Genomic DNA, 112,263 nt, shown 5'->3' with positions numbered 1-112,263 from the left:
GGCCTGTGTTGAGGACGGAGGCCGGGGTGTGCGCCCGGCGGCGCACCTACCTTCTTTTGCTTCGTCAAAAGAAGGTAGGCCAAGAAAAGACGACCCCGCTGCCCGTGTCCCCACCCGCCCGGTGGGCGAGTGGGGCAGCCTGCGATGCTCGGGCCTGGGGTGCACCGCGGAACTCGCTGCGTTCCCCCTGCGGGCGAACTCCGCTCAAACAACCGCGGTGAGTCAGTTCACGATGCGCGTGTCCTTCGGCACGCGCTCACCCCAGGCCCTGCGCTTCTCGGCACGGTCAGAAGGGGGTGGGAACGGGCTCCATACGGGCCATTGCTTCGCTCGGCCTGTGGTCCTTCGCCGCGCTCGGCTCGCCATGGCGGCTGCGCGGAGCGCGTCCCCGACCCCAGGCGCAGCTGCGAAGCAGCAGCCGTTTGGTACCCGCTCCCCACCCCTTCTGGCTGCGCCGAGAAGCGCAGGGCCTGGGGTGGGTGCGTGTGCCGAAGGACACACGCACTTCGTCATCTGGCTTGCCGCAGCTGTTTGAACGGAGTTCACCCGCAGGGAGAACGCAGTGAGTTCTGCGGCACCACCCCAGGCCCGAGCATCGCAGGCTGCCCCCGTTCGCCCGGCAGGGCGTACGGGGGACGCAGACTGGGGGTCGCCTTTTCTTGGCCCACCTTCTTTTGGCGACGCAAAAGAAGGTGGGTGCGCCGCCGGGCGCACACCCCGGCCTCCGCCCTCAGCAAAAGAGCAGAAGCAGCCACCGCAACAGAACCAGCACCCACAAGAACACGACTAAGATCGCGCCTGTCCAAAATATTCCATCCTCACAAGGAGAACCCTTTGCGCAATACCCTGTGCCTGCTGCTCGCCAGCCTCGTGATCGCCCCCGCCGCCATGGCCCAGCAAGCCGCCAAGCCCGTCACCACGGCCAGCGGCCTGGTCTATGAATCGCTCAAGGACGGCACGGGCGAATCGCCCAAGGCCACCGACACCGTCAAGGTGCATTACAAGGGCACCTTCCTCGACGGCAAGGAATTCGACAGCTCCTACAAGCGAGGCGAGCCTACGTCGTTCCCGCTGAACCGCGTGATCCCCTGCTGGACCGAAGGCGTGCAGCGCATGAAGCCCGGCGGCAAGGCCAAGCTGACCTGCCCGCCCGCCATCGCCTACGGTGCCAACGGTGCCGGCGGCTTGATACCGCCCAACGCCACGCTGAACTTCGAGATCGAGCTGATTTCCGTCGGCAAGTAAGTGACTGGCGCACGGGCCCCTGCCACATGCTGCTGAAGGTCGGTGAACTGGCTCGGCGCACCGGCCTCACGGTGCGCACGCTGCACCATTACGACGAGATCGGCCTGCTGGCGCCCTCGGGCCGCTCCGAGGCCGGCTACCGCCTGTACAGCCAGGCCGACGTGCAGCGCCTGCACGGCATCCAGACCATGCGCCAGATGGGTCTGGCACTCAGCGACATTGGCGAGCTGCTGGCCGGCGAAGGGATGGCGCCCGAGCGCATCATCGGCCAACAGATCCGCGCGCTCGACCAGCAGATCACGCAGGCCACCGAACTGCGCGGGCGGCTGGCCATGCTGCGCGACGGTCTGATGGCAGGGGCCGAGCCCGACATGGGCAACTGGCTCGAAGCGCTGGCGCTGATGACCACCTACGGCAAGTACTTCAGCGCGGCAGAGCTCAAGCAGATCTTCACCAACTGGAGCCTGATCGAGGCAGACTGGCTGGTGGTCAAGGACCTGGTGCGCAGCGCCATGGACCGCCAGCTGCCACCCGACAGCCCCGAAGTCCAGGCACTGGCCTACCGCTGGATGGCGCTCATGCTGCACTGGATGGGTGGCGACATCGACCTGCTGGACCGCTGGGGCCACATGTTCCGCACCGAGCCCAGCACCCAGGGGCGCAACCATGCGCCGCCCGGCGACATGATCGAGTTCGTCGAAACGGCGATCAAGCTGCGCATGGTGCTGCTCGAAAAGTACGTGACCCGTGATGATCTGCGCGGCTTGGGTCACGTGCCCCATGCGCAGTGGGCCGAACTGGAGGCACAGGTGCAGCAACTGCTGGCCCAGGGCGTACCCACGCAGCACCCGGATGCCATCGCCGCAGCCCGGCGCTGGGACCAGCTGTTCGGCCAACTGACGTACGGCAGCCCCGCGCTGCGCGAGAAGCTGATCGCAGCGTCCGAACAGGAACCCCTGCTGCAGGCGGGCTCGCCCCTGAGTGCGCCTGTGCGCGCTTACCTGAAGGCGGCGCTGCTGCTCCCTGCCGCGGCAGCCTCCCCTGCCACGCACGCCGCTGAAAAATCGCCGAAAAAAGTGTTCCAGAAGGCTTGACCCTCACGCAACGTGAGGCCTCACAGTCGGACCCGACACGCTGCCAACAGCAGCCAACGGACCGACACATGAGCCCCCTGCCACACCTATCGCCCCACACTCCCACCCCCTGGCGGGCACTGCTTCTTCACCCGGCAAGCCACTGGCCGCTGTACGCGCTGGCGGGCACGGCCTGCCTGCTGGTGGCCTGCGTCCTGGCCGAAGCACTCACGCACCCTGAAGCGCTGGCGCTCGCCATTTTCCTGTTCACTGGCGTGGTGGTCGACGCCTTGCTGGCCCCTGGGGGCCCTGGCCGCTGGCTGCCCACGGCCCTGGCGCTCGCTGGGCACGCGGCGGCGCTGCTGTGGAGCCTGGCGCTGGCCAGCAGCCTGCTGCGGCTGCTGACGCCCCGGCATGCACTGCAGGCTCAGCCGCTGCGACCCCAGGCACCGCCAGCGCGCACTGCCTGATGCGGATTTGCATTTGATCGTATAGCTAGGCGGGAGCCGCAGACAGTGCTGTAGCACGGCAAGGCGAACCAACGACGCTATGCGGTTAAAGGCAAATCCGTATGAACAGGCATTCCCCATCCACGCACGGGAGCAGGTCCAGCCAGCGCCTGCCTGCGACCGATTTCAGCCGTTCCATTTTTTCTCGAAGGAAGACCATGCCATCCACCCACGACAACCCGGCCCCGCCGAGGGCCGACCCGCGCGCAGCGCTGTTGCGCGACCCCAACTTCCGCTGGCTGACCAGCGGCTCCGCGCTCACCATGCTGGGCGACCAGTTCACGCTGATCGCCCTGCCCTGGCTGGTGCTGCAGATGACCGGCGACACGCTGGTGCTGGGCACCGTGCTGGCGCTCATGAGCGTGCCGCGCGCGCTGTTCATCCTGATCGGCGGCGCGCTGGTGGACCGCTACTCCCCCAAAGAGGTGTTGATGCTCACCAAGTACATCAACCTGGTATTGCTGGCGCTGCTCAGCGGCCTGGTGCTCACGGGTACGCTCACGCTGTGGATGGTCTACGCGCTGTCGCTGGCGATCGGCCTGTCCACGGCCTTCAGCATCCCGGCGGGCACATCGCTGATGCCGCACGTGGTGCCGCGCGCACAACTGCAGGCGGCCAACGGCATCAGCCTGGGCCTGCGCCAGCTCACCATGTTCCTCGGGCCGCTGCTCGCCGGCCTGCTGATCGTCTTGTTCGGTGACGGCAGCGCAGGCACCGCCAGCGCCACGGGCATTGGCATTGCCTTCGCGCTCGACGCGCTGAGCTTCGGCGTCTCGGCCTGGACGCTGGCGAAGGTGCGCACGCTGGTGGCGGCCGCGCCGGCCGCCACCGCGGCGGCCCCGCAGGCCGTTCTGGCCTCGGTGGCCCAGGGCCTCGCGCATTTCTGGCGCGACCGCGAGCTGCGCACCTGCTTCCTCTACTGGAGCGCCATTGCGCTGTTCATCATGGGGCCCATCCACATCGCCGTGCCGGTGCTGGCCAGCAGCACGCCCACGCTGGGCGCCGCCGCCTTTGGCACCATGCTCGGCGCCCATGGCGCCGGCACGCTGGCGGGCATGGTGGCCTCGGGCATGTTCCCGCGCCTGCGCGTGGGCAGCCTGGGGCTGACCATCCTGGTGTTTGACGCCATCATCGGCCTCTTGTTCATCCCCATGGGCATGATCCACGCGGTGTGGCAGGGCGCTGCGCTGATGCTGGCCATCGGCCTGCTGGGCGGCTTCATGCAGGTGCGCGTGTTCACCTGGATCCAGCAGCGCGTGCCGCCCATGCTGATCGGCCGGGCCATGAGCCTGTTCATGTTCATATTCATGGGCCTGGCGCCCATCTCGGCGGCGGTGACCGGCTGGCTGATGAAGAGCATCACGCTCACCCAGCTGTTTGCGGCCAGCGGCGGCACGCTGGTGGTGCTGGTGGCGCTGGCCTTCGTGCTAACGCCGCTGCGCCAGGTGACCGATGCGCCCGCTGCGGCACGTTGATCCACCGCAAAAAAAACCGCCCACCACGGTATGTGGCGGGCGGATCAACGTCAAGGAGACGGCGGAGGAGAGAAATGCAACCGGGGAGAGGCCGGCCCATGGTGGGCAGGCGCGGGACTTACACCTCGGTGATGAACTGTTCGCGGGGACGGCGCACCTTCTTGAGGTTCACCAGCCAGTCGCCTTCGTCGGCACGGTAGCCCAGCGGCAAGATGGCCACGCTGCGCAGGTTGCGCGCACCCAGGTCCAGGATTTCGTCCAGGGCCTTGGGGTCGAAACCTTCCATGGGCGTGGAGTCCACGCCCTCGAAGGCGGCGGCGATCAGGGCAGCGCTCAGGCCGATGTAGGCCTGGCGGGCGGCGTGCTGGAAGTTCACTTCGGCATCCCGCTGGGGGTACATGCCCAGCAGCATCTGGCGGTAATTTTCCCAGCCTTCGTTCTTGAAGCCGCGCTGCTCGTTGGTCAGGTCGAACATCATGTTGATGCGATCAGCCGTGTAGTTGTCCCAGGCAGCGAACACCAGCAGGTGCGAGCCGTCGGTGATCTGGGCCTGGTTCCAGGCGATGGGCTGGATGCGGGCGCGCACTGCGGGGTCGGTCACCACGATGATCTCGAACGGCTGCAGGCCGCTGGAGGTGGGCGCCAGGCGGGCGGCTTCGAGGATGCGCTCGACCTTGTCCTCAGGCACCTTCTTGTCGGCGTTCATCTTCTTGGCCGCATAGCGCCATTGCAGTTTGTCGAGCAGTTCGTTGGCTGCGGGGGTGTGGGTGGCTGTGGTCATGACAAAGGCTCCTTGGTGTCATAGGTGGATTGGCGGCACCGAAATGCCAGTGGATGAACTGTAGGTACTGACCGCTTGTTCAGTAAGCCCTGCGCGGGAAAAGGATTGTTCCTATTCGGTCAACAATCGCCCCCATCCATGCGCGGCATGGGGGTTCCGGGGAGGCTTACACTTGTTTGCTCCACCCCCTGCCCGGCATGGCACACGCCCCTTGCGTGCGCCGGCCTTGTTGATCGCTTTTTGTCCATGAGTGAACCGGACCTGTCTTTCCTGGACCCCTCCCGGCGTTCGCCCGCACCTGGTGTGGCCGCGGACGATGCGCTGGCGTCCCCCGACAGCCCCGCCGGGGGCCTGGTGGCCGACCTGCGCGCCTACCAGGCCGAGCTGGAGAGCCAGAACAAGGTGCTGCGCTACAGCCAGGCCGTTGCCGAAAGCGCCTCGGAGCGCTTCGAGACCCTGTTCGCCAGCATGCCGCTGGCGCTGATGGTGATCGACGAGCACGACATGGTGGTGCAGGCCAATTCCATGGCGCACCGCTCGTTCCAACCCACGGAGCGCGACCGCCCTCTCAGCGCACTGATGCCCTTTGTGAGCGCGGGCGACGTGGACCGCGTGCACAACGCCTTCGCGCAGGCCGAGAACCTGGGGCGCAGCGAGGTGAACGAGGTGGTCTTCGACATCGGGGAGGAGCTGCGCATCAAGGGCGACCTGCACATCGCCCACATCGAGGCACCGCAGGCCGGCGGCGGCCCGCCGGTGTCGCAGTACCTGTGCGCGGTGATCGACCAGGGCCCGCTGCTCACCGAGCGCCGGGCGCTGCAGCACAGCGCGCAGGCCCTGCAGCAGCGCAACGAGCAGCTGTACGCCAGCGAGAAGCGGCTGGAGGCGGTGATCAACTCGGCGCTCGACGCCATCATCTGCGTGGACCAGCACCAGCACATCACCGTATTCAACCCCACGGCGGCGGCGCTGTTCCAGTGCAGCGCCAGCGATGCGCTGGGCAGCCCGCTCGAACGCTTTCTGCCCGGCGCGGCCCAGGGCCTGTCGTTTGCGCAGCTCACCACGCAGGCCATGCTGGGCGAAATGACGGCGCTCACGGCCAGCGGCAAGGAGCTCGCGGTGGAGGTGAGCGTATCGTTCGAGCGCCATGCAGAGGGCGAGACCACCACCGTGTTCGCCCGCGACCTCACGGGCCGCAAGAAGGCCGAGGCGCACCGCACCGAGCTGGAGGCGCAGCTGCGCGAATCGCACAAGATGCAGGCCGTGGGCACCATGGCCGGAGGCATCGCACACGATTTCAACAACATCCTGGGCGCCATCCTGGGCAATGTGGAGCTGGCCAAGGCCGACAGCGCGCCGGGCTCGCCCGCGCTGGAGAGCCTGCGCGAGATCGACAAGGCCGGGCGCCGCGCGCGCGACCTGGTGCGCCAGATCCTGACCTTCAGCCGCAACGAGCCGCCGCAGCGCACCGCCGTGCCGCTGGGCGAGGTGGTGCACGACACCGAGCGCCTGCTGCGCGTGACCCTGCCCCCGGCGATCGAGCTGCACATGCAGCTGCCGCTGGACCTGCCCCCGGTGCTGGCCGACGCCACCCAGGTCGAGCAGGCCCTGCTCAACCTGTGCACCAATGCCGTCCACGCCATCGGCAATGCGCGCGGCAGCATCCACGTGGAAGCCGCCGCCGTGCAGCCCGACAAGCGCCTGAGCGAGCGCCTGGGCCTGGCGGAAGGCCACTACGTGGCCCTCGCAGTGCGCGACAACGGGCCCGGCATCGAGGCGGCCACGCTGCAGCGCATCTTCGAGCCCTTCTTCACCACCAAGCCCGTGGGCCAGGGCACGGGCCTGGGCCTGGCCGTGGTGCATGGGGTGATGCGTACGCACGAAGGCGCGGTGGACGTGAGCAGCATCCCGGGCCACGGCAGCCGCTTCACGCTGTACTTCCCTGTGGCACCCGGCAGCGCCCAGGCGGCGCCCCCACTGGTACCGCCGCCTGCGCCCGCGCCACAGGCCACGGCGCAGATCGACCAGCGCAAGCCCCATGTGATGTACGTGGACGACGACCAGGCCCTGGTCTTTCTGGTGCAGCGCCTGCTGCGCCGCCGCGGCTACGAGGTGAGCGGCTACACCGACCCGCACGAAGCCAGCGCAGCACTGCGGGCCGACCCCCAGCGCTACGACCTGCTGGTGACCGACTACAACATGCCCGGCTTTGTCGGTACCGACCTGGTGCGCGAGGCACGCCAGATACGCCCCGACCTGCCGGTGGCCCTGGCCTCGGGCTACGTGACCACCGAGATCGAGCAGGCCGCCATAGCCGAAGGCGCCAACGCGCTGATCCACAAGCCCAACGATGTGGAAGAACTGGTGGCCACCGTGCACCGGCTCATCCATGGCCATGGCACCGGCTGATGACAGCGCACTGCCCGTGCACGCAGTGCACGAGGACGCGGACATCCTGGTGCTGCACAAGCCTGCGGGCCTGCTGTGCGTGCCCGGCCGCGGGCCGGACAAGCAGGACTGCCTGAGCGCCCGCGCGCAGCAGCGCTGGCCCGGCGCGCTCATCGTGCACCGGCTGGACCAGGCCACTTCGGGCCTGGTGCTCATGGCTCGGCACATCGAGGCACAGCGCCGGCTGGGCCTGGCCTTCGAGCAGCGCCAGGTGCACAAACGCTACGTGGCGGTGGTGCAGGGGCACATGGGGCAAGCCGGTGACAGCACCTGGGCCGAGATCGATCTGCCGATCGCTGCCGACTGGGAGCGCCGCCCCTTGCGGGTGATCGATGCGGCTCTGGGCAAGCCCAGCCTCACGCGCTGGCGTTCCGAGTCGCTTGATGAATCGGCCGGCACCACGCGTGTTCTGCTCGAGCCCGTGACCGGCCGCACCCACCAGTTGCGCGTGCACCTGGCCGCCGTGGGCCATGCCATCCTGGGCGATGCGCTGTATGCCGATGCCGCCACGCAGGCCCTGGCGCCGCGCCTGCTGCTGCATGCGAGCGACTTGGCACTGGCGCACCCGGCCACCGGCGAACCGCTGCAATTCCATCTGGCGCCCGATTTCTAAGCCGCCGGGGCGACTGCGGCCTGCCGCGCCATGGCCCACTGCACGGCCAGGATGCTGGCCAGCACCACCACCACGCCCACCAGAGACGTGCCGCGCAGGGCCTGCCCAAGCAGCGCCCAACCCAGCAGCACAGCCGCCACCGGGCTCAGCAAACCCAGCGACGACACGGCCACCGAGGGCAGCCGCGCCACGCCGCGGAACCACAGCGCATAGGCCAGCAGCGCGCCGGCGATGCTCAGGTAGGCATAGCCGCCCACCTGCATGGCGGTGAGGGCGGGCAGCGGCGGGTCCACGGCCCAGGCCACGGGCAGCAGCATGGCACCGCCCGCAAGCAACTGCCAACCCGTGAAGGCCAGCACCGGCAGGCCGCCCGACTGCCAGCGCCGCGCGAGAAAGGTACCGAAGGCCATGCACACCGTGCCTGTGAGCGCGGCCACCACACCCACCATGTCCCATGCCGATCCGGGCGACAGCAGCAGCGCCGCCATGCCCGCCACCCCGAGTGCCCCGGCCCCCATGGCCAGCGCGGGCGGGCGCCGATGGTCGACCGCCCAGGTGAGCCCCATCATGAGCAGCGGCCCGATGGCGCCCACCACAGCGGCAACGCCACCGGGCAACCGGTAGGCCGCCACGAACAGCAGCGCCTGGAAGAAGCCGATGTTGAGCGCCGCCAGCAGCAGCAAGCGCGCCCAGCCGGCCCCATCCCGCAAGGCCGGCGCCTGGCGGCACCACAGCACCAGCAGCAGGCCGGCAGGCAGGGTGCGCAGCAGCGCGGCCGTGAAGGGCCGGTCCGGCGGCAGCAGCTCGGTGGTGACGATGTAGGTGGAGCCCCAGATGGTGGGCGCCAGCGCGGTCAGGAGCACATCGCCCCAGGCGATGCGGTGGGTTGTCTCTGGCATTTTTTATCTTCAAATCAAGATAAATAACTCTACCATAAAATCTTGAAATCAAGACAACTAAAGCAGCCATGCCCGCACCCCAACGCACACCCGACGCCGTGGACGCCATCCTGGCGCAGTGGCACCGCGAGCGCCCCGACCTGGATGTGGCACCCATGGGCCCCATCGGCCGCATCAAGCGCTGCGCGGCCCTGCTGCAGCGCCGGCTGGACGAGACCTTTGCCGAGTTCGGCCTGAGCTATTGGGAGTTCGACATGCTGGCCACGCTGCGCCGCTCGGGCGCGCCCTATTGCCTGGCGCCGACCACCCTGTTCTCCACGCTGATGGTCACCTCGGGCACCATGACGCACCGCATGCACAAGCTCGAGGCCAGCGGCTTCGTGGTGCGCCTGCCCAACCCCGACGATGCGCGCAGCATGCTGGTGCAGCTCACGCCCGCAGGGCTGGCACTGATCGACCGCGCGGTGGAGGCCCATGTGGCCAACGAGCACCGCATCCTTGCCCCCATGAAGGCCGCCGATCTGGCGGCGCTGGATGCCAGGCTGGCCCTGCTGCTGGCGGCGCTCGAATCCCCGAGTGACAGCTGACGGCGTACAGGCGCAGTACGATGGAGGGATGTCCCAACCCCAACACCTCTTCATCCTCACTGGCGCCTCGCGCGGCATGGGCCTGGCCATGGCCGGGCAATTGCTGCAAGGCCCGGGCAACACCCTCGTCTGCCTGGCCCGCAACACCCAGGACGCGCTGACCGCCGCCGCCAAGGCCTCGGGCGCCACGCTCGAGCAGTGGCAGCAGGACCTGTCGCAGGGCGAGCAGGCCGCCGCCCGCCTGAAAGACTGGCTGGCCGCGCAGGCCCCGGGCCGCTTTGCGAGCGCCACGTTGATCAACAATGCCGGCACCATCCCGCGCATCGCCCCGCTGTCGGAGAGCGACCCCGCCGACCTGGCCAACGCGCTGCGCGTGGGCCTGGAGTCGCCCATGCAGCTCACAGCCGCCTTCCTCCACGCCACCGAGGGATGGACAGCCACGGCACGCAAGGTGCTCAATATTTCCTCGGGCCTGGGCCGGCGCGCCATGGCCTCGCAGGCGGCCTACTGCGCGGCCAAGGCCGGCATGGACCATTTCACGCGCTGCGTGGCGCTGGACGAGGCCCACAAGCCCCATGGCGCCAAGGTCTGCTCACTGGCACCCGGTGTGATCGACACCGACATGCAGGTGCAACTGCGTGGTGCCGCCCCCGAGGCGTTCCCGGACCGCGAGAATTTCGCCAACCTCAAGGCCGGTGGCCAGCTCACATCACCTGCCGATGCCGCTACCCGCGTGCTCGCCTGGCTGGAGCGCGCAGACTTCGGCACCAACCCGGTGGCCGATGTAAGAGAAGCATGACCCCCCTGAGCCGCTTCGCGTCTTCCCCCCAGAGGGACGCCGCCAGTGGCCTGGCAAAGCCAGTTCCACGGCGGCACTGGCCTGTCGCGCGCCAGTTTCAGCCGCCCTTGTTTTCATAGCTGCCAGCGTCTGCCATCCAGGCGTTGCAAGCCCATAGCATTCCATTTTTCCAAGGAGACTCCCATGACCCGTGAAGTCGTCGTCGTCAGCGCAGTGCGCACCGCCATTGGCACCTTTGGCGGCAGCCTCAAGGACATTCCGCCCACCGAACTCGGCGCCCTCGTGGTGCGCGAATCGCTCGCGCGCGCCAATGTGGAAGGCAAGGACGTGGGCCACGTGGTGTTCGGCCACGTGGTGAACACCGAACCCAAGGACATGTACCTCTCGCGCGTGGCCGCCATCAACGGCGGCTGCGGTGAAGGCACGCCCGCCTACAACGTCAACCGCCTGTGCGGCTCGGGCCTGCAGGCCATCGTGAACGCCAGCCAGTCCATCCTGCTGGGCGACACGGACGTGGCCATCGGCGCCGGTGCCGAGAACATGAGCCGTGCCCCCTTTGCCAGCCTGAACATGCGCTGGGGCGCGCGCATGGGCGACACGAAGATGGTGGACATGATGATGGGCGCACTGCACGACCCCTTCCACAACATCCACATGGGGGTGACGGCCGAGAACATCGCCGCCAAGTGGGGCATCAGCCGCGAAGACCAGGACCAGCTCGCCGTGGAAAGCCACAACCGTGCCGAGCGCGCGACCGAAGCCGGCCTGTTCAAGGACCAGATCGTGCCCGTGACCTTGAAGAGCAAGAAGGGCGACCTGCAGTACGCCACCGACGAGCACTTTCGCCCCGGCGCAACCCTCGCGGACATGGCCAAGCTCAAGCCCGTGTTCCTCAAGGAGAACGGCACGGTGACGGCCGGCAACGCCTCGGGCATCAACGACGCCGCGGCCGCCCTGGTGCTGATGGAAGCCGGTGCCGCCAAGGCGCGCGGCGCCAAGCCCCTGGCGCGCCTGGTGGCCTATGCCCACGCCGGTGTGGACCCGAAGTACATGGGCATCGGCCCGGTGCCGGCCACGCAGTTGGCGCTCAAGAAAGCCGGCCTCACGGTAAACGACCTGGACGTGATCGAGGCCAACGAGGCCTTTGCCGCCCAGGCCTGCGCCGTGACCAAGGACCTGGGCCTGGACCCGGCCAAGGTCAACCCCAATGGCTCGGGCATCTCGCTGGGCCACCCGATCGGGGCCACGGGCGCGCTGATCACCGTGAAGGCGCTGCACGAGCTGCAGCGCGTGCAGGGCCGTTATGCGCTGGTGACGATGTGCATCGGCGGCGGCCAGGGCATTGCGGCGATTTTCGAACGCCTCTGACACCTGCCATCGCGGGTGGCGATGCTGCCACCCCGTATTGGCAAGGCCGACCCTGTGGAGGATCAGCGATCATCCACAGGTGCTGGCCCAGATCAGCAGAGTGGAGCGCGACTGAAGCGGCCGCCCCAACCATTGAACCGACGGAGACATCTTTCACCATGATTCGCACCCTGATTTCCTTCAGCGCGCTGGCCCTTGCCCTGGGCGCCACCGCGCACGCGCAGGCGCCCGCCCCTGCCGCCGCCTACCCCAACAAACCCATCCGCCTGATCGTGCCCTTCCCGCCCGGTGGCGGCACCGACATCCTCTCGCGCCTGGTGGCCACCAAGCTCACCGAAAGCGCCAAGTGGACGGTGGTGGCCGACAACAAGGCCGGTGCCGGCGGCACCATCGGCATCGGCGAGGCCGTGAAGGCGGCGCCCACGGGCTATGACATCGTGATGGGCCAGAAGGACAACCTGGTCATCGGCCCCTGGCTCTACAAGAACCTGCCCTGGGACCCCACCAAGGACCTGACCGCCGTGGCCCACGTGGCCTACACGCCCGTGGTCATCGCCACCAGCGCCAACTCCAAGTACAAGACCCTGGCCGACGTGATCGCCGCCGCCAAGGCAGCGCCCGGCACCGTCACCTATGGCTCGCCCGGCAACGGCACCTCCATCCACCTGGCGGGCGACCTGTTCGAGAAGGCCGCGGGCGTGAAGCTCAGCCACATCCCCTACAAGGGATCGAACCCGGCCCTCATGGATGCAATGGCCGGCAACGTGGATTTGCTGATGTCCTCCGTGCCCTCGGCCATGGGCCAGCTCAAGTCGGGCAAGTTGCGTGCTCTGGCCGTGACCTCGGCCAAGCGCAGCTCGTCCCTGCCCGACGTGCCCACTGTGGCCGAATCGGGCTTCAAGGGCTTTGACGTGAGCACCTGGTACGGCGTGTTCGCACCAGCGGGCACGCCGGCCAGCGTGGTCACGGCCCTGAACGCCGAGATCAACAAGCTGCTGGCCACTGCCGACATGAAGGCCGCCATCCAGGCCCAGGGCGCCGAGCCCGAAGCCATGTCCGCCGCGCAGTTCGGTACCTTGATGAAAAACGATTACGCCAAATGGAAGGGCATAGTGGAAGCCTCCGGCGCCAAGATCGAGTAACGGGGTAGGAGCCGCTAAAAGCTCTCCTGGCGTCGTTGTTCCGTCTTGCCGTACTTTCAGTACTGTCTGCGACGAAACGCCTAGCCAGGACCGCTGCGCTGAGCTTGTAGCGACTCCCGAAGCTCTGTATCAAAGAAAAAATGGCTCCTTCTTGGAGCCATTTTTTTGTTCCAGCGCAGTGCCAGGGGCGCAGCACAAATTCAAAACCGGGATTCAGGTCCGCACGACCAGCACCGGCACATGCACCGCGCCCAGCACGCGCTGCGTGACGCTGCCCAGCACCAGTTTTTCAAGGCCGCGGCGGCCGTGCGAGCCCATGACGATGAGGTCGGCACCGGTGCTCAGCACGGCGCTCACGATCCCGTCGTGCACGGTGTGGCCCTCGCCCACGACCGTGGTCACCTGCACGCCAGCCGCCGTGAGGGCAGTGCGAGCGGCGTCCAGTGCCGTATTCGCCTCGGCTGTGGCAGCGCTCAGGTACTGGGCCTGGCCATAGGCGAAATCGGCACCGACGCCGGTGAACGGATACGGGTCCACCACGTACAGGGCGGTTACGGCGCTGCCAAAGGTCTTGGCCAGCTCTGCCGCCTTGGACACCGCCAGCGCGGCGATGTCGGAGCCATCGATGGGAACCAGAATGTGCTTGAACATGGTGTCTTCTCCTTGTGTTGAATGCACCTTCGGCGAGGCCCTGATACGGATTTGCCTTCAAGCGTCCAACTTCGTGGGTCCGCCTTGCCGTGCTACAGCACTGTCTGCGGCTTCCCGCCTAGTTATACGATTGAATGCAAATCCGTATGAACCACCAATCCCCCGGTCCCGGGTGCCGCCTGCGATGCGATGAAGGACAGTGTGAACCCACACCATACATCGCATCTTGATGCGCATCAAACGGCGAGCGGTCGATCCAGCGATTTCTGCAGCAAGACGACGTCTTGTCCTACGCCCGCGCCCCCAACGACAAGGATGGTGAACCCTATCCCACCACGTCTGCCCCCTGGAACGCGCCGCGCCGACAGGTGACCACCAGCGTGTCGCGGTAGCCACCGGGGGCCACGGGCTGGATGGGGGTGGATTCGTGGATCATGCGCGCATCGTCCAGCAGCAGCAGGGACCAGGGCTCGGTGAGCGTGAAGCGCTGGCCGCCCGGGCCGTTGGCCTCGAACACCCGGGTCTCGCCGCCCTTGATGCCCACGCGCCCCACCAGAAATACAGCCACCAGGTCCACGCCGTCGCGGTGCGCGCCTTCGGGCGTGGGCCGGCCGATGCCACCTTCGGTGTCGATGCGGAACTGGTGCGCCTCCACGAACCAGGGCTGTGGCGCCTTGCCCTGTGCGGCAAACACGGCGTCGGAGACGCGGGCCAGCGCAGCCAGCAGCTGCGACCAGACGGGCAGCGCCACCGTGGCCGGCTCCATGGGCGCAAACCAGCGTTCCATGCCGCCGTGCAGGGCGTTGTATTCCACCGGCTGCCAGTGCGCGCGGTGCGGCACCTGCTGCGCCTGCCCATCCTGCACCATGAAGCAGGCGTGGCGCCGGCGGCGGTAGCGCCCGCCATCCTTCAGGAAATCGTCGGGCGGCAAGGCCGCCCAGTCGGCATTGAGTGCCAGCAGGTCAGAGAGCGGGCAACCCATCCAGGCCGCCACATCGGCGGGCGACAGCACGGCAAAGCCGGCGCTGCGCAGTTGATTCGCAGTCTCGGAGGGCGCGGTAAAAGGAGGTGAGAAAGTGACTTGTGCCATGGCCGCCGAGCATAAGGCTTAACGCAAGGGGCTGCCGAGCCCAGGCCACGCGCCGCAGTGCCGTGCAGCCAAGGGGTGATGCAGGTCAAACGGCGCCAGCCCCGGCTGAAGGCCTGCCCTGACTCCCCAAGGCGCTTTCACGGCTGCAAGGCCACCTGCTCCGCGATGCGCAGCAAGGCACTGGCCGGCGCCGGCCGACCGAACAGGTAGCCCTGCCAGTGCAGGCAGCCCACGCTGGCCAGCATGTCGCGCTGCTCGGGGGTTTCCACCCCTTCGGCAATCACGCCCAGGTCCAGGCTGTGGGCCAGGTTGACGATGGTGCGGGCGATGGCGGCGTCGTTGGGGTCGGTGAGCAGGTCGCGCACAAAGCTCTGGTCGATCTTGAGCTGGTCCAGCGGCAGGCGCTTGAGGTAGCTGAGCGACGAATAGCCCGTGCCGAAGTCGTCGAGCGAAAAGCGCACGCCCAGGGCGCGCAACGTGGTCATGCGGCGGATGATGTCTTCCACATCATCGAGCAGCAGCGACTCGGTCAGCTCCAGCTTCAGGCGCACCGGGTTGGCGCCCGTGCTCTTGAGGACCTCCACCACATCTTCCACGAAGTGCGGGTGCCTGAACTGCAGCGCGCTCACGTTCACGGCCAGCGTCCAGTGGGCCGAGGCCGGGTTGCGCGCCCATTCCACCAACTGCAGGCAGGCTGCGCGCAGGATCCAGGCGCCCAGGGGCACGATGAGGCCGCAGGCCTCGGCCACGGGGATGAACTCGGCCGGCGACACCAGCCCGCGCTGCGGGTGCTCCCAGCGCAGCAGGGCCTCGGCCCCCACCAGGCCCTCCAACTGGCCGATCTGCGGCTGGTAGTGCAGCAGGAACTGGCCCTCGCGCAGCGCCTCGCGCAAGCCCGCCTCGAGCGCTGTGCGCGCCGCGACGGCGGCCTGGGTGCGGGGGTCGAAGAAGCGCAGGGTGTTGCGCCCCGCCCCCTTGGCCTGGTACATGGCCATGTCGCCGCGCTTGAGCAACTCGTCCACCGTGGTGTGCGGGTCGGCATACAAGGTCACGCCGATGCTGCACGAGCTGTGGTGCGCATGGCCGCCCAACTGGTAGCTTTGACCCAGCGCATGCAGCACCTTGCGGCCCACCATCTCGGCCTGCGAGGCCGCCTCGTGCGGCAGCGCGCTCAGGCCCTCCAGCAGCAGCACGAACTCGTCGCCACCCAGGCGCGCCACCGTGTCGCCGTTGCGCACGCAGCCACCCAGGCGCGCCGCCACCTGGCACAGCAGCTGGTCGCCGATCTCATGGCCCTGGGTGTCGTTCAGGTCCTTGAAGTTGTCCATGTCCACGAACAGCAGGGCGCCACCGGTGCCCGTGCGGGCGCTGGCCGCCAGGCTGTGCTGCAGCCGGTCGGCCATCAGCCGCCGGTTGGGCAGGCCGGTGAGCGGGTCGTAGAAGGCCAGCAGGCGGATCTCCTCCTCGGCCGCCTTGCGGCTGGAGATATCGGTCTGCGTGCCCACGTAGTGCGTGATGGCGCCATGCGCCGAACGCACCACGGTGACGGTGATCCAGGCCGGGTACACCTCGCCATCCTTGCGCCGGTTCCAGACCTCGCCCTGCCAGGAGCCCACCGACTGCAGCGTCTCCTGCATCGTCCGGTAAAAGGTCTGGTCGTGCCGGCCGGACTGCAGCAGCGCCGGGGTCTTGCCCACCAGTTCCTCCACCGGGTAGCCCGTGAGCCGCGCGTAGGAAGTGTTGGCCTGGATGATGCGCTGGTCGGGCCCGGTGACCACCATGCCCTCGAACGACTCGAACACGATGGCCGCGATCTGCAGCGATTCTTCCACCCCCCGGTGGTCGGTGATGTCGGTGGAAATGCCGCACAGTGCAAGGATGCGGCCGTCGCTGTCGCGCAGCGGCATCTTCATCGACAGGTAGGTGCGCACCGAACCATCGTGGAAGGTGTTGGTTTCCTCCACCTCGATGCGCTCGCCGCGCTCCAGCACCAGGCGGTCATTGGCCGTCAATTGGCGCACAGTCGCCTCGTCGAAGATTGCGCTGTCGTCCTGCCCGATCAGGCCGCCTGCGGCATCGGGAAGCAACGCCAGCATGTGCTGGTTGGCGTACTGGTAGCGGTGCTCGGCGTCCTTGATATAGATGAAGGCGCCCACGCTGTCGAGGATGGTGCGCAGCTTGTGCCCGCTGGTCCACGGGTGCCGGCTGCGCTCGCGCACACGGCGGCGGAGCAGGAAGACCACCAGCAGCCCCAGCGCAGCCGCCAGCAGCAATGCGCCAACGGCCCACAGCACCGGGCGCCCCACGGTGTTGGCGGATGGCCGGCTGACCCAGCGGCGCATCACCTGCCCATACGCTGCGTCGGACCCATCGCGCCACTGCGCGGCCCGCTTGTCGATGGCGGCCAGCAGGTCGGGGTTGCGGTCCTTGCCGCTGGCGATGTACAGCCCCCCTGGCTGCAGCACGATGCCTGAATCGACCAGACCGTGGCCCGGCGCACGGGCACTGCCGAACAGGTGGCTAGTGATGGCCGCCTCGGCGTTCTTGCTGCCTACGGCGCTGAAGGCCTGGTCGGGCGAGTCCACCTCCACCACCATGACCTGCAGCCCATAGCGGCGCATGAGGGCCATGAAATGGTCCTTCTGCACCGTGCCGCGCTGCACGGCCACGCGCTTGCCATCCAAATCAAGCACCGACTGGATCGGCGAGGACGACTGGCGGTACACCTCGGACCAGGTGTCCACGATGGGTTGCGCGGTGAAATCGAACTGCGCCTCGCGCGCCGGCGTGCGCGGCACGTCGGGCACCAGGTCCAGGCGGCCGTTGTGCAGGTCATCCAGGCATGCACGCAACTCGCACGGCACATAGCGCACGGACCAGCGTTCGCGCTCGGCCACCAGGTTGAGCAGGTCCACAAAGATGCCCGCAGGCCGGCCATGCTGGTTCATGAACACGGTGGGCTCGTTGGCATACACCCCCACCCGCACCTCGCGCGCAGGCGCAGCAGTGCTGGCGCTCACCGGCAGCAGGCACAAAAAGGCACCCACCAGCCAGCCCGCCCATCGGCAATGCCACCGGAAAATGCGTGAACTCACGATCGGGAATCCCCACAGTGGCCAAAAGCACCATGTTAACCAAAGGTTGCTTGTTTATCAAAACGTAACCAAAACAACGCGTGCCGCCGAAAGCCTGCCCGATATCTTTTTTTGCACAGGCCTGCAGACCTTGGGTTAGCATGCGTCAAACTCTTCGGAGACAGCCATGCCCCACGAACGCCGCCACTACGTCCGTGTCCAATTCGATGCCCCTGCGCTGCTCACCCTGGCAAGCAACGCCTTCAGTGTGCATGTGCAGGACCTGTCGCTCAAGGGAGCGCTGATTTCACTGCCTGCGCAGGCAGACGTGCGCGCCGGCATGCTGTGCCAGCTCACCATCCCGCTGCACGACACGGGCAACCACATCGGCATGTCCTGCGAGGTGGCGCACCTGGAGGGGCTGCACACCGGCCTGCTGTGCCGCTCCATCGACCTCGACAGCGTGACCCACCTGCGGCGCCTGATCGAGTTGCAACTGGGCGACCCGGCGCTGCTGGAGCGCGACCTGGCCGAGCTGACGCACACGGCGCATTGAGGGATCCTCAATGATTTTTCTTTTCTCACACCGTATTCAAGACCGGGCCTGCATCGCCTCAATCACCGCCGCATCGATGGCATCGGGCATCTCGGCCTGCCTTTGCTGTAGGTAGGCCAGCACGGACATCCCCTCCGGCCAGGGGTCATGCAGCTCCGGCCAGTTGCCCCACCCCCAGATCCGCCCGCGCGCCCATAGGTGGATGCCACGTCTGCAGGGCGCATGGGGGTCTGCACCGTTCTCCAGCAGTAGCGTTACCAGCGGCAGGCACAACGGCCGCAGCATGCTGCCGCGTACGCACAGCAGGCCTGCCACTGCCCCGAGCAGGCTCCCCACGTAGCAGGCCGAGGGCGGTGATTCACCCTCGTGCCGAGTCTCCAGGTCGTCCACCTGCAGCGACACCTCCATGGCCGCACTCACCCCACGATCCAGCACCCGGCGCAGCGTGTCGATCACAATCTGGCAGGCATTCGCATCCAGGCGCGAGGCGAGCTTGCCACTGGCATTGCTGGGCTCATACCAGTACACGGTCAGCAGCGGCTCCACTACTTCCTCCTGGAAGGCCTCGGGATTTTTCCAGTAGTCCACCCCAGCGCCAGCATCAAGCAGGTCATTCGCCAGGCGCAAATCCACCAGCGCTCCCGTGTAGTTGCGCATCACCATGCGCAGCGCAGGATATTCCCGCCAGAGCGGTGTTTCCAGATCCACCCCGGCCGCAGCCAACTGCGCCGGGGTCTGCGCATCCCGGTATCCCCTGCACATGCGGGTGAGCCGCTCCACGTCGCTCATCTGAGCAGGCGGAACCGAGCGCGCGCCACTGGTGGTCAGCACCTTGAGAACATCGGCCCGGTCTTCAAAGAACTCCACGCTGTGGAACAGCAGGCTGCCGGTTTCCTGCCCGGAGTGGTCGTCGACCAGCAGGGCATTCACGTCCACACCGGGTTGCGCCAATAGCCATTGGAGTAGTTTGGCATGCGTGCTCACCGGCCGCACCACGCGCTCCAGGCGCGACAGCCTGGGCAGATCCGCGCCAGATGCATGTAACAGGCCCGAGAGCATGGCTTCGCGCTGATTGCCGCCGCAGGCACCGATCAGATCGGCGACCTCGGCCGCCCAGGGCAGGCAGGCAGACCAGTCGACCTTGGCGTCGTGCAGGGCGCGCACCGATTTCACCAGGCCCGCGCGCAGGGCAAGCACCATGATGGGCACGCCATCGGCCGTGGCGTTGGGCGATGCACCGGCCTTGACCTCCTTGGCGAGTGCGCTGTCCTTGGCCTCCAGTACCAGCTCGTACAGGCGCTCGCCTTCGGACAGCACCGGCTTGGGAAACGCCTTGGCCGGGATGCGCTTGCCGGCGTGGTAGTACGTGGTGGACGATTCCCCGACCTGGCTGTTGAACACATGCACCCGAAGGTAGTCGGCGCCTGCGGCATGCCAGGCCAGTATCTGCGGTTTCTCGAGCGGATCGTGCGCCGATGTGTCGACCGTGCAGCGCAGCGTGGTGCCCAGCAGGGAGGCGCCCATGACCCAGGGATCGTCCCAATATTGGAAAAAACGGTCCAGCGGCTCGGGCAAGGCCGCGTCAGGGGCTTTAATGGCGGCCTGCAGCAGCGCAAGCAGCTGGGCCAGCGGAGCAGCGTCGGAGCCGATGCAGGTGAAGGCGTAGGTGTTGGCAGACATGGGATGGCAGGCGGGCGCGAAGGCCAGGCGGGCAATGCGCCAAGGCTATCAGGCCTTCATGCCCGCACGGAGGTCGACGGGCCCGACTGGACAAATTGGCAAGTGCCGTGGTCCGCCAGCCGCTTTGCCCTGCCCCCGGTCGCCCGCGCCACGTCAGGCCGCCTCCGCCTCCTGCAGATGCCGCCACATCACCTTGCCGCTGCCGCTCTTGGGCAAGGCATTCACGAACTGCACGATGCGCGGCACCTTGTACACCGCCATGTTCTCGCGGCACCAGTCGATGATCTGCTGCTCGGTCGTGTCCTGGTGCGAGGGGCGCAGCACCACCACGGCCTTGACGGTCTCGCCCCGGTAGGCGTCGCGTGCCGAGATGATGCAGGCCTCCTGGATGGCCGGGTGGCGGAACATCAGCGCCTCCACCTCGGCCGGCCAGACCTTGAAGCCGCTGGCATTGATCATGCGTTTGAGGCGGTCGGTGAGGAAGAAGTAGCCCTCCTCGTCCATGCGCCCCAGGTCGCCCGAGCGGAAGAAGCGCTTGCCCTCGAACTCGACGAAGGCGCTGGCCGTGGCGTCGGGCCGCTTCCAGTAGCCCTCGAACACCTCGGGGCCATGCATGATGATCTCGCCCTGCTCGCCCACGGCCACCTCCTGCAGCGTGTCGGGGTCTACCACGCGCGCATCGGTGCCCATGAAGGGGATGCCCAGGCACTGTTGCTTGGGGTGGTCGGGCGGGTTCGAATGCGATGGCGCGGCCGTCTCCGTCAGGCCATAGCCTTCGGTATAGCGCAGGCCATATTGCTCAAGCAGGCGCTGGGCCACGGCCTGCGGCATGGCCGCCCCGCCGCCGCCGATGTAGACCAGGCTGGAGAGGTCATAGCTGGCGAAGTTGGGGCTGTTGAGCAGGTCGATGACCATGGTCGGGATGTTGGTCCAGTTGGTCACCTTGTAGCGCGAGATCAGGCGCCCGGCCAGGTCCCGGTCCCAGCGGGGCATGACCACGATGGTGGCGGCGCAGTAGATGGAGGTGTGCAGCACGCTCACCATGCCGGTAATGTGGAACATGGGCACCACCGACAGGGTGACGTTGTCCGCCGAGCCAGAACCCCACAGCGCGCTGGCCACGGCGTTGTGCATGATGCTCTTGTGCAGGTGCATGCAGCCCTTGGGCAGGCCCGTGGTGCCGCTGGTGTAGGGCAGCAGCGCCAGGTCTGCGGGGCCCACCACCAGGGCAGGCGGCGCATCGCTGCAGGCCAGCACCTCGGCAAAGGCATGCACCGTGCCACCGTCGAGCGCAGGCAGCGCATGCTGCGTGCACAGCCACTCCTTCCATGCGTCGGGCGGGGCGTCGGCCCCCTGCACGTCGGCATCGAAGGCATCGGTGAAGTGCGTCACCACCAGGTGCGCCAGGCGCTCATTCGGTGCCAGGGCGTTGCTGGCCTTGGCCAGCTCGGGCGCCAGGTCGGCCGTGGTAAATGCCACCCTGGTATCGGGGTCGGTGATGTAGTGCTTGAGCTCCTCGGCCCGGTTCATGGGATTGACCGGCACCACCACGGCATTGGCGCGCAGGATGGCGAAATGCGCCATTACCAGCTGCGGGCAGTTCTGCATGCACAACACCACGCGGTCGCCGCGCTGCACACCCAGTTGCGCCAGGCGCGCGGCCAGCCGCTCGGCGCCCTCCACCAGGGCCCGGTAGCTCAACTGGCGGCCAAAGAACACCAGCGCCGTCTTGTCGGGGTAGCGCTGCGCGCTGATGGCCAGGTTGTCCCACAGCGAGGTGGCGGGCAAGGTGATTGAATGGGGCAGCCGGCGGGGCCAGAAAGCGTAGTGGGGGCGTGTGGACATGGATGGAATGGGGAGAATGGTTTCTTTCCTTCAACTCCAGAGCCTAGGGGTCCGCCTTGTCCATGGCATTGGGGATGCCACTTAGGCGGGGTCGCGCAGGTGACGGCGCCGTCGACCGTTTCGCTTGCCGAAGTCACTCCATGCGCTGACGTGGCGGCAGCAGGGGAATGCCAACCGAGCGTGGCCGGCATTCCTTCAATGGCCTGAACAGATATCGTGACATTGTGTTTTTCGTCACAGCACAGCGGGCGCCCAAGTGATAAATTCTGTTTCGTACGTTGCAAATGCACCGGATATACCCTTTGCACTTGCAACTGCGGCCCGAGGGCAACTGCGCCGGGCCGGGGGCGCCATTTCGGCGAGGCATTGTCCAAGGGCACAGGGCAGCCAGTTGCCACCATCCAACCGCCGAGACATTCGACACCACCATGGCTACCGTTTCCGACCTCCAGAACATCCGCTTCTCGGGCAACTACAAGGCCGATTCCCTGCTGGAAAACCCAGCCCCCTGGAACTTCCTTCCCGATGGCCGCAAGGTGCTGTACTACACCTTCGACGTGAGCACGGGCAGCGTGGCCGATCGGGATTCGAGCACCACCCTGACTTCATTCAACGCCTCGCAGATGCAGGCGACGCGCCAGATCATGGCCTATGCCAGCCAGGTCACGGGCATCACGTTCACCGAAGTGGGCAGTTCGTCCCAGGCAGACCTCCACTTCGCCGGCACCAACCTGCAGGGCCGCACGACGGCGGGGCTGAACTCCTCGTTCTACAACTACAGCTTCACGGGGCCAGAACAGACGCTGACGTCGCTCAACGCCGAATCGGTGGTCTACCTGGACAACGTGGAGTTCGCGAGCATCAACAACACCCCCACGGCCGGCGGACTGGGCTACGAAGTGCTGCTGCACGAGGTGGGCCACGCCCTGGGCCTGGCGCATCCCTTCGACTCCCCGCGCCCGCTGCCCACGGCCGAGGACAACACCAATAACACGGTGATGTCCTATACCGAGGCGGGCCCGTACAAGACCACCTTCCAGGCCTATGACCTGCTGGCGCTGGACTGGATCTACGGCCGTGACGGCCTGGGCGGCACCTACGGGTTCAACTCGACCAGCGGCCCGACGCTGACCTTCACCACGACGCCGACCACGCCCACGACACCCACCACCCCAACGACACCGACCACACCCACGACGCCAACGGGTACGGCCGGTGCAGACACGTTCACCAGCACCAATGCCAATGAGACGTTCAACGGCCTGGGCGGCCTGGACACCCTGGTCGCCCGGGGCAACCGTGGCGACTACTCGCTGCAACCCAAGAACGGCGGCGGCTGGACGCTGGGCGACGGGGTCCCCAGCCGCGACGGGGTGGACACTTTGCTGCAGATCGAGCGGGTCAAGTTCACGGATGGTTTCGTGGCGCTGGACCTGGACGGCGCTGCGGGCACGGCCGCACGCATGGTCGGTGCGCTGGTCGGCCCTGCCGGCCTGAACAACCGCAGCGTGGTGGGCATCGTGCTCAAGGCGGTGGACGCCGGCTCGACCCCCTTGCAGGTCGCGCAATTTGGCATCAATGCGCTGCTGGGCGCCTCAGCCACGCCGGAACAGGTGGTGAGCCTGCTGTACGCCAATCTGGTGGGCGTCGCGGCCGATGCGAATACGGTCCAGTCGCTGGCGGCCGTCATCAAGTCGGGCGCTTACACCAATGCATCGTTCGCGGTGGCTGCGGCCAACCTGGACCTGAATGCCGCGCACATCAACCTGGTCGGGCTCAGCAGCCAGGGGTTGGAATACATCTGAAGCACCTCGGCCCGGCCCGGTTCAGGCAGAACCGGGCCGTGACCGACGGGCCATCCCGTCATTGGCACTGCGCCAGGCGCGACAGCGAGGACAGATAGTCCAGGCGCTGGAGCGGGGGTTTGGCCTGGGCCTGGCAGGTATAGACGCTGGGCTGGTCAGACGTGGGCACGGCGGTGTCGGCACCGACGCAGATCGCCCCCTGGGCATAGCAGCGCGCATGGAAAGCCGAGGCGGTAGACGTCGTGGTTACACGCGAACCTTTCGGCGCACCCCACCCCGACGGGATGGGGTGTTGCAGGCGGCCCGCAGGCTGCGTTGACCGGGTGCCGGGCGGGTTCTAGATTGGCGGCCTTCCGTTTTTGTTTTCAATCGCCATGCCGACCCCTTTCCGATCCGACCGCCACGCCCTTGCGCGCCTGCACCGCATGGCCAGCCTGGAGGCGGGTGGTGTGCAGCTTATCGAGCCCCTGCTGCAGGAGTTGCGCCGGGTGGTGGGCTTTGACTTCGGCTGCATGCTGTACCCCGGCGCCGATGGCGAACTGATGAACTATGCGCAGGAGCCCATGCAGTCGGTGGCGCGGGACTACTTCGATGCACGCATCCTGCGCAGCGAGCGCCAGGTGCTGGTGCGCAGCCCACGCGATTTCGGCGAGGTGGTGCGCCACGAGCATGGCCCCAGGCTGATGCGCGAGCAGATGGCGGTGTCTCTCACAGAGCTGCTGCGCAGCGACTATTACGACGCGGTGATGCGGCCCACCGGCGCCAAGGACTACATGAGCCTGGTGTTGCGCACCGCGCAGGGTGTGGGCCTGGCTGTGATCCACCTTTTCCGCGATGCCTCGGCCCCGGACTTCACGCCGCAGGACGCGGCCCTGCTGGCCCGGCTGGAGGCCCATCTGGCGCGTGCGCTGCAGCAGGGCGAGCGCGATGCACAGGGCAGCGAGGTGCACAGCCAGGGGGTGCTGGTCGCCACCCCCCAGGGACGGCTGATGTGGATCTCGCCCGAGGCCGAGGCGCTGATGCCCCTGGCCTTCGGCTGGGGCTGGCGCCGAGGCGCCCAGCTGCCTCCTGCGCTGCAGGAACTGCTGCGGCGGCTCAACGCACAGCAGCCCGGCGAGATGGCCCTGCCCGCGATGGAACTGTTCACGGCGCAGGGCTGGTTCTCGCTGCGCGCCACACACCTGACCCCAGCGCCCCAGGAGCGGCAGGGCCGCCAGGCGGTGGCCCTGCACATCACGCGGCGCGTGGCGCGCGGGGTGCGGCTGCTGTCGGCCCTGCAGACGCTGGGGCTGCCGCAGCGCCAGCACGAGCTGGCCTGGTGGCTGGCGCGCGGCCTGCCCGAATCACAGATCGCCCAGCGCATGGGTATCAGCCTCAATACCGCCGTGTACCACCGCCGCCAGCTCTACAACCGGCTGGGTGTGATGGGGCGAGACGAGCTTCTGGCGCAGATTGGCGGGAAAACGTGAATTCATTCACGAATGCGTGCCAAATCGCTCCGCCCACAAAAAAAACCCCCCGGTGCCAGGCAGCAACAGGGGCTTTTGTATTGCAGGCAGTGCGCAGGACCCCCCCTGGGCCGGCATCCGCTTGATGGCCGGGGCGTTCCTCGTGGGTTGCGCAGGCTAGCGGCCTGTGGCCCTGCGCACCCCACCCCCGGCAGATAGGGTGTTGCAGGGCGGTGTACCGGGGTATTGACCCAACGCGGCACGGCTCCTAGATTCGGGTTCTCATCCCCACCACCGCTCCACCGGATCGCACAACATGCCCTCGCCCAGTTCCACCGGGCAAGCCATTGCACGCTTGCAGCACATGACCCGCATGGAGGTGAGCGGGCCATCCATGATCGGGCCGCTGCTGCAGGCGCTGCACGGGGTGATCGGCTTTGACTCCAGCGCGTACATGCACCCCGCAGACACGGGCGACCTGGCGGTGCACATGGAAGTGCCGACCGTCCAGGCAGTGGTGGCCGACTACTTTGATCCGCGCATCCTGCGCAGCGAGCGCCAGGTACTGGTGCGCAGTTCGCGCGACTTTGACGAGGCAGTGCGGTACGAGCAAGGGCCCCAGTTGCTCGGGCAATTGGTGCGGGTGCCCATGCCCGAGTTGGAGCGCAGCGATTTCTACAACGTGGTGATGCGGCCCATGGGGGCCACAGACTGCATGAGCCTGGTGCTGCGCACACTGCGAGGGCAAGGAATAGGTGCGCTCAAGTTCTACCGCGAAGCGGGGTCGCCAGCTTTCGGGCCCGATGAGGTTGCGGCGCTCTCACGGCTGGAGCCCTGCCTGGCGCACATCCTGCAGGATGATGCCCAAGCCAGTGCCAACGACAGCGAGGCGCACAGCCAGGGCATGCTCATCACCACACCCCAGGGGCGGTTGCTGTGGCTGTCGCCCGAGGCCGAGGCCCTGCTGCCCCTGGCCTTCGGCTGGCGCTGGCGGCGTGGTGCGGGGCTGCCCCAGGAATTGCAGGAACTGCTGCAACACATGCGCGCACAGCAACCCATAGGGCTGCCCACCAGGGAGGTGCGCACCGTGCATGGCGATTTTTCGGTGCGCGCCACTCCCATGAAGGCGGCCACCGGCATGGGCCAGGCCGTCGGGATTCACATCATGCAGCGGGTCCCGCGCGAGGCGCGCCTGCAAGCGTTTCTGCAGACCCAGAGTCTTTCGCAGCGCCAGCAGGAACTCGCGTACTGGCTCGCGCTCGACCTGCCGGAGTCGCAGATCGCTGTGCGCATGCACATCAGCGCCAACACCGTGGTCTACCACCGCCGCCAGCTCTACAACAGCCTGGGCCTGCAGGACCGGGGAGAATTGATGAGATGGCTGTCAGCGCAAGGCAGTGGCTGGCCCACGGAGTCAGCCCCGGCAGCGCTGTAGCAGGGCAACGCAGGCCAGCAAGCCTGCGGGTAGGGGCTGGGCTGAATTCCCAATGTGGGAACAAAAAGCAAAAAGCGCTACAGCCTTGAGAGCTGTAGCGCCTTGCGTATCATGGTGGGACGTGCGGGGGTCGAACCCACGACAAACGGATTAAAAGTCCGCTGCTCTACCAACTGAGCTAACGTCCCATCATTGCAACTGCCGCATGCCCATCGCTGAACCTTGGCTGCTGCAAAGCCTAAGATTATAGCTTGATTTTTAGGGGTTTCAGCGGACCTTGGGCCAGACGGTCGATCACCCAGCCCGCCGCGCATTGGCCGAAGGTCGCCGTCACAGCCACCACCGAGCCGTAGCCGTGGCAGTTGAGCGAGCCGTCGCCGCCCTCGATGGCGCACGAGGCGTCGGGCTGCGCCACGGCTTCGCGGCTGAAGACGCAGGCAATGCCGATCTTGCGGCCCTCGCGCGGGGCGCCATGGTGCTTGCGCAACTGGTAGCGCAATTGGGCAAGCAGCGGGTCGTGCGTGGTGGCCGACAGGTCGTCGATGTCCACCTTGTGCGCTTGGCGCTTGCCGCCGGCCGCGCCCACGCTGATGAACGCCTGGCCCGTGGCGCGGGCCCACACGGCCATGGCGGTCTTGGCCTTGATCTGGTCGCAGGCGTCGATCACCGCATCTACCGGGTCGCTGCCCAGCAACTGGGGCCAGTTGCCAGGCTCCACGAACTCGTCAATGCAGCGCACGTCGCATTCGGGGTTGATCAGCGCGATGCGGTCGCGCATGGCCTCGATCTTGGCCTGCCCCACCGTGGTGGACAGGGCATGGATCTGGCGGTTGATGTTGGACTCGGAGACATGGTCCAGGTCCACCAGCGTGAGGCGCGAGACCCCGCTGCGGGCCAGCGCCTCGGCAGACCAGGAGCCCACGCCGCCGATGCCAACAACCACCACGTGCGAGGCGCGGATGCGTCTGGCACCCTCCACGCCATACAGGCGCTCAAGGCCGCCAAAACGCCGCTGCGTAACCTCGTCGGTCGCATCATCGGCAAAGGGAACCATGGGCACGGGAGCGGTTTCGCTCCCGACCAACAGTTCCTTTACCTCGGGCGTTGTGTCCGCAGTGCTCACTTCATCCGCGCCAGGCGTTCCTTGGCAGCCATGGCAGCTTCGGACTGGGGATAGGCCCGGGCCAGGTCTTCCAGCGTCTTGCGCGCGGCCTTGGCGTCCTTCAATTCCACCTGGCAGTTGGCGATCGACAGGGCAGCCTCAGGCGCACGCGCATGCGTGGGCGCCTCGGCCAGCAGGGCCTTGAAGTTGTTGATGGCTTCCTTGTAGTCGCGCGCCGCGTACTGGCCATTGCCCAGCCAGAAGCGGGCCGACGGCACATAGCCGCTGCGCGGGTACTGGCGGATCAGGTTGCCGAAGGCCTGGTTGGCCTCGGGGAACTTGCCCGCGCGGAAGATGGCCAGCGCAGCTTCGAAGTCCTTCTTCTCGGCGGCATCGGCCTGGAACTCCAGACCATCCACCGTGACCTTGATCGGCTCGAACTGGCGCAGGCGCTCATCCACCCCTTGGGCGATGTCCTTCTGGCGGCGCTGCAGCTCGGACACTTCACGCGTCAACTGCTCGTTCTGGCCCTGCAGGCGGGCGTTCTCGCTGCGCAGGGTCTCGATCTGGGTCTGCAGCTCCAGCAGCCCTCGGCGCAACTGGGCGGTGTCCTCGTTGGCACGGCGCAGTTCGTCGGCCGTGCGCTGCTGGGCTTGCTGCATGGCGTCCACGCGCTGGCGCACTTCGAGTATGGCGCGGCGCGCCTCGCCGTCCTCGAAGATGGCTGCGTGCGCACCTGGCAGCGCCACACAGGCCAGCGCCAAGCCTGCGGCCAGGGACCGCAGGGGTTGTGAAAGGCTGAACCCGGGCATCAACGGTACGACAGCTCGGCGCGGCGGTTCTGCGCGTGCGCGTCTTCGCTATTGCCAGGGGCGGCAGGTTTTTCCTTGCCGAAGCTCACGGCTTCGACCTGGGAATCGGGCACACCCAGCAGGGCTAGCGAACGGCGCACGGCTTCGGCACGCTTTTGGCCCAGGGCCAGGTTGTACTCGCGGCCACCGCGGTCATCGGTGTGGCCTTCGATCATGACCTTGCGGCCATTGTTTTGCTTGATGAAGCGCGAATGGGCTTCGAGCAGCGACTGGAACTCGGACTTGATGACGTAGCTGTCGTAGTCGAAGTAGACGATGCGTGCCACGCCCACGGGGCCTTGCGCATTGGCGCCAGAGCCGGTCAGGTCCAGGGGGGCGACGGTGCTCTGGCCGGTGTTGCCCGTGTTGGCACCGCCTGGGTTGGTACCCATGGTCGAGCTTGCGCCCTTGTCTTCCACCGGCACATCGTCGAGCTTGACGCCAGAGCTGCAGCCGGCCACGAGGGCGGTGACGGTAAGGGCAAGGGTAAAACGCTTGAGTTTGCTGCTGATCATCCAAAATTCTCCTGGAAACTAGATTGTGAAAAGTGCTGAAAAGTTCATTGCTTCTGGAACGGGCCCCAATCGGGCTCGCGGATGTCTCCAGGCTGGCCAGCCAGGCGTGCCTTGATTTTTCCGTCCAACGTGGTGGTCATGAGCGCCTCGCGGCCCTGCTGCTGCGTGGCATACACGATGAGGCGGCTGTTGGGCGCAAAACTGGGGTTCTCGTCGGCCGAGGTGTCGGTGATGGCGGTGACGGTGCCTGAGGCCAAGTCCATCACGTGCAGTTTGAAGGCCCCGCCCACGCGGGAAATGTAGGCCAACCACTTGCCATCGGGGCTGATGCTGGGCGAGATGTTGTAGGACCCCGTGAAGGTCACGCGTTCGGCACTGCCGCCGCCCGCGGGCACGCGGTAGACCTGGGGCGCACCGCCCCGGTCGCTCACGAAGTAGATGCTGCGGCCGTCGGCAGAGAACATGGGTTCGGTGTCGATGCCGGGGCTTTGCATCAGCCGCTTGGGCTCGCCGCCATTGGCGTCGATCAGGTACAGCTGCGAGCCGCCATCGCGGCTCAGCGTCACGGCCAGATTGCGGCCGTCAGGTGACCAGGCCGGCGCACTGTTGGAACCGCGGAAGTTGGCCACCAGCCGGCGCTGGGCCGAGGCGACCTGGTGGACATACACCACGGGCTTGCGCGACTCGAACGACACGTAGGCGATCTGCCCGCCCGAGGGCGACCAGGCCGGCGAGATGATGGGCTCGGGGCTCGACAGGGCCGATTGCGCATTTTCGCCATCGGCATCGGCCACCCACAGGCTGTAGCGGCTACCGGTCTTGGTGACGTAGACGATGCGGGTGGAGAAGACCCCGCGCTCGCCAGTGAGCTTTTCGTAGACGAAGTCGGCAATGCGGTGCGCCACCAGCCGCAGGTCGGCCTGGGACACGGCGAAGCTCTGGCCGCCCAGGTCCTGGCCCTTGACCACGTCCCACAGCCGAAAGCGCACATCGTAGCGGCCGTCGGGTGTGCGCGTCACGCTGCCGGTCACCAGCGAATCGGCCGTCTTCTGGCGCCACAGGGCCACATCGGGGCGCGAGGTCTCGTCGAGCACCACGCCCGCCGTGTCCACTGCGCGGAACTGGCCGCTGCGCTCCAGATCGGCCTGCACGATGGCGCCGATCTTCTGCGGGGCCTGCGCTTCGCCACGGAAGGGCGCTATGGCTATCGGCAACTGGGTCAGGCCCACGCCCGTGACTTCCACGCGGAACTGCGCGAGTGCGGGCAAGGAGGCAGTGGAGGCAAGAGCGGCCAGAACCTGGCGGCGCATGGGACGCGGCAGGGCCGCTTGGAGGGAGGTGTTGGAGTTGGTGTTGTGATCTGTGGTCATTGGCAGCCGCAGTAGCCGAACAAATGCCGGTTGGCAGCGCCAATGTTACACACTGGGGAAGACCCGCTGTGACAAACTGTGCAGGGGCTTGTGGTCAATCGCTGCACTGCAGCACGAACATGCGCGAGAGATGCCCGCTCGCGTGCCAGGGGGCATCGCGCATCGCCGCCTTAGAATCCGCTGCACATGCAAGCCACCGATCCGAGCGCCACGGGCCCCGCTGCGCCGCCCGCCCCCCCTGCCCCCACCCTCACCGCCCGCCTGGCGCGGCTTTCCGTGTATTTCGGCAACCAGCGGCTGGCCTGGGGCCTGGCCATCGCGGCGACCCTGGTGGGTGCCGCCACGGAGCCTCTGATCCCCGCGCTGCTGCAGCCCCTCCTGGACCGCGGCTTCACCCAGGGCAACCTGCCGCTGTGGGCAGTGCCCCTGGCCATCATGGGGGTGTTCCTGGTGCGCGGCCTGGCGCAGTTCGTGGGCCAGTACGCGCTGGCGCGCATCGCCAACGAAGGCATGCTGCTGCTGCGCCGTGCGCTGTTCGACCGCGTGCTGGCGGCCGAGATGGGGCTGTTCTCGCGCCAGTCGGCCAGCGCACTGTCGAACACCGTGGTCTACGAGGTGCAGACAGGGGCCACGCTGCTGGTGCAGGCCCTGCTGGGCCTGTCGCGCGACGGCTTCACGCTGCTCGCGCTGCTGGGCTACCTCCTGTACCTGAACTGGCAGCTCACGCTCATCGTGGCCGTGGTGGTGCCGGGCGTCGCGTGGATCATGAAGACCCTGTCCAAGCGCCTGTACACCCTGACCAAGAGCAGCCAGCAGGCCACCGATGAGCTGGCCTATGTGGTCGAAGAGAACGTGCTGGCCCACCGCATGGTGCGCCTGCACGGCGCGCAAGAGGGCCAATCGAAGCGCTTTGCAGGCCTGAGCCAGCGCCTGCGCGGCCTGGCCATCAAGTCCACCATCGCCTCGGCCGCGATGACGCCACTCACGCAGCTGCTGGCCGCCGCCGCGCTGTCGGTGGTGATCTGCATTGCGCTATGGCAAAGCCGCGGCACGCTGAACGCCAAGGACGTGACCGTGGGCGGCTTCGTCTCGTTCATCACCGCCATGCTGATGCTGATCGCCCCCATCCGCCGCCTGGCGGACGTGGCCAACCCCATCACGCGCGGCGTGGCGGCGCTGGAGCGTGGCCTGGCCCTGCTGGGCGACACAGGGGCAGAGCAAGGGGGCAGCTACCGCACGGAGCGGGCCCAGGGCGCGCTGGAGCTGCGCGATGTGTCCGTATCGTTCGGCCCCTACAACGCGCCGGCCCTGGACGGCGTGAGCCTCAGCGTGGCCCCCGGGGAGATCGTGGCGCTGGTCGGCCCCTCGGGTGCGGGCAAGACCACGCTGGTGAACCTGCTGCCGCGCTTCATCGCCACCTCGTCCGGCGCCGTGCTGCTCGATGGCCACCCCGTGCAGGACTGGGACCTTTCGACCCTGCGCACGCAGATCGCCATGGTGAGCCAGGACGTGGTGATGTTCAACGACACCATCGCCGCCAACGTGGCGCTGGGCCATGCGGTGGACGACGGCAAGGTGCTGGCCTGCCTGGCCGCCGCCAACCTGGCGGACCACGTGGCATCGCTCGCGCAGGGCATCCACACCGTGGTGGGGCACAACGCCACCCAGCTCTCGGGCGGGCAGCGCCAGCGCCTGGCGATCGCACGCGCGCTCTACAAGGACGCGCCCATCCTCATCCTGGACGAGGCCACCTCGGCATTGGACACGGAGTCGGAGCGCCTGGTGCAGGACGCGCTGAACCGGCTGATGCAGGGCCGCACCACGCTGGTGATTGCCCACCGCCTGTCCACCATCGAGCATGCGGACCGCGTGGTCGTGATGGAGCAGGGCCGCATCGCCGAGCAAGGCACGCACGCCCAATTGGTGGCCGCAGGCGGCCTGTATGCGCGCTTGCAGAGCCGGCCTGCCACGGCCGCAAGGCCTGCCGTAGCCGACGCGCCAGCGGCAGACTGACGACCGACGGCCGGCCCTGGCTTCAGGCCAGAGGCCGTGTCCGGCGCATCACCACTTGCCCGCGTTGGGCTGGCGGCGGCGGATGGCCGTGGCGATCTTCTCGGCCGCTTCGGTGCGGCTCACGCGCATCGCGAAGTCCACGGCCGTCAGGCCCAGTTGGTTCTTGATCGTGGGGTCGGCCCCCTCGTTGAGCAGCAGTTGCACGGCATCGTTGGAGCCGTACTGCGCGGCCATCATCAGCGGCGTGGTGCCGTTGGGCGAGGTGGCGTCGATGTAGGCATGGTTCTCCAGCAGCATGCCGATGATGCGCACATGCTCCTGCTTGATGCCCGAGGCGGCATAGTGCAGCGGCGCCCAGCCTTCCTTGTTCACGTCGGCATCGCGCCCCATCAATGCCTTCACGGCGTCGACGTTGCCCTTGAGCGCGGCCATCATCAACGGGCTTTCGTCCTGCTGGTTGCGGGTCTCCACCTTCAGGCGCCGGTTGGCGATGAGGGCGGCAAACACCTTGAGCGACTCGGCCTGGATCGCCAGCGTCAGCGCCACCTGGCCCTTCGGGTCGCGGATGTTGGGGTCGAATCCGCGGCGCAGCAGATTGTTGACGGTGTCGGCGTCGTCGCGCTCCACGGCCGAAAAGAAGTCCTCATAGGCACCCGCCCAGGCGGTAGCGGCGCCGGTGACCAGTGCCAGGGCGCCCAACAGCGCGGTGCGGCGGCGCAGCGTGTGGCTCGTCATGCGTTCACTCCCTTGAACAAGGTCTCGAAATTGCGGCTGGTGGCCTCGGCCACCTCCTCCACGGCAATGCCGCGGGTTTGCGCCACCTGCTTGGCCACATGGGGCACGTAGGCAGGGCTGTTGGTCTTGCCCCGGTAGGGCACGGGGGCCAGGTAGGGGCTGTCGGTCTCGATCAGCATGCGGTCCAGCGGTACGAAGGCCACCACGTCGCGCAGCTCCTGCGCCGTCTTGAAGGTGATGATGCCCGAGAAGGAAATGTAGTACCCGAGGTCCAGCGCCGCCCGCGCCACCTGCATGGACTCGGTGAAGCAGTGGAACACGCCGCCCGCCAGGTTGCCCGCGCCGTCCTCGCCCTCTTCCTTGAGGATGGCCAGGGTGTCGTCCGACGCGCTGCGGGTGTGGATCACCAGCGGCTTGGCACAGCCGCGCGCGGCGCGGATGTGGGTGCGAAAGCGCTCGCGCTGCCACTCCAGGTCGGCAATGCTGCGCCCGCCCTTGCGGTCTTCCATGCCGTAGTAGTCGAGGCCGGTCTCGCCGATGGCCACCACGCGCGGCAGGGCCGCGCGGTCGAGCAGGTCCTGCACCGAGGGCTCGGTCACGCCCTCATTGTCGGGGTGCACGCCCACCGTGCTCCAGAAGTTGCCGTGCGCCAGCGCCAGCGCATGCACATCGCCGAACTCCTCCATGGTGGTGCAGATGCACAGGGCCCGGTCCACCGAGGCCTCGGCCATGGCCTGGCGGATGGCCGGGAGCTGGTCAACCAGGCCGGGATAGGTGAGGTGGCAATGCGAATCAACGAACATGTGGTTTCAAAATGGAAAAAGCCGACCAGCCTGCGCGGGTCGGCATAGGGTGCGACAAGCTTTCAGATCGTCTGGGTGGGACGGTCCGAACCCAGCGAAGTTCCCAGCAGCTCCTCGATCTTGAGCTTGAGCTGGCGCGACTTCTCGTCCTTGGGGAACTGGATGCCCACGCCCTGCGTGCGGTTGCCGGCAGCACGGGCGGGGGTGACCCAGGCCACGCGGCCTGCCACGGGATAGCGCTGGGTATCGTCAGGCAGCGTCAGCAGCACATACACATCGTCGCCGAGCTTGTAGTCGCGCTGGGTGGGCACAAAAATGCCCCCTTCGACGAAAAAGGGAATATAGGCCGCATACAAGGCCGCCTTTTCCTTGATGGCCAGCTGCATGACGCTGGGGCGGGGGGCGGTGGATGGACTGCTCATGGTGGGTGGGACGGCTTCAGTGCCTGGAGTGTAGGGTGTTTCGCGCCTGGGCGACAAGCGCCTCCAGCATGAGGCCGGCATTGAAGGGGTGGTCGGCCGTGCGCGCCGCCTTGGCCAGCGCCTTGGACCAACGCGTCAACGGGCCCAGCGGCGGTGGCTTGGGCAGGTCGGCCGGGGCAAAGTAGCGCGGCGCGGCACCCACGCTGGCGGCCAGCAGGTCATGGCAGAGCTTTTGCAGCGCGTCGATCACCTGCGCGGGCGACCAGTCACCCAGCGCCGTGACATCACCGCGCGCCACGGCCTGCGGCAGCAGGGCCCAGGCCTGCGGACTGCGGCCCGAGCGGGCCAGGGCCAGCGCATCGTCGGGCCGCCCGCCTGCGGCACGCAGAAAGGCCGGCGCCGCATCGGCGGCAATGCCCTGCCCCTTGAGCCAGGCCAGCATCTCGGCCTCGGCCGGCCAGACCATGGTGTGGCCCAGGCAGCGGCTGCGGATGGTGGGCAGCAGCTGGTGTGCGGCCTCGCTGGCCAGGACGAAGCGCACATCGCCCGGCGGCTCCTCCAGCGTCTTGAGCAAGGCGTTGGCCGTGATGTGGTTCATCTGCTCGGCCGGGTACACCAGCACCGCCTTGCCACGCCCGCGCGCCGAGGTGCGCTGCGAGAACTCCACCGCATCGCGCATGGCCTCCACGCGGATTTCCTTGCTGGCCTTGCGCTTCTTGTCGTCGATGTCGGCCTGCGCTTTTTCGGACAGCGGCCAGCCCAGGGCCATCATCTGCACCTCGGGCATCAGCACGCACAGGTCGGCATGGGTGCGCACCTCGATGGCGTGGCAGCTGCCGCACTGGCCGCAAGCGCCTTCTGGCGTGGGCCGGTCGCACAGCCAGGCACGCACCATCTCAAGGCCCAGCGCGTACTGGCCCAGGCCCGAGGGCCCCTGCAGCAGCCAGGCATGGCCGCGCTGGGCGAGCAAGGTGGTGCGCTGCGCGGCGATCCAGGGTGCCAGCGGGGTGGTGGTGGCGTCGCTCATGCCAGGTCCTTCGGCGTGGGCACCATGATGGACAGCCAGCCCTTGCGCACGAACACGCTGGTCAGCTGCTGCCAGACACGGTGGCGGTCCAGCGCGGCATCGAGCCGGGCAAAGCGCGCGGGCTCCACGACGGCCCGGTCGGCATAGCCCTGTGCCACGCGGCGAAAGAACTCCACGGGCTGCGCCTCGAAGCGGTCGGGCACGCGGGCGCCGGCCAGGCGCTCGGCCGCCACCTCGGGCGCCAGATCAAACCAGACGGTCAGGTCCGGGTTGCGCAAGGTGCCAGCGCCGGCCCCTGGCACGAGACCGCCCTGGGCCATGCGCTCCAGCGTGGACAGGGTCATGAGGTCGAAGCCCCGCCCCGCCCCCTGGTAGGCAAAGGTGGCATCGGTGAAGCGGTCGCACAGCACCACATCGCCCCGGGCAAGGGCCGGTTCGATCACATTGCACAGGTGGTCGCGGCGGGCGGCAAAGATCAGCAGCGACTCGGTCAGCGGGTCCATGGCGTCGTTCAGCACCATCTCGCGCAGCTTTTCGGCCAGCGGCGTGCCGCCGGGCTCGCGGCTCACCGTCACCGTGCGGCCTTGCGAGCGGAATGCCGAGGCCAGCCCTTCGATGTGCGAGGACTTGCCGGCACCGTCGATGCCTTCAAAGGTGATGAAGAGGCCGGGTCGTGACATGAAAACCTTTGTCCAGAGTATGCAGGCGGGAGAGCATGGCGCGCTGAGGCAGCCTACTGCTGCCCGCGCTGGTAGCGGTTGACGGCACGGTTGTGCTCGTCCAGCGAGGCGCTGAAGTGGCTGGTGCCGTCGCCCTTGGCCACGAAGTACAGCGCCTTGGTGCGCTCGGGCTGCACGGCGGCCAGCAGCGAGGCCTTGCCGGGCATGGCAATCGGGGTCGGGGGCAGGCCGCCTCGGGTGTAGGTGTTCCAGGGCGTATCGGCCAGCAGGTCGCGCCGGCGCAGGTTGCCATCGAACTTCTCGCCCAGGCCGTAGATCACCGTGGGGTCGGTCTGCAGCAGCATGCCGGTGCGCAGGCGATTCACGAACACGCCGGCGATCTGTGCGCGGTCGCTGGCGCGGCCGGTTTCCTTCTCGACGATGCTGGCCAGGACCAGCGCCTCATCGGCGGACTTGAGCGGTGTGTCGGCCGAGCGCTGGCTCCAGGCGGCTTCAAGCTTGCGGTCCATGGCGTGCAGGGCGCGGCGCAGCACCGCCAGGTCGCTCGATCCCTTGGCGTAGGTGTAGGTGTCCGGGAAGAAGCGGCCCTCGGGCGCCACGCCGGGGCGGCCCAGCTGCGCCATCAGCGCCTCGTCGGTCAGGCCCTTGGAGTCGGGCTTGATCTGGTCGTCGTTGGCCAGGGCCTGGCGCACCTGGCGGAAGTTCCAGCCCTCCACCAGCGTCAGCGCGCGCAGCGCCTCCTCGCCACGCACCAGCTTGGCCAGCAGGCTGCGCGGCGTGGTACCGAGCGGGATCTCGTAGTTGCCGGCCTTGATCATGCGGTCCTGCCCCGAAAATCGGAACCAGGCATAGAGCAGTTGCGCATCGGTGCGCACACCGGCGGCCACCACGTCGCGGGCCACGCCGCGAGGCGTGGTGCCGGGCTCGATGGCCAGCTCCAGCGGCTCGTTGCCAACCATGGGCAGGGGCTGGTGCAGCCACCAGAAGGCGGCTCCACCTGCGGCGATCACGATCACCAAGAGAAAAACCAGTAAGCGTCGCACAACCCTGCTGCCTGTAGATAAAGGGAGCGGGCATCATAATTCAGCCATGACCCAGCTTCCCCTGAATGGCATTGCCCCTCTGTCGCACCTTGGCGTGATCCGCGTGGAAGGCGAAGACGCCGCCAAGTTCCTCCACGGCCAGCTCACGCAGGACTATGCCCTGCTGGGCTTGGGCGAGGCGCGGCTGTCGGCTTTTCTCTCGGCCAAGGGCCGCATGCAGGCCAGCATGATCGGCCTCAAGCGCAGCCCTGTCGAGGTGCTGCTCGTGATCAGCCAGGACCTGCTGGCCACCACGCTCAAGCGCCTGTCGATGTTCGTGATGCGTGCCAAGGCCAAACTGAACGACGCCACGGCCGACTTTGCCTTGTACGGCCTGGCGGGCGATGCCGTCGCCTCACTTGCAGGTGGCACGGCCCCGGCCTGGACCAAGGCCGAGGTCGGCTCCGCCAGTGTGGTCCACCTCTACCCTGCCGCAGGCCAACCGCGTGCGCTGTGGGTGGCGCCTGCCGCCGACCCGGCCCCCGCAGGCCCGGCGCTGGACCTGGCACTGTGGCAGTGGAGCGAGGTGCAGAGCGGTGTGGCCACCCTGACCCAGCCGTTGTTCGAGGCGTTCGTGCCGCAGATGCTCAATTACGAGTCCGTGGGCGGTGTCAATTTCAAGAAGGGCTGCTATCCCGGCCAGGAGGTGGTGGCGCGCAGCCAGTTCCGTGGCACGCTCAAGCGGCGGGGGTACATCGCGCATGCCGGCAGTGCGGTGGCGGTGGGGGCGGAAGTGTTTGCTGCGGGTGATCTGGAGCAGCCTTGTGGGACGGTGGTGCAGGTGGCTGCTGCACCGGGTGGCGGGTTCGACCTGATCCTTTCGATGCAGATTTCGGCAGCTGGCGGTCCACTGCAGGTCGGCGCGCGGGAGGGCGTGGCCCTTGCGCTGCAGCCGTTGCCTTACGCTTTGCTTGACGATATCTGATCAGTTTGTGGGGAGGCATGCCGCATGCCTTGCTTGAGGGCGGAGGCCGGGTCTCGGCCCGGCGGCCGAGGTACCTTTCTTTGCGTCGCCAAAGAAACGTACCCCAAAGAAAGGCGACCCCGCTGCCCGTGTCCCCCTCGCCGGGGGCGAGGGGGCAGCCTGCGATGCTCGGTCCTGGGGTGACGCCGAAGAACTCCCTGCGCTCCCTCTTCAAGGGAGCTCCGGTCAAACAGCTTCGGCGAGTCAGATGACGATGCGCGTGTCCTTCGGCACGCGCTCACCCCAGGCCCTGCGCTTCTCGGCACGGTCAGAAGGGGGTGGGAGCGGGCTCCACACGGGCCATTGCTTCGCTCGGCCTGTGGTCCTTCGCTGCGCTCGGCTCGCCAGGGCGGCTGCGCCGCCCGTCGGCAGCGCGTAGCGTGTAACCGACACCCGGCGCAGCTGCGAAGCAGCAGCCGTCTTTGTCCCCGCTCCCCGCCCCTGCTGGCTGCGCCGAGAAGCGCAGGGGCTGGGGTGGGTGCGTGTGCCGAAGGACACACGCACTTCGTGATCTGGCTTGCCGCAGCTGTTTGAGCGGAGTTCGAAGAACGCAGCGAGTTCTGCGGCACCACCCCAGGACCGAGCATCGCAGGTTGCCCCCGTTCGCCCGACAGGGCGTACGGGGGACGCAGACTGGGGGTCGCCTTTTCTTGGCCCACCTTCTTTTGGCGACGCAAAAGAAGGTGGGTGCGCCGCCGGGCGCACATCCCGGCCTCCACCCTCAACAAAGGCACGCCTCATCAAAGCGAAGCGACACCCAAAGCCAAATATTCAAAAAACCCGCGCCATCACAACATGCGCAATCCCCGCCTCCTCATAAGGCTCCCCCACCACAGCAAACCCCGCCCTCCGATAAAACCCCTCCGCATTGCCCTGCGCATGCAACTGCACCTCCCGGTCCCCACGAGCCCGTGAAGCATCCACCAACGCATCCAGCACCTTGCGCCCCCACCGCGTCCCCCGCACCGACCGGTCCACCGCCAGCCGCCCGATGCGCCCCACACCCGGTGCCTCCTGCAACAGCCGCCCCGCCGCAATCGGCTGCCCCAGCCGGTTGTAGACCACCGCATGGCGCGCAGTGGCATCGAGCGCATCGGCCTCGATCTCGGCGGGAATGCCCTGCTCCGTGACGAACACGGCAGTGCGCAAGCGGCCCGCATCACGGCCCAGCGCATTCCAGTCGCCGGTCCTGACCTCGGCCGTGTCCTCCCCGGCTTCGAAGGCGGTGATGATGTCGCGCAGCGCCTGGGGCACAGGGCGCGACTTCTGCGCCACCGGGTCGGCGAAAACGTACACCAGCTCGCCCGAAACCAGCAGCCGGTTACCACTGAAGATACCCGCCTCGAACAGGCACGAGGAATTGCCCACGCGCGCGCAGCGCATGCCCACGTCCAGCGTGTCGTCCATGCGCGCCGAGGCGTGGTATTCGAGGCTCGCCTTCTTCACGAACATCTCGCCGTCGAGCGCGTGCATGCTGGCCTCGTAGGGCAAGGCCAGGGCGCGCCAGTATTCGGACATGGCGTTGTCGATGTACATCAGGTAGTGGCCGTTGAACACGATCTTCTGCATGTCCACTTCGGCCCACCGCACCCTCAGGCGGTGGAAACAACGGAAATCACGGCGTTGCATAGCTTGTGTCTCACTCCAATTGAAAAGCGTTGCGCAGAGCGCGCGCCGCGTCGGCATGGGCCTGGCGCGCCTCGGGTATGGCGCGGCCCATCTTGATGAATTCATGCGTCACGCCGCGGTAGATCTCCAGGTCCACCGCCACGCCGGCCGCACGCAGCTTGTCGGCATAGTCCACGCCCTCGTCCACCAGCGGATCGCACTCGGCCAGTCCCATCCACACCGGGGCTACGCCTTCCACATCATCGGCATGCAGGGGCGCGAAGCGCCAGTCCTCGCGCTGCTCGCGGGTGGTCACGTACTGGCCGAAGAACCAGGTGATGGCCGGCTCGTCGAGCACCAGGCCGCTGGCAAAGCGGGTGTGCGAGGGTGTGTCCTGGTGCGCCGCGCAGCCCGGGTAGATCAGCAACTGCAGCACCAGCGGCAGGCCCGCATCGCGCGCGAGGATGGCGCTCACCGTGGCCAGCGTGCCGCCGGCGCTGTCACCACCCACGGCGATGCGCGCCGGGTCGGCACCCAGGCCAGCCGCATTCGCGTGCAGCCAGGCCAGCGCGTCCCAGGCGTCGTTGGTGGCCGTCGGAAAGCGGTGCTCGGGTGCCAGCCGGTAATCAAGCGACACCACCATGCAGCCCGCCAGCCGCGCGAGCTCGCGGCACAGGATGTCGTGCGTAGCGATGCTGCCGATGGTGAAACCGCCGCCATGGGTGTACAACAGCACGGGCAGCGGGCCCGCGTCCTGCGGCGAGGGGGCGTACAGGCGCGCAGGCAGCGGATGGCCGTCGCGTGCAGGGATGGAGAAGTCCTCCACGCGGGGCAGAACGGGCTTGGGAATCTCCAGCACATCCGCCCCCGCCGCATAGGCGGTGCGCGCGTCCTGCGGGGTGCGGGTGTACAGCGGCGGGTGGCCCGCACGCGCCATGCGTTCGAGCACGCTGCGCATCTGGGGGGTCAGGCGGTTGGCGTGGATGTGCAGATCGGTCAAAGGGCAAACTCGCTCATTTTCAAAAAAGGCAGGGACGAATCTACCCGAACGCCCTGCACCGTGCCGCAGCGCCCTGAAAAGCCGGCCACGCCGTTGTCACGGAGGTGACGAAAAAAGCGGCATCCATGAGGGTTTGCTTCAGGGCCATGCCGCCCCCTGGGTTGTAAAGTCGATAGCCATCCTCCACGCAATTTCCCGCAACGCCATGGCTTTCATCTACTACGTCACCCAGATCCAGTTCGAGTTCGGCGCCGTGAAGCTGCTCCAGCAGGAATGCGAGCGCGTGGGCATCACCCGCCCGCTGGTCGTGACGGACCCTGGTGTCAAGGCTGCGGGCGTGTTGCAGAAGGCGCTGGATGCACTGGCCGGGCTGCCCGTGGCGGTGTTCGACCAGACGCCCTCCAATCCCACCGAAGCGGCCGTGCGCGCCGCCGTGGAGATGTACAAACGCGAGGGCTGCGATGGCCTGATCGCCGTGGGCGGCGGCTCGGCCATCGACTGCGCCAAGGGCATCGCGATCGCTGCCACGCACGAAGGCCCGCTCACGCACTACGCCACCATCGAAGGCGGCTCGCCGCGCATCACCGAGCGCGCCGCGCCGCTGATCGCCGTGCCCACCACCAGCGGCACCGGCAGCGAGGTGGCACGTGGCGCCATCATCATCGTCGACGACCACCGCAAGCTCGGCTTTCACTCCTGGAACCTGGTGCCCCGAACCGCCATCTGCGACCCCGAACTCACCCTGGGCCTGCCGCCCGCGCTCACTGCGGCCACCGGCATGGATGCCATCGCGCACTGCATGGAGACTTTCATGTCGGCCGCCTTCAACCCGCCGGCCGACGGCATTGCCCTGGACGGCCTCACGCGCGGCTGGGCGAACATCGAGCCGGCTACGCGCAACGGCAGCGACCGCGATGCGCGCCTGCACATGATGAGCGCCAGCATGCAGGGCGCCATGGCCTTCCAGAAGGGCCTGGGTGCCGTGCATTCGCTGAGCCACAGCCTGGGCGGCGTGAACCCGCGCCTGCACCATGGCACGCTCAACGCCATGTTCCTGCCCGCCGTGGTGCGCTTCAATGCCGGGGCCGAATCCGTGCAGAAGGACAAGCGCCTGGAACGCATGGCCCATGCCATGGGCCTGGCCAGCGCAGGCGACATCCCCGAAGCCATCCGCGACATGAACGCCCGCCTGGGCCTGCCCACGGGCCTGGCGGCCATGGGCGTGACCGAAAGCATGTTCGACGACATCATCAAGGGTGCGATGGCCGACCACTGCCACAAGACCAACCCGCGCATCGCCACGCCCGAGGAATACCGGGACATGCTCACGCAGTCGCTCTGACGCCTTCAGCAGCCCGCCCGGCGGCCGGCAAACCAGGTCCGCAGCCGCCTGCCAGCCCCACGGCGGCCTCCCCCATACGGGCGGGGCACAGACAGCGCCCGTGCAGCTAAACTGCGAGCTGTCAAACAATAATTAACAAAGTAATTAACGGACCGGCGCCGCAGGGCGCCGTGGGCCGTTGCCACTGCTGAGCGAGGCGGCATGCATGGTGGAGTGCATGGCCGGCACGCGGGCCGGGCTGTCGGCTGTGCCACCGGAAACGGGCGGGCGCTCGCCGCTGGCGATCCCGCGCGCTCTTTCATCCAATCCATGAAATGACCGGCTGATCCATCCATGCGCGCAGAAAAATTCAGGGCCTGGCTGACACAGGGAACCATTCCCCGGCTGTATCTCGCGATCCTGGTGATCATCGTGGCGGTCGTGGCCGTGCGCTACCAGCAACTGGTGTCGCTGGAGGAGGAGGAAGCCAACGACCGCGCCGTGGCCGAACTGGCGCGTGTGGGCGACAGCCTGCTGCCCACCCTGGTGGCCCTGGACCCAGCGAACCGCGAGTCGGCCGCCCGCGTGCTGCAGGCCACACCCACGCGCTTCGGCCCGGCCGTGCAGTCGCTGCTGTGGCAGGTCCCAGGCCAGGCGCCCCTGCAATGGACCGCGCCCCCCGTGGCCATGCAGGCCCCTGCGTGGTTTGCCCAGGTCCTGGACATCACCCCGCCCACGCAGCGCTTCGGCCAGGCGTTTGCGGACGGTCGCACCGGCGTGCTCACGGTCACCGCCGATCCCGGCATCCTGGTGGACCGGGTCTGGAAGACGGTGGTGGTGCAGGCCCGCATCTCGGCGCTGAACATCTTCACCATCCTGTTCCTGCTGACCCTGATCCTGCGCGCCAACGCCCGCATGCTGCGCCGCCTGACCGAGGCCACGGACCGCTTCCGCCAAGGGCACCTGGACACGCGCATGGACATCAAGGGCACCCTGGAATCGCGGGCGGTGGCCAACACTTTCAACGACATGGCGGGCAAGGTGCAGTCGCTGGTGCACTCGCTGCGCGAGACGCAGCAACTGCAGAGCGAGCAACTGCACTTCACGCGCCAGCTCATCGACGCCCTGCCCCTGCCGGTTTTCGTGCGCGAGGCGGACGGCACCTTCGTCGATGCCAACCGCGCCTGGCAACGGCTGTTCCAGAACGGCGACCCCGGCCTGCCGGGCCAGGGCATGTTCCCGGGCCTCACGGCGCCGCACCTGCTCTCACCCGCACAGTCCCGGCAACTGGCCATGTCGCAGGACAACGAGGTGCTGGTGCAGCCCCCCGGCCAACTGGCACGCACCATGGCCTACTATGAAGCGCCCTTCACCAGCACGAACGGCGCCGTGGCCGGCACCGTGGGCACGCTGGTGGACATCACCGAGCGCAAACGCGCCGAGCAGGCACTGCGCAACGAGAAGGACCGCGCCGAAGTCACGCTGGCCTCCATCGGCGATGGCGTGATCACCACCGACCTGGCCGGTTGCATCGAGACCATCAACGAGGCGGCCCAGCTCATGACCGGCTACACCGCCGATCAGGCTGTGGGTGAACTGCTGGACGACGTTTTCCGGCTGTACGAGGAGCCCGCGAGCCAGGCGGCCGGCCGTGCCACCGGGGAACAGGTCCATGCCAACGCCCATCGCCCGGCCATGCAGGAAGTGCTGCTGCACCGCTCGGGCGAGCGCTACGCCATCGAGTACACCGCATCGGCCATCCGCCAGGGCAGCGGGCGCGCATCGGGCTGCGTGCTGGTGTTCCGCGATGTGACCGAGGCCAGCCACCTGCGCCACCAGATCTCCTGGCATGCGCGGCACGATGGCCTGACCGGCCTGCTCAACCGCGCCGCCCTGGCCGAGCGGCTCACGCACGCCCTGTTCGTGACGGGCCGCAGCCCCACCCTGCTGGCCGTGTGCATGCTGGACCTGGACCATTTCCAGGCCATCAACGACGCCCACGGCCACCGCATGGGCGACCGCCTGCTCAAGGAGGTGGCCCAACGCCTGAACGCCTTTGCCACCGGCAGCAATGCCGCGGCGCGCCTGGGGGGTGACGAGTTCGTGCTGCTGCTCAACCACCAGACCGACGTGCCCGCCATCGAAGAGCATGTGCACCAGCTCATGCAACAGCTTGCCGCGCCCTATGCCATCGACGACCGCCTGCTGCACACCACCGCCAGCGTGGGCGTGGCCGTGTTCCCGCAGGACGACGTGAACCCCGACACCCTGCTGCGCCAGGCCGACCAGGCCATGTGCCAGGCCAAGCGCTCGGGCCGCAACCGCATGCACCTGTTCGACGTGCAGCTCGACCACGCGGTGCAGACCCAGCATTCGCAGCAGACCCGGGTGGCCCAGGGGCTGCAGGCCGGCGAGATGCGCCTGTACTACCAGCCCAAGGTGAACCTGCGCACCGGCGAGGTGCTGGGCATGGAAGCACTGCTGCGCTGGCAGCACCCGGAGCAGGGCCTGCTCGGACCCCAGCATGTGCTCCCCCTGCTGGAAGATGTGGAGGTGGTGGCCGAACTCGGCGAGTGGGTGCTCAAGGAAGCGCTGGCTCAGATGCGGCAGTGGAGCCTGGCGGGTGTGCAGTGGGAGGTCAGCGTGAACATCGCTGCACAGCACTTTCACCGCCCCGACTTCGTGGACCGGCTCAAGGACCTGCTGCTGACCTGCCCGGAAGTGTCCCCCGCCCGGCTGGAACTCGAGATCCTGGAATCCGCCGCGCTGCAGGACATGCAGTACATGCGCAGCATGATGCACAGCTGCCAGGCACTGGGCGTGCGCTTCGCGCTCGACGACTTCGGCACCGGCTTCTCGTCGCTGTCCTACCTCAAGCGCCTGCCGGCGGAAACCATCAAGATCGACCAGTCTTTCGTGCACGGCATCCTGCACGACGAGGACGACCTGACCCTGGTCAACGCCATCATCACCCTGGCCCGGGCCTTCAACCGCCACGTGATCGCCGAAGGCGTGGAAACACCGGCCCATGGCGAAAAACTGCTGGCGCTGGGCTGCGAGCGGGCCCAGGGCTTCGGCATTGCGCCCCCCATGCCCGCGCACGAGGTGCTGGCCTGGACACGGGCCTACGAGCAACGCCACCTCCAGCAGACCGCAGCGGCCCGGCCGGCCAGCGTGGTCACGCCTTCTTCCCCCATACCTGCCCGCTGAGCAGGCCCGAGGCAGGGCTGGCTACAGAGCCTGCACGGCCCCCATATCGGGCCGGTGCAACCACTCGGCCAGCTCATCGGCCAGTTGCTGGCTGGCCCCCGTGGCGGCCAGCCAGGCTTTGGCGCGGCCCGTGCTGTCGGTGCCGTAGTGCGTGAAGTCGTTGCGGTCAGGCAGCTTGCCGTGTGGCAGCGTTCGCACCCATTCGGGGTGCGGCGACAGCACCACCATGGAGTCGAGCGCCGCAGTGGAGCCGTGCCGCCACTTGAGCCCCTTGTCCAGCCAGCCGGGCACCACCTGGTGCTGGAAATGGGGGTACAGCACCAGGCCCCCGGCCCCTGCGGGTGCCTGGTGGTAACCCATGTGCAGGTGGTAGTCGGTGATGCCGCCATCCCAATAGGCGCCGCGCGGGGCGCCAGGAATGTCGTGCACGGCCTGCAGCACGAAGGGGATCGAACAACTGGCCTGCAGCGCGGGCATGAAGTTCTGCGCCGTGAGCTGTACCTGGCGTGTGCGGAAATCCCCTGTACCGAATGGCAGCGCCGCGCCGCCCGGGGCGGGGGCTGCGGCATCAGGGGACGAGAACACCACACGCTCCAGCCACGCGCCCAGGGCCTTGCGATGCACCGTGTTGGTCAGAAAGGCTCCCAGGTAACCCAGCGGCGTGCCCACCCTGTGCTCGCGTGCCAGCACATGCCGGCCGCGCGAGGTGACGATGTGCAGGTGAAAGCGTGGGTGGCTCAGCACCTCGGCCACCCGCCCACCGTAAAAGGCCTGCAGGTTCTGGCCAAAGCGTTCGCTCACATGGGACGCCGGGGGGCGCTTCTTGCCCGGGGGCAGCTCATAGCTCTGGTGGATGTAGTCGTGCTCCAGCCGCTCGAAGGCGGCCACCGACGACCCCAGGCAGGCCGTGGCCATGCGCCATGCGCCGATAGAGGCGCCCACCAGGTGCACCGGCTGGCTGGAACCGGTCAGCCAATCGCCGAAAAGGAAGCGGTCCAGCGGCCCCAGGATCAGCCCCTTGGGGCCACCGGCCGCAGCCGGGATCACGCGCACGTCGCCCGGTTGCAGGCCATGTTGTTCGAGGTGCTGGCGGGCGCGCGGGCCCGCATGGATGCGCAGTGCTTTCATGCCCGGCATTGTCCCAGAGCGAAGGCTCAGACCACGTAATCTGCGGCGGCCTCGGGGCGCACGTTCCAGTCGATGGGGTCCTGCTGCAGCACCATGTCGATATCGAGGCCCAGCACCAGCCCCACTTCGCCCGGGAAGGAGACAGCCAGTTCGTTCTCGTTGAGCCCCGCCTCGCGCGCGCGGGCGCGCCAAGAGGCCAGATGGATCACGCCCGCCAGCGGCTCGTAGGCCTTGTTCTCGAAAGGCGCGTCCTGGTACTGCAGGGCGTCCACCACCACCTCGGGCAATTGCCAGCGCCGGGCCAGCCCCGCGGACACATTGGCGTAGCAGTAACCGAAGATGCGCTGCTCCACCTTGCTGCGGCGCATGTCGAGCGGCGGCACCAGGGTGTTGACCGAATGGGCCTTCTCAGGGTCGGCCAGGTGGATCACGAGCTCGCCCAGGCCGTGCAGCAGGCCGGCTGTGTAGGCCGCGATCTGGTCATGGTGCACCAGGCCCGCGAGCGAGCGCGAGAGCTTGGCGGTGTTCAGGCTGTAGCGCCAGAACTGCTGCATGTTGATCCCGGGCACGGAGCGCGAGGTGGTGCCCAGGGGCGCCGAGGTGACCAGCGTGCGCAACTGGCCGGTGCCCAGCAAGGCCAGGGCCTGGGGGATGCCCGCGATCTGGCGCGGCATCTGGAAGGCGGGGGAGTTGGCCAGCTCCAGCAGGCGCGCGGCCAGGGCCGGGTCGGTGCCGAAGAGCTGGTTCATGCGCCGCAGGCTGGGCTCGGGCTGGGCCAGCTCGCTCATCAGCAGCGCAACGGTGCGCGGCAGGCTGGGCAGGGCCGCCGGCTGGGCCAGCAGGGCATTCAACTCCATGGGTGATCGGGCGTCTGGTGGGACAAGCGGCGATTATGGCGCTGCCCGTACCAACAGCCCATCACCCATTTTGTCCATGCAGTCTTACCTGCACGGGCGGTTGCGGTGGCCGCATCAACGGTCAGCGGCCCTTGGCCTGCTGCAGCTTGGCAAAGGCCGAGGCCATGGCCGACTGCTGCGCCGGTTCGGGACCCCGGCGCTGGGGCTGCTGCTGGTAGCCGCGCCCGGCCCCTTCGAAGCGGTTGTCGCGCGCACCGCCCCGGTCGCCGCCCTGGCGCGGGGGCGCATCGCCGAGCTTCATCGACAGGCCGATGCGCTTGCGCTCCACGTCCACCTCCATGACCTTGACCTTGACGATGTCGCCCGTCTTGACCACTTCGCGCGCATCGTTCACGAACTTGTGCGCCAGCTGGCTCACGTGCACCAGGCCGTCCTGGTGCACCCCGAGGTCGATGAAGGCGCCGAACTGCGCCACGTTGCTCACCGTGCCCTCCAGGATCATGCCTTCCTTGAGGTCCTTGATGTCTTCCACGCCATCGTTGAAGCGCGCCACCTTGAAGTCCGGTCGCGGGTCGCGGCCGGGCTTTTCGAGCTCGCCCAGGATGTCCTTGACGGTGATCACACCGAACTTCTCGTTGGCGAACAGCTCCGGCTTCAGCGTCTTGAGCATGTCGCTGCGGCCCATGATCTCGACCACGGGCTTGCCCGTCTTTTCCATGATCTGCTCGACCACGGGGTAGGTCTCGGGGTGCACGCCCGTCATGTCCAGCGGGTTGTCGCCACCGCGGATGCGCAGAAAGCCCGCGCTCTGCTCGAAGGTCTTGGCGCCCAGGCCCGACACGTCCATGAGCTGCTTGCGGCTCTTGAAGGCGCCATTGGCCTCGCGCCAGCGAACCACCGCCTTGGCCACGCTGGGCGACAGGCCCGAGACGCGGCTGAGCAGCGGCACGCTGGCCGTGTTCAGGTCCACGCCCACGGAGTTCACGCAGTCTTCCACCACCGTGCCCAGGGTGCGGGCCAGCTCGCTCTGGTTCACGTCGTGCTGGTACTGGCCCACGCCGATGCTCTTGGGGTCGATCTTGACCAGCTCGGCCAGCGGGTCCTGCAGGCGGCGCGCAATGCTGGCGGCGCCGCGCAGGCTCACGTCCACGTCGGGCATCTCCTGCGAGGCGTATTCGCTGGCGGAGTAGACCGAGGCGCCGGCCTCGCTCACCACCACCTTCTCGATGGCGCGCTCGGCCTTGGCGGCCAGCTTGATCAGGTCGGCCGCCAGCTTGTCGGTCTCGCGGCTGGCTGTGCCGTTGCCGATGGCGATCAGGTTCACGCCGTGCTTTTCGGCCAGCTTGGCCAGGGTGTGCAGCGAGCCTTCCCAGTCGCGGCGCGGCTCGTGCGGGAACACCGTGGCGGTCTCCACCAGCTTGCCCGTGGCGTCCACCACGGCCACCTTCACACCGGTGCGGATACCCGGATCCAGCCCCATCACCACGCGCGGGCCGGCGGGCGCCGCCAGCAGCAGATCGCGCAGGTTGTCGGCAAACACCTTGATGGCGACCTTCTCGGCGTCGTCGCGCAGGCGGGCGAACAGGTCGCGCTCGGTCGACAGGCTCAGCTTCACGCGCCAGGTCCAGCTCACGCACTTGCGCAGCAGGTCATCCGCCGGGCGGCCGGCATGGCTCCAGCCCAGGTGCAGGGCGATCTTGCCCTCGGCCAGGCTGGGCTTGCCCGGCTCGGGCTCGACCGGCAGCACCAGCTTGCCTTCGAGGATCTCAAGCGCCCGGCCGCGGAACACCGCCAGCGCCCGGTGCGAGGGCACGCGGCCGATGGGCTCGTCGTATTCGAAATAGTCGCGGAACTTGGAGACCTCGGGGTCGTTCTCGTTCTTGCCGTCCACCTTCTTGCTGCGCAAGAGGCCTTCGGACCAGAGCCACTCGCGCAGCGACTGCACCAGCACCGCATCCTCGGCCCAGCGCTCCGAGAGGATGTCGCGCACGCCATCAAGCACGGCCGGCACGGTGGAGAAGTCGGCGCCGGTCTTGCCGTCGTCCAGCACCTCGGGCGGTTTGGTGAAGGCGGCGGCCTCGGCTGCGGGGTCCAGCGTGGGGTCGGCAAACAGCTTGTCGGCCAGCGGCTCGATGCCGAACTCGCGCGCCATCTGGCCCTTGGTGCGGCGCTTTTGCTTGAAGGGCAGGTAGATGTCCTCCAGCTCCTGCTTGGTAGGGGCGCTGGCAATGGCCACGCGCAGGGCGTCGGTCAGCTTGCCCTGCTCGTCGATGCTCTTGAGCACGGTGGCGCGGCGGTCTTCGAGCTCGCGCAGGTAGGACAGGCGCGCTTCCAGTTCACGCAGCTGGATGTCGTCGAGCCCGCCGGTCACTTCCTTGCGGTAGCGGGCGATGAAGGGCACCGTGGCCCCCCCGTCGAGCAGCTCCACCGCTGCACGCACCTGGGATTCACTGACTTTGATTTCTGCGGCCAACTGCCGGACGATCTGCTGCATGGGTGGGCAAACTCTCTGAAACTCGAAAAAATACGCGAAGCGCGGGAGTTTGCCACAGCCACTTTTGGTAACAGCCCGGGCAACGCCCTGGCTTACCCTCGGAAATGCCGGAGCTTCTTAGAATGCAGGGACCACGCCCCCCGCCCGATCCACACGCCCTCCATGAAGCCTGTCCCCTTCCCCGTCCGCACGGAGTGCCCGCCTGGCGCCTGTGTCTGCGACCGGGACGCCCTGCTCCAGGCCCCCGATGGCGACACGCGCATCCTGCAGCTGACCCAGACCGAGGAAAAGAAGCTGCTCACCCGGCTCGAGGGCATCACCAGCCTGGCTGACCTACGCCGCATGCAGGAGCGCATGGAGCAGCAGCTCGGCATCCGCATCACCGTCACACCGAGCCCCAACGAAGTGCGCACCCTGCGTGGTATCGCCATCCTGGTGCACGAGCAGCCCGGCCTGTGCCGCAAGACGCGCCAGTCCATTCCGGCCGCGATCAAGAAGGGCATGGACCAGCGCCCCGAGATTGCCTACGAGTTACTGGACGAGGGCGGCCTGTTCTCCAGCCCGTGAGGGGCCTTCCCCAGGCCTTGCAGGGCGCAGGATGAAGCTACCATCTCCTTACCCCGCGTTTCGTTCCCTCTTGTTGTTGTCCCGGAGTCCCCATGGCCGCTGCTGAATCAGGCACCGAACTCGTCAAAGTCGTCGTGCTGCTGGCCGCTGGCGTCATCGCCGTGCCCCTGTTCAAGCGCCTGGGCCTGGGCTCGGTGCTCGGCTACCTGGCCGCAGGCCTGGCCATCGGGCCGTTCGGCCTGGGCTTCTTCAGCGATGCGCAGACCATCCTGCACGTGGCCGAGCTCGGGGTGGTGATGTTCCTCTTCGTGATCGGCCTGGAGATGCAGCCCACCCGGCTGTGGAACCTGCGGCGCCAGATCTTCGGCCTGGGCCTGGCCCAGGTGCTGGTCTGCATCGCACTGCTCACCGCCACGGGCGTGCTGGCAGGGCTCTCATCGGCCGTGGCCTTCATCGCGGCCTCGGGCTTCGTGCTCTCGTCCACGGCCATCGTGATGCAGTTGCTCGACGAAAGCGGCGACACCTCCACGCCGCGCGGCCAGCGCATCGTCTCCATCCTGCTGCTTGAAGACCTGGCCATCGTGCCGCTGCTGGCCATCGTCGCCTTCCTTTCGCCCGCCCCGACCGGGGAGGCCGTCTCGCGCTGGGTCACCGTGGGCGTGGCGCTGGCGGCCGTGGTGGGCCTGGTCGCAGTCAGCCGCTGGCTGCTGAACCCGTTGTTCAGTGTGCTGGCACGGGCCAAGGCGCGCGAGGTTATGACCGCCGCCGCCCTGCTGGTGGTGCTGGGCGCCGCATTGGCCATGCAATGGGGCGGGCTGTCGATGGCCATGGGCGCCTTCGCTGCGGGCGTGATGCTCTCCGAATCCACCTTCCGCCACCAGCTCGAGGCCGATGTGGAGCCCTTCAGGGGCATCCTGCTGGGCCTGTTCTTCATGGGCGTGGGCATGGCGCTCGACATCCCGCTGGTGCTGCAGAATTGGCCTCTGCTGCTGGGCGGCGTGGTGGCCTGCATGGCCGTCAAGGGCATCGGCGTGTACGCTGTGGCACGCTTCACCAAGGCGGCCCATGGCGAGGCCCTGCAGCGCACCATGCTGATGGCCCAGGGCGGCGAGTTCGCCTTCGTGCTCTATTCGGCCGCCGCTGCCGCGGGCATCGTGGAGGCCCGCATGAACGCGGTGCTCACGGCTGCCGTGATCATTTCCATGGCGCTCACGCCGCTGGCCGTGCTGTCGCTGCGCTGGCTCATGCCACCCGAGCCCGCGCAGGACATGGCGGGCATCGACGCGGCCGATGGCCTCAAGGGCACGGTGCTGATCATCGGCTTCGGCCGCTTTGCGCAGATCGCGAGCCAACTGCTGCTGGCGCGGGGCGTCGACATCGCCATCATCGAGAACGACACCGACATGATCCGCGCGGCCGCGAAGTTCGGCTTCAAGGTCTACTACGGCGACGGCACGCGCCTCGATGTGCTGCACGCCAGCGGCGCACACCACGCCAAATCCATTCTGGTCTGCGTGGACGATGCCAGGACCACCACGCGCATCGTCGAGCTGCTCAAGCACGAATGCCCGCTGATCCCGGTGCTGGCGCGCGCCTACGACCGCCAGCATGCCATCGAGCTGCTGCAGCTGGGCGTGGACTACCAGATGCGCGAGACCTTCGAGTCGGCCATGGGCTTTGGCATGCAGGCGCTGCAGACCCTGGGTGTGGACGCCGAAGAGGTGGCCGAAGTGGCTGAAAGCATTCGCCACCGCGATGCCGAGCGCCTGCAGCGGGAGCTGGCCGGGGACAAGGACGGCGCGCGCAACTTCTTCCAGGGCAACAAGTGGATTGCCACCCCGCTCACGCAACCCCAGCGCGAAGCCAGGGCACTCAACGAAGAAGCGGCCGATGCACTGGAGCAGCAGCCGCAGCCCGCAGTGGCTCCACAGGCCTGAACGCGAGAGGCGCCATGGGCATGCAGGACGATCTGTTCGGTGGCCCGCCTGTGCCATCGCCGCCACCACCCGCAGCGCCCGCCGCCGTGCAGGATGAGAAGTCCCCTGCCCCGCCCGCACGCAAGAAAGGCCTGGGCGTCAGCGCACAGCCGCAGGACGACGCCACGCACGCCCTGGCCGCCAGCCTGTCGACCCACCTGCGCCTGGGTACCTCCACCTGGACCTACCCGGGCTGGAAGGGCCTGGTCTGGGAGGGCGAGCATTCACCGGCGCAGCTCTCCAAGAACGGCCTGCCCATCTATGCCCAACACCCGCTGCTGCGCACGGTGAGCATCGACCGCAGTTTCTACCGCCCGCTCACGGTGAGCCAGTACGAGCGCTACGCCAGCCAGGTGCCCGACGACTTCCGCTTCGTGGTCAAGGCCCCGAGCCTGGTGACCGATGCATTGGTGCGCAGCGAAGATGGCCGGGGCCGCGAGCCCAACCCCGCCTTTCTGAACGCCGACCTGGCACGCACCGAGTTCGTGGAGCCGGCGCTGCAGGGCCTGGGCCACAAGATCGGGGCGCTGGTGTTCCAGCTCAGCCCCCTGCCCATGGACCAGCTCGACCGCCTGCCCGAGGTGCTGCAGCGCCTGCGCGCCATGCTGCTGGCGCAGCCCAAGCTGGCGCCCATCGCGCCCGACGGCATCCTGGCGGTGGAGGTACGCGACCCCGAATGGATCAGCTCGCACTGGATGGCCCTCGACTTCGCGGCCGTGCTGCGCGAGGCGGGCGCGACCTACTGCATCGACCTGCACCCCAAGATGCCGCCGCTGGCCGATCAGTTGCACATGCTGCGCGCGCTGTGGCCCGGCCCGCTGGTCTGCCGCTGGATGCTGAACCCCGTGCACGGCCCCTATGGCTACGAAGAGGCCGAAAAGCTCTACGAGCCGTTCGACAGGCTGCACCACCCCGACCTGCAGAACCGCGAGGATCTGGCGCGCCTGATCGCTGGGGTCACCGGCGCCGGGCAGAACGCCTACATCTGCATCAGCAACCACGCCGAGGGCTCGGCCCCCATCACCATCCGCGCCCTGGCCGAACGGGTGGCGGCGCAGCCCCCGGTCCAAAAGAAAACCTGAAGGATCAGGCGCTCGCTGCGGCCACCGACTGGTCGCTGTGGCCCGCCAAGGTGATCCAGGCCAGCGCCACGCCCACCAGCGCGCCCGTGGCCATGCCGATCACCATGGGCAGCGGCTTGCCGTTGGCGAACAGGCCCACGATGCCCATGGCGGCAGCGCCCGTGAGCATCTGCAGCGTGCCGAGCAGGGCCGAGGCCGTGCCCGCAATGGCGCCGTGCTTTTCCAGCGCCAGCACCGAGGTGGTGGGAATCACCAGCCCCATCAGCGCGCTGGCCACGAAGTACAGGCCGATCAGCACAGCGAGTTCATCACCGCCGAGCAGGTAGTAGCTGAGCATCGCCACCATGACCACGCCCGAGCCCGTGGCGGCGGCCTTGACCAGGCGCACCAGGCCAAAGCGCTCGCCCAGCGTGGCCGTGAACTGCGAGGTGCCGATGAAGGCTGCCGCATTCACCGAGAACGCCAGGCTGTACTGCGTAGGCGTCAGGCCATAGTGGTTGATGAGCACGAAGGGCGAGCCTGCCAGGTACACGAAGAAGCCCGCCATGGCGCAACCGCCGATGAACACCAGGCCCAGGTAGTGCCAGTCGCGCAGCAGCAATCCGTAAGCACCCAGGGCCCCGCCCAGGCTGCTCTCCACGCGGTCCGATGCAGGACGTGTTTCGCCCAGGCTGCCGTACACCAGCGCCAGGCCGGCCACGGCCGCCACCGCCACCACCCAGAACACGCCACGCCAGCCGGCCAGGGCGATCACGCCGCTGCCCGCCAGGGGTGCCAGGATGGGCGAGACGCTGAACACCAGCATCAACAGCGACATCAGCCGCGCCGCATCGGTGCCCGTGTGCAGGTCGCGCACCACGGCGCGCGGAATGGCCATGCCCGCCGCAGCACCCAGGCCCTGCACGAAGCGCAGGGCGATCAGGGTCTCGATGCCGGTGGCCAGCGCGCAGCCCACGCTGGCCAGGGTGAACAAGGCCAGGCCGAAGTACAGCGGCGGCTTGCGCCCCACCATGTCCGACACGGGGCCGTAGAGCAGCTGGCCAGCCCCCAGCGAGAGGAAGAAGGCCGTGAGGCTCCATTGCACGGCCCCCACCGAGGCACCCAGGCTGGCCCCGATCTCGGGCAGCGCGGGCAAATACATGTCGATGGCGAACGGGCCGATGGCCGAGAGCAGGCCCAGGATCAGGGCCATCTTGAAGAAGCGGGAAAAATGCATAGCCTGCCATTGTCGCGGGCACCCGGAAAAACCCTTGTCGGCAGACTGGACCGTTTCGAGGTAAGAGAACTGTTCAGTCGACCTGTGGCTCGACCCGGTTGCCGCCGGCCTGCCGTGCCCGGGCCAGGGCGCTGCTGGCGGCGCGCACCAGTTCGTCGGCGCGCTGGTCGCGCACAGGCACCAGCGCGGCCACCCCACCACCCAGGCTGAGCCGGCCCAGGGCCGAGCCCTCGTGGGGCAGTGCCAGCGAGCGCACCGCGACCACGGCGCCCTGCGCCAGGCTGTGGGCCTCATCGAAAGTCGCGCCGGGCAGCAGCAGGGCAAAGGCATCGCCCGCGAACCGCGCCACCAGGCCGCCTGGGCGCTCCTGCACGATCTGGGTGAGCGTGACGGCCAGGGTCTGCAGGCAGGCATCGCCCGCCAGGTGGCCATGGCGGTCCATGAAGTGGCGCAGCGCATCCACCTCCAGCAGCACCAGCGCCAGCGGGGTGGCGGCGCGCTGCGCGCGCTCCCAGGCCTGCTGCAGCACGTGGTCGAACTGGCGCCGGTTGCCCAGGCCGGTGAGGCTGTCGGTGCGGTCCATGGCGTCGATGCGCTGCTGCGCCTCGGCCAGGGCCCGGGAACTCTCCTGCAACTGGGCCTGCAGCACGCGGTGGTCGTTCTGCAGGCGCACCATGGCGGCAGAGCTCCCCTGCGGCAAGGGGCCCGAGGGCACCGAGGTGCCGCTGTGCACGATCTTCCACTCCGCGCCTTCCAGGCGGAACACCAGCACCAGGCGCGCCACAGGCACCTGGCCGGCCGGGGTCTCGCCCGCATCGGGGCCACGCACGTGCACCAGCGCCGTGGCCGAGACCACGTCCTCGGCCAGGTCCTGCAGGCACAGGTCGAGCACCTCGATGCGCATGTGCTGCGGCACCAGGGCAAAGTCCTGCAGGATGGCGGCCACCCACTCGCTGCGGGTGTGCACCAGGCGGTCGCTGCGGCTGGCGTAGCCGCTGAACTGGGTGCTCAGGCGCCCGATCAGGCGCTCGTCGCGTGTGGAGTACAGCGCGATGTAGTCGTCGAACAATTGGCGGATGAGGGGCTGGCGATCCGGTCGCATGCGTGCGGGTTCCTCGTCAGGGCATCCTGAAAAAACATGCGGTGCGCCGCCATGCGGGTCCGCGCGGCCCCCGGTCCATGTTCCGGGTGGCGCGCGGTGCACTTTAGCACCCCGCACCCAGGGCGGCCATGCATACTGCACGCACTCCCATGCGAACATTGCCGGTATGACGCACATCCCCAACACACGAACGGGCCGCACCGCATCGCTGGTGCTGGCCTGCCTGATCGCCCCCCTGCCCAGCCTGGCGCAGGCACCGAACACCGAGCCTGCCGCTGCCCTGGTGCTCTCGGCTGATGGCAGCCTCGTGATCGACACGCGCGCCAGGCTGGCCTGGCCGCGCTGCGTCGAGGGCATGCAGTGGACCGGCACCACCTGCACCGGCACGCCGCTGGAGATCGACCACGCGCAGGCCCTGGCCCATGCCAATGCCCGCTGGAAGGCCGAGGGCCTGCCCTGGCGGCTGCCGCGCGCCGCCGAACTGCGCCGGCTGGTGGACAAGTCGGGCCCCACGCCGGGGCTCGATGCGCGGCTGTTCCCGGTCGCGCCCTCGGGCTGGTACTGGGCGGTCAACGCCAACGTCAAGGGGGGCCTGGCGGGCAACCAGTACAACTACGGCAACGTGGAAAAGGCCCAGCGCCAGGGCCAGGGCGGCGAGAGCCTGGACACCACGCGCGTGAACCAGCGCTTTGCCGTGGACCTGGCGACCGGCGACATCCGCAGCGACGCGGCCAAGTTCAGCAAACTCCACATCCGCCTGGTGCGCACGCACACCGACTGACGGCACGGCGGGCACCGCCCGGCGCCACGCCGAGCCTTCTCTTTACGCTTTTTTTACGGCACGGCCCGCAGTCTGTGCCCTGTTTTTACGCGCGGATCCCGAGACTTCTCCCATTGCCCAAATGGAGAAGCAAACCATGGATTTCGTCTATATCGCGGCAGCCGCCGGCCTGTGGGGCCTGGTCCTGCTGCTCGTGCGCGGCTGCAGCCGCCTGGAACAAAAACCCGCAGGAGAGCGCGCATGATCGCCGTTGAACTGCTGTATGGGCTCAGCGGCCTGATCGCGGTGCTGCTGCTCGCGTACCTGGTGTACGCCCTGATCTGCGCGGAGCAATTCTGATGACCGCCGCTGCGTGGGCCTTGCTGGGCTCTTTTCTCGTACTGCTGGTGCTCATGGCCTGGCCGCTGGGCCGCTGGGTGGCCGTGCTCGCCACCGGTGCCCCCCCGGCCTGGATGCAGAAGGCCGAATCAGGCCTCTATCGCCTGGCGGGCGTGGACCCGCAACAAGGTATGGGCTGGTCGCGCTATGCCCTGTGCCTGCTGGTGTTCAATGGTACCGGCCTGCTCTTCGTTTACGCCGTGCAGCGCCTGCAGGGCCTGCTGCCCCTGAACCCGCAGGCCATGCCCGCCGTGTCGGCCGATTCGTCGTTCAACACCGCGATCAGCTTCGTGTCCAACACCAACTGGCAGGGCTACGGGGGTGAAGCCACCATGAGCTACCTCACGCAGATGGTGGCGCTGGCCGGCCAGAACTTCTTCTCGGCCGCCACCGGCATCGCCGTGGCGTTCGCGCTGATCCGGGGCTTTACCGCCCGCTCCAGCGCCGTGTTGGGCAACTTCTGGGTGGACATCACGCGCATCACCGTGTGGCTGCTGCTGCCGCTGTCACTGGTGCTGGCCCTGTTCCTCGCCGGCAGCGGCGTGGTGCAGAATTTCAATGCCTACACCGACGTGGCCACCCTCGAATCCACCAGCTACCAGCAGCCGGCCTTGGACGGCCAGGGTGCGCCGCTGCTCAATGCCCAGGGCCAGCCCGTGCTGCAGGCGCTGACCACACCCACGCAGACCCTGGCCATGGGCCCGGTGGCCTCGCAAGAGGCGATCAAGATGCTGGGTACCAATGGTGGCGGCTTCTTCAACGCCAACTCGGCCCACCCGTTCGAGAACCCCACGGCCTGGACCAACCTGGCGCAGATGCTGGCCATCTTCCTGATCCCGGCCGCGCTGTGCTTCGCCTTTGGCCGCAGCGTGGGCGACCAGCGCCAGGGCCTGGCGGTGCTGGCGGCCATGACCGTGCTGTTCGTGGCTGCGGTGCTGGCCATCATGCCGGCAGAGCAGGCGGGCAACCCGCTGTTCGCGCAGCTGGGCGTGGACCAGGCGGCCAGCGTGGCGCAGGCCGGCGGCAACATGGAAGGCAAGGAGACACGCTTTGGCATCACCGCCTCGGGCCTGTTCGCCGTGGTCACGACAGCCGCTTCGTGCGGTGCCGTGGTCGCGATGCATGACTCCCTCACGCCGCTGGGCGGCATGGTGCCCATGGTGCTCATGCAATTGGGCGAAGTGGTGTTTGGCGGCGTCGGCTCCGGCCTGTACGGTATGCTGGTCTTCGCCATCCTGGCGGTGTTCATCGCCGGGTTGATGATCGGCCGCACGCCCGAGTACCTGGGCAAGAAGATCGAGGCGCACGAGATGAAGCTGGCCTCGCTGGCCATCCTGGCGACTCCGCTGCTGGTGCTGCTGGGCACGGCCATCGCGGTGTCCACCACCTCCGGCACCGCCGGCATGGTGCAGGCCGGCCCGCACGGCTTCAGCGAGGTGCTGTATGCGCTGAGCTCGGCGGCCAACAACAACGGCAGCGCCTTCGCGGGCCTGTCGGCCAACACGCCGTTCTACAACATGCTGCTGGGCGTGGCCATGTGGCTGGGCCGGTTCGCGGTGATCGTGCCGGTGCTGGCGATTGCCGGCGCCCTGGCGCGCAAGAAGCGCCTGCCGGTGACGGCAGGCACCATGCCCACCCACGGCCCGCTGTTCGTGGTGCTGCTGATCGGCACCGTGCTGCTGGTGGGCCTGCTCAACTATGTGCCGGCATTGGCCCTGGGGCCCGTGGTCGAGCACCTGATGCTGGGAGTGGCCCCATGAACGCCCCGCGCAACCCCGCCCCTTCCACCCCCATTGGTACCCCTGCCATGCAAGCAAGCCCTGCCCTGGCCTTGATGGACAAGGCCCTCGTGCTGCCCGCCCTGCGTGCCGCCTTCACCAAGCTCAACCCGCGCGTGCAATGGCGCAACCCGGTGATGTTCGTGGTCTACATCGGCAGCATCCTGACCACGCTGCTGTGGCTCAACGCCCTGGGTGGCCAGGGTGACCAGGGCGCCGGCTTCGTGCTCGCGGTGGCCGTGTGGCTGTGGTTCACCGTGCTCTTCGCCAACTTCGCCGAGGCCCTGGCCGAAGGTCGCAGCAAGGCCCAGGCCGCGTCGCTGCGCACGCTCAAGAAAAGCAACTGGGCCAAGAAGCTCAAGGAACCCCGCCACGGCGGCACCTGGCTGCCCGAGCAGGCCGAGAACCTGCGCAAGGGCGACGTGGTGCTGGTCGAGGCCGGCGACATGGTGCCCATGGACGGCGAGGTCATCGAAGGCGTGGCCTCGGTGGACGAATCGGCCATCACCGGCGAGTCGGCTCCCGTGGTGCGCGAATCGGGCGGCGACTTCTCCTCGGTCACCGGCGGCACGCGCGTGCTGTCGGACTGGCTGGTGGTGCGCGTGGCCGTGAACCCCGGGGATTCGTTCCTGGACCGCATGATCAGCATGGTCGAGGGCGCCAAGCGCCAGAAGACGCCCAACGAGATCGCGCTCAACATCCTGCTGGTGGCGCTGACCATCGTGTTCCTGGTGGTCACGGTCACCCTGCTGCCCTACTCGCTCTACAGCGTGCAGGCCGCCCAGGCCGGCACGGTGGTGAGCCTCACGGCCCTGGTGTCGCTGCTGGTGTGCCTGATCCCGACCACCATCGGCGGCCTGCTGTCGGCCGTGGGCGTGGCGGGCATGAGCCGCATGATGCAGGCCAACGTGATCGCCACCTCGGGCCGCGCGGTGGAGGCCGCCGGCGACGTGGACGTGCTGCTGCTGGACAAGACCGGCACCATCACCCACGGCAACCGCCAGGCCAGCGCCTTGCTGCCCGCACCGGGCGTCACGCAGGCCCAACTGGGCACCTGCGCCGCCCAGGCATCGGCCGCCGATGAGACGCCGGAGGGCCGCAGCATCGTGGCCCTGGTGCAGGCCGCAGGCGAGCCCGTGGCCGTGCCCGCAGATGGCAGCGTCACCGCCATCGCCTTCACTGCGCAGACACGCATGAGCGGCGTGGACATCGCCCAGACGGGCGGCAGCGTGCGCCAGCTGCGCAAGGGCGCGGTGGACGCCGTGCGCCGCCATGTGGAGGCCCTGGGCGCCCACATGCCCGCCGAGGTGCTGCGCGCCGCCGACGAGGTGGCACGCCGCGGCAGCACGCCGCTGGCCGTGGCCGACGGCAGCCGGGTGCTGGGCGTGGTGGAACTCAAGGACATCGTCAAGACCGGCATCCGCGAGCGCTTTGCGCAGCTGCGCCGCATGGGCATCAAGACCGTGATGGTGACCGGCGACAACAAGCTCACGGCCGCCGCCATTGCCGCCGAGGCCGGCGTGGACGACTTCCTCGCCGAGGCCACGCCCGAGGCCAAGCTGGCGCTGATCCGCCAGTACCAGGCCGAAGGCCGGCTGGTGGCCATGACCGGCGACGGCACCAACGACGCACCCGCCCTGGCCCAGGCCGACGTGGCCGTGGCCATGGGCTCGGGCACGCAGGCCGCGAAGGAGGCCGGCAACATGGTGGACCTGGACTCCAACCCCACCAAGCTCTTGGAAGTGGTGGAGACCGGCAAGGCACTGCTCATGACGCGCGGCTCGCTCACCACCTTCTCCATCGCCAACGACGTGGCCAAGTACTTCGCCATCATCCCGGCGATCTTCGTGAGCACCTACCCACAACTGGCGGCGCTCAACGTGATGCAGCTGACCAGCCCGCAGTCGGCCATCCTGGCCGCCGTGATCTTCAACGCCCTGGTCATCGTGTTTCTGATTCCGCTGGCGCTCAAGGGTGTGCGCTACCGCGCCGTGGGGGCCGCTGCCTTGCTGCGCCGCAACCTGGCCATCTACGGGCTGGGCGGGCTCATCGTGCCCTTCATCGGCATCAAGGCCATCGACCTGCTGCTCTCGGCCATGGGCCTGGTCTGAACACCCAAGGACATTTCTCCATGAACAATATTCTTCGCCCCACTCTGGTCCTGTTCGCCGCGCTCACGCTGGCGACGGGCGTGATCTACCCGATGGTCGTCACCGGCATTGCGCAAGCCGCCTTCCCGCACCAGGCCAATGGCAGCCTGGTCATGAAGAACGGCGCGGCCGTGGGTTCCGAACTCATCGGCCAGAACTTCACCGCCCCCGGGCATTTCTGGGGCCGGCCTTCGGCCACCGCGCCCATGCCCTACAACGCCAGTGCCTCGGGCGGCTCCAACCAGGGGCCGCTGAACCCGGCGCTCAAGGACGCCGTCAGCGCCCGCATCGCCGCCCTGCGCGAAGCCGACCCCGGCAACACCGCGCCGGTGCCCGTGGACCTGGTCACCGCCTCGGCCAGCGGGCTCGATCCTCACATCAGCCCCGCCGCCGCACGCTACCAGGTGGCACGCGTGGCTACGGCCAAGGGCGTGAGCGCCGACAAGGTGGCGGCCCTTGTGGAATCGCAGGTAGAGCTACCATGGCTGGGTTTTGTGGGCGAAGCGCGCATCAACGTGCTGCAGTTGAACCTGGCGCTGGACGCATTGCGCTGAGCCATGGCAGGCAATGATGTGCTCGCTGCGCTGTGCGCAGTGGCCGTGCTGCTGGTGCCGCTGGCGCTGGCCTGGCTGCTGGTGGCACGCCGGCCACGCGGCAGGCGGCCGCCCACAAACACATCCCAGGAACCTTGATGGCCTTGCACAGCGACAGCCGACCCGACCCCGACGAACTCCTGGAAAGTATCCAGCGCGACGCACAGCAGGCGGCGAGCGGCCGGCTGCGCGTGTACTTTGGCGCCAATGCCGGCGTGGGCAAGACCTACGCCATGCTCAGCGCCGCCCAGCGCGCCCACCGCGCAGGCACCCAGGTGCTGGCCGGTGTGGTGGAAACGCATGGCCGCAGCGAGACGGCCGAGCTGCTCCAGGGCCTGCCGCGCCTGCCACCGCGCGAAGTGCCGTACCGGGACCGCACCCTGCCCGAGTTCGACCTGGATGCCGCGCTGGCAGCAAAGCCTGCGGTGCTGCTGGTGGACGAACTCGCCCACTCCAATGTGGAAGGCTCACGCCACCCCAAGCGCTGGCAGGACGTGCGCGAGCTGCTGGACGCCGGCATCGACGTCTGGACCACCCTCAACGTGCAGCACCTCGAAAGCCTGAACGGCGTGGTGGGCGCCATCACCGGCATCCGCGTGCATGAGACCGTGCCCGACACCGTGCTCGACAGCGCCGACGAGGTGGTGCTGGTGGACGTGACGCCCGACGAGCTGCTGCTGCGCCTGAAGGCCGGCAAGGTCTACCTGGCGCCCCAGGCCGAGCGCGCGGCGCAGAACTTCTTTCGCAAGGGCAACCTGATCGCGCTGCGCGAGATGGCGCTGCGGCGCACGGCCGAGCATGTCGAGGACGATGTGCGCAGCTACCGCATCGAGCAGTCCATCACCCCGGCATGGAACACCGATGGCGCCATCCTCGCCTGCATCGGTCCGCAGGCGGGCGCCGAGCAGACGGTGCGCACGGCCGCGCGGCTGGCGGGCCAGCTCAACGTGCGCTGGCATGCGGCCTATGTGGAAACGCCGCGCCTGCAGCGCCTGGCTGCGGCCGAGCGCGACCGCATCCTGGCCGTGCTGCAGCTCGCAGGCGACCTGGGCGCGCAGACCGCCGTGCTCACCGGGCATGACCTGCCCGCAGCCCTGGTGGCGCATGCCCAGGCGCTCAACTGCGCGACCCTGATCGTGGGCCGCCGCGCCGAAGCGCGCCGCCGCTGGCCGTGGCAGGTGGGCATGACCCAGAAGCTGGCCACCCTGGCGCCGGCCCTGGACGTGATGGAGGTGGGCCACACCCCGAGCACCCGGCGCCTTGCCCAGACCCTGCGCCAGGCAGACGGCGAAGAGCCTGACGCCGGCCTGCAGCCAGGCTGGCGACGCTATGCCTGGGCCGTGGCCGCCAGTGTGATGGCCACGGCACTGGCAGCGCCTTTGCATGGCTATTTCGAGCTGGCCAACATCGTCATGCTGTTCCTCATGGGGGTGGTGCTGGTCGCCGTGCGCCAGGGGCGCGGGCCGGCCGCACTCTCGGCCGTGCTCAACGTGGCGGCGTTCGACCTGTTCTTCGTGCCGCCGCGGTTTTCGTTCGCCGTGAGCGATGTGCAGTATTTCTTCACCTTCGCCGTCATGCTGGCCGTGGGCCTGCTCATCGGGCAGCTCACGGCGGGGCTGCGCTTCCAGGCGCGCATCGCGGCCAGCCGCGAGCAGCGTGCGCAATCGCTGTTCGAGCTCACGCGCGACCTGTCGGCCGCGCTCATGGCCTCGCAGGTGGTGGAGCTGGGTCGCACGGCAACAGAACGCAACTTTGGCGGCCAGGCCGTGGTGCTACCCACCGATGCGCGCGACCAGCTGGCGCTGCCCGACCCCGCCCCCGAAGGCTTTGATGCCTCCGTCGCGGACTGGTGCCTGCGCAATGCCCAGCCTGCGGGCCTGGCCACCACCACGCTGGCCGCGCACAGCTGGCACTACGTTCCGCTGCAGGCGCCCATGCGCGTGCGCGGCGTGCTGGCGCTCAAGCCTGCCCAGCCGCGCTGGCTGCTGATCCCCGAACAGGCCAAGCAGCTCGATACCCTGGCGCGCCAGATCGCGATTGCGCTGGAGCGCGTGCACTACGTGGAGGTGGCGCAGGGCGCCGTGGTGGAGATGGAGTCCGAGCGGCTGCGCAATGCCCTGCTCGCGGCGATATCGCACGACGTGCGCACGCCGTTGACCAGCCTGATCGGCCTGGCCGAGTCGCTGCGCGATGCCACCCCGCCCCTGCCCGCGCACCAGGCCAGCGCCGCCGCCGCCATGGTGGCGCAGTCGCGCGAGCTCAACACCCTGGTCAACAACCTCCTGGAGATGGCACGCCTGCAAAGCGGTGCCGTGCACCTGCGCATGGACTGGCAGTCCACGGAAGAAGTGGTGGGCAGCGCCATCCGCGCCGCCGGCCCGGCCCTCGCGGGGCGCGAGGTGCAGGCACGCATCCCGGCCGACCTGCCCCTGGTGGAGTTCGATGCCGTGCTGATCGAGCGCGTGCTCGTGAACCTGCTGGAGAACGCGGCCAAATACGGTGCCCCACCCATCAGCGTGCAGGCCCATGCGCAACCCGAGGCCCTGGTGCTGAGCGTGCGCGACCACGGCCCCGGCCTGCCGCAGGGGATGCAAGGCGATACCGCACTTCTGTTCGAGAAGTTCACGCGCGGGCAGGCCGAATCGGCCACGCCGGGCGTGGGCCTGGGCCTGGCCATCTGCAAGGCCATCGTGGATGCCCACCAGGGCCAGATCGAAGCCCGCAATGCCGATGGCGGTGGGGCAGAATTCATGCTGCGCCTGCCCCGCAGGCCTCCTCCACCCCTGAAAGAAGCCCCCGCATGGCCAGCCTAGCCCCCGTTGCCGTCGTGATCGAAGACGAGCCCCAGATCCGCCGCTTCGTGCGCGGTGCGCTCGAAGCCGAGGGCTGGCAGGTGCACGAGGCCGACACCCTGCAGCGCGGCCTGACCGAGGCCGGCACGCGCAAGCCCGACCTGCTGGTGCTGGACCTGGGCCTGCCGGACGGCGACGGCCTCACGCTGATCCGCGACGTGCGCCAGTGGTCCACCGTGGCGGTGATCGTGCTGTCGGCGCGCATCGACGAGGCCGACAAGATCGCCGCGCTGGACGCCGGTGCCGACGACTACCTGACCAAGCCCTTCGGCGTGGGCGAGCTCATGGCGCGCGTGCGCGCCAACCTGCGCCGGCCACGCGCCACGGGGACGTCCGAAGAGGAGGACACCACCTTCAGCTTCGGCGAGGTGGCCGTGGACCGCAAGGCGCGCCTGGTACGGCGTGCCGGGCAGGAGGTACACCTCACGCCCATCGAGTACCGGCTGCTGTCGGTGCTGGTGGCCAACGCCGGGCGCGTGCTCACCCACCGCCAGTTGCTGCGCGAGGTGTGGGGCCCTTCGCACACCGAGCAGAGCCACTACCTGCGCATCTACATGGGCCACCTGCGCCAGAAGCTCGAACCCGACCCGGCCCAGCCGCGCCACCTGCTGACGGAAACTGCGGTGGGTTACCGACTGATGCCATGAACCTCATCCGTGGAAGAGCTTGGCCGGCCAGGTCACCAACCACGGGAACAGCACCATCATGAACATGATGGCGAACTCCGCGATCATGAAGGGCACCACGCCCTTGGTCACGTCGTCCATCGACATCCTGCCCACCCCCGCGACCACGTTGAGCACCGTGCCCACGGGCGGCGTCACGAGGCCGATGGAGTTGTTGATGATGAACATCACGCCGAAGTAGACCGGGTCGATCCCCGCCGCATTCACCACCGGCATCAGCACGGGGGTGAGGATCAGGATGGTGGGCGTCATGTCCATCGCGGTCCCCACCGCCATCACCAGCACCATGATGGCCGCCATCAGCAAAATCTTGTTGTCCATGAAGGGCTGCAGCAGCCCCACCACCTTGGACGGCAGGTCGGCCACGGTGATGAGCCAGGCGCTCACCATGGCGGCCGCGATCAGGAACATCACGATGGCGCTGGTCTTGGCCGCAGCGACGAAGATGCCGTACAGGTCGCGCCAGCTTATCTCGCGGTAGATCACCGCCGAGACGAAGAGCGCGTACACCGCCGCCACCACGGCCGCCTCGGTGGGCGTGAACACCCCCATGCGCAGGCCCACGAGGATGATCACCGGCAGCATCAACGCCCAGAGGGCCTTGCGCAGGGCCGTGAGGATCTCTGCGGCCGACTTGCGCGGCGGCGGCACGATCTTCTCGCGCCGCACCAGGAAGGCCCAGGTCAGCCACAGCGCGGCACCGATCAGGATGCCCGGCACGATGGCCGCCAGGAACAGCTTGGAGATGGACACGTTGGCCGCAACCCCGAAGATCACCAGGCCGATGCTCGGCGGGATCACCGGGCCGATGACGCCGGTGGCCGCGATCAGCCCGCCGGCGCGCGACTTGTCGTGCCCGGCCTTGACCATCATGGGCAGGAGAAGCGCCGTGAGTGCCGCCGCATCGGCCACGGCCGACCCCGACAGGGCCGACAGCAGGCAGCCGGCCATGATGGTCACGTAGCCCAGGCCGCCCTTGACGTGGCCCACCAGGGCCAGGGCGAAGTCCACGATGCGGCGCGACAGGCCGCCGACGTTCATGATCTCGCCCGCCAACATGAAGAAGGGCACGGCCAGCAGCGGAAAGCTGTCGGCCCCGCCGATCAGGTTCTGCGCGAGGATCTGCGCGTCGAACAGGTCCAGGTGCCACATCAGCGCGACGCCGCTGGCCAGCAGCGAGAACGCGATCGGAATGCCCATGGCCATGGCCAGCAGCAGCGCGCCGACAAAGACGACGATGGTCATGGCTTCGCACCTCCGTGGCCCGAGGGCGCACTGCCGGCTGGCGCCTGGGCAGAAGAGCCGAGGATCTGCTGCAGTTGCACGGCTTCTTCCGATTCCTGCACCATCACCAGGTCCTCGTCGGCGATCTGGCCGCTGAGCAGCTTGTACAGGTCGATGGCCAGGATCAGCGCCGCGCACACCGCGAACACCAGGCCCGCGCTGTAGACGATCGCCATGGACGCGCCCGTGGTCGGAGCCGTCACGTCCCAGTTGATGCGCGCCTGCGCCAGGCTGCCCTGGAACAGCAGCCAGACGATGTAGAGCATCACCATGTGGCCCAGCGCCAGGCAGATCTTCTTGCCCAGCGCGGGCAGGCGCTGCACCACCATGTCCACCCCCAGGTGGCCATGCTCACGCAGTGCGACGATGGCCCCGAGGAAGGTCATCCAGATGAAAAGCCAGCGCGACACTTCTTCCGACACGGTGATGCCGGAGTTGAAGCCATAGCGCAGCACCACGTTGCCGAACACCAGCACCACCATCAGCGCCAGCATGGCGGCAATCACCGCCTCCAGCACGCGGCAGGCGCGGTCCATCCATCGATTCATGTTGTATTTCCTGTGATGGCGGAACGGGACTCAGGCCGTCTGGGCGGCTTCGCGCAGGCTTTCCACCAGCGAGCGCAGCGCTGCCAGGTAGGAATGCGGGCCAAAGCCCTGCACCGTGGCCTTGACCGCTGGCGAGATGATCGAATGCGCGCGCCAGGCCTCGCGCGCGGCGATGTTGGACATGTGCACCTCGATCACCGGGAAGGGCATGGCCTTGATCGCGTCGTGCAGCGGCACACCATGCTGTGTGAGGCCCGCAGGGTTCACGAGCGCGCCCTGCGCCGCGTCGATGTGCTCGTGCAGGAAGTCGATCAACGCGCCTTCGTGGTTGGACTGCAGGATGTCGAGTTCCACGCCGAGCTCGGTTGCGAGCGTCTGCAGGCGCTCGTTGATCTGCGCCAGCGTGGTGGTGCCGTAGATGTGGGGTTCGCGGCGCCCGAACAGGTTCAGGTTGGGGCCGTGGAGGACGAGGATTTTCATGGGTGTTCGCGCCGAATGTCTTACTTGCGGATGCGGGCCAGTTCGTCGTTGTAGAGCTTCACGATGGCCGGGTCGTAGGTGGCCGCGAACTTCTCGATCACCGGCTTGGCGATCTGCTGCATGCGCGCCAGTTCAGCGGGTGCGATCTCGTTGTAGGCCATGCCCTTGGCCTGCAGGTCGCCCACCGACTTCTGGGCCGCGGCGCGGCTCACCTGGCGCTGGTAGCCGCGCGCCTCGTTGGCGGCGTCGTTCATCATCTTCTGTTCGGCGGGCGTGAGCTGGTCCCAGAACTTCTTGCTCACCAGCACGATGTTGGCGGCATAGACGTGGTTGGTGGCGCTCACGTACTTCTGCACCTCGAACATCTTGTTCGACAGGATCACCGCATAGGGGTTCTCCTGGCCATCGACCGCCTTGGCTTCCAGCGCGCCATAGAGCTCGGCAAACGGCATGGGCACGGGGTTGGCCTTGAAGGCCTTGAAGGTCTCCAGGAACACGGGGTTTGGGATCACGCGCAATTTGAGGCCGTCGAAGTCATCGGCCTTGGTGATGGCACGCTTGCTGTTCGTCACGTTGCGAAAGCCCAGGTCCCAGAAACCCAGGGCGACCAGGCCCTTTTCGGGCAGCTTGGCGATCAGCGCCTGGCCCAGCGGGCCGTCGAGCAGCGCATCGGCCTGGGCGAAGCTGGCCACGGCGAACGGAAAGTCCACCAGCCCGAATTCCTTGACGATGCCGGCCAGCGAGGTGGTGGCCGGTGCCGACATCTGCTGCACGCCGCCCTGCAGGGCCGACTGTTGCTGCATCTCGTTGCCCAGTTGCGAAGCCGGGAACTCCATGACCTTCATCTTGCCGCCGCTCTTGGCGGCCAGCAGCTCGCCAAAGCGCTTGACGCCAAAGCTCACGGGATGGTCGGCGTTGTTCAAGTGGCCGAAGCGGATCACGCGCTCCTGCTGAGCGGCGGCGGGCAGCGCCATCAACAGGGACAGGCCGGCGGCCGCCAGGATGCAAGCAGTTTTTTTCACGGGACATCTCCATCAAAAGTCGAACCAGGGACATGCAGCCGGAAGACCGGTTGCGCCATGGGGATTGATGGTAGTTAAAAAGTGGAAACACTTTCCATAGTAGAAACCCTTTAACAATTTTTGGTACATTGACGACAGTACAAAGACGATCACCGAAAGAGACCCGCCATGAGCAGCATCCTCGAGCGCAGTTTCAAAGTCCTGGAGCACCTGGCCCCGCACCCCGAGGGCAAGGCCCTGTCGAGCCTGGCCTCGGAGCTCGACATGCCGCTGAGCGCCACCCACCGCCTGCTGGCCGAGCTGGTGCGCTGTGGCTACGTGCGCCAGGACCACAGCCAGGGCAACTACATGCTGACCATCAAGCTGGTGTCGCTGGGCCTGGGCTTTCTGAGCGCCACGGGCGTGGTGGACATCGCCCAGCCGCTGCTGGACCGGCTGGCCGCCGAATCCGGGGAGCTGGTGCGCCTGGCGGTGGTCGATGGGGACGAACTGACCTTCGTGGCCAAGGCGCAGGGGGCCATGCGCGGCCTGCGCTACGACCCGGACATGGGCCTGTCGGTCAACCTCTCATGCAGCTCGGCCGGCCATGCCTGGCTGTCCACCATGAGCGACGAGGAGGCGCTGGCCCTGGTTGCGCGCCAGGGCTTTGGCCAGCCCGAGGACTACGGCCCGAACGCGCCCACCACGGTGAAGGCGCTGCTGGCCTACCTGCGAACGGCGCGCCAGCAGGGTTTCAGCACCATCGTGGAGGTGTTTGCGCCGGCCATGACGGCCATGGCCGCGCCCATCCGCCGGGGCAACGGCACGGTGATCGGGGTGGTGACGATTGCCGGCCCGCTGGTGCGCCTGACGCCTGAGCGCATGCAGGCCCTGGGCCCGGCCCTCTTGAACACCACGCACGAGCTGGCCATGGCGAGCGGCGGGTCGGCTCTGTTGAAGAAACGGGGTTAGTGGCGCGGCGCGAACAAAGCCAGCGTGTCGTGGGCAAACGCGCCCTCGATCTCCAGCATGCGCATCTTGGTGGCGGCACCCCCGCCAGCCGAGAAGCCGCCGGTCTTGCCGCCTGCGGCGAGGATGCGGTGGCAGGGCACCACCGGCGCAAACGGGTTGTGGCCCAGCGCCTGGCCCACGGCGCGTGCGGCGCCGGGTTCGCCCAGCGCGGCGGCCATTTCGCCATAGGTCATGGTCTTGCCGGGCGGTATGCGCCGGGCCAGTTCGTACACGCGCGCATTGAAGGGCGGTACGCCCTCGGTGGCCAAGGGCACGTCGAGCAGATCGTCGTGCGCGCCTGCGAGCAAAGCCACCACGCGGGCCGCCCAGGTGGCCACTTCGGGTGGCATCGCGGACTCAGGCGCGCCCGGAAAGCGCCGCTGCATGCGCGCACGGGTGTGCGCCTCGCCCGCGTCCTCGGGCAGTTGCACACCGACCAGCAGGGGGCCATTCCAGGCCAGGCCGCAGTGCCCCACCGCCGTGGCAAACAGCGCGAAGCCCTGGGCCACTGCAGGCCCGCGTTTTTCAGTCTGCACGCAAGGCGGCCTTGAGTTGCTCGCCGATCTCGGGCTTGCCCGCGAAGGGATCGGTGGGGTTGCGCCCCAGCATGATGTCTTCCATGCGCGTCTGCACCGAGGCAATCGCCTTGGGGTGGCTGTAGATGTAGAACTGGCCGGCCGCAGCCGCGTCGAACACCTTTTGCGCCACTTCGGCCGCCGTCACCTTGCCGCTGCCCACGGCCTTGTCGCTCATGGCCTGGCCAATGAGCTGGCTGCGGGTGGGCTTGCCGGCCGGCAGTTCGCCGGGGCGGTTGCGGTGGCTCTGGGCGATGCCGGTGGGCACGAAGAAGGGGCACAGCACGCTGGCGCTGACCTGGTCGGTCACCAGGGCCAGGTCCTGGTACAGGGTTTCGGACAGGCTCACCACCGCGTGCTTGCTCACGTTGTAGATGCCCATGTTGGGCGCATCGAGCAGGCCGGCCATGCTGGCCGTGTTGACGATGTGGCCGCGCCAGGCCGGGTCTTTCTTGGCGGCGGCGAGCATCATGGGGGTGAACAGGCGCACACCGTGCACCACACCCCAGAGGTTCACGCCCAGCACCCATTCCCAGTCCTTCAGGGAGTTCTCCCACACCAGACCGCCCGCGCCCACGCCGGCGTTGTTGAAAACCAGGTGCGGCGCGCCGAAGCGCTGCTCCACATCCACCGCCAGTTGCTCCATCTGCGCGGCGTCGGACACGTCCACCTTGCGCGCCAGCACCTGGGCTCCAGCATCTTGCGCCTCGGCAGAGGCTGCGTCGAGGGCGTCCTGCTGCACGTCCACCAGCACCAAATTCATGCCCAGGCGCGCGCCGATGCGCGCGCATTCGAGGCCGAAGCCCGAGCCCGCGCCGGTGAGAACGGCCGTCTTGCCTTTGAAGTCGTCGATCATGTGGGTTTCTCGGCCTTTCGCAATGTATAGCCAATCCGGGGGAAGTGCACGTGCAGCGTGCCGGCACGCGGGTCGGTGCGGCGCAGGGTGTAGCGGGTGCGGGTGGCGGCGATCAGCTCGCCCTCCGTGGGTTCGGTGCCGAAGCTTTCGGCGGCAATCGTCACCAGGCTGCCCAGGGCAATGCCGTGGTCGTCCTGGAACAGGTCGTCGGCCAGCGGCAGCGGGTCCAGCCCCGCAGCCACGGTGATGGCGTCTTCGGACGTGAGCTTTTCCATGCGGCCATGGCCCAGCGCCGCCACGCGGTCCATCCATTCGAGCACGGCGGGCGTGGCGCTGAAGATGTCGGCCATCACCGGTACGCACTGGCGCGTGAACCACAGCGGGTGGTAGGCGGCAAAGTCGGCCAGGCAGGGCTCGGCGCCGAACAGAAAGTCATGCTCTTCAGCCATATGCGCGATGCGGCGCAGGTACGAGCGGTAGGCCCCCGTGGCATCGGCCGGGCGCAGGCGCTGCATGCCGGCGCTCATCTCGCGGCGGTCCTCGCCAAAGGCCTGGGCTGCGGCAGGGGGCAGGTTGGCGAACATGGCCGACGCGCCCTTGGGCTGCAGGTTGTAGGCCATGGCGGCCCAGAACAGCGTGGTGTCGGCCCACTGCGCGAACACGCGCGCCACGCCCTTCAGGTGCGGCGGGTAGAGCACCGGCTCGGGCTGCACATGCTCGAGCACGTCGCAGATCAGGGCCGAGTCGCAGTAGATGTCGGCGCCGATCTGCAGGAACGGCGTCTTGCGGTAGCCGCCCGTGAGGGCCACCACGTCGGGCTTGGGCGCGATGCTGGGGATGACCACGGACTTCCAGGCCAGCTGCTTGTAGCCCAGAGCCAGACGGATCTTTTCCGAGAAAGGGGACGATGGGTAATGGTGCAGGATCAGGGGCGTGGTCATCGGGGGTTCTCCAGCAATGCAAGGGTTGTTTGGTGAGGGTCAGGCGGGCAGCGCGCGGTCGAGCAATGCATCGAAATCCACGCCCGCGCCCAGGGTGCCGAAGCTGTAGCCCCAGTCGCCGCCCAGGCGCGATGCGCAGAAGGCACCGAACACGCTGGCGGGCGCACTGCGGTACAGCAATGCCGCCTGCACGGCCAGGGCCACATCCTGCGCCAGGCGCCGGGCCTCGGCCTCGGTGGTCATGGCGTCCACGCGCAGCGGCAGCGCGCTGGCCATGCGGTCCAGCGCCGGATGGGCGCCGCGTGCGGGGGCCAGTTCGTCGGCCAGGGCGGCGGCCGTATCAGCGCGGCGCACGGCGCGCAGCAGGCCCAGCGCCATGATGTTGCCCGCGCCTTCCCAGATCGAGTTGAGCGGCATCTCGCGGTAGATGCGGGCCATGGTGCCTTCGCCGCCCTCCTCCACGTAGCCATTGCCGCCCAGGCATTCCATGGCCTCCTGCGCAAAGGCGCTGCCGCGCTTGCAGACCCAGAACTTGGCCACGGGCGTGAGCAGGCGCGCCATCACGGCCTCGTGCGGGTCGGAGTCTTTCTTGTCGAAGGCACTTGCCAGGCGGATGGACAGGGCCGTGGCGGCCTCGCTCTCCAGCGCTAGGTCGGCCAGCACATTGCGCATCAGCGGCTGCTCGATCAGCTTCTTGCCAAACGCCATGCGCTGGCGCGTGTGGTGCAGCGCCAGCGACAGCGCCTGGCGCATGAGGCCGCTGGTGCCCAGCGCGCAGTCCAGGCGCGTCATGGTGCCCATCTCGAGGATCTGGGCCACGCCGCGCCCTTCTTCGCCCACGCGCCAGGCCGTGGCGTCGATGAACTCCACTTCGGAGCTGGCATTGGCATGGTTTCCGAGCTTGTCCTTGAGCCGCTGGATACGGATGGCGTTGAGCGTGCCCTCTGCGCCATCGCCAGGAAGCACCCGGGGCAGGAAAAAGCAGGTGAGCCCGCCCGGCGCCTGCGCCAGCACCAGGAAGGCGTCGCACATGGGGGCCGAGAAGAACCACTTGTGGCCCGTGAGCCGGTAGCGCGCACCCCAGGCGTCGCTGCCGTCGGCCACGGCCTGCGTGGTGTTAGCGCGCACGTCGGAGCCGCCCTGCTTCTCGGTCATGCCCATGCCCATGGTGAGCGCGGACTTCTGCGAGAACAGCGCCAGGCGAGGGTCATACCGGGTGCTGGCCAGGCCGGCATTCCAGTCGGCCCACACGGCAGGGTTGCCGCGCAGCGCCGGGGTGACGGCATAGCTCATCGAGACGGGGCACAGCACCGAGGGCTCGGTCTCGGTGAAGAGCATGAAGCCCGCCGCGCGCTCCACGTGTGCATGCGCGGCACCCGCATCCGTGCGCGACCAGGGCGTGGCGTGCAGGCCGTGGCGCAGCGCCGCGCCGATCAGCGCGTGGTAGCTGGGGTGGAACTCCACCGTATCGGTGCGGCGGCCCACGCGGTCGTGCGTGTGCAGTTCGGGCTTGTGGGTGTTGGCCAGGCGCGCGTGCTCCTGCATCGTGGCCGAGCCCATATCGGCGCCCAGGGCCGTGAGCGCGCTGCGGTCCAGGGCGGGTGCATGCAGTTGCACGGCATCCTGCAGGGGCCGGTTGGTAGTGAACAGGTTCACATCGGCCAGGGGCGCACTCTGGTTGAAGACGGTGTGCGTGGCCGAAACGGGTGCGGACAGGGGGGTCATGCGGGACTCCACAGCATTTCGATATGGGGGATGTCGTCCTCAAGGTACTCGTCCGACACCGCCACGAAACCCAGGCTGCCATAAAAACGCTGCAGGTGCGCCTGGGCACTGATGCGCACACTGCGGCCGGGCCAGGCCTGCGCACAGCGGGCCAGGCCCTCCTGCATCAACAGCCGGCCCGTGCCGCCTCCACGCGACTCCTGGGAGGTCACCACGCGGCCGATGGAGGGCTCGGGGTAGTTCACGCCCGGGTCCACCACGCGCAGGCAGGCATGCAGTGCACCGGCACCATCGTAGCCCAGCAGGTGCCAGGATTGCTTGTCGGCCCCGTCCGGGTCCTGGTAGGGGCCCTGCTCCAGGATGAAGACCTTGCAGCGCAGGGCCAGCGCGTCGTGCAGCGCATGCACGCCGAGGTCATCGAAGCGGGCCCAGGTCCAGTGCAGGTTCAACGCCATGTGCGGGTGCGCTCCTTCAGATCAGTTTGACCAGTTGCTTGCCGAAGTTCTTGCCCTTGAGCAGGCCCAGGAAGGCTTCGGGGGCGGCGGCAATGCCTTGCGCCACCGTCTCGCGCGGGCGCAGCTTGCCGGTGCCCACCAGCGTGCCCAACTCCTTCAAGGCATCGGGCCAGACTTCCATGTGCTCGCTGACGATGAAGCCTTCGATCTTCATGCGGTTGATCAGCATCAGCGCCGGGTTGGCCATGGGCAGGGGCTGGCCATCGTAGCCGGCGATCATGCCGCACAGGGCCACGCGGCTGAAGGCGTTCATGCGCAGCATCACTGCGTCCATGATCCAGCCGCCCACGTTCTCGAAGTAGCCGTCGATGCCCTTGGGGCAGGCTTCCTTCAGGGCCTTGGACAGTGCCTTCACGTCGCTGTGTTCCTTGTAGTCGATGCAGGCATCGAAGCCCAGCTCCTCGACCGCATAGCGGCACTTGTCGGCCCCGCCCGCAATGCCCACGGCACGGCAGCCACGGGCCTTGGCCAGTGCGGCGAAGGCGCTGCCCACGGCGCCGGTGGCGGCGCTCACCACCACGGTGTCACCTTCCTTGGGCGCGATGATTTTCACCAGGCCATACCAGGCCGTCACGCCGGGCATGCCCACGGCGCCCAGGTAGTGCGACAGGGGTACATGCGTGGTGTCCACCTTGCGCAGGGCACCGGGCGTGTTGGCGTCGACCACGCTGTACTCCTGCCAGCCGCCCATGCCCACGACCTTGTCGCCCACGGCGTACTTGGGGTTCAGGCTCTCGGCCACCTCGCCCACGGTGCCGCCGATCATGACCTCGCCCAGGCCTTGCGATGCCGCGTAGCTCTTGCTCTCGTTCATGCGGCCGCGCATGTAGGGGTCCAGGCTCAGGAAATGGTGGCGCACCAGCACCTGGCCGTCCTGCAGCGCGGGCGTGTCGGTGGCCACGAGCTTGAAGTTGCCGGCCACGGCCTCGCCCTGCGGGCGGTTGTCGAGCACGATCTGTTGGTTGCGGGCCATGGGGAACTCCTTGAAAAATGGATGGGCGTTGAAGGCTTGGGCCTTCGCAGGAAAAGTAGCAGCGTTCAGTCGCTGGAGATGGTCTTCAGCGACTGCCCGGTGGCAGGGTCCACCGCAGGGCGGCGCACGTATTTGAAAGTGCCGGTGGCATGGCTGCACAACCGGCCCTGGGCGTCATAGACCGACGCTTCGGTGAAAGCCAGCGACGCCGTGCGGTGCAGCAGGCGCCCCTTGGCCACCAGCGGGCCGCGCGCGGCCTGCATGAAGCTGGTCTTCATCTCGATGGTGACCACGCCGTGGTCCGGCGTCTCGCTGCGCGCTGCCGTGGCCATGGTCACGTCGAGCAAGGTCATGGTGGCGCCGCCGTGCGTGACCTCGAAGGAATTGAGGTGCTCGGGCGCCGCCTCGTAGTGCAGCTCCGATTCACCCTGTTCCATGCGGTGCAGCGTAAAGCCGAGATGGCTGACAAAGGGGATGGGAACACCGAAATTCAGCACAGGCAACTCCAGAATGCAAAGGGAAAGCTGCAAGCATAGACCCTGCGGCTGCCCCTGAATGGCAGGCCCGCGCGCCACCGGCGCGCAAGCCTTGGCCGGCCTCAGCCGCCCGTGACGATGCTCACGCCGCCATCGACAGCCAGCCATTGGCCGGTGATGTGCTTGCCGGCGTCCGAGGCATACAGCGCGCACAGCCCCTTGAGGTCTTCGTCGTCACCCAGGCGGCCCAGCGGGGCGTGGGCGGCCAGGGCTTCCTCGCCCATCGCCTTGAGCGTGCCCACCGTCATCTTGCTCGGGAAAAAACCCGGGCAGATGGCGTTGACGCGGATGTTGTACTGGCCCCATTCGGCCGCCAGCGCACGCGTGAAGTTGATCACCGCACCCTTGGAGGTGTTGTAAGCAATGGTGTTCATGCCCTTGGGGTTGCCGCCCAGGCCGGCGATGGACGCCACGTTGATGATGCTGCCGCTGCGCCGGCCGATCATGCTGTGCTTGGCGATGTGCTGCGACAGGATGAAGTAGCCCCGCACGTTGAGGTTCATGACCTTGTCCCAGGCTTCCACGGGGTGGTCTTCGGCCGGTGCGCCCCAGGCGGCGCCAGCGTTGTTGAGCAGGATGTCCACATGGCCCAGGCGCGCCAGAGTCTCATCGCCCAGGCGGCGGATGTCGGCTTCGTTGGAGCAGTCGGCGGCGATCCACTGCGCGTCGATGCCGGCGGCCTTCAGCTCTGCAGCGGCCTCTTCCAGGTCGGACGCCTTGCGCGAGCTCAGCAGCACCTTGGCGCCGGCCTCGCCCAGCGCCTGCGCCAGCTGCAGGCCCAGGCCGCGCGAGCCGCCGGTCACCAAGGCGGTCTTGCCGGTCAGGTCGAACAGTTGTTGGATGGTGCGGGTGGTCATGTTGTCTCCTTGGATGGTCGTTGGTGGACTGGGCACGGCGTGGTCGCCATGCACACGTGAAATGGCGGTTGCGCAGTCATTGTGCGGCGCAACCAAACAGGGCCGTGTCGCCTGCGCGATTGGCGCCCTGCAATTCTCAGGCGCCGGGCTGCATGCGCGAGCGCACGCCGATCAGCACCACGCCCACGGCCGCCAGCACACCGCCGGTGAGCCCCAGGGCCCAGCCCAGCGGCTCGTCCGCCGGGGCCGTGGCAATGCCCAGCACCAACGCGAGCAGGCCGCCATAGATCAGCGCCCAGATGAGCTGGTGCATGCGCTGCAGTGTCTGCGGTGCGGTCATCAAAATGCGTCCTCAGGGAACACCGCACAGGTGGCGTCGCGCGTGCTGACGACCTGCAGCCAGGCGCCGATCTTGGGCAGCTCGTAGTGGAAGAAAAAGCGCATGGCGCCCATTCTGCCCACACCCGCGGATTGCTCCAGCGCAGGGTCGGCCTGCAGCGTGGCCAGGGCCACGTCCAGCCAGACCCAGGCCAGCACCATGTGGCCAAAGGCCTGCATGTAGGGCACGGCATTGGCCAGCGCATCGGCCGGCTGACCTGTGGACCAGGCGGCCTTGGTGGCGGCGCCCACCTGCTGCAGCGCGCTGCCCAGGGCATTGGCGTGGGCAGCCATGGCAGGCACCTGGATGGCGCGCTCGATAGTGCCGTTGATGCGCGCGGCCAGCAACTGCAGGCCCCGGCCGTTTTCCATCAGCACCTTGCGGCCCAAGAGGTCCATGGCCTGGATGCCGTGCGTGCCTTCGTGGATCATGTTCAGGCGGTTGTCGCGCCAGTACTGCTCCACCGGGAAGTCGCGCGTGTAGCCGTAGCCGCCGTGGATCTGGATGGCCAGGCTGTTGGCCTCCAGGCACCACTCGCTGGGCCAGCTCTTGGCGATGGGAGTGAGCACTTCCAGCAGCAGGCGGGCCTCGTCGGCGGCCGCCGAATCGCCGGTGGCCTGCTCGTCCACCAGGCGCGCGCAGAACAGGTTCAGCGCCAGCGCGCCCTCGCCGTACGACTTTTGCGCCAGCAGCATGCGCTTGACGTCGGCGTGCTCGATGATGCGCACCTGGGGCTGCGCCACGTCCTTGACCACGGCGGCAGCCGCAGCGTCCTTGTCCTTGGGGCCCTGCACCGGGCGGCCCTGGGGGCGGTTCTTCGCGTAGTCGAGGCTGGCGTAGTAGCCCGCCAGCCCGAGCATGGTGGCCGCCATGCCGATGCCGATGCGCGCCTCGTTCATCATGTGGAACATGCAGTGCAGGCCCTTGCCGGCCTGGCCCACGAGGTAGCCCACGGCGCCCGCCTGGCCATCGACAGGGTACTTGCCCTCGCCGAAGTTGAGCAGCGTGTTGGTGGTGCCGCGCCAGCCGAGCTTGTGGTTCAGGCCCGCCAGCGCCACGTCGTTGCGCACGCCGGTCAGTTGGCCATCGGTGTCCACCATCTTCTTGGGCACGATGAACAGCGAGATGCCCTTGGTGCCGGGCACCAGCTTGCCGTCGGGGCCGGGGATCTTGGCCAGCACCAGATGGATGATGTTCTCGGTGAGCTCATGCTCGCCGGCCGAGATCCACATCTTGTTGCCCTTGAGGCGATAGCGCGGGCCCAGCGGGTCGCTCTCGAAGCCATCGCCATCGGGCACGGCGCGCGTGGCCACATCGCTCAGGCTGGAGCCGGCCTGCGGCTCCGACAGGCACATGGTGCCCGAGAAGCGGCCCGAGAATTCATTGAGCGCGAACACCGTCTTCTGCGCCTCGGTGCCATGCACCATCAAGAGGTTGGCGTTGCCCACCGTGAGCAGGCCCGAGCCCATGCTGATCGATGCCACGGCAAAGAAGCTGTTGGCCGCCGCCTCCACCGTGTAGGGCAGCTGCATGCCGCCGATGTCGTAATCCTGTGCGGCGCTGAGCATGCCCGAAGCCGCATAGGCCCGGTTTGCGTCATGCGTGCACTGGGGCAGCGTGACCTTCTCGCCGTCGAAGTGCGGCTCCTGTGTGTCCACCGTGCGGTTGAAGGGCGCGTACTTCTCGCGCGCGATGCGCTCGCAGGTGTCGAGCACCGCGTCGAAGGTGTCGCGCGAATGGTCGGCAAAGCGCTCGCGCTCGGGCAGGGTCTGCGCGTGCAGCCACTGGTAGAGAAGGAATTCGACGGTGGGGCGAAGGCTCATGTGTGAAAACCCTGGAGAAAACGCGCGCAGGGCGCAGGAATGAACCACCGGGCCGCACCGCCGCCGCACGGGGCGGCGGTCACCTGCCTGGCGGCTGCTACTTCTTGTTGGTCAGCACGACTTCGGCAAAGCACCAATAGTCCATGTCGTCGTCGGGTTTGGGCTGGCAGTTGTTCTCGCCCAGTTGCAGGCGCCGTGCAGTGGCAGGCAGGCCGGGGAACTCGATCTTCAAGGTCTTGCGCGCACCCGGCTTGATGGTGTCCATGCCCTGGTCGCAGGCCTTGAGGCCCGTGGAGCCCAACTGCTTGACGACCTTGCCGGTATCGAGGTCCTTGATCGAGAAGGACTCGGGCCGCGCGCTGGCATGGGCACAGGCCTCGATGGTTTCCTTGCTGGTGTTGCGCAGCAGGATGGTCGCGGTGACGCGGTCGGCCGCGATGGTGATTTCCTGCAGGATGGTGTCCCGGTCTTCCGGCAAGGCTTGGTTGAGCTTGTAGCTCTGTGCGTGGGCAGTGCCCGCAACGCCCAGGGTCGAGGCGACCAGGACGGCCAGTGCTGAGCAAACCTTCGTGAACATAGGTGGATCTCTCTTGATGGATGGTGATTGTTGTAGACCCGGGACGGGGCACGGCACTTGCCGCGCCTCGTCTGCAGGCCGGCCGCCGAAGCAGCCGGCCCGCATTGTCCCAAAGCTCCCTGTGAGCAAACGTAAGCACCACAACGCTTACGCCCCCACACACATCACCGGCGCATCAGAGCACTTCGAAGATGCCCGCAGCACCCATGCCGCCGCCGATGCACATGGTCACCGCCACGCGCTTGGCGCCGCGGCGCTTGCCTTCGATCAGGGCGTGGCCCGTCAGGCGCTGGCCCGACACGCCATAGGGGTGGCCCACGGCGATGGCACCGCCGTTGACGTTCAGGCGGTCGGCCGGAATCCCGAGCTTGTCGCGGCAGTACAGCACCTGCACGGCGAAGGCTTCGTTCAGCTCCCACAGGTCGATGTCGTTGACCGTGAGGCCCAGCTTCTTGAGCACCTTGGGCACGGCGAACACCGGGCCGATGCCCATTTCGTCGGGCTCGCAGCCGGCCACGGCAAAGCCGAGGAAACGGCCCAGGGGGTTGAGGCCCTTCTTGCTGGCGTACTCTTCGCTCACCACCACGCAGGCACCGGCGCCGTCGGAGAACTGGCTGGCGTTGCCGGCCGTGATCAGGCCGCCGGGCAGTGCCGAGCGCAGGCCGCTGATGGACTCGACCGTCGTGCCTTCGCGCGTGCCTTCATCCTTGCTCAGGGTGACCTGCTTGGTGATCAGGCCCAGGTTCTTGTCGGCCACGCCGGCCGTCACGGTGATGGGGGCGATCTCGGCATCGAACAGGCCGGCGGCCTGGGCTGCGCAGGCCTTTTGCTGGCTGGCGGCGCCATACTCGTCCATGGCTTCACGGCTGATGTTGTAGCGCTTGGCCACCTGCTCGGCGGTCTGCAGCATGCTCCAGTAGATCTCGGGCTTGACCTTGTCCAGGGCCAGGTCGCGCAGCATGTGGATGTTCATTTCCTGCTGCACGCAGGAGATGCTTTCCACACCGCCGGCAACATACACGTCGGCTTCGCCGGCGATGATGCGCTGTGCCGCCAGGGCGATGGTCTGCAGGCCCGAAGAGCAGAAACGGTTGACCGTGACGCCCGATGCCGTGACCGGCAGGCCGGCGGCCAGCGCGATCTGGCGTGCGATGTTGGCGCCGGTGGCGCCTTCGGGGTTGGCACAGCCCATGATGACGTCTTCGACGTCGGCGCCGTCGATGCCGGCGCGCTCGATGGCGTGCTTGACGGCATGGCCGCCCAGCGTGGCGCCATGGGTCATGTTGAGGGCACCCTTCCAGCTCTTGGCGAGCGGGGTACGGGCGGTGGAAACGATCACTGCGGAGGTCATGGGGAAAATCCTTTCAGGGGTGGAACGCACCGATGGCCGCCAGGGGCGTGCGCATCCGGTGCGGCTTCACTGCATCAATCAGTAGTTCGCTCAGGCGAACGCCTTGCCTTCGGCGGCCAGCTTGGCCAGCAGCGGCGCTGGCTTCCAGAACTCCGCATCGTCGTTGGGGTTCTTGGCAAAGCGGTCCATGGCCTGCACCACGTTGAACAGGCCCACTTCGCTGGCGTAGTGCATGGGGCCGCCGCGGTAGATGGGGAAGCCATAGCCCGTGAGGTAGACCATGTCGATGTCGCCGGACTTGCTGGCGATGCCGTCTTCCAGGATGTGTGCGCCTTCGTTGACCAGTGCGAACACCAGGCGCTGCACGATTTCCTCGTCGGAGATCTTGCGCGGCGTGATGCCCAACTCCTTGCGGTGGTCTTCGATCATCTTGTTGACCAGCTCGCTCGGAATCGCATCTCGCTTGCCGGCCTGGTAGTCGTACCAGCCTGCGCCGGTCTTCTGGCCGAAGCGGCCCAGCTCGCACAGCTTGTCGGCGGTGCGGCTGTACTTCATGTCGGCGCGCTCGACGGAGCGGCGCTTGCGGATCGCCCAGCCGATGTCGTTGCCGGCCAGGTCACCCATGCGGAACGGGCCCATGGCAAAGCCGAACTTCTCGACGGCCTTGTCCACCTGCTGGGGCGTGCAGCCCTCGTCCAGCAGGAAGCCGGCCTGGCGGCTGTACTGCTCGATCATGCGGTTGCCGATGAAGCCATCGCACACGCCCGAGACCACCGAAGTCTTCTTGATCTTCTTGCCGATGGCCATCACGGTGGCCAGCACGTCCTTGGACGTCTTGGCACCGCGCACCACTTCCAGCAGCTTCATCACGTTGGCGGGGCTGAAGAAGTGCATGCCCACCACGTCTTCTGGGCGCTTGGTGAAGGCAGCGATCTTGTCCACATCCAGCGTGGAGGTGTTGGAGGCCAGGATGGCGCCGGGCTTCATCACGGCGTCGAGCTGCTTGAACACGGTTTCCTTGACGCCCAGCTCCTCGAACACGGCCTCGATGACGAGGTCGGCGTCCTTGAGGTCGGCGTAGTCGAGCGTGGTCGTCAACAGGGCCATGCGCTGCGCGTACTTGTCTTCCTTGAGCTTGCCCTTCTTGACCTGCGCTTCGTAGTTCTTCTTGATCGTGGCCACGCCGCGGTCCAGGGCTTCCTGCTTGGTCTCCAGGATCTTGACGGGGATGCCCGCGTTCAGGAAGTTCATGGAGATGCCGCCGCCCATGGTGCCGGCGCCGATCACGGCCACGGACTTGATCTCGCGCTTCGGGGTGTCGGAGGGCACGTCAGGGATCTTGGAGGCAGCGCGCTCGGCCATGAACAGGTGGCGCAGGGCGCGCGACTCGGGCGTCCACATCAGGTTGATGAAGACCTCGCGCTCGAACAGCATGCCGTCGGCGAACTTGCGCTTGGTGGCGGCTTCGACCGCGTCCACGCACTTGGCGGGCGCGGGGTAGTTCTTGGCCATGCCCTTGACCATGTTGCGCGCGAACTGGAAGTACGCATCGCCTTCGGGGTGCTTGCAGGGCAGGTTGCGCACCAGCGGCAGCGGACGCACGTCGGCCACGCTCTGGGCAAAGGCCAGGGCTTCGGCGGCCAGCGCCTCGGCGGATGCGGCCATCTTGTCGAACAGCTTCTGGCCGGGCACAGCGGCGATCAGCTCGCTCTTGACGGGCTCGCCGCTGACGATCAGGTTCAGGGCGGCTTCCACGCCCAGCACGCGCGGCAGGCGCTGCGTGCCGCCGGCGCCGGGGATCAGGCCCAGCTTGACTTCGGGCAGCGCAAGACTGCAGCCAGGCGCGGCGATGCGGTAGTGGCAACCCAGGGCCAGCTCCAGGCCACCGCCCATGGCAACCGTGTGCACGGCGGCCACGACGGGCTTGGACGAATTCTCGATGGCGGCGATCACCGACAGCAGATTGGGTTCCTGCAGGGACTTGTCGGTGCCGAACTCCTTGATGTCTGCGCCGCCGGAAAACGCACCGCCAGCGCCGGTGACGACGATGGACGTGACCGCTGCATCGGCATTGGCGCGGCCGAGGCCATCCACGATGCCTTGGCGGGTTGCCAAGCCCAGTCCGTTGACGGGGGGGTTGGCCAGGGTGATCACGGCAACGGAGCCGTGGACTTTGTATTCAGCGGTCATGCTGTTGTTCCTTGGAGAGTGAAAAAGAACGATCGTGCGTTTTTATTGTAGAGACTTCGCGCGGCCCTGGCGTGTCAATTTGTCCCGGTGGGGACATGGCTCTGGGCCGCAAAAAAGTCTCGTCGGGCAAAAAAAGAGGCGCCATGAGCTGTCAGGCGCCTCTTTGTCATGCATTTGCCGGAAGTCGTCAGACTTCAAGCCACTCCTTGCGGATGTAGTTGTCGGCCCGCAGGCTGTCGGGCGTGCCCTGGAAGACGATGGAGCCATGGCCCATCACCAGTGCCCGGTCCGAAATCTTCATGGCGATGGTGAGCTTCTGCTCGATCAGCAGCACCGAGATGCCGCGCGCCTTGATGGTCTGCAGGTACTGCCCCACCAGCTCGACGATCTTGGGCGCCAGGCCTTCGGTGGGCTCGTCGATGATGATCAGGTCGGGGTCGCCCATCAGCGTGCGGCACAGCGTGAGCATCTGCTGCTCGCCACCGGACATCACGCCCGCCTCGGTGTGCTGGCGCTCCTTGAGGCGCGGGAACATCTCGTACATGTCGTCGAACGACCAGCGGCTGCCCTTGCCGCTGCCCTTCTGGCCGAGCAGCAGGTTCTGGTGCACGGTGAGGTTGGGAAACACGTCGCGGCTCTCGGGCACATAGCCCAGGCCCAGGTGGGCGATCTCGTAGGCCTTCTTGCCCGTGAGGCTCTGGCCCTTGAACTCGAGCGTGCCCTCCCAGTCCACCAGGCCCATGATGGCCTTGGCGGTGGTGGAGCGGCCCGAGCCGTTGCGCCCGAGCAGCGCCACGATCTCACCGGGCTGCACGTCGAAGCTCACGCCATGCAGCACATGGCTCTTGCCGTAGTAGGCGTGGAGGTTGTCAATTTTCAGCATAAATCAGTGTCCCGCGCCCTGCTCGTCGGCCACGGCCGATCCCAGATAGGCCTCCTGCACGCGCGCATTGGCGCGCACCTTGTCGGGGGTGTCGAAGGCGATCACCTCGCCGTACACCACCACGGCGATCTTGTCGGCCAGGCCGAACACCACGCCCATGTCGTGCTCCACGGTCAGCAGGGTGCGGCCCTCGGTCACCTCCTTGATGAGGCCGATGAAGCGGGTGGTCTCGCTCTTGCTCATGCCGGCCGTGGGCTCGTCCAGCAGGATCACGTTGGCACCACCGGCGATGGTGATGCCGATCTCCAGGGCGCGCTGCTCGGCATAGGTCAGGTTCATGGCCAGCGTGTCGCGCTTCTTGTCGAGCTTGATCATCTCCATGAGCTCCCTGGCGCGCTGGTTGGCATCGTGCAGGTTCGACAGGAAGCGCAGGAAGGTGTACTTGTAGCCCATGCTCCACAGCACGCCGCAGCGCAGGTTCTCGAACACGCTCAGCTTGGGGAAGATGTTCGTGATCTGGAAGCTGCGCGACAGCCCCATGCGGTTGATCTCGTACGGGGCCAGGCCGTTGATGCGCTGGCCGTTCAGGATCACGTCGCCGCTGGTGGGGGCGAAGCGCCCGCTGATGAGGTTGAACAGGGTGGACTTGCCGGCGCCGTTGGGGCCGATGATGGCCACGCGCTCGCCGGGTGCCACCACCAGGTTGGCACCGCGGATGATTTCGGTCTTGCCGAAGCTCTTGCGCAGGTCACGCAGTTCGAGCGCGCAGGACGCTTGAGGGGTCATGGTATTGCTCACTGTGCCTCCCCCCGCTTGATGGCATGTTCGATCTCTTCCTGGATGGTGCTCCACTGACGCAGGAACTGGCGCCGGCACATCTCGAAGAGCGCCAGGCCGGTGAGGAACACGAAGCCCGCACCGAACCAGGCCGTGAGGCCCTTGGCATCGATCATGGCGCCCATGAACTTGAGCTCGGAACCCAGGGCCGCGTTGAGCTGCAGGTGGTAGGTCATCTCCACCATGCATGCAGCACCCAGCACGGCCACCAGGCCGGTACCGGCCAGGCCCATGTACGACACCCAGAGCTGGCGCAGCTTGCCGTACTTGGCCAGGCGCAGGTTCATCATGATCAGGCTGGCGATGCCGCCAGGGGCGTACATCACCATGAACAGGAACACCAGGCCCAGGTACAGCAGCCAGGCCTTGGATATCTCGGACAGCAGCACCGAGGCCAGCACCAGCAGCACGGCGCCGATGATGGGCCCGAAGAAGAACGTGGCCCCGCCCAGGAAGGTGAACAGCAGGTAGCCGCCCGAACGCAGCACGTTCACGCTGTCGGCACCGGTCACGATCTCGAAGTTGATGGTGGCCAGCCCGCCGCCGATGCCGGCGAAGAAGCCCGCGATGATGAACGCGAAATAGCGCACGCGCTGCGTGTTGTAGCCGATGAACTCCACGCGCTCCGGGTTGTCGCGCACGGCATTCAGAATGCGGCCGAGCGGCGTGCCCGTGAAGGCGAACATGGCCGCCGTGCAGACGAAGCAGTAGGCGGCAATCAGGTAGTACACCTGCATGCCAGAACCGAAGTTCAAGCCGAAGAAGGGCTTGCCGTAGACGCGGTCGGTGGTGATGCCGCCCTCGCCGCCGAAGAACTCGGGGAACATCAGCGCCATGGAGGCCACCAGTTCACCAATGCCCAGCGTGATCATGGCAAACGTGGTGCCCGACTTCTTGGTGGTCACGAAGCCCAGCAGGATGGCGAAGAACATGCCTGCCAGCCCGCCGACCAGTGGAATCAGCACCAGCGGGATGGGCAGCCCCCCCTTGGTCGCCATGTTCATGGCGTGGATGGCGATGAACGAGCCCAGGCCCGTGTAAACCGCGTGCCCGAAGCTGAGCATGCCGCCCTGCCCCAGCAGGATGTTGTAGGACAGGCAGATGATGATCAGGTAGCCGATCTGCGAGAGCATGGTCAGCGCCAGGCCGCTGCGGAACACGTGGGGGGCCACGATCAGCATCGCGGCGAACAGCGACCAGACGACGAAGCGGCCCACGTTCCACGGCTTGAACCGGTAGTGGGAGGTGCCCTGTGGGGCGCTGGCCTGTGGCGCAGCGCCGGAAACGGTGGTGGTGGATGAGGTCATGGCATCAGTCCTCGCGGGTGCCCAGCAGGCCCTTGGGACGGAAGATCAGGATGAGCACCAGGAACAGGTACGGAAGAATGGGCGCCACCTGGGAGATGGTGAGCTTGAGCAAGGGGTAGCCGAAGGTCTGGTCGGTCACCGCCACGCCCAGGGGTCGCAGCACGTGGATCATCGAATAGTCGAGCGCCACCGCGAAGGTCTGCACCAGGCCGATCAGCAGCGAAGCCAGGAACGCCCCAGCCAGCGATCCCATGCCGCCGACCACCACCACCACGAAGATGATGGAGCCGACCGAGCCCGCCATGGCCGGCTCGGTGACGTAGGTGTTGCCGCCAATCACGCCGGCCAGGCCGGCCAGGGCCGCGCCGCCGCCAAACACCAGCATGAACACACGCGGCACGTTGTGGCCCAGCGCCTCGACCATCTCGGGGTACTTGAGCGCCGCCTGGATCACCAGGCCGATGCGTGTGCGGGTGAGCAGCAGCCACACCGACACCAGCATCAGCAATGCGATCAGCATCACGAAGGAGCGCGACCTGGGGAACTGCGTGCCGTACAGGCTGAACAGCGGACCCTGCAATTGCGTGGGCAGACCGTAGGGCACCGTGGCACGGCCCCAGACGAGCTGCACCAGCTCGAGGATCAGGTAGGACAGGCCGAAGGTCACGAGCAGCTCAGGCACGTGGCCGAACTTGTGCACGCGGCGCAGGCAGTAACGCTCGAACGCAGCACCGAGCGCGAAAACGAGGAGCGGCGCCAGCACCAGCGCCGGCCAGAAACCGATGACGCCCGAGATGCTGTAGGCAAAGTAGGCACCCAGCATGTAGAAGCTGGTGTGTGCAAAGTTGAGCACACCCATCATGCTGAAAATCAGTGTGAGTCCCGAGCTCAGCATGAACAGCAGCAGCCCGTAGCTCACGCCATTGAGCAGGGAGATCACGAAAAACTCAGGATTCATTGGAATTTTTCAGGTCAAGGGTAAAAAAAGAGGCCCGAGCCAGGTCGGGCCTCGATACGCAGCAAAGGCCTGGTCAGGCCCCTGTGGGCGCTTATGGGCGCTTCATCTGGCACGAGGTGGGCGTGCTGGCCACGAAGGGCTCGTAGTACTTCACGGGCACAAAGGTGTAGCCGGTGCTTTCCGAGTCGAGCGGGAACTTGCCGCCGGCCTTCTCCCACTTGGAGATGAACAGGCCCTGCTGCAGCTGGTGGTCGGTCTTGCGCATTTCGACTTCGCCATTGAAGCTCTTGAACTTCATGCCTTCCAGGGCCGCAGCCACCTTCACAGGGTCGGTGGACTTGGTCTTCACGAAGGCTTCGGTGAGCATGGAGAAGGCGTGGTACACGGCTCCGGTGTACATATCGTCGTTGAACTTCTTCTTGTAGTCCACCACGATCTTGTTGATTTCGCCCGGCAGGTTGATGTGCGCGTAGGCCACCATGTACACGCGGCCAGCGGCGGCCGAGCCCATTGCGGTCGGGCTGCCGGTGACGGAGCCGTAGTAGGTATAGAAGTTGACGTTGTTCAGGCCGGCGTCGTTGGCGGCCTTGATCAGGAGCGCCAGGTCGGAACCCCAGTTGCCGGTGATCACGCTGTCGGCGCCCGACTGCTTGATCTTGGCGATGTAGGGCGAGAAGTCGCGCACCTGGGCCAGGGGGTGCAGGTCGTCGCCGACGAATTGCACGTCAGGGCGCTTGCGGGCCATCATTTCCTTGGCGTACTTCGAGACTTGGTGGCCGTGCGCGTAGTTCTGGTTGATCAGGTAGACCTTCTTGACTTCGGGCATGTCCTTCATGAAGGTGGTCAGCGCTTCCATCTTCATGGAGGTGTCAGCGTCCAGGCGGAAGTGCCAGTAGCTGCACTTGCTGTTGGTCAGGTCCGGGTCCACGGCGGCGTAGTTCAGATACACGACTTCCTTGCCGGGATTGCGTGCGTTGTGCTTTTCCAGCGCATCCATGATCGCCAGGGCCGGGCCCGAGCCGTTGCCCTGCACCACGTAGCGCGCGCCCTGGTCCATGGCCGAGCGCAGTGCGCTGGTGGTCTCTTGCGGGCTGAGCTTGTTGTCGATGCCGATGATCTCGAACTTCACTCCGGCAGCGTTCTTCTTGTTGAACTCTTCGGAGATGAACTGGAAGCTTTTGAGCTGGTTGGTTCCCACGGCCGCCATCAGGCCCGAAAGCGGGTCGAGCCAGGCGATCTTGACGGTCTCACCTTTTTGAGCGAATGCGGCGCCAGCGCTCGCCAGCAGGACGGTGGCTGCTACAGCCTTCATAGCGAATTTCATGGTTTTGTCTCCTTGTAAATCGACACGACGCAGCGTACCGCGTTGCAACACGACGCCCCTCAGGGATTGCCCCTACCGGCGTCGCCCACGTGACTGGCGGGCACTCCCCCGAGCGCCGCACCAGCCTGGGGCAGCGCTGACAACAGCCCTCGCGACCCTCGCGAAGACCTGTCCAGCGCAGCCCCGGATCACAGGCCCGGAAGCCTGTAATCCTTGAGTTGCTCACGCAACTTTGTCTTGAGCATCTTGCCCGTGGCACCGATCGGAATCGCCTCCACGAACACCACGTCATCCGGGATCTGCCACTTGGCCGTCTTGCCCTCGAAGAAGGCCAGCAGCTCCTCGCGCGTGACCTCGATGCCCGGGCGCTTGACCACGGCCACGATGGGGCGCTCATCCCACTTGGGGTGCGGCATGCCCACGCACGCGGCCATGGCGATGGCCGGGTGGGCCATGGCGATGTTCTCGATGTCGATGGAGCTGATCCACTCGCCGCCGGACTTGATCACATCCTTGCTGCGGTCGGTGATCTGCATGAAGCCGTCGGCATCGATGGTGGCCACGTCGCCGGTCGGGAACCAGCCGCGGCCCTGCGCATCCTTGACCAGCGGGTGGCCGCCCTCGCCCTTGAAGTAGCTGTCCACGATCCACGGGCCCTTGACCAGCAGGTCGCCGTAGGTCTTGCCATCCCACGGCAACTCTTCACCGTCGGCGCCGACGATCTTCATGTCCACGCCATAAATGGCGCGGCCCTGCTTGAGCAGCACCTTCATCTGCTCTTCCTTGGGCAGCGCCAGGTGCTTGTTCTTCAGGGTGCACAGGGTGCCCAGCGGGCTCATCTCGGTCATGCCCCAGGCGTGCAGCACTTCGACGCCGAAGTCTTCCTTGAAGGCGTGGATCATCGCGGGCGGGCAGGCCGAGCCGCCGATGACGGTGCGCTTGAGGGTGGAGAACTTCAGGCCCGCAGGCTTCATGTGGCCGAGCATCATCTGCCACACCGTGGGCACACCGGCGGCGTAGGTGACCTTCTCGGACTCGATGAGTTCGTAGATCGACTTGCCGTCCATGGCCGGGCCGGGGAACACCAGCTTGCAGCCCGTGAGCGCGGCCGAATACGGGATGCCCCAGGCGTTGACGTGGAACATGGGCACCACCGGCAGCACCGAGTCGCGGGCCGACAGGCACATCACGTCGGGCAGCGCTGCCGCATAGGCATGCAGCGTGGTGGAGCGGTGGCTGTAGAGCGCGGCCTTGGGGTTGCCCGTGGTGCCGCTGGTGTAGCACATGCTCGATGCAGAGTTCTCGTCGAACTCGGGCCAGGCGTAGTCGGGCGAGTGGGCACCGATCCAGGCCTCGTAGCTCGTGAGGCCGGGGATGCCCGAATCCGCAGGCAGCTTGTCGGCGTCGCACAGCGCCACCCATTTCTTCACCGTGGGGCACTTGGCGTGCACCGCCTGCACCAGGGGCAGGAAGGTCATGTCAAAGCACAGCACCTGGTCTTCGGCATGGTTGGCGATCCAGGCGATCTGCTCGGGGTGCAGGCGCGGGTTGATGGTGTGCAGCACGCGGCCCGAGCCGGAGACGCCGAAGTACATCTCCATGTGGCGATAGCCATTCCAGGCCAGCGTGGCCACGCGGTCGCTGAACTGCAGGCCCAACCCGTCGAGCGCATTGGCCAGGCGGCGCGCGCGCTGACCCAGGTCCTTGTAGGTATAGCGGTGGATGTCGCCCTCCACGCGCCGCGAGACGATTTCGGCGTCGCCATGGTGGCGTTCGGCGAATTCGATCAGCGACGAGATCAACAGGGGTTGGCTCTGCATCAGGCCCAGCATGTGTGCTCCTTGAATGTTGTGGTGAAGTGGGCAATCATCGTAACGCGCGCTGGCCTGCTGCGGGGTCTCCGAAGCGCCCCTTTCGGCTGCGTGCCACGCGGGCTTCCTGGCTGCGCAGTGTGCGGCGTGGGCCGCTTGGCGCCAACACCTGTCGCCCGCCCGACAAAGGCCAAGGGATTACCCTGCATGCCGCTGTGCGCTGCGAGAATTGGCCGCATGCTCTGCCTCGCCCCGCACGCCCAGCGCTTCATCACCGCCCAGCCCTGGTTCGCCGGTCTGCCGGCGGCCATGCAGGAGCGCGTGCGCGCCGAGGTGTGCGAGCACAGCGGCGACAAGGGCGAGGTGATGATGCCCGCCGGCAGCGCCGTGCAGGGCTGGCATGCCGTGCTCTCGGGCCTAGTGATGCTGCAGAGCCCCGCCAGCCGCGGCCGCGCGTCGGCCTTCATCGGCGTGCCCGATGGCGAGTGGTTCGGCGAGGGCTCGGCCATGAAGCCCGAGCCCCGCAAGTACCACGTGGTGGCCTTGCGCCCTACCCGCCTCATGTGCCTGCCGCTGCCGGTCTTTGCCGCGCTGCGCGAGACCAGCCTGGCCTTCAACCAGTTCCTGGTGCTGCACCTGAACATGCGGCTCGGACAGGCCATGACCATCATCGAGGCCGGGCGCACGCAGACCACCGAGCACCGCGTGGCGCTGTACCTGAGCCGCCTGTTCTGGCCCAGCACGCGCCGGCTCAATCTGACGCAGGATGAGCTGGGCCAGCTCGTGGGCCTGTCGCGCCAAACGGTCAACCGCGTGCTGCGCTCGCTCGAAGGCATGGGCATCGTGTCGCTGGATTTCGGCAAGGTGGCCATCGTGGACGACGATGCGCTCGGCGCATACCTCGCCGCCACGGCGGCTGCATGAAAGGACATGGGAAAGGACATCAAGGCCTTGGGCTTTACTGGAGGCTCAGGCGCGTGGCCTTCTGGTCGGCGTCGAAGATGAACTTGCGCGGCCACGGCTGCCAATCCTGGCCCAGGCCCGCATGGTTGGGATTGCCGGTGTGCACGAAGGCACGCACGCTGTCCATCATCACGCCCGAGAGCGCCAGCCGGCCCGGCTGGTTGGCCGTGCTGTTGGCTGCCTTGGCCAGCAGCGAAGGGCCGAAGTTGCCGAACACGAAGGGCAGGTCAAAGCCATGGGCCGCTCCGTACACGTCGTTCCAGGGCGCGGGCTGCTGGGCCCAGTTGAACTGGTAGCTCCAGACGTTGGCCTGCTGCGTGCGCAGGGTATTGAGCAGGCTGTCGCGGCTCGGCTCGATGAATACGCTGCCCAGCAGCTTCATGCGCGCGTTGTAGCCCGTGGCAGGGGCTGTGACCGGCAGGTAGGAGGCATCGACGATGTCCGCCACCGTGAGCATGGTGGGCGCATCGGGGTTGAAGGCCTGCGTCATCGCGAAGCGCTCGGCGTCGCTGATCTTCATGCCCGGCTTGCCGCCCAGGAGGGTGAGGAACGGGGCGAAGAGCTTGGCCTCGTCGGCCGTGTAACCCGAGAGCACCGGCACCTTGTGGTAGCGGCCGGCCGCCATCTCAGCGATCGGGTCCACCGGCAGCACCACGCCATCGGGGATGGGGCCCGAGCCCGTGAGCCCGCTTTTCAGCACCGTCTGCAGCACCACGCGGCCGTCCTTGCCACGCAGGTAGCCGGCGGTCTGTGCAGGTGTCCAGCCAGCCACCAGCGCCGCAGCGGCTGCAGCATCGGGCGCCAGGCCATCGGCCAGCGCCAGGGCCGCCAGCAGCGCAGCCGACTGGCCCGCGTATTTGGAGGCCGGGTTCAGCGTGGGGATGGAGCCTGCAGGCAACTGGCTCGCCAGCGAGGTGCCACCGCTGATCGGCAGGGCCTTGTGGAACAGGCCCGCCGCCTGGGGCGAGGTGAGCAGCGCCAGCACGTTGCCTGCACCGGCCGACTGCCCCATCAGCGTGACGTTGCCCGCATTGCCGCCAAAGTTGCCGATATTGCGCTGGATGAATGACAGGGCCTGCACGTTGTCGAGCAGCGCGTAGTTGCCGGTATAGGCCTGCGTACCGGTATGCAGCTGCGGCATCTGGAAGAAGCCCAGCACGTCGAGCCGGTAGTTGGCCGTGACCACCACCGCGTTGGCCGAGCGGGCCAGAGCCGCCCCGTCATAGACCGGGTCGGCCGTGTAGCCCGAGATGGCGCTGCCGCCGTGCAGGAACAGCAGCACGGGCAGGTTGTCCTGCGTGGTCGCAGGGCGCCAGATGTTCAGCGTCAGGCAGTCCTCGTTGCCCACGGGCGTGCCCAGGGTCTGGCCGATGCTGTCGTCAAAGCGGTTGTTGGCCCCGGGGCCATACAGGCGCCCCATCTGCAGGCAGGCATTGCCAAAGCGCGTGGCATCGCGCTCGCCGCTCCAGGCCACGGGCGCCACGGGGGGCTGCCAGCGCAGCTCGCCAACAGGGGGCCGGGCAAAGGGGATGCCCTTCCACGAATAGGTGCCCGTGGTGGCGCTGGCATCGGCGCCGCGCACCGTGCCGTACGCGGTCTCACGCACCTCGGGCGCAGTGCCCGAACCACCGCCACAGCCGGCCACCGCCAGCACGGAAAGGACTACTCCCAGGCATTGCATACGCCAGCGCACATCGACCATGTCTTGTCTCCTTTGGGGTTTTCTCAAAACGGGTCGGGCCTCTGTGTACAGTAACGTGACGCCAGGGCACAACCTCGACGCCGATTGTGGAAAGGAGCAGGCCTTTCGCTACTATCGCAACCTTGCCAAAACACTGACTTCAGCTCCCACCCCGCGTAAACCCTGAGCCCACCGTGACCTTGATCGCAACCCGATGACCCCCCGCACAAGTTCCGCCGCCTGGGTGCGCGGCACCACCGACATGATGGCCGCCGAGGGCCTGCCCGTGGCCGAGCTGTGCAGCGAGGCCGGCATCGACCTGGCGGCGCTGCAGCAGCCCCATGCGCGCGTGGATGTGGACCGGATCAGCCAGCTGTGGGAGCTGGCCGTGGCGCGCTCCGGCAAGCTGGACCTGGGGCTGTGCCCCCAGCTCACCGCGCGCTATGGCAACGTGGACGTGGTGGGCTACGCGCTTGCATCGGGCCCGAACCTCATGGTCGGCTTTCAGCACCTCACGCGCCACATGGCGGTGATATCCGACTGCACCGCGTTCGAGCTGGAGCGCGAAGCGCGCGGCTACTGGTTCTCCATCGCGCACATCGGCGGTACGCGCCCGGTTCCGCGCCAGCGGGTCGAATACGCGCTGCTCACCCTGTTCACGCTGTGCGGCTGGCTCACGCGCCGCGAGCTCAAGCCCATCGCCGTGGAACTGACCACGCCGCAGCCGGCGCCTGGCAGCGAGGCACGCTACGAAAAAGCCTTCGGCCTGCTGCCCCGCTTCGCGCAGCCGGCCAGCCGCATCCTGCTGGCCGAAGCCGACATGCTGGCCGACATCCCCACGCACAACCCGAGCCTATGGGCCATGCACGAGCGGCTGGTGGAAACCGAGCTTGACCACCTGGGCCACTCGCTGGCGAGCACGCGCGTGCGCGCCGAGGTGGCGCGCATCCTGCACAAGGGCGAGCCACGCCGCGACGACATCGCCGCGCGCCTGAACATGACCGACCGCACCCTGCAACGCCGGCTGCAGGCCGAATCGGCCACCTACCAGCAACTGCTGGACGACACGCGCTGCGAACTCGCACGCCAGTACCTGGCCGACCCGCGCCGCAACCTGACCGAAGTGGCCGACCTGCTGGGTTTTGCCGACCAGAGCAACATGTTCCGCGCCTGCAAGCGCTGGTTCGGCATGCCGCCTGGGCAATACCGGGCACTACTGCAACAGGGGGTCTGACAGCTGCACCCGGAACGCACCCCAGCGCTCAGGCGTCTTCCGGAATCAGCCCCTTGCTGTTGAACGCGATCTGTCCGTACATGAGTTCATAGACCAGTTGCTTGATCTCGATCTGGTTGAAAGGATCACCCTCCTTGAAACTGGCTTCCCACTCCCGCGTGCCCTCGTCGTTGAGCACCACCGCGTCGGGGCGCAGGCGCACCGCAAAGATGGGCAACCGGGTTCCGGTAAGAGGATTGAGCGTGAGAAACAAGACCCGGCCCCACACCGCCTCGGCACCATCGCTGCAGATCAGCAGGTAAGGCGACGATTCACCCGAGGGCGTGGTGATCACCACGTCCTGCCCCACATCGGCCACGAAGAAGCCCACATCGGGCAAGCCGCTGGCCTGCTTGAGCGAGGCAAGAAACGCGGTATACGCCTGCCGGATTTCATGGCAGTCTCGCGCCCTGCGCAAGGCAGTCTGGCTGTTGGAAGGCATCTTCTCTGTGAACATAGGCAATCTCCGGTAGATCACCGACCGTGGCAGGTGGGGAGGCTGCGGTCAAGAAAATTAAGACCATCGCACAGGCGGCCATGGGCCGGCGCAAGAGAGTCGGGCTTCAGGCTTTGCGCCCCGGCACCATCTGAATGGTGGCCAGCCCCACCTGGCGGCGCGGCACCAGCCAGTGCACCCACAGGCCGCGCAGCCAGGCCAGGGTGAAGACCACCGCCAGCGCCAGCACACCCCAGTGCTGGGCCTGCCAGGCGATGTAGAAGGCAAATGGCTGCGCCATCAGCCCGGCCAGGCAGGCCAGGCGGCGCGCAGGCTCATGGGCGGACTGGGACAGCCACACGGCAACGGCGCCGAGCACTGCGATGGCCCATTGATCGAGCGTCATGCCAGCGATCTCTGCGCCCGGCATCAGGCCAGGCGCACTTCGAAGTACGCGCCATCGACCTCGCCCAGGCCCTGGTAGCCGGCCTCGCGGGCGGCATTGGCCGCCTTCGTCCACTGGCCGGCCATGGCCAGGTCCTCGGCGCTGACATCATTGCCGTCAGACTCTTCCAGTTGCATCACGGCACGCAGCGCATCGGCCACCACGTCGGGGCCGCCCAGCTTGCGCTCCAGCACACGCAGGTAGCGGGCCTCGGCAGCTGTGCGCTCCTTGGCCGGCAGTTCAGGGTAGTCGCGCAGGGCGACGCTGTAGGTGGTTTCGATGGTGTCCATGGGTGGCTCCTTCTAGATACTGTAAAAATATACAGTATTTCAAAGACAAATGCACCCATGGCGGGCCGGTGTGGCGGCAATGCACCACGCGCAGTGCCTCAGGCCACGGCCATGGCAGCGCGGGCCACCTGGTTGCGCCCAGCCCGCTTGGCCTGGTACAGGGCCTCGTCGGCACTGCCGTAGGCCGCGTCGAAGCTGCTGCCACGCTCGTGCCAGCTCACGCCAAAGCTCGCGGTCACACGGCTGCCGTCCGGCAGCTGGAAATCATGGGCCGCAATCGCCCGGCGCATGCCTTCGGCGGCGTGGCCGGCAGACTCGAGCGAGAGACCGGGCAGCAACGCCGTGAACTCCTCCCCGCCCACGCGCCCGATCTGGGCGATGGAGGGTGCCACGCCCTTGAGGCAATCCACCACGCCGCAGATCACCGTGTCGCCCACCGGATGGCCAAACGAATCGTTGACGCGCTTGAAATGGTCGATGTCGAGCACGATCAGCGCCAGGCTGTCGCTGGCGAGGTAGCGGTTGGAGCGCTCGATGATGGCCGCACGGTTGAGCACGCCGGTGAGCGGGTCGTGCGTGGCGCGGTACTCCAGTTGACCGGTGAGGTCCTGCAGGCGCTGGTTGAGCTGGTTCATCTCCAGCTCGGCCCGGTCGCTGCGCCGCACCATGCGGCGTGTTTCGCGCAGCAGGCGCTCGTAGGAGGTCAGGAGCTCGCCCAGGGCATGGCGGTGCAGCCCCGGGGAGCCGGCCGCATCATCGAAGGCCAGGCGGGCCGCGAGCAAGGCACGGCTTTCGGCGTCGAACAGGTCAGGTGCTTCGGACATCGAAACCCGTCACGCCGATTTCACGGCGTGGTTGACGAAGTGGATGGCCGTGAAGTCGTCCTTGAGCTCCTGGCCGAATTCGAAGATCGTGTCGTCCTCTTCATCGTGGAACCAGTTGAGCACCACCTGGTTACCCGCCTCGGCGGCATCGCTGAGCAGGCCGACCAGGTTGAACAGCATCTTGGTGCTGGAGCTGTTGAAATACGCCAGGGCAATGCTGACCTGGATCTTCTGGTCGCTGCGGGCGCCCAGGTAGGCCTGCAGCTGGCGCAGGATATCGCCATAGAACGCGGCGGCATTCTCGGGGTACGACTCGCCGCGCAGGCTGAGCGTGTTCTCGTCGAACTTGAAGTCCACTTCCGGCGAGCTGGGTGTGGGGGGTATGTAGAGGTTGTCCATCCGGGATTTCAGGGTGTGGGGCCGGGGGTGTGAACCTGGGCCCGAAAACAGAAGAATGTCAGGTCATCGCGGCGCTGGTGGCTGCCTTGCCAATCCTGCAGCGCCTGCTGCATGGCGGCATTCAGTTGCGCGGGGGTCTGCTCGCGCTGGGCGACGATCACCTCCTGGATGCGGCGCTTGCCGAAGGTGATGGCCTTGGGGCCACCCACCTGGTCGATCAGGCCATCGGTAGTCACGAACACCAGGCTGCCAGGCGCCAGGGCCACCTTCTGGTTGGTCCAGGTGTGGTCGAAGTCACTGTCCACGTAGCCCACGCCCTTGCGCTCGCCAGCCACCACCTGCACCGCTTGCGCACCGGGGGCCAGCACGAAGAGCGAAAGGTTCGCGCCGGCAAAACGCAGCTCGCGCGTGGCAGGCTGGTACCAGAAGCAAGCGGCGTCCATGCCGTCGTCGGATCCCGGTGTGTCGTCCTGGCCGTCCATCTGGCCGAGCATCTGCTTGATGCTGCGGTTGACGCTGGAGAGCAGTTGCGCCGGATCGCGCGGCCCGTACTGCTCGATGGCCTTGCCCAGGGTGCTCGATGCGATCAGCGTCATGAAGGCGCCCGGCACGCCGTGGCCGGTGCAGTCGGCCACCATGGCGAACCAGCCGTCGGGCATGGCAGTGAACTGGTAGAAGTCGCCGCCCACCACGTCGCGCGGCTCCCACACCAGGTCGGCATCGGCCTGTGCCTGCACCAGGGCATCGCGCGATGCACGCAGCATGGAACGCTGGATCACGCTGGCGTACTCGATGCTGTGCATCACCTGGCGGTTGCGCGCGGCCTGCAGTTCGGCCACCACGCGCATCAGCTGCAGGCCATGGCCCACGCCGACGAAAGCGCCTTCGCGGGCGACGATGAAGCCGTCCGACAGCGCCTTCTCGCCGTATTCCACGGTCTTGAATGTCAGTTCCTCGATGCCCATCTCGGCGTCGACGATCAGCGGCGCCTTGTCCATGAAGGCGATGCAGTTCTTGCGCCCGTAGATTTCCCAGCGGTAGGGCTTGCTCATCTCGGACATGAAGATGTCGCGGTTGATCAGGCCAATGGGGCGCCCGCCCTCCACGACCGGCAGGCTGATCAGGTCCTTGTGTTCGCTGAAGATCTCCATGACCTTTTCATTGGTCTCTTCCACCGCCATAAAGGGCACCTCGGTGCACATGTCTCCAGCGCTGGGCTGGCGAAAACGCGGGCGGCAGTCGTGCAGATAGGCGGGGAGTTCGGACATGAAGAGGGTGACCCATGCGGCAGGGAATGACACCAGAGCTTACAAGTCGCATATTGCGATTGCGTGACAAAAAGCCCTGGCCTGGGCGCCATGTCATTCACCTGGCGCCATGCGCGGCACCAGGCGGCCATGCCCTGCCTGCCATCGGCCGGCCAGGGCACGGGCCGGCGCCAGCGGCGTGGCGGAGCGCGGATCGCGACGCACCAGTTGCTGCAGGTACTGTGTCAGCGGCATGGGCCTGGCAATGCCAAAGCCCTGCACATAGTCCACGCCGTAGGCCGCCAGCAGCGAGCGCTGGGCCGGCGTCTCGACAAACTCGGCAATGGTCGTGAGCCCCATGGTCCGGGCCACGTCGCAGATGGCCAGCACGATGCGCTGATCGACCCGCGAGGAGAGCACGTCGCGCACGAAGCTGCCGTCGATCTTCACGAAATCGAGCGGCAGCGACTTGAGGTAGTCGAAGGTGGCGAGGCCCGTGCCGAAATCATCGAGCGAGGTGCGCGCCCCCATGGCGCGCAGGCTGGCCAGCAGGTCCACCGCGCGGCTGCGCTGCACGATGCCGGCGGTCTCCGTGACCTCGAAGCAGAACATTGCGGGGTCGAGCCCGCTGGTGGCCAGGCACTGGTCGATGTGGGCCAGCAGCCGCGGGTCCGACACCGACGAGCCCGACAGGTTGATGGCCACCTTGCCCAGGTCCCTGTGGGTGATGCCATGGGCCACGAGGGCCGCGAACACCTGCGTGATGACCCACCGGTCCACCTGGGGCATGAGCCCATAGCGTTCGGCCAGAGGCAGGAACTCCCCAGGCAGGTGGTTCGATCCATTGCCCGACGCCCAGCGTAGCAGCACCTCGACCCCCAGGTCGCCATCGTGGTCGCCGTGCGCCGAGCGGATGGGCTGGCAGGCCAGCCACAGGCCACTGGTCTCGGGGTTGCCAGCCGGCAGGCGCAGCGCGTCCTTGAGCGCCTCGACCTGCGAAAGCTGCCCTCGGCGGATGCGCATCAGGTGGCCCGGCGCCAGGTCACCGCCGTGCGCATGGCGCTCGCTCAATGCGGGATCGCCGTCCACCTCGCACAGCAGCATCAGTGCCGCCAGGATGTCGTCGCCCAGGGCCTGCCCCTCGTCCAGCGGCAGCAGCCCGAGCGCGGCCTGGATGCGCACACTGTGCTCGGCAAAGACATAGCGGCGCCCGTCGAGCGCGGCGCGCAGCTGCAGCAGCCGCGCGTCCACATCCCCCCCTGCCAAAGGCACGGCCACCACGAAGAACCCATCGCGTGGCCGCGCGTAGATGCAGCTGCGGCCCCACTGGTTGCGCAGATAGATCGACATGTCCTGCTCGATCTCGCGCGTGCGGCCCAGGCCGATCAGGCCCACCACATGCTCCAGGTTGTGCAGGCTGATGCCGACCAGGTGGACCGGCCCCGCCGCCTGGAGGGCCTTGAGCAGGCCGCGCTCGTTGAGAAAGCCCGTCAGGCCATCGTTGCTGGCGGCCTCGTGCAGGCTGCGCTCCATCTGCCAGCGATGCTCCATCGTCGCCGAGGCAAAGAAGCTGAGCGCTGCCAGGCAGACCATGAGCACGGCCTGGTCCAGCACCGCCAGGTAGGGGCTTTGGCCGGCCACCAAAGGCGGCGCGAACGCCAGCAGGGTCAGCGCCGACAGCGCCGTGGTCAGGTGCACGAACAAGGGGCTGCCCCGATAGGCGGCCCAGGCCACCAGCAGAAAGACGATGTAGCGCGCCGACGGGCCCACGCCCATACCCGCCAGGGAAGAGCCCCAGTGCGCAAGCGCCATCACCGCCACCAGCCCGGCCAACCAGAAGGTCTGCCAGCGGGCCCAGCGCAGCGGGCCCGCCCTCCAGCCGCCATCGAGGGCATGGGCGGCCAGCTCGGTCAGCCGGCAGAACAGCAGGATGCCGAACACCTCGGACATGCCCATGACGCCCGCCACGCGCAGCACGCCGCCCGGCTGCTCGCCCGGCGTGAGCAGAAACTGCCAGCTGCCCAGCGCCGTGAGGACCGCCGCCCCGGGTAACACGGTCAGCGCGTGGAAGCGGATGGCTGCAGCGACCGGGTTGCGCTCGGCCTCGCTGCGCCGGTCACGCTGCACCAGCCACCACACCAGCGACACAGCGGCCACCAGGGCCACCACGCCGATCAGCGATTGCATCACGGGGATGCCATGCAGCGCATGCCACAAGGCCACCGCTGCCCCCAGGTACCACAGCATGCGCAGCCCATACGCCAGCACCAGCCCGATGGCAATGCCATCGGCCGGCCAGATGAGGCTCATGTCCAGGCTGCCAAACGCATAGGCCTGCGAGGCCTCGGCGACCAGCATCCACAGCAGTGCGCCCGCTAGGCCGCGCTTGTCGTCGAACGCCAGGGAATGGGAGGTTGCGGGAAAGGGTTGCGAAGGCATACGGGGCTTGCAGGAAGGAGCAACCTGCAAGTTGCCAGGTCACACGGCGGACCTACCCACCTTCGCAGGCCAATGTGACAGCAATGCGGCAAAGCCCGGTGTTTTCACGCAGTTCTTGCACCCTGGCACGCCCAGTTCGCACGCCCCAGGGCCTGCGCCCGCCACATCACTGCAATCAAACCGTCACAAATCCTCCCTAGCATCGTTGTCACAAACAACACGATCCAAGAGGCATCCACCGGTGGAAATCCGCAAGTTCGTCGCCCCGCTCCTCGCCGCCCTGTTGCTGGCCGGTGTCGCGGGGGGTATCTGGTTCTCCAACACCAGCGTGACCGGCGAACGCAATGCCCAGGAGGCTGCCCGCATCGAGCAGGCCCGGCAGGTCCAGGCGCGCGGCCTTATCGGCTCGGAGAAGGAGGCCTTCTTTGCCGACCCGCGCGTGCAGCAGGCCCTGGCCGCGCGCGGCATCACCGTGGTGATCGAGAAAGCCGGCTCGCGCGCCATTGCCGGACGCTACGACGCCAAGGCCTACGACTTCGGCTTTCCCTCCGGTGCACCCGCCGCCGCCCAGCTCAAGGCACAGGCCAAGGCCAGCGCGGTATTCACGCCCTTCTACACCCCCATGGTGCTGGCCAGTTGGCGCCCCATCGCCGACATCCTGGTGGCCAACGGCATCGCCGAGCGCCAGGGCGACATCTATTACCTGGTGGACCTGCCGGCCCTGATGGACCTGATCGAGAAGGGCAAGCGCTGGCGTGACCTCAAGGGCAGCCAGGCGTTCTCGACCAACAAGTCGCTGCTGATCAGCTCCACCGATGTGCGCACCTCCAACAGCGCTGCCATGTACCTGGCGCTGGCCAGCTACCTGGCCAACAACCAGCAGATCGTGCAGAGCCAGGCCGATGTGGAGCGGGTGCTGCCCACGGTGGCGCCGCTGTTCCTGCGCCAGGGTTTCCAGGAACAGTCCTCGTCCGGACCGTTCGAGGACTACCTGGCGCTGGGCATGGGCAAGGCACCGCTGCTCATGGCCTACGAGTCGCAGATGGTGGAGTTCTGGCTCAAGCACCCGAACAAGATCAAGAGCGACATGGTGCTCATGTACCCCAAGCCGACGGTATTTTCCAAACACGTGCTGGTGCCCTACACGCCCGCCGGCGCGCGCGTGGGCGACGCGCTGGAGAACGACCCCGCCCTGCGCACACTGGCCAATGAGTATGGCTTTCGCACCGGTGGCGATACGCGCGGACCCGAAACCTGGGCCCAGCGCGGCATCGCGGTGCCCGAGGTGCTCGTCGACGTGATTGATCCGCCCAGCCATGAGTGGCTGGAGCGAATGATCGAGGCCATCGAAACCCGCTTCAAGTAAGGACTGCCTCATGACCGACACCATCTCCAGGCCCGATCCCCTGCAACCGCCCACCGCAACCGCAGCAGCGCAGGCCTTTGTGCTGGAGCCCCCTGCGCCGGTCGCGGCCGTGCCCATCGAATCGGCCAGCGGGCGCGTGCGCCTGAAACCCGAGGACGTGCAGGCCCTGGACACCCAGGTGCGCCAGTTCATCGACGACATCACGGTGAACGACAGCCAGCACCCCAAGTTCAAGGAAGCCGTGGAGCGCATCCATTCCATGGGCAACAAGGACATCGAGGCCTCGGCCAGCGTGTCCAACCGCATGCTGGAGCGGCCCGTGCAGTCCATGCAGAACGGCCTGTTCGGCAAGGGCACGGAGATCGGCCAGGGCCTGATCGACCTGCGCCACCAGATCGAGGAGCTCGACCCCTCGCGCCAGGGCGACCTTTTCTCGGTGCGCAAGCTGCTCGGCATCATCCCCATGGGCAGCAAGCTGGTGGCGTACTTCGACCGTTACCAGTCCTCGCAGGCGCATCTGAACGCGATCATCGAGACCCTCAAGCGCGGCAAGGACGAGCTGATGCGCGACAACGCCGCCATCGACCAGGAAAAGCAGAACCTGTGGTCGCTGATGGAGCGGCTCGAAAAGTACATCCACATCGGCAAGAAGCTCGACACCGAGCTGCAGGCCAAGGCCTACTCGCTGGACGCCGCAGACCCCGAGAAGGCCCGCGTGGTGCGCGAGGAGATGCTGTTCTACACGCGCCAGAAGGTCACCGACCTGCTCACGCAGATGAGCGTGAACATCCAGGGCTACCTGGCACTGGACATGATCCGCAAGAACAACCTGGAGCTGATGAAGGGCGTGGACCGCGCGACCACGACCACCATCTCGGCGCTGCGCACGGCGGTGATCGTGGCCCAGGCCCTGGCCAACCAGAAGCTGGTGCTCGACCAGATCAGCGCACTCAACACCACCACCGGCAACCTGATCGCATCCACCAGCGAGATGCTGCGCGACCAGAGCGCGGCCATCCACCAGCAGGCGGCCTCGGGCACCATCGACATCGCCAAGCTGCAGCAGGCCTTCCAGAACATCTACCAGACCATGGACACGATCGCCGACTTCAAGCTCAAGGCGCTGGACTCGATGCAGACCACGGTGAACACGCTGGCCAGCGAAGTCGACAAGTCGCGCGCCTACCTGGAACGTGCACGCGGCACGGCCGAGGCGGCCAGCGCCAGCACCGAGGTCCGGCTGTGACCATGCGCCGCGCCCGCCTGCTGGCGGCCGGAGCCCTCGGCCTGATGCTGGCTCTGGCCGGGTGCGGCCAGCGCGAAGATGGCACGGCGGTGCCCGCTCAGGCGGCGGCCCCGCAGGCCACCTTCAGCGTGCTCGCGGGTTCGGAGATCAAGGACATCGAACCCGCGCTGCTCAAGGCGGCGGCCGATGCCAATGTGCGGCTGCAGCTGTCCTATGCGGGCACGCTGGACATCGTGGAACGCATCAACGCCGGAGAGCAGTTCGACGCCATCCTGCCGCCCAACGGCGCCTACCCGGCACTGGCCCTTGCGGCCAAACCGCTGGCGCGCGAAAAGCTCTTTTACTCGCGCGTGGCTCTGGGCGTCAAGACGGCCAAGGCCGCCGCGCTGGGCTGGGACAGGCAGGCCCCGACCTGGGCCGACATCGCCAAAGCCGCAGGCGCCGGGCGCCTGCGCTACGCCATGACCAACCCGACGAGCTCCAACACCGGCATGAGCGCGCTGTTCGCGGTGGCCTCGGCCGTGGCCGGCAAGACCGAGGACCTGGACATCGCCGAGGTCAACACCCAGGTGCTGACCGCCTTCCTGTCGGGCCAGAAGCTCACGGCCGGCAGCTCGGGCTGGTTGGCCGAGGCCTTCGTGAAGGACCCTGCGGCGCTGGACGGCATGGTCAACTACGAGGCCGTGATCCTGCGCACCAACGAGAAGCTGGCTGCGGTGGACAAGCTTGCGCTGGTCTACCCCAGGGACGGCGTGATCTCTGCCGACTATCCGCTGATGCTGCTGCGCGCCGAGCAGCGCGGGGCCTACGACCGCCTGGTGACCGCCCTCAAGGCGCCTGCGCTGCAGCGCCAACTGGCGGCCGATGCCTTCCTGCGCCCCACGGCACCGGACATCATGCTGCCCGCCAGCCTGCCCAGCGACACCGTGGCGGAGTTGAGCTTTCCCAACCGGCTGGAAGTGATCGACGCAGTGCTCTCAGCCTACCAGGGCGAATGGCGCCGGCCCGCCACCTCGATATTCGTGCTGGACACCAGCGGATCGATGCAGGGCCCGCGCATAGACGCCATGCGCGAGGCCCTAAAGGTGCTGGCCGGGGGGCAGGCGAGCACAGCCAGCGCGCGCTACGCGCGCTTTCAAAGCCGCGAGCGGGTGGTGCTGCTGTCATTCTCCGACACCGTGGGCGATCCGGTGCGGGTCAACTTCGAGCGCGCCTCACTGGCAGGCAGCCAGGCCCAGGTCACCGCCTATGCCGATGCGTTGAGCGCTTCGGGTGGCACCGGCATCTATGCAGCCCTGCTGCAGGCCCAGGCTCTGGCCGCCAAAGAGCGCGCCAGCGACCCCGAGCGCTACGTGAGCATCGTGCTGCTCACTGATGGCGTGAACACCGATGGCCCGAACCTCGACGCCTTCCGCAACCGCATGGCCGGCAGCGGGCAGGCAACGCGCGTCTTCCCCATCCTGTTCGGCGAAGCCAGCAATGCAGACATGGGGGCCCTGGCCCAGCTCACGGGCGGGCGGGTGTTCGACGGGCGCAAGGCGGCGCTGGCGCTCGTCTTCAAGGAGATCCGGGGTTACCAGTGATGCCGGCCGCTTCCTCCACCGGCAAGGCCGTGCAGGGCCGCCGCCCGCTCAAGCTGCGGCTGCTGCTCACCCTGTACAGCAACGGCAACATCGCCGGCTGCGCGCTGGCGCTGCTCGGGCCGGTGCTGCTGTTCGCGGGCGTCATCGGCCCGGGCTGGCTGTTCATTACCGCCGGGCTCTATGCGGGGGGCTGGCTGCTGGGCTGGGCCGGCGGCCAAGCGCCACAGATCGAGCGCCGCATCGAGGACACGCTCACAATCGAAGAGACTCTGGCCCGGCTGGACACCCTGGCCGCAGGCGTTGCGCCGCACCTCACGGCCGACATGAACGGCCACCTGCGCAGTGTGCGCACCTCCATTGCCGAGGTGCTGCCACGGCTGCTGGGCGAGCGCAGCCACCACGACGCCAACCTGTTCACCGTGCGCGAGACGGTGCTGCGCTACCTGCCCGAGACACTGGCCAACTACGTGGCCCTGCCGCCCGCGTTTCGCACCACCCATGTGCTCACGGACGGCAAGACCGCGCGCCAGATCCTGGCCGACCAGTTGGCCCTGCTCGACGGCAAGATGCGCGAGATCGTGGCCAACGTCGCAGGGGCCGATGCGCATGCCCTGCTGGCCAACGGCAAGTTCCTGGAGATGAAGTTCCAGCAGCCGGACTTCCTGGCGGGCATGGGCTGAGGCTCTTCAAAAGGACATTGGCTGACAGGCCGTGCAGGCATCCTGCGCTACGCTGGCCGCGCCACTCCTTCCAAGCCGCCCATGCCCCCTGCCCTCGCCCACCCCCGCCTTCCTGCCAACCGCCGCGCACAGGCACTCTCCACGGCATTGGCGGCGCTGGCCAGTCTTGCGCCTTGCGCAGCCACCGCACAGACCCGCGAAGGCGGCACCCTTGCCCCCGTCGAAGTGCAGGGCAGCGCGCAGGCCCAGAGGCGCTTTGACAGCGCGGCCAGCCATACCAGCGTGCAGGTCGATGGCTTCACCGCGCCCACGCCACTGGTCAACCTGTCGGAGCTGCTGGCCGGCCAGGCCGGGGTGGTGGCGCTGGACCGGCAGAACCATGCGCAGGACCTGCAGATCGCGGTGCGCGGCTTCGGCGCCCGCTCCACCTTCGGCGTGCGCGGCGTGCGCATTCTGGTGGACGGCATCCCCGCCACCATGCCCGACGGCCAGGGCCAGGCGGCTACGGCGCAGCTGCAGTCCGCCGCGCAGGTGGACGTGCTGCGCGGCCCGCTGGCCCAGCTCTACGGCAATGCGGCTGGCGGCGTGCTGCAGGTGACCACGCGCGAGCCGCGCGAGGGCGGGGCAGCGCAGGCCTCCATCGCGGCAGGCTCGTTTGGCCAGCGCCTGGCGGACGTGTCGTTCGACTTCGGCGACCGCACGCTGGGCGGCTTGCTGGACGTGTCGCGTTTCGAGACCGACGGCTGGCGCGAGCGCAGCGCCGCGCGGCGCACCCACCTCAACGGCAAGCTGTTGGGGCGCCCCGATGCGGACACGAAGATCACTGCCCTGCTCAACCTCTACGACCAGCCCGGTGCGCAGGACCCGCTGGGCCTGACACGCGCACAGTTCAACGCCAATCCGCGCCAGGCGCCCGAGGTGGCGGGCACGTTCGGCACGCGCAAGTCAGTGGCGCAGAACCAGTGGGGCCTGGTGCTGGAGCGGCAACTGGGCGCGGCCGACAGCGTGCGCGCACGCGCCTACGGGGGCAAGCGCTCGCTCACCCAGTACCTCGCGTTCAGCGGCGCGGCCGAGAACAGCGCCGGCGGCGTGGTGGACCTGGACCGCGACTACCACGGCCTGGGCCTGGCCTGGACGCACAGCGCCAGGATGCCCTCGGGCCTGCCGCTCACCTGGACCGTGGGCATCGATGCCGACCGGCTGTCGGAGCAGCGCCAGGGCCTGGTCAACCAGAACGGCACACCGGGCGCACTGCGGCGCAACGAACGCGACCGCGCGGGCAACACTGACCTGTTCGCGCAGGTGGACGCATGGGTCACGCCCACCTGGCGCGCCATTGCAGGCCTGCGCGCGAGCCGCGTGGACATGCGCGTGAGCGACCACTTCATCACCCCGACCAACCCCGACGACAGCGGCGCCCGCACCTGGCGCCAGACCAGCCCGGTGCTGGGCGTGGTGTGGAGTGCCAGCGACCAGCTCAACCTGTATGCCAACCTGGGCCGCGGATTCGAGACACCGACCCTGGCCGAGATGGCCTACCGCCAGGACAACACCGGGCCCAACTTCGGCCTTGCGGCCTCGCGCAGCCGGCAGATGGAGATCGGTGCCAAGTGGCAGGGAGCAGTGCACCAGGTGCAGGCCGCCTGGTTCGAGGCACGCAGCCGCAGCGAGATCGTGCCCGCCGCCACGGTGAATGGCCGCACCATCTTTCAGAACGCCGACAACGTGCGCCGCCGTGGGCTGGAGCTGGCGTGGAGCGCGCAGGCCGGCGCCTGGAAGCCGCGCGCCGCCTACACCTATCTGGATGCGTTCTTCGGTGATGCCTACAGCGGTGCAGGGGGTGCCCGCGTGGCCGCCGGCAACCGCCTGCCCGGCACCGCGCGCCACGTGGCGCAATTGGCGCTGGACTACACGCCCGGCGCCGCATGGCAACTGGGCGCCACGCTGGATGTGTCCGGCAAGGTATTTGCGAACGATGTGAACAGCGAAGCCGCACCCGGCTTTGCGGTGGTGGGCCTGCGCGCCGGGTACACCTTCGGCAAAGCCACCGAGAGCCCGCGCTGGCAGGCCTGGGCGCGCCTGGATAACCTGCTGGACCGGCGCTACGCCGGCTCGCTCATCGTGAACGACGGCAATGGACGCTTTTTCGAGCCCGCCGCCGGCCGGCGAATCATGCTCGGACTCCGGGCCCAGTTCCTGTAACCGCCAGCGCGAAGACCTGCCCCCTACCCTGCAGGAGAAAAGGCCGCAGGCGTATCCTGCCGCCCCTGGCGCCAGGTCTTCACATCGGGAAACTCGCGCGTGCAGCCCGTGCACAGCAGGCGCTCGGTGGCGCGCAGAACCCCAAGGGTGTCACGTGCCACGACGCGGCGGTAGCTAGTCGCACCGCAAAAGCCGCAGGAATTCGCAGGAGAGTATTTGGGGGATTGCATTACTGATTGCTTATACAGCACTGGCCCACTGCACCCCGGCGCCGGAATATTACCCCTTCTGCGCGCATCCATGGTTTCGCGAATTTTGACAACAAATGGCAGAAAAAGACATCGCCTTGCCATCTATTTGTCAAAAATGCACCGCCAGCGCCTATTTTTCGGCCAGCAGGGCATGTAACACCTGCAACGCCCGGGCCCCGCTTTTCAGGATGCTGGCCCATATGAACGAAAATACGCGGTTTTGCCCACCGGGGACTGCCCCCGATGCCAGCCCTCCCAAGGAGGCTTGGCGCAGTGGATTGGCTTTTTCCAGATGCCCCTACCCCACCGACTCGATAGTTCACGCCTCGTCGTCCTGCTTGCGCAATGGACGCAGGCGCAGCGCGCGTCGGTGGGCAGCGATGTGGCCGGGCAACTCGGCCAATGGCTGAGCGTGGTGGACGCGGTCGAGCTCAACGGCTCGCTGCGCTCCATAGAGACCCATGCCGCGCAGGCGCCAGTGCCGCAGGACCTGGCCCTGGATGTCCTGGCACTGGAGGAGATCTTCCAGAAAGCCAAGGCGGATCTCACGCGCCTGGCCACGGCACCCGCCAAACCTGCCAGGCCCGTGCGCGAGCGCGCAGACAACACGCCCGTCGAGCAGCCCGACCCGCAGGCCCAGGCCGATTTCGCGGCCCACGGGCCACGCTACCTGGAACAGCAAAAGCAGATGGACATGCGCTTGGTGGCACTGCGCACCCAGGTGCGGGCAGGCCTGCTCAAGGGCTCGGCCACGCTCAGGCAGCTGGCAGCGCTGGACGGGGTGATGGAGCAGATGCTGGGCGCACGCGAGCAGCGGCTGTGGGCCTCGCTGCCCGGCCACCTGGAGCGGCGCTTCGTGCAACTGCGCAAAGCCCACCAGGCGCGGCTTCAGGATTCGGGCCAGGCCGATGACCCGATGCGCTGGCGCCGGGCGGGCGGCTGGCTGGCCAGCTTCGAGCAGGACCTGCAGGCCCTGCTGCTGGCAGAGATGCAAGTGCGCCTGCAACCGATCACGGGGCTGCTGGAAGCAGCCCGCAACGAGACCAAAAGAACGGGTATTCAGGAATGAACAAGAGTGTGATGGCCGGCGTGTTTGCAGCCGGCCTGGCGGTGGTGGGATGGGTGGCCTGGGGGTTCGTGGGGACCAGCCCGCTGGCGCTGGCGATGACGGCGGTGATCGCCGGGGTGTACCTGCTGGGCGCCTATGAGTTGACGCAGTTCCGCTCGGCGAGCACCTCGCTGGCTGCGGCGCTGGCCGACGACCCGGCACCGCCGCAGGCGGACCTGGGTGCCTGGCTGGAGCGCCTGCACCCTGCCTTGCGCACGCCCGTGCGCCAGCGCATCGAAGGCGAGCGCGTGGCCCTGCCCGGTCCGGCCCTCACCCCCTACCTGGTGGGCCTCTTGGTCATGCTGGGCATGCTGGGCACCTTTCTGGGCATGGTGGTCACCTTCAATGGCGCCGTGTTCGCGCTGGAGGCATCGTCCAACCTGGAGGCCATCCGCGCGGCACTGGCCGCGCCCATCAAGGGCCTGGGCCTGGCGTTCGGCACCTCGGTGGCCGGCGTCGCCACCTCGGCCATGCTGGGCCTGATGTCCGCCATCGCCCGCCGCGAGCGCCTTCAGGTGCTGCGCCTGCTCGACACCCGCATCGCCACCGTGCTGCGGCCCTTCTCGGCGACCCACCGGCGCGAAGCGATGTTTGCCGCCTTGCAGGCCCAGGCCCAGGCCATGCCACTGATTGCCGAGCGCCTGCAGGGCCTGATGGAGGGCCTGGAGCGCCGCCATGGGCAGCTCAACGAGCAATTGGTCACCCAGCAGCAGGGCTTTCACCGCGATGCGGCCAGTGCGTACACCACGCTGGCCAGCACCGTGGGCGCGTCGCTGCAGGAGAGCCTGACCACCAGCGCCCGCCAGGCCGGCGAGACCATCCGCCCCGTGGTCGAACAGGCCATGACCGCCCTGGCACAGGAGGCCGAGCGCTCGCACCAGCGCCTGCGCGAGGCCACCGATGCGCAGATGCAAGCCCTGTCCGCCCAGTGGGAGGGCACAGCCCGCCAGGTCGCCGCCACCTGGACCGACGCGCTGCACAGCCACAAAGACACCCAGGGCCATCTGGTCGCGCAGCTCGATGGGGCGCTGCAATCCGTGACGCAGGGCTTCGAGCAGCGCACCGGTGCGCTGCTGGGTTCGCTCAAGGAAACCGTGGACCAATCCCACGCCGCCCAGGCCGCCGCCGACCAGTTGCGGCTGGAAGGCTGGAGCCGATCCATGGAGAGCACGGCCAGCGCGCTCACTGCCGAATGGCAGCGCGCAGGCGCCCAGGCCGCGGCACTGCAACGCGAAGTGGGCCAGGCAATGGCCGGCGCCGCCACGCAACTCGACCAGGCCCTGCAGAGCGCCAGCCAGGCCTTTGACCAACGGGCCGGCACCCTGCTCGTTTCGCTGCAGGACACCGTGGCGCAATCGCACACCGCCCAGGCGCAGGCCGACCAGCAGCGCCTGGAGGGCTGGAACCGCTCCATGGAAGGCATGGCCGGCACCCTCGCTGCCGAATGGCAACGCGCCGGCGCCCAGACAGTGGAGCAGCAGCGCGCCGCAGGCCAGGCCCTGGTGGGTGCTACCGAGCAGCTCGACCGGGCACTGCAGGCGGCCACACAGTCCTTCGAGCAACGCGCCAACGCCCTGCTGGCATCGCTGCAGGACACGGTCGCCCAATCCCACACGGCCCAGGTCCAGGCCGACCAGCAGCGCCTGGAGGGCTGGAACCGCTCCATGGAAGGCATGGCCGGCACCCTCGCTGCCGAATGGCAGCGCGCAGGCGCCCAGACGGTGGAACAGCAGCGCGCCGTGGGCCAGGCCCTGGAAGGCACGGCCACGCAGCTCGACCGCGCGCTGCAGGCGGCCACGCAGTCCTTCGAGCAGCGCGCCAACGCCCTGCTGGCATCGCTGCAGGACACGGTCGCCCAATCCCACACGGCCCAGGTGCAGGCAGACCAGCAGCGCCTGGAGACCTGGAGCCGCTCCATGGAAGGCATGGCCGGCACGGTCACCGCAGAGCTGCAGCGCGCAGGCGCCCAGGCCGCGGAGCAGCAGCAGGGCCTGTACCGCACCCTCGAAGACACCGCCGCCCAGCTCACCGAGCGCATGTCCGGCCAGGTGCAGCAGACCCTGGGCAGCACTGCCCGGCTGATGGAGCAGTCCGACGCGCTGCTGCGCGCGCGCGTGGACGCCGAGGCCCGCTGGGAGCAGGCCCAGGGCGAGCGCATGGACGCACTCACCGGCGTGTGGCGCACCGAGCTGGCGGCCCTGCGCGACGACGAGGCCGCGCGCGGCCAGGCTGCGGTGGACCGCCTGGACACCCTGCAGGCCGCCGTGGCCGGGCACCTGGCCACGCTGGGCTCGGCCCTCGAAGCGCCGCTCACGCGGCTGCTGCAGACCGCCTCCGACGTGCCGCAGGCCGCGGCCGAGGTCATCACCCAATTGCGCCAGGAAATGACGCGCCTGGGCGAGCGCGACAACATCGCATTGGAAGAGCGCACGGCCATGATGGAGCAGCTCTCCGCCCTGCTGCATTCCGTGAACGAGGCCGCAGGGCAGCAGCGTGCGGCCATCGAGTCGATGGTGGGCTCGGCCACGCAGGTGCTGGAACAGGCCGGCCAGCAGTTCATCGAAGCGCTGGGCACGCAGGCCGGCAAGGTCGACGAGGTGGCCGTGCATGTGGCCGCCAGTGCCGTGGAGCTGGCCAGCCTGGGCGAGTCGTTCAGCCATGGCGTGGGCCTGTTCACCGCCAGCAACGACAAGCTGGTGCAGGGCCTGCAGGGCATCGAAAGCGCCATCGGCCAGTCCCGGGGCCGCAGCGATGAGCAACTGGCCTACTACGTGGCCCAGGCGCGCGAGGTGATCGACCTGAGCATCTCCTCGCAGCAGGGCATCGTCGAAGACCTGCGCCGCCTGCATGGCCAGGCGGCCGCCGCAGCATCGGCGCAGGGAGTGGCCGCGTGACCAGCTACGACGACACCCTGGACGACGCCACCGAACAGACCGCCCCGGTCTGGGCCGTCTTCGGCGACCTGATGGCCGGCCTGCTGGGCGCCTTCGTGCTGATCCTGGTGGGCGTGCTGGTGGTGCAGATCGACCTGGTGGCCAGCCTCAAGCAGGAGGTGGAAAAGCGCCAGATGGAAGAGCAGCGCCGCATGGCCCTGGAGAAAGCCCTGGCCATCCCCCTGGCCAGCGGCCGCGTAACCGTGAGCAACGGCCGCATCGGCATCAGCGGCAGCGTGCTGTTCGGGGCCGGTTCGGCCGAGTTGCGGCCCGAAGGCCGCCAGTTGCTGACAAGCCTGGTGCAACCCCTGCTGGTTTACCTGCGCGAGCGTGACGAAATGCTGATGGTGAGCGGCTTCACCGACAACACCCTGCTGCGCAGCGGCGGCAACCAGCGCTTTGCCGACAACCTGGAGCTCTCGGCCCAGCGCGCATTGACCGTGACGCGCGCCCTGGCCGAAGAGGGCATGCCCTCCTCCCAGGTGTTCGCCGCCGCCTTCGGCGCTGAGCAGCCCGTGGCCGACAACGCCGACGAAAAGGGCCGCGCGCTGAACCGGCGTGTGGAGATGGCACCCGTGCCCAAGGCCCCCCAACCCAAGCCGCCATGAGCGAGCAGCCCACGCTGGAGTCATTGAAGGCGGATGGCAAGGATGGCCACGACGCCGCGCGCTTTCACTACCTGGAGGCGCTGGCGCGGCGCATGCAGGCGCAGCCGCCCGCCGTGCAGGCGCTGCTGCAGCAGCGGCTGCAGGCCGCCGTGGCCGACTACGCCGCGCGGGCCGGCACTGCGCCCGCCACACCACCAGCACCACCCGCGGCCACCTGCACAACGGACTCGCCCCTGGCCCTGCTCAACCGCGACCTGGCTGCACGCGCCCAGGCCGAGGCCGACCACGTGCGCACCAGCGAAAGCACCAGCACCTCGGAGATGAAGAGCGTGCGCCAGTTCAGCGAGGTCTGGTCCAAGATCTCCGCCGACCAGCAGGTCACGCAGGCGCTGCACAAGGCGCCCGAAAACGCCGGCCCGCTCAACTCGCACAAGCTCATGCTGCGCTCGCTGGGTCTGATGCGCACCCTTTCGCCGGACTACCTGCGCCGGTTCATGGCGCAGATGGATGCGCTGCTCTGGCTGGAGCAGACCAATGCTGTTCTGGCGCGCCCCGCCCCCCGGGCGCCACGTACCAGCAAGCCGAGGCGATAGATACAGAGAGAGAGCAGGCCTCGCCCGCAGCTACGATGGCAGGCATGCACCGACGACCCACCCCATCGAACCAGCCGCCTGCACGCGA

Annotated in this window: 98 protein-coding genes and 1 tRNA gene (1 of these 99 cut by a window edge); 42 read left to right on the top strand and 57 right to left on the bottom strand. The window is 67.7% G+C overall.

All coding sequences use genetic code 11. The features are described from left to right. Window positions 1–888 precede the first annotated feature (888 nt). The 4 genes from ACSQ9E_RS06965 (at window position 889) to ACSQ9E_RS06950 (ending at window position 4,302) form a co-directional block, all read left to right on the top strand. Window positions 889–1,245, top strand: a complete 357-nt coding sequence (locus tag ACSQ9E_RS06965; protein WP_369818325.1) for an FKBP-type peptidyl-prolyl cis-trans isomerase — start codon at window positions 889–891, stop codon at window positions 1,243–1,245. 26 nt (window positions 1,246–1,271) lie between these two features. Then, a complete protein-coding gene (locus ACSQ9E_RS06960; RefSeq protein WP_436217272.1) occupies window positions 1,272–2,339 on the top strand; it encodes a MerR family transcriptional regulator in 1,068 nt (355 codons plus the stop codon). 68 nt (window positions 2,340–2,407) lie between these two features. Further along, on the top strand, window positions 2,408–2,788 hold the full coding sequence (locus ACSQ9E_RS06955; RefSeq protein WP_057206081.1) for a hypothetical protein: 381 nt from the start codon (window positions 2,408–2,410) through the stop codon (window positions 2,786–2,788). 197 nt (window positions 2,789–2,985) lie between these two features. After that, window positions 2,986–4,302, top strand: coding sequence for an MFS transporter (locus ACSQ9E_RS06950; RefSeq protein ID WP_436217271.1), 1,317 nt, complete (start codon window positions 2,986–2,988; stop codon window positions 4,300–4,302). A gap of 118 nt (window positions 4,303–4,420) precedes the next feature. Here the strand turns inward: ACSQ9E_RS06950 and ACSQ9E_RS06945 are convergent, their stop codons facing one another. Then, window positions 4,421–5,083 carry an NAD(P)H-dependent oxidoreductase gene (locus ACSQ9E_RS06945; RefSeq protein ID WP_057206077.1) on the bottom strand — a complete coding sequence of 221 codons (663 nt, stop codon included), beginning with the start codon at window positions 5,081–5,083 and terminating at the stop codon, window positions 4,421–4,423. 246 nt (window positions 5,084–5,329) lie between these two features. Between ACSQ9E_RS06945 and ACSQ9E_RS06940 the strand changes: the two genes are divergently transcribed. Then, entirely contained in the window at window positions 5,330–7,492 is a 2,163-nt protein-coding gene (locus ACSQ9E_RS06940; protein WP_436217270.1) for a PAS domain-containing hybrid sensor histidine kinase/response regulator, read from the top strand. After that, window positions 7,479–8,144 carry an RluA family pseudouridine synthase gene (locus ACSQ9E_RS06935; protein WP_436217269.1) on the top strand — a complete coding sequence of 222 codons (666 nt, stop codon included), beginning with the start codon at window positions 7,479–7,481 and terminating at the stop codon, window positions 8,142–8,144. Before ACSQ9E_RS06940 ends, ACSQ9E_RS06935 begins: the two co-directional genes overlap by 14 nt. Here ACSQ9E_RS06935 and ACSQ9E_RS06930 read toward each other — a convergent pair. Then, window positions 8,141–9,043 (bottom strand): EamA family transporter, encoded by a 903-nt coding sequence (locus ACSQ9E_RS06930; protein ID WP_436217268.1) that lies wholly within the window; start codon window positions 9,041–9,043, stop codon window positions 8,141–8,143. The two genes, ACSQ9E_RS06935 and ACSQ9E_RS06930, sit on opposite strands and share 4 nt — an antisense overlap. A gap of 68 nt (window positions 9,044–9,111) precedes the next feature. Here ACSQ9E_RS06930 and ACSQ9E_RS06925 point away from each other — a divergent pair, with 68 nt between their 5' ends. From ACSQ9E_RS06925 to ACSQ9E_RS06910, 4 genes are all read left to right on the top strand, one after another. Beyond that, window positions 9,112–9,630: a MarR family winged helix-turn-helix transcriptional regulator gene (locus ACSQ9E_RS06925; RefSeq protein WP_436217267.1), complete on the top strand. Its 519-nt coding sequence runs from the start codon at window positions 9,112–9,114 to the stop codon at window positions 9,628–9,630. Between the two features lie 28 nt (window positions 9,631–9,658). Further along, complete coding sequence (locus tag ACSQ9E_RS06920) at window positions 9,659–10,429, top strand: SDR family NAD(P)-dependent oxidoreductase (protein WP_436217266.1); 771 nt, start codon at window positions 9,659–9,661, stop codon at window positions 10,427–10,429. Between the two features lie 183 nt (window positions 10,430–10,612). Next, a complete protein-coding gene (bktB, locus tag ACSQ9E_RS06915) occupies window positions 10,613–11,797 on the top strand; it encodes a beta-ketothiolase BktB (protein WP_436217265.1) in 1,185 nt (394 codons plus the stop codon). 158 nt (window positions 11,798–11,955) lie between these two features. Continuing rightward, entirely contained in the window at window positions 11,956–12,939 is a 984-nt protein-coding gene (locus ACSQ9E_RS06910; RefSeq protein WP_057269805.1) for a tripartite tricarboxylate transporter substrate binding protein, read from the top strand. Between the two features lie 213 nt (window positions 12,940–13,152). On the opposite strand, the gene ACSQ9E_RS06905 is transcribed toward ACSQ9E_RS06910, so the two are convergent. The 3 genes from ACSQ9E_RS06905 to ACSQ9E_RS06895 form a co-directional block, all read right to left on the bottom strand. Then, window positions 13,153–13,590 carry a universal stress protein gene (locus ACSQ9E_RS06905; RefSeq protein WP_179681102.1) on the bottom strand — a complete coding sequence of 146 codons (438 nt, stop codon included), beginning with the start codon at window positions 13,588–13,590 and terminating at the stop codon, window positions 13,153–13,155. 325 nt (window positions 13,591–13,915) lie between these two features. Next, window positions 13,916–14,680: a 2OG-Fe dioxygenase family protein gene (locus tag ACSQ9E_RS06900; protein ID WP_436217264.1), complete on the bottom strand. Its 765-nt coding sequence runs from the start codon at window positions 14,678–14,680 to the stop codon at window positions 13,916–13,918. 137 nt (window positions 14,681–14,817) lie between these two features. After that, entirely contained in the window at window positions 14,818–17,775 is a 2,958-nt protein-coding gene (locus ACSQ9E_RS06895) for an EAL domain-containing protein (protein WP_436217263.1), read from the bottom strand. Window positions 17,776–17,941: 166 nt separating this feature from the next. Here ACSQ9E_RS06895 and ACSQ9E_RS06890 point away from each other — a divergent pair, with 166 nt between their 5' ends. Then, window positions 17,942–18,310 (top strand): PilZ domain-containing protein, encoded by a 369-nt coding sequence (locus tag ACSQ9E_RS06890; protein ID WP_057206061.1) that lies wholly within the window; start codon window positions 17,942–17,944, stop codon window positions 18,308–18,310. A 36-nt stretch (window positions 18,311–18,346) separates the two neighbouring features. Here ACSQ9E_RS06890 and ACSQ9E_RS06885 read toward each other — a convergent pair whose 3' ends face one another. Both ACSQ9E_RS06885 and ACSQ9E_RS06880 read right to left on the bottom strand, forming a co-directional pair. Further along, on the bottom strand, window positions 18,347–19,990 hold the full coding sequence (locus ACSQ9E_RS06885) for a hypothetical protein (RefSeq protein ID WP_436217262.1): 1,644 nt from the start codon (window positions 19,988–19,990) through the stop codon (window positions 18,347–18,349). 153 nt (window positions 19,991–20,143) lie between these two features. Next, window positions 20,144–21,835 (bottom strand): long-chain fatty acid--CoA ligase, encoded by a 1,692-nt coding sequence (locus ACSQ9E_RS06880; RefSeq protein WP_436217261.1) that lies wholly within the window; start codon window positions 21,833–21,835, stop codon window positions 20,144–20,146. 428 nt (window positions 21,836–22,263) lie between these two features. Between ACSQ9E_RS06880 and ACSQ9E_RS06875 the strand changes: the two genes are divergently transcribed. The 3 genes from ACSQ9E_RS06875 (at window position 22,264) to ACSQ9E_RS06865 (ending at window position 26,523) form a co-directional block, all read left to right on the top strand. Further along, complete coding sequence (locus ACSQ9E_RS06875) at window positions 22,264–23,640, top strand: matrixin family metalloprotease (protein WP_436217260.1); 1,377 nt, start codon at window positions 22,264–22,266, stop codon at window positions 23,638–23,640. A gap of 374 nt (window positions 23,641–24,014) precedes the next feature. Beyond that, window positions 24,015–25,109 carry a helix-turn-helix transcriptional regulator gene (locus tag ACSQ9E_RS06870; protein ID WP_436217259.1) on the top strand — a complete coding sequence of 365 codons (1,095 nt, stop codon included), beginning with the start codon at window positions 24,015–24,017 and terminating at the stop codon, window positions 25,107–25,109. A 295-nt stretch (window positions 25,110–25,404) separates the two neighbouring features. Continuing rightward, window positions 25,405–26,523, top strand: a complete 1,119-nt coding sequence (locus ACSQ9E_RS06865; RefSeq protein WP_436217258.1) for a helix-turn-helix transcriptional regulator — start codon at window positions 25,405–25,407, stop codon at window positions 26,521–26,523. A gap of 112 nt (window positions 26,524–26,635) precedes the next feature. Here ACSQ9E_RS06865 and ACSQ9E_RS06860 read toward each other — a convergent pair. From ACSQ9E_RS06860 to tolB, 5 genes are all read right to left on the bottom strand, one after another. Further along, window positions 26,636–26,711: transfer RNA gene (locus ACSQ9E_RS06860), tRNA-Lys, on the bottom strand. 56 nt (window positions 26,712–26,767) lie between these two features. After that, complete coding sequence (locus ACSQ9E_RS06855; protein WP_436217257.1) at window positions 26,768–27,577, bottom strand: tRNA threonylcarbamoyladenosine dehydratase; 810 nt, start codon at window positions 27,575–27,577, stop codon at window positions 26,768–26,770. A 65-nt stretch (window positions 27,578–27,642) separates the two neighbouring features. Beyond that, window positions 27,643–28,437, bottom strand: a complete 795-nt coding sequence (ybgF, locus tag ACSQ9E_RS06850; protein ID WP_436217256.1) for a tol-pal system protein YbgF — start codon at window positions 28,435–28,437, stop codon at window positions 27,643–27,645. Further along, window positions 28,437–28,991, bottom strand: a complete 555-nt coding sequence (pal, locus tag ACSQ9E_RS06845; RefSeq protein ID WP_179681111.1) for a peptidoglycan-associated lipoprotein Pal — start codon at window positions 28,989–28,991, stop codon at window positions 28,437–28,439. The genes ybgF and pal overlap by 1 nt, the downstream gene beginning before the upstream one ends. A gap of 44 nt (window positions 28,992–29,035) precedes the next feature. Beyond that, window positions 29,036–30,361 carry a Tol-Pal system beta propeller repeat protein TolB gene (gene tolB / locus ACSQ9E_RS06840; protein WP_436217255.1) on the bottom strand — a complete coding sequence of 442 codons (1,326 nt, stop codon included), beginning with the start codon at window positions 30,359–30,361 and terminating at the stop codon, window positions 29,036–29,038. A 186-nt stretch (window positions 30,362–30,547) separates the two neighbouring features. On the opposite strand from tolB, the gene msbA reads away from it, so the two are divergent. Continuing rightward, window positions 30,548–32,374 carry a lipid A export permease/ATP-binding protein MsbA gene (msbA, locus tag ACSQ9E_RS06835; protein ID WP_436217254.1) on the top strand — a complete coding sequence of 609 codons (1,827 nt, stop codon included), beginning with the start codon at window positions 30,548–30,550 and terminating at the stop codon, window positions 32,372–32,374. Window positions 32,375–32,422: 48 nt separating this feature from the next. Here the strand turns inward: msbA and ACSQ9E_RS06830 are convergent, their stop codons facing one another. The 6 genes from ACSQ9E_RS06830 to mltG form a co-directional block, all read right to left on the bottom strand. Next, on the bottom strand, window positions 32,423–33,109 hold the full coding sequence (locus ACSQ9E_RS06830) for an ankyrin repeat domain-containing protein (protein WP_436217253.1): 687 nt from the start codon (window positions 33,107–33,109) through the stop codon (window positions 32,423–32,425). Further along, window positions 33,106–33,912, bottom strand: coding sequence for a TatD family hydrolase (locus ACSQ9E_RS06825; protein ID WP_436217252.1), 807 nt, complete (start codon window positions 33,910–33,912; stop codon window positions 33,106–33,108). The genes ACSQ9E_RS06830 and ACSQ9E_RS06825 overlap by 4 nt, the downstream gene beginning before the upstream one ends. A 62-nt stretch (window positions 33,913–33,974) precedes the next feature. After that, window positions 33,975–34,334, bottom strand: coding sequence for a PilZ domain-containing protein (locus tag ACSQ9E_RS06820; protein WP_057206042.1), 360 nt, complete (start codon window positions 34,332–34,334; stop codon window positions 33,975–33,977). A gap of 16 nt (window positions 34,335–34,350) precedes the next feature. Continuing rightward, on the bottom strand, window positions 34,351–35,361 hold the full coding sequence (locus tag ACSQ9E_RS06815; RefSeq protein WP_436217251.1) for a DNA polymerase III subunit delta': 1,011 nt from the start codon (window positions 35,359–35,361) through the stop codon (window positions 34,351–34,353). Beyond that, window positions 35,358–36,041 carry a dTMP kinase gene (gene tmk, locus ACSQ9E_RS06810; RefSeq protein ID WP_057206038.1) on the bottom strand — a complete coding sequence of 228 codons (684 nt, stop codon included), beginning with the start codon at window positions 36,039–36,041 and terminating at the stop codon, window positions 35,358–35,360. The genes ACSQ9E_RS06815 and tmk overlap by 4 nt, the downstream gene beginning before the upstream one ends. Window positions 36,042–36,094: 53 nt before the next feature. Continuing rightward, a complete protein-coding gene (mltG, locus tag ACSQ9E_RS06805) occupies window positions 36,095–37,084 on the bottom strand; it encodes an endolytic transglycosylase MltG (RefSeq protein WP_057206036.1) in 990 nt (329 codons plus the stop codon). Between the two features lie 46 nt (window positions 37,085–37,130). Between mltG and ygfZ the strand changes: the two genes are divergently transcribed. Then, window positions 37,131–38,048 (top strand): CAF17-like 4Fe-4S cluster assembly/insertion protein YgfZ, encoded by a 918-nt coding sequence (ygfZ, locus tag ACSQ9E_RS06800; RefSeq protein WP_436217250.1) that lies wholly within the window; start codon window positions 37,131–37,133, stop codon window positions 38,046–38,048. Between the two features lie 810 nt (window positions 38,049–38,858). On the opposite strand, the gene ACSQ9E_RS06795 is transcribed toward ygfZ, so the two are convergent. Together ACSQ9E_RS06795 and ACSQ9E_RS06790 are read right to left on the bottom strand one after the other, a co-directional pair. Next, complete coding sequence (locus tag ACSQ9E_RS06795; RefSeq protein ID WP_436217249.1) at window positions 38,859–39,716, bottom strand: YbgC/FadM family acyl-CoA thioesterase; 858 nt, start codon at window positions 39,714–39,716, stop codon at window positions 38,859–38,861. Between the two features lie 10 nt (window positions 39,717–39,726). Continuing rightward, window positions 39,727–40,653: an alpha/beta hydrolase gene (locus tag ACSQ9E_RS06790; RefSeq protein ID WP_436220194.1), complete on the bottom strand. Its 927-nt coding sequence runs from the start codon at window positions 40,651–40,653 to the stop codon at window positions 39,727–39,729. Between the two features lie 247 nt (window positions 40,654–40,900). On the opposite strand from ACSQ9E_RS06790, the gene ACSQ9E_RS06785 reads away from it, so the two are divergent. Together ACSQ9E_RS06785 and ACSQ9E_RS06780 are read left to right on the top strand one after the other, a co-directional pair. Continuing rightward, on the top strand, window positions 40,901–42,037 hold the full coding sequence (locus ACSQ9E_RS06785) for an iron-containing alcohol dehydrogenase (protein WP_436217248.1): 1,137 nt from the start codon (window positions 40,901–40,903) through the stop codon (window positions 42,035–42,037). A 333-nt stretch (window positions 42,038–42,370) separates the two neighbouring features. Further along, window positions 42,371–45,226 carry an EAL domain-containing protein gene (locus ACSQ9E_RS06780; protein ID WP_436217247.1) on the top strand — a complete coding sequence of 952 codons (2,856 nt, stop codon included), beginning with the start codon at window positions 42,371–42,373 and terminating at the stop codon, window positions 45,224–45,226. A 21-nt stretch (window positions 45,227–45,247) separates the two neighbouring features. Here ACSQ9E_RS06780 and ACSQ9E_RS06775 read toward each other — a convergent pair whose 3' ends face one another. The 3 genes from ACSQ9E_RS06775 to ACSQ9E_RS06765 all read right to left on the bottom strand — a co-directional run bounded on the left by ACSQ9E_RS06775 (window position 45,248) and on the right by ACSQ9E_RS06765 (window position 49,705). Further along, window positions 45,248–46,354 (bottom strand): phospholipase, encoded by a 1,107-nt coding sequence (locus tag ACSQ9E_RS06775; RefSeq protein ID WP_436217246.1) that lies wholly within the window; start codon window positions 46,352–46,354, stop codon window positions 45,248–45,250. A gap of 26 nt (window positions 46,355–46,380) precedes the next feature. Continuing rightward, window positions 46,381–47,211, bottom strand: coding sequence for an HDOD domain-containing protein (locus ACSQ9E_RS06770; protein ID WP_057206022.1), 831 nt, complete (start codon window positions 47,209–47,211; stop codon window positions 46,381–46,383). Between the two features lie 121 nt (window positions 47,212–47,332). Beyond that, on the bottom strand, window positions 47,333–49,705 hold the full coding sequence (locus tag ACSQ9E_RS06765; protein ID WP_057206020.1) for a Tex family protein: 2,373 nt from the start codon (window positions 49,703–49,705) through the stop codon (window positions 47,333–47,335). A gap of 162 nt (window positions 49,706–49,867) precedes the next feature. Here ACSQ9E_RS06765 and ACSQ9E_RS06760 point away from each other — a divergent pair, with 162 nt between their 5' ends. The 3 genes from ACSQ9E_RS06760 to ACSQ9E_RS06750 all read left to right on the top strand — a co-directional run bounded on the left by ACSQ9E_RS06760 (window position 49,868) and on the right by ACSQ9E_RS06750 (window position 53,330). Next, on the top strand, window positions 49,868–50,272 hold the full coding sequence (locus ACSQ9E_RS06760) for a hypothetical protein (protein ID WP_057269479.1): 405 nt from the start codon (window positions 49,868–49,870) through the stop codon (window positions 50,270–50,272). Window positions 50,273–50,364: 92 nt separating this feature from the next. After that, complete coding sequence (locus ACSQ9E_RS06755; protein ID WP_436217245.1) at window positions 50,365–52,209, top strand: monovalent cation:proton antiporter-2 (CPA2) family protein; 1,845 nt, start codon at window positions 50,365–50,367, stop codon at window positions 52,207–52,209. A 20-nt stretch (window positions 52,210–52,229) separates the two neighbouring features. Continuing rightward, a complete protein-coding gene (locus ACSQ9E_RS06750) occupies window positions 52,230–53,330 on the top strand; it encodes a DUF72 domain-containing protein (RefSeq protein WP_436220193.1) in 1,101 nt (366 codons plus the stop codon). A gap of 4 nt (window positions 53,331–53,334) precedes the next feature. On the opposite strand, the gene ACSQ9E_RS06745 is transcribed toward ACSQ9E_RS06750, so the two are convergent. Both ACSQ9E_RS06745 and ACSQ9E_RS06740 read right to left on the bottom strand, forming a co-directional pair. Further along, entirely contained in the window at window positions 53,335–54,546 is a 1,212-nt protein-coding gene (locus ACSQ9E_RS06745; protein ID WP_436217244.1) for a multidrug effflux MFS transporter, read from the bottom strand. Window positions 54,547–54,619: 73 nt separating this feature from the next. Beyond that, on the bottom strand, window positions 54,620–55,648 hold the full coding sequence (locus tag ACSQ9E_RS06740; protein WP_428000029.1) for a GGDEF domain-containing protein: 1,029 nt from the start codon (window positions 55,646–55,648) through the stop codon (window positions 54,620–54,622). 166 nt (window positions 55,649–55,814) lie between these two features. Here ACSQ9E_RS06740 and ACSQ9E_RS06735 point away from each other — a divergent pair, with 166 nt between their 5' ends. The 8 genes from ACSQ9E_RS06735 (at window position 55,815) to kdpE (ending at window position 64,827) form a co-directional block, all read left to right on the top strand. Continuing rightward, entirely contained in the window at window positions 55,815–56,429 is a 615-nt protein-coding gene (locus ACSQ9E_RS06735) for a DUF1566 domain-containing protein (RefSeq protein ID WP_179681131.1), read from the top strand. Between the two features lie 240 nt (window positions 56,430–56,669). Then, window positions 56,670–56,768, top strand: a complete 99-nt coding sequence (gene kdpF / locus ACSQ9E_RS06730) for a K(+)-transporting ATPase subunit F (protein ID WP_057206008.1) — start codon at window positions 56,670–56,672, stop codon at window positions 56,766–56,768. Then, on the top strand, window positions 56,768–58,567 hold the full coding sequence (gene kdpA, locus ACSQ9E_RS06725; RefSeq protein WP_057269484.1) for a potassium-transporting ATPase subunit KdpA: 1,800 nt from the start codon (window positions 56,768–56,770) through the stop codon (window positions 58,565–58,567). Before kdpF ends, kdpA begins: the two co-directional genes overlap by 1 nt. Continuing rightward, the gene (kdpB, locus tag ACSQ9E_RS06720; protein WP_436217243.1) at window positions 58,564–60,696 is read left to right on the top strand and encodes a potassium-transporting ATPase subunit KdpB; all 2,133 of its coding nucleotides are present in this window, start codon (window positions 58,564–58,566) and stop codon (window positions 60,694–60,696) included. Before kdpA ends, kdpB begins: the two co-directional genes overlap by 4 nt. 20 nt (window positions 60,697–60,716) lie before the next feature. Beyond that, the gene (gene kdpC / locus ACSQ9E_RS06715) at window positions 60,717–61,289 is read left to right on the top strand and encodes a potassium-transporting ATPase subunit KdpC (RefSeq protein ID WP_436217242.1); all 573 of its coding nucleotides are present in this window, start codon (window positions 60,717–60,719) and stop codon (window positions 61,287–61,289) included. A 3-nt stretch (window positions 61,290–61,292) separates the two neighbouring features. Next, complete coding sequence (locus tag ACSQ9E_RS06710; protein ID WP_436177440.1) at window positions 61,293–61,427, top strand: hypothetical protein; 135 nt, start codon at window positions 61,293–61,295, stop codon at window positions 61,425–61,427. Continuing rightward, window positions 61,427–64,141 (top strand): DUF4118 domain-containing protein, encoded by a 2,715-nt coding sequence (locus tag ACSQ9E_RS06705; protein ID WP_436217241.1) that lies wholly within the window; start codon window positions 61,427–61,429, stop codon window positions 64,139–64,141. The genes ACSQ9E_RS06710 and ACSQ9E_RS06705 overlap by 1 nt, the downstream gene beginning before the upstream one ends. Then, window positions 64,129–64,827 carry a two-component system response regulator KdpE gene (gene kdpE, locus ACSQ9E_RS06700; RefSeq protein WP_057269486.1) on the top strand — a complete coding sequence of 233 codons (699 nt, stop codon included), beginning with the start codon at window positions 64,129–64,131 and terminating at the stop codon, window positions 64,825–64,827. The genes ACSQ9E_RS06705 and kdpE overlap by 13 nt, the downstream gene beginning before the upstream one ends. A gap of 3 nt (window positions 64,828–64,830) precedes the next feature. On the opposite strand, the gene ACSQ9E_RS06695 is transcribed toward kdpE, so the two are convergent. The 4 genes from ACSQ9E_RS06695 to ACSQ9E_RS06680 are packed head-to-tail and all read right to left on the bottom strand — an operon-like array spanning window position 64,831 to window position 68,152. Next, window positions 64,831–66,111 carry a TRAP transporter large permease gene (locus ACSQ9E_RS06695; protein ID WP_436217240.1) on the bottom strand — a complete coding sequence of 427 codons (1,281 nt, stop codon included), beginning with the start codon at window positions 66,109–66,111 and terminating at the stop codon, window positions 64,831–64,833. After that, on the bottom strand, window positions 66,108–66,698 hold the full coding sequence (locus ACSQ9E_RS06690) for a TRAP transporter small permease (protein ID WP_057205996.1): 591 nt from the start codon (window positions 66,696–66,698) through the stop codon (window positions 66,108–66,110). The genes ACSQ9E_RS06695 and ACSQ9E_RS06690 overlap by 4 nt, the downstream gene beginning before the upstream one ends. A gap of 30 nt (window positions 66,699–66,728) precedes the next feature. Then, complete coding sequence (locus tag ACSQ9E_RS06685) at window positions 66,729–67,178, bottom strand: type II 3-dehydroquinate dehydratase (protein ID WP_057205991.1); 450 nt, start codon at window positions 67,176–67,178, stop codon at window positions 66,729–66,731. 20 nt (window positions 67,179–67,198) lie between these two features. After that, window positions 67,199–68,152 (bottom strand): TRAP transporter substrate-binding protein, encoded by a 954-nt coding sequence (locus ACSQ9E_RS06680; protein WP_436220192.1) that lies wholly within the window; start codon window positions 68,150–68,152, stop codon window positions 67,199–67,201. 216 nt (window positions 68,153–68,368) lie between these two features. Between ACSQ9E_RS06680 and ACSQ9E_RS06675 the strand changes: the two genes are divergently transcribed. Next, complete coding sequence (locus ACSQ9E_RS06675) at window positions 68,369–69,151, top strand: IclR family transcriptional regulator (RefSeq protein ID WP_057205988.1); 783 nt, start codon at window positions 68,369–68,371, stop codon at window positions 69,149–69,151. Here ACSQ9E_RS06675 and ACSQ9E_RS06670 read toward each other — a convergent pair. The 19 genes from ACSQ9E_RS06670 to ACSQ9E_RS06580 form a co-directional block, all read right to left on the bottom strand. After that, a complete protein-coding gene (locus ACSQ9E_RS06670; RefSeq protein ID WP_436177437.1) occupies window positions 69,148–69,726 on the bottom strand; it encodes a methylated-DNA--[protein]-cysteine S-methyltransferase in 579 nt (192 codons plus the stop codon). The genes ACSQ9E_RS06675 and ACSQ9E_RS06670 overlap by 4 nt on opposite strands. After that, complete coding sequence (locus ACSQ9E_RS06665; protein WP_057205984.1) at window positions 69,716–70,621, bottom strand: SDR family oxidoreductase; 906 nt, start codon at window positions 70,619–70,621, stop codon at window positions 69,716–69,718. Before ACSQ9E_RS06665 ends, ACSQ9E_RS06670 begins: the two co-directional genes overlap by 11 nt. After that, a complete protein-coding gene (locus tag ACSQ9E_RS06660) occupies window positions 70,618–71,562 on the bottom strand; it encodes a glutathione S-transferase family protein (protein WP_436217239.1) in 945 nt (314 codons plus the stop codon). Before ACSQ9E_RS06660 ends, ACSQ9E_RS06665 begins: the two co-directional genes overlap by 4 nt. Window positions 71,563–71,601: 39 nt before the next feature. After that, complete coding sequence (locus tag ACSQ9E_RS06655) at window positions 71,602–73,287, bottom strand: isovaleryl-CoA dehydrogenase (RefSeq protein ID WP_436217238.1); 1,686 nt, start codon at window positions 73,285–73,287, stop codon at window positions 71,602–71,604. Next, window positions 73,284–73,742 (bottom strand): GNAT family N-acetyltransferase, encoded by a 459-nt coding sequence (locus ACSQ9E_RS06650; RefSeq protein WP_428000022.1) that lies wholly within the window; start codon window positions 73,740–73,742, stop codon window positions 73,284–73,286. Before ACSQ9E_RS06650 ends, ACSQ9E_RS06655 begins: the two co-directional genes overlap by 4 nt. 16 nt (window positions 73,743–73,758) lie before the next feature. After that, window positions 73,759–74,775, bottom strand: coding sequence for an NADP-dependent oxidoreductase (locus tag ACSQ9E_RS06645; RefSeq protein ID WP_436217237.1), 1,017 nt, complete (start codon window positions 74,773–74,775; stop codon window positions 73,759–73,761). Between the two features lie 65 nt (window positions 74,776–74,840). After that, window positions 74,841–75,272, bottom strand: coding sequence for a PaaI family thioesterase (locus tag ACSQ9E_RS06640; protein WP_428000020.1), 432 nt, complete (start codon window positions 75,270–75,272; stop codon window positions 74,841–74,843). Window positions 75,273–75,373: 101 nt separating this feature from the next. Then, window positions 75,374–76,168 (bottom strand): SDR family oxidoreductase, encoded by a 795-nt coding sequence (locus ACSQ9E_RS06635; protein ID WP_057205971.1) that lies wholly within the window; start codon window positions 76,166–76,168, stop codon window positions 75,374–75,376. Between the two features lie 136 nt (window positions 76,169–76,304). Beyond that, a complete protein-coding gene (locus tag ACSQ9E_RS06630) occupies window positions 76,305–76,508 on the bottom strand; it encodes a hypothetical protein (RefSeq protein ID WP_436217236.1) in 204 nt (67 codons plus the stop codon). Then, complete coding sequence (locus ACSQ9E_RS06625; protein ID WP_436177431.1) at window positions 76,508–78,370, bottom strand: acyl-CoA dehydrogenase; 1,863 nt, start codon at window positions 78,368–78,370, stop codon at window positions 76,508–76,510. Before ACSQ9E_RS06625 ends, ACSQ9E_RS06630 begins: the two co-directional genes overlap by 1 nt. A gap of 97 nt (window positions 78,371–78,467) precedes the next feature. Beyond that, on the bottom strand, window positions 78,468–78,947 hold the full coding sequence (locus ACSQ9E_RS06620) for a hypothetical protein (RefSeq protein ID WP_436177430.1): 480 nt from the start codon (window positions 78,945–78,947) through the stop codon (window positions 78,468–78,470). Window positions 78,948–79,122: 175 nt separating this feature from the next. After that, on the bottom strand, window positions 79,123–80,298 hold the full coding sequence (locus tag ACSQ9E_RS06615) for an acetyl-CoA C-acyltransferase (RefSeq protein WP_436217235.1): 1,176 nt from the start codon (window positions 80,296–80,298) through the stop codon (window positions 79,123–79,125). A 90-nt stretch (window positions 80,299–80,388) separates the two neighbouring features. Continuing rightward, on the bottom strand, window positions 80,389–82,488 hold the full coding sequence (locus tag ACSQ9E_RS06610; protein ID WP_057269500.1) for a 3-hydroxyacyl-CoA dehydrogenase NAD-binding domain-containing protein: 2,100 nt from the start codon (window positions 82,486–82,488) through the stop codon (window positions 80,389–80,391). Window positions 82,489–82,675: 187 nt separating this feature from the next. Then, entirely contained in the window at window positions 82,676–83,371 is a 696-nt protein-coding gene (locus tag ACSQ9E_RS06605) for an ABC transporter ATP-binding protein (RefSeq protein ID WP_057205959.1), read from the bottom strand. 3 nt (window positions 83,372–83,374) lie between these two features. Beyond that, window positions 83,375–84,157: an ABC transporter ATP-binding protein gene (locus tag ACSQ9E_RS06600; protein ID WP_057205957.1), complete on the bottom strand. Its 783-nt coding sequence runs from the start codon at window positions 84,155–84,157 to the stop codon at window positions 83,375–83,377. Window positions 84,158–84,165: 8 nt separating this feature from the next. Then, on the bottom strand, window positions 84,166–85,515 hold the full coding sequence (locus tag ACSQ9E_RS06595) for a branched-chain amino acid ABC transporter permease (RefSeq protein WP_057205954.1): 1,350 nt from the start codon (window positions 85,513–85,515) through the stop codon (window positions 84,166–84,168). Window positions 85,516–85,519: 4 nt separating this feature from the next. Beyond that, window positions 85,520–86,473 carry a branched-chain amino acid ABC transporter permease gene (locus ACSQ9E_RS06590; RefSeq protein WP_057205953.1) on the bottom strand — a complete coding sequence of 318 codons (954 nt, stop codon included), beginning with the start codon at window positions 86,471–86,473 and terminating at the stop codon, window positions 85,520–85,522. Between the two features lie 91 nt (window positions 86,474–86,564). Beyond that, complete coding sequence (locus ACSQ9E_RS06585) at window positions 86,565–87,797, bottom strand: branched-chain amino acid ABC transporter substrate-binding protein (RefSeq protein ID WP_057205952.1); 1,233 nt, start codon at window positions 87,795–87,797, stop codon at window positions 86,565–86,567. Between the two features lie 188 nt (window positions 87,798–87,985). Continuing rightward, window positions 87,986–89,629 (bottom strand): 3-(methylthio)propionyl-CoA ligase, encoded by a 1,644-nt coding sequence (locus tag ACSQ9E_RS06580; protein WP_436217234.1) that lies wholly within the window; start codon window positions 89,627–89,629, stop codon window positions 87,986–87,988. A gap of 216 nt (window positions 89,630–89,845) precedes the next feature. Between ACSQ9E_RS06580 and ACSQ9E_RS06575 the strand changes: the two genes are divergently transcribed. Further along, on the top strand, window positions 89,846–90,532 hold the full coding sequence (locus tag ACSQ9E_RS06575) for a Crp/Fnr family transcriptional regulator (RefSeq protein WP_436217233.1): 687 nt from the start codon (window positions 89,846–89,848) through the stop codon (window positions 90,530–90,532). A gap of 34 nt (window positions 90,533–90,566) precedes the next feature. On the opposite strand, the gene ACSQ9E_RS06570 is transcribed toward ACSQ9E_RS06575, so the two are convergent. Continuing rightward, complete coding sequence (locus ACSQ9E_RS06570; RefSeq protein ID WP_436217232.1) at window positions 90,567–92,273, bottom strand: carboxylesterase/lipase family protein; 1,707 nt, start codon at window positions 92,271–92,273, stop codon at window positions 90,567–90,569. Window positions 92,274–92,466: 193 nt separating this feature from the next. Here ACSQ9E_RS06570 and ACSQ9E_RS06565 point away from each other — a divergent pair, with 193 nt between their 5' ends. Continuing rightward, window positions 92,467–93,486 (top strand): AraC family transcriptional regulator, encoded by a 1,020-nt coding sequence (locus ACSQ9E_RS06565; RefSeq protein WP_436217231.1) that lies wholly within the window; start codon window positions 92,467–92,469, stop codon window positions 93,484–93,486. 28 nt (window positions 93,487–93,514) lie between these two features. On the opposite strand, the gene ACSQ9E_RS06560 is transcribed toward ACSQ9E_RS06565, so the two are convergent. The 7 genes from ACSQ9E_RS06560 to ACSQ9E_RS06530 all read right to left on the bottom strand — a co-directional run bounded on the left by ACSQ9E_RS06560 (window position 93,515) and on the right by ACSQ9E_RS06530 (window position 99,605). Continuing rightward, on the bottom strand, window positions 93,515–93,982 hold the full coding sequence (locus ACSQ9E_RS06560; protein ID WP_057205943.1) for a hypothetical protein: 468 nt from the start codon (window positions 93,980–93,982) through the stop codon (window positions 93,515–93,517). A gap of 106 nt (window positions 93,983–94,088) precedes the next feature. Then, window positions 94,089–94,367: a hypothetical protein gene (locus ACSQ9E_RS06555; protein WP_057206232.1), complete on the bottom strand. Its 279-nt coding sequence runs from the start codon at window positions 94,365–94,367 to the stop codon at window positions 94,089–94,091. Between the two features lie 23 nt (window positions 94,368–94,390). Continuing rightward, complete coding sequence (locus tag ACSQ9E_RS06550) at window positions 94,391–94,696, bottom strand: hypothetical protein (protein WP_057205941.1); 306 nt, start codon at window positions 94,694–94,696, stop codon at window positions 94,391–94,393. 98 nt (window positions 94,697–94,794) lie between these two features. Further along, window positions 94,795–95,520, bottom strand: a complete 726-nt coding sequence (locus tag ACSQ9E_RS06545) for a GGDEF domain-containing protein (protein WP_057205940.1) — start codon at window positions 95,518–95,520, stop codon at window positions 94,795–94,797. Between the two features lie 9 nt (window positions 95,521–95,529). Then, window positions 95,530–95,919: a DUF1987 domain-containing protein gene (locus tag ACSQ9E_RS06540; protein WP_436217230.1), complete on the bottom strand. Its 390-nt coding sequence runs from the start codon at window positions 95,917–95,919 to the stop codon at window positions 95,530–95,532. Window positions 95,920–95,927: 8 nt separating this feature from the next. After that, the gene (locus tag ACSQ9E_RS06535) at window positions 95,928–97,187 is read right to left on the bottom strand and encodes a SpoIIE family protein phosphatase (RefSeq protein ID WP_057269508.1); all 1,260 of its coding nucleotides are present in this window, start codon (window positions 97,185–97,187) and stop codon (window positions 95,928–95,930) included. Between the two features lie 93 nt (window positions 97,188–97,280). Continuing rightward, window positions 97,281–99,605, bottom strand: a complete 2,325-nt coding sequence (locus ACSQ9E_RS06530; protein ID WP_436217229.1) for an EAL domain-containing protein — start codon at window positions 99,603–99,605, stop codon at window positions 97,281–97,283. A 241-nt stretch (window positions 99,606–99,846) separates the two neighbouring features. On the opposite strand from ACSQ9E_RS06530, the gene ACSQ9E_RS06525 reads away from it, so the two are divergent. From ACSQ9E_RS06525 to ACSQ9E_RS06505, 5 genes are all read left to right on the top strand, one after another. Further along, window positions 99,847–100,971 (top strand): hypothetical protein, encoded by a 1,125-nt coding sequence (locus tag ACSQ9E_RS06525; RefSeq protein WP_428000006.1) that lies wholly within the window; start codon window positions 99,847–99,849, stop codon window positions 100,969–100,971. Between the two features lie 10 nt (window positions 100,972–100,981). Then, window positions 100,982–102,217, top strand: a complete 1,236-nt coding sequence (locus ACSQ9E_RS06520; protein WP_436217228.1) for a toxic anion resistance protein — start codon at window positions 100,982–100,984, stop codon at window positions 102,215–102,217. 2 nt (window positions 102,218–102,219) lie between these two features. Then, complete coding sequence (locus ACSQ9E_RS06515) at window positions 102,220–103,800, top strand: substrate-binding domain-containing protein (protein WP_436217227.1); 1,581 nt, start codon at window positions 102,220–102,222, stop codon at window positions 103,798–103,800. Further along, complete coding sequence (locus ACSQ9E_RS06510) at window positions 103,800–104,480, top strand: hypothetical protein (protein WP_436217226.1); 681 nt, start codon at window positions 103,800–103,802, stop codon at window positions 104,478–104,480. Before ACSQ9E_RS06515 ends, ACSQ9E_RS06510 begins: the two co-directional genes overlap by 1 nt. A gap of 81 nt (window positions 104,481–104,561) precedes the next feature. Then, a complete protein-coding gene (locus ACSQ9E_RS06505; RefSeq protein WP_436217225.1) occupies window positions 104,562–106,682 on the top strand; it encodes a TonB-dependent receptor family protein in 2,121 nt (706 codons plus the stop codon). Window positions 106,683–106,705: 23 nt separating this feature from the next. Here the strand turns inward: ACSQ9E_RS06505 and ACSQ9E_RS06500 are convergent, their stop codons facing one another. Next, window positions 106,706–106,843 (bottom strand): hypothetical protein, encoded by a 138-nt coding sequence (locus ACSQ9E_RS06500; protein ID WP_436217224.1) that lies wholly within the window; start codon window positions 106,841–106,843, stop codon window positions 106,706–106,708. A 382-nt stretch (window positions 106,844–107,225) separates the two neighbouring features. Here ACSQ9E_RS06500 and ACSQ9E_RS06495 point away from each other — a divergent pair, with 382 nt between their 5' ends. The 5 genes in view from ACSQ9E_RS06495 to ACSQ9E_RS06475 are tightly spaced (at most 44 nt apart) and all read left to right on the top strand, a layout consistent with a single transcriptional unit that may run on beyond the window. Continuing rightward, entirely contained in the window at window positions 107,226–108,002 is a 777-nt protein-coding gene (locus ACSQ9E_RS06495) for a DUF3348 family protein (protein WP_436217223.1), read from the top strand. After that, entirely contained in the window at window positions 107,999–110,935 is a 2,937-nt protein-coding gene (locus tag ACSQ9E_RS06490; protein WP_436217222.1) for a DUF802 domain-containing protein, read from the top strand. Before ACSQ9E_RS06495 ends, ACSQ9E_RS06490 begins: the two co-directional genes overlap by 4 nt. Then, a complete protein-coding gene (locus tag ACSQ9E_RS06485) occupies window positions 110,932–111,582 on the top strand; it encodes an OmpA family protein (RefSeq protein WP_057269515.1) in 651 nt (216 codons plus the stop codon). The genes ACSQ9E_RS06490 and ACSQ9E_RS06485 overlap by 4 nt, the downstream gene beginning before the upstream one ends. After that, entirely contained in the window at window positions 111,579–112,175 is a 597-nt protein-coding gene (locus tag ACSQ9E_RS06480) for a DUF2894 domain-containing protein (RefSeq protein WP_436217221.1), read from the top strand. The genes ACSQ9E_RS06485 and ACSQ9E_RS06480 overlap by 4 nt, the downstream gene beginning before the upstream one ends. 44 nt (window positions 112,176–112,219) lie before the next feature. Then, window positions 112,220–112,263 carry the start of a DUF2127 domain-containing protein gene (locus ACSQ9E_RS06475; protein WP_436217220.1) on the top strand. 460 nt of this gene lie beyond the right edge of the window, so 44 of the gene's 504 nt are visible here — the first part of the coding sequence; the start codon lies at window positions 112,220–112,222; its stop codon lies off the right edge, out of view.

The sequence above is a fragment of the Acidovorax sp. LjRoot118 genome (assembly GCF_964253575.1).
Taxonomy (GTDB): Bacteria; Pseudomonadota; Gammaproteobacteria; order Burkholderiales; family Burkholderiaceae_C; genus Acidovorax.
This window is presented reverse-complemented; position numbering and strand designations above follow the sequence as displayed.

Excerpts from the sequence above, each read along its gene's own strand:
- kdpA (WP_057269484.1), top strand. The coding sequence starts at position 56,768 with ATGACCGCCGCTGCGTGGGCCTTGCTGGGCTCTTTTCTCGTACTGCTG.
- ACSQ9E_RS06495 (WP_436217223.1), top strand. The coding sequence starts at position 107,226 with ATGCCCCTACCCCACCGACTCGATAGTTCACGCCTCGTCGTCCTGCTT.
- ACSQ9E_RS06965 (WP_369818325.1), top strand. The coding sequence starts at position 889 with ATGGCCCAGCAAGCCGCCAAGCCCGTCACCACGGCCAGCGGCCTGGTC.
- ACSQ9E_RS06880 (WP_436217261.1), bottom strand. The coding sequence starts at position 21,835 with ATGTCCACACGCCCCCACTACGCTTTCTGGCCCCGCCGGCTGCCCCAT.
- ACSQ9E_RS06595 (WP_057205954.1), bottom strand. The coding sequence starts at position 85,515 with ATGACCTCATCCACCACCACCGTTTCCGGCGCTGCGCCACAGGCCAGC.
- ACSQ9E_RS06630 (WP_436217236.1), bottom strand. The coding sequence starts at position 76,508 with ATGACCGCACCGCAGACACTGCAGCGCATGCACCAGCTCATCTGGGCG.
- ACSQ9E_RS06765 (WP_057206020.1), bottom strand. The coding sequence starts at position 49,705 with ATGCAGCAGATCGTCCGGCAGTTGGCCGCAGAAATCAAAGTCAGTGAA.
- ACSQ9E_RS06510 (WP_436217226.1), top strand. The coding sequence starts at position 103,800 with ATGCCGGCCGCTTCCTCCACCGGCAAGGCCGTGCAGGGCCGCCGCCCG.
- ACSQ9E_RS06505 (WP_436217225.1), top strand. The coding sequence starts at position 104,562 with ATGCCCCCTGCCCTCGCCCACCCCCGCCTTCCTGCCAACCGCCGCGCA.
- ACSQ9E_RS06830 (WP_436217253.1), bottom strand. The coding sequence starts at position 33,109 with ATGACGAGCCACACGCTGCGCCGCCGCACCGCGCTGTTGGGCGCCCTG.
- ACSQ9E_RS06855 (WP_436217257.1), bottom strand. The coding sequence starts at position 27,577 with ATGGTTCCCTTTGCCGATGATGCGACCGACGAGGTTACGCAGCGGCGT.
- ACSQ9E_RS06520 (WP_436217228.1), top strand. The coding sequence starts at position 100,982 with ATGACCGACACCATCTCCAGGCCCGATCCCCTGCAACCGCCCACCGCA.
- ACSQ9E_RS06755 (WP_436217245.1), top strand. The coding sequence starts at position 50,365 with ATGGCCGCTGCTGAATCAGGCACCGAACTCGTCAAAGTCGTCGTGCTG.
- ACSQ9E_RS06545 (WP_057205940.1), bottom strand. The coding sequence starts at position 95,520 with ATGTCCGAAGCACCTGACCTGTTCGACGCCGAAAGCCGTGCCTTGCTC.
- tolB (WP_436217255.1), bottom strand. The coding sequence starts at position 30,361 with ATGACCACAGATCACAACACCAACTCCAACACCTCCCTCCAAGCGGCC.
- ACSQ9E_RS06795 (WP_436217249.1), bottom strand. The coding sequence starts at position 39,716 with ATGCAACGCCGTGATTTCCGTTGTTTCCACCGCCTGAGGGTGCGGTGG.
- ACSQ9E_RS06590 (WP_057205953.1), bottom strand. The coding sequence starts at position 86,473 with ATGAATCCTGAGTTTTTCGTGATCTCCCTGCTCAATGGCGTGAGCTAC.
- ACSQ9E_RS06645 (WP_436217237.1), bottom strand. The coding sequence starts at position 74,775 with ATGGCCCGCAACCAACAGATCGTGCTCGACAACCGCCCGCAGGGCGAG.
- ACSQ9E_RS06870 (WP_436217259.1), top strand. The coding sequence starts at position 24,015 with ATGCCGACCCCTTTCCGATCCGACCGCCACGCCCTTGCGCGCCTGCAC.
- kdpC (WP_436217242.1), top strand. The coding sequence starts at position 60,717 with ATGAACAATATTCTTCGCCCCACTCTGGTCCTGTTCGCCGCGCTCACG.
- ACSQ9E_RS06905 (WP_179681102.1), bottom strand. The coding sequence starts at position 13,590 with ATGTTCAAGCACATTCTGGTTCCCATCGATGGCTCCGACATCGCCGCG.
- ACSQ9E_RS06740 (WP_428000029.1), bottom strand. The coding sequence starts at position 55,648 with ATGCGACCGGATCGCCAGCCCCTCATCCGCCAATTGTTCGACGACTAC.
- tmk (WP_057206038.1), bottom strand. The coding sequence starts at position 36,041 with ATGTCACGACCCGGCCTCTTCATCACCTTTGAAGGCATCGACGGTGCC.
- ybgF (WP_436217256.1), bottom strand. The coding sequence starts at position 28,437 with ATGCCCGGGTTCAGCCTTTCACAACCCCTGCGGTCCCTGGCCGCAGGC.
- ACSQ9E_RS06745 (WP_436217244.1), bottom strand. The coding sequence starts at position 54,546 with ATGCATTTTTCCCGCTTCTTCAAGATGGCCCTGATCCTGGGCCTGCTC.
- ACSQ9E_RS06515 (WP_436217227.1), top strand. The coding sequence starts at position 102,220 with ATGCGCCGCGCCCGCCTGCTGGCGGCCGGAGCCCTCGGCCTGATGCTG.
- ACSQ9E_RS06935 (WP_436217269.1), top strand. The coding sequence starts at position 7,479 with ATGGCACCGGCTGATGACAGCGCACTGCCCGTGCACGCAGTGCACGAG.
- ACSQ9E_RS06930 (WP_436217268.1), bottom strand. The coding sequence starts at position 9,043 with ATGCCAGAGACAACCCACCGCATCGCCTGGGGCGATGTGCTCCTGACC.
- ACSQ9E_RS06735 (WP_179681131.1), top strand. The coding sequence starts at position 55,815 with ATGACGCACATCCCCAACACACGAACGGGCCGCACCGCATCGCTGGTG.
- ACSQ9E_RS06490 (WP_436217222.1), top strand. The coding sequence starts at position 107,999 with ATGAACAAGAGTGTGATGGCCGGCGTGTTTGCAGCCGGCCTGGCGGTG.
- ACSQ9E_RS06950 (WP_436217271.1), top strand. The coding sequence starts at position 2,986 with ATGCCATCCACCCACGACAACCCGGCCCCGCCGAGGGCCGACCCGCGC.
- ACSQ9E_RS06575 (WP_436217233.1), top strand. The coding sequence starts at position 89,846 with ATGCTCTGCCTCGCCCCGCACGCCCAGCGCTTCATCACCGCCCAGCCC.
- ygfZ (WP_436217250.1), top strand. The coding sequence starts at position 37,131 with ATGACCCAGCTTCCCCTGAATGGCATTGCCCCTCTGTCGCACCTTGGC.
- ACSQ9E_RS06825 (WP_436217252.1), bottom strand. The coding sequence starts at position 33,912 with ATGTTCGTTGATTCGCATTGCCACCTCACCTATCCCGGCCTGGTTGAC.
- ACSQ9E_RS06555 (WP_057206232.1), bottom strand. The coding sequence starts at position 94,367 with ATGACGCTCGATCAATGGGCCATCGCAGTGCTCGGCGCCGTTGCCGTG.
- ACSQ9E_RS06655 (WP_436217238.1), bottom strand. The coding sequence starts at position 73,287 with ATGACCCCCCTGTCCGCACCCGTTTCGGCCACGCACACCGTCTTCAAC.
- ACSQ9E_RS06535 (WP_057269508.1), bottom strand. The coding sequence starts at position 97,187 with ATGTCCGAACTCCCCGCCTATCTGCACGACTGCCGCCCGCGTTTTCGC.
- ACSQ9E_RS06665 (WP_057205984.1), bottom strand. The coding sequence starts at position 70,621 with ATGATCGACGACTTCAAAGGCAAGACGGCCGTTCTCACCGGCGCGGGC.
- ACSQ9E_RS06910 (WP_057269805.1), top strand. The coding sequence starts at position 11,956 with ATGATTCGCACCCTGATTTCCTTCAGCGCGCTGGCCCTTGCCCTGGGC.
- pal (WP_179681111.1), bottom strand. The coding sequence starts at position 28,991 with ATGATCAGCAGCAAACTCAAGCGTTTTACCCTTGCCCTTACCGTCACC.
- ACSQ9E_RS06625 (WP_436177431.1), bottom strand. The coding sequence starts at position 78,370 with ATGAGCCTTCGCCCCACCGTCGAATTCCTTCTCTACCAGTGGCTGCAC.
- ACSQ9E_RS06650 (WP_428000022.1), bottom strand. The coding sequence starts at position 73,742 with ATGGCGTTGAACCTGCACTGGACCTGGGCCCGCTTCGATGACCTCGGC.
- kdpF (WP_057206008.1), top strand. The coding sequence starts at position 56,670 with ATGATCGCCGTTGAACTGCTGTATGGGCTCAGCGGCCTGATCGCGGTG.
- ACSQ9E_RS06680 (WP_436220192.1), bottom strand. The coding sequence starts at position 68,152 with ATGGCGCTGCCCGCCGCCGCTCAGCAGGAGCGCGTGATCCGCTTCGGC.
- ACSQ9E_RS06620 (WP_436177430.1), bottom strand. The coding sequence starts at position 78,947 with ATGTTCACGAAGGTTTGCTCAGCACTGGCCGTCCTGGTCGCCTCGACC.
- ACSQ9E_RS06605 (WP_057205959.1), bottom strand. The coding sequence starts at position 83,371 with ATGCTGAAAATTGACAACCTCCACGCCTACTACGGCAAGAGCCATGTG.
- ACSQ9E_RS06540 (WP_436217230.1), bottom strand. The coding sequence starts at position 95,919 with ATGGACAACCTCTACATACCCCCCACACCCAGCTCGCCGGAAGTGGAC.
- ACSQ9E_RS06690 (WP_057205996.1), bottom strand. The coding sequence starts at position 66,698 with ATGAATCGATGGATGGACCGCGCCTGCCGCGTGCTGGAGGCGGTGATT.
- ACSQ9E_RS06815 (WP_436217251.1), bottom strand. The coding sequence starts at position 35,361 with ATGAGCGACGCCACCACCACCCCGCTGGCACCCTGGATCGCCGCGCAG.
- ACSQ9E_RS06750 (WP_436220193.1), top strand. The coding sequence starts at position 52,230 with ATGCAGGACGATCTGTTCGGTGGCCCGCCTGTGCCATCGCCGCCACCA.
- ACSQ9E_RS06865 (WP_436217258.1), top strand. The coding sequence starts at position 25,405 with ATGCCCTCGCCCAGTTCCACCGGGCAAGCCATTGCACGCTTGCAGCAC.
- kdpB (WP_436217243.1), top strand. The coding sequence starts at position 58,564 with ATGAACGCCCCGCGCAACCCCGCCCCTTCCACCCCCATTGGTACCCCT.
- ACSQ9E_RS06565 (WP_436217231.1), top strand. The coding sequence starts at position 92,467 with ATGACCCCCCGCACAAGTTCCGCCGCCTGGGTGCGCGGCACCACCGAC.
- ACSQ9E_RS06480 (WP_436217221.1), top strand. The coding sequence starts at position 111,579 with ATGAGCGAGCAGCCCACGCTGGAGTCATTGAAGGCGGATGGCAAGGAT.
- ACSQ9E_RS06580 (WP_436217234.1), bottom strand. The coding sequence starts at position 89,629 with ATGCTGGGCCTGATGCAGAGCCAACCCCTGTTGATCTCGTCGCTGATC.
- ACSQ9E_RS06780 (WP_436217247.1), top strand. The coding sequence starts at position 42,371 with ATGCGCGCAGAAAAATTCAGGGCCTGGCTGACACAGGGAACCATTCCC.
- ACSQ9E_RS06760 (WP_057269479.1), top strand. The coding sequence starts at position 49,868 with ATGAAGCCTGTCCCCTTCCCCGTCCGCACGGAGTGCCCGCCTGGCGCC.
- ACSQ9E_RS06875 (WP_436217260.1), top strand. The coding sequence starts at position 22,264 with ATGGCTACCGTTTCCGACCTCCAGAACATCCGCTTCTCGGGCAACTAC.
- ACSQ9E_RS06550 (WP_057205941.1), bottom strand. The coding sequence starts at position 94,696 with ATGGACACCATCGAAACCACCTACAGCGTCGCCCTGCGCGACTACCCT.
- ACSQ9E_RS06790 (WP_436220194.1), bottom strand. The coding sequence starts at position 40,653 with ATGCGCAGCGTGCTCGAACGCATGGCGCGTGCGGGCCACCCGCCGCTG.
- bktB (WP_436217265.1), top strand. The coding sequence starts at position 10,613 with ATGACCCGTGAAGTCGTCGTCGTCAGCGCAGTGCGCACCGCCATTGGC.
- ACSQ9E_RS06560 (WP_057205943.1), bottom strand. The coding sequence starts at position 93,982 with ATGTTCACAGAGAAGATGCCTTCCAACAGCCAGACTGCCTTGCGCAGG.
- ACSQ9E_RS06775 (WP_436217246.1), bottom strand. The coding sequence starts at position 46,354 with ATGAAAGCACTGCGCATCCATGCGGGCCCGCGCGCCCGCCAGCACCTC.
- ACSQ9E_RS06610 (WP_057269500.1), bottom strand. The coding sequence starts at position 82,488 with ATGACCGCTGAATACAAAGTCCACGGCTCCGTTGCCGTGATCACCCTG.
- ACSQ9E_RS06885 (WP_436217262.1), bottom strand. The coding sequence starts at position 19,990 with ATGTCTGCCAACACCTACGCCTTCACCTGCATCGGCTCCGACGCTGCT.
- ACSQ9E_RS06635 (WP_057205971.1), bottom strand. The coding sequence starts at position 76,168 with ATGACCACCCGCACCATCCAACAACTGTTCGACCTGACCGGCAAGACC.
- ACSQ9E_RS06960 (WP_436217272.1), top strand. The coding sequence starts at position 1,272 with ATGCTGCTGAAGGTCGGTGAACTGGCTCGGCGCACCGGCCTCACGGTG.
- ACSQ9E_RS06530 (WP_436217229.1), bottom strand. The coding sequence starts at position 99,605 with ATGCCTTCGCAACCCTTTCCCGCAACCTCCCATTCCCTGGCGTTCGAC.
- ACSQ9E_RS06920 (WP_436217266.1), top strand. The coding sequence starts at position 9,659 with ATGTCCCAACCCCAACACCTCTTCATCCTCACTGGCGCCTCGCGCGGC.
- ACSQ9E_RS06890 (WP_057206061.1), top strand. The coding sequence starts at position 17,942 with ATGCCCCACGAACGCCGCCACTACGTCCGTGTCCAATTCGATGCCCCT.
- kdpE (WP_057269486.1), top strand. The coding sequence starts at position 64,129 with ATGGCCAGCCTAGCCCCCGTTGCCGTCGTGATCGAAGACGAGCCCCAG.
- ACSQ9E_RS06925 (WP_436217267.1), top strand. The coding sequence starts at position 9,112 with ATGCCCGCACCCCAACGCACACCCGACGCCGTGGACGCCATCCTGGCG.
- ACSQ9E_RS06695 (WP_436217240.1), bottom strand. The coding sequence starts at position 66,111 with ATGACCATCGTCGTCTTTGTCGGCGCGCTGCTGCTGGCCATGGCCATG.
- ACSQ9E_RS06945 (WP_057206077.1), bottom strand. The coding sequence starts at position 5,083 with ATGACCACAGCCACCCACACCCCCGCAGCCAACGAACTGCTCGACAAA.
- ACSQ9E_RS06570 (WP_436217232.1), bottom strand. The coding sequence starts at position 92,273 with ATGGTCGATGTGCGCTGGCGTATGCAATGCCTGGGAGTAGTCCTTTCC.
- ACSQ9E_RS06785 (WP_436217248.1), top strand. The coding sequence starts at position 40,901 with ATGGCTTTCATCTACTACGTCACCCAGATCCAGTTCGAGTTCGGCGCC.
- ACSQ9E_RS06940 (WP_436217270.1), top strand. The coding sequence starts at position 5,330 with ATGAGTGAACCGGACCTGTCTTTCCTGGACCCCTCCCGGCGTTCGCCC.
- ACSQ9E_RS06955 (WP_057206081.1), top strand. The coding sequence starts at position 2,408 with ATGAGCCCCCTGCCACACCTATCGCCCCACACTCCCACCCCCTGGCGG.
- ACSQ9E_RS06685 (WP_057205991.1), bottom strand. The coding sequence starts at position 67,178 with ATGAAAATCCTCGTCCTCCACGGCCCCAACCTGAACCTGTTCGGGCGC.
- ACSQ9E_RS06820 (WP_057206042.1), bottom strand. The coding sequence starts at position 34,334 with ATGAGCAGTCCATCCACCGCCCCCCGCCCCAGCGTCATGCAGCTGGCC.
- ACSQ9E_RS06660 (WP_436217239.1), bottom strand. The coding sequence starts at position 71,562 with ATGACCACGCCCCTGATCCTGCACCATTACCCATCGTCCCCTTTCTCG.
- ACSQ9E_RS06600 (WP_057205957.1), bottom strand. The coding sequence starts at position 84,157 with ATGACCCCTCAAGCGTCCTGCGCGCTCGAACTGCGTGACCTGCGCAAG.
- ACSQ9E_RS06585 (WP_057205952.1), bottom strand. The coding sequence starts at position 87,797 with ATGAAATTCGCTATGAAGGCTGTAGCAGCCACCGTCCTGCTGGCGAGC.
- ACSQ9E_RS06615 (WP_436217235.1), bottom strand. The coding sequence starts at position 80,298 with ATGACCTCCGCAGTGATCGTTTCCACCGCCCGTACCCCGCTCGCCAAG.
- msbA (WP_436217254.1), top strand. The coding sequence starts at position 30,548 with ATGCAAGCCACCGATCCGAGCGCCACGGGCCCCGCTGCGCCGCCCGCC.
- ACSQ9E_RS06675 (WP_057205988.1), top strand. The coding sequence starts at position 68,369 with ATGAGCAGCATCCTCGAGCGCAGTTTCAAAGTCCTGGAGCACCTGGCC.
- ACSQ9E_RS06900 (WP_436217264.1), bottom strand. The coding sequence starts at position 14,680 with ATGGCACAAGTCACTTTCTCACCTCCTTTTACCGCGCCCTCCGAGACT.
- ACSQ9E_RS06705 (WP_436217241.1), top strand. The coding sequence starts at position 61,427 with ATGGCCTTGCACAGCGACAGCCGACCCGACCCCGACGAACTCCTGGAA.
- ACSQ9E_RS06770 (WP_057206022.1), bottom strand. The coding sequence starts at position 47,211 with ATGGAGTTGAATGCCCTGCTGGCCCAGCCGGCGGCCCTGCCCAGCCTG.
- ACSQ9E_RS06710 (WP_436177440.1), top strand. The coding sequence starts at position 61,293 with ATGGCAGGCAATGATGTGCTCGCTGCGCTGTGCGCAGTGGCCGTGCTG.